Consider the following 112456-nt stretch of genomic DNA (forward strand, 5'->3'; position numbering starts at 1 on the left):
CATATAAATTTTGGCACCACCGAGTTCTTCGGTCAGGCGCGAGGCGTGATACAATGGGCTGGGACGGCCAACGTAATGCTCCCATAGGTCATTCATCTCGGCCCAGAAGGTCTCGTCAGTTTTGGCTTTGTCATATTCGGCCTGAAGTTCGAGAATCAGCGGCATCAGGGTTTCGGAGACAAAGCGCCCGCCGAACTTACCAAAGCGGCCATTCTCGTCAGGGCCATTCATGAAGCTGTTGAAAAGATCGTCTGCCATTGTGCATCTGCCTCTCGTGTATCTGTTGCGCACAGCAGTACCGCCCACGCGCCAAATGGTAAAGAAGCCAAAGTATCGCGGCGGGGGTGCAAGCTTTCGGGTGAGAGTTTGTGTTCAAATCCCCAGCGAGGATTTGGCGGGGGCGACGGTCATGTGTACGGGATCAGAGTTGCAGAAGATGATGACTTGGCCAGCGTTTTCCACTACCAAAAAGCAGCGGCGATGCAGTTCAATATAGAAGCGCTCACGACCTACCATCCGCTCCATATCGCGGACCTTGCGGCGCACCACGCCGCCGTCCAGCGCGGATTTGGCGCGAAACAGGTGGCGGAACCATTGCTCGGGCGAATGGTAGAGCGAGACGTCTGACATAGTCGCAGAGTGCCCAAGGATGGTTAATCAGGCGTTAAGTGCTGCGTCGACAAGGGCGTGGATCAGGGCGGCATCTTTGACGCCTGCGCTGCTCTCTACACCAGAGGAGACGTCTACCTGCCGTGCGCCTGTGCGTTTAATCGCCTCGGCCACGTTGAGCGGCGTCAGCCCCCCTGCCAGCATCCAAGGCGCGCGCCAGACGCGATTTTGCAAAAGCGTCCAGTCAAAGGCCAGACCGTTGCCACCGGGCAGATCAGCCCCTTTCGGCGGCTTTGCATCAACGAGTATTTGGTCAGCGACGCCGCTGTAGGTGTCAAGCTGGACCAGATCAGCGCGTTCGCCTACGCCGATCGCTTTCATTACAGGCAACCCATAACGCGCTTTGACTTCTGCCACCCGCTCAACACTCTCGGAGCCATGGAGTTGAAGCATATCAAGAGGAACAGCGGCGGTGAGGGCGTCGAGCATGGCGTTGTCGGCGTTGACGGTTAGGGCCACTTTGCAGATGCCCATAGGGACATGCCCTGCGAGGGTAGCGGCATCGGCAATATCCAAATGGCGCGGTGATTTGGGGAAGAAAACGAACCCAACGTAGCGCGCACCCGCTTGGGCAGCGGCATCGACGCCTGCAGGGTCCCGCAGGCCGCAGATTTTCACCGAAATATCATTGTGCATGGTCGCTTAACTGGCTTTGTCGAGCAGAGCCAGAACTTCGTCTTTGCCTTCGTGCTTTTCCGCCTTGAGCTTGTCCAATTCACGCTGGAGGCGGCGCATTTCGCGGGCTTGCTTGGCGGCTTCCGCACGCTCACCGTATTCGCGGATCCATTCCCAAACGAACCCCACCAGCAGACCTGCAAGGATGCTGCCGAGGATCACGATGAAGAGGGGCATCTCGATCGAAGGGTTCACGGCAAAGAGGCCGGACACTTCAGTCGGCAAGACCTGAAGGGACACAATCCCGCGGTTTGCCAAAGCAACAGAGACAAGGGCCACCGCAAAGGTGGCAATGCAGAGATAGCGTACGTAGCGCATTAGGATTTCCCGTTTAACCGATCACGGAGCAGTTTGCCCGTTTTAAAAAACGGTACATGTTTCTCTTCGACATGAACAGTCTCACCTGTCCGTGGATTGCGACCAACCCGCGCGTCTCGCTTCTTAACCGAGAAGGCACCGAAGCCGCGCAACTCAACGCGGTCCCCTTTGGACATGGCTGTCGTTATCTCGTCAAATATGGTGTTCACGATCCGCTCGACATCCCGCTGGTACAAATGTGGATTGTCGTCTGCGATCTTCTGGATCAATTCTGACCGGATCATCTAAGTCTCCCCCCGCAATTATTTGCGTCATTATGCCGCCACTATAGGAAAATTCCCCGCCTGCGAAAAGTGACTGAAACGACCAATTAGAGCATTTTACTGCATCAATCAGGCGAATCACCGGGAATCAGCGCAACCCTGAGGAGACTAAAACGAATTTTTGAATGTTTAGCCAGATTAGTAATAATCTAGGCAAATCCCGATTCGCATGAAAAAGGCCCCGCGCAGACTTGCACGGGGCCAATTCTAACAAAGGGGCAAGTGCCCTTTTGGGGTTTAGTCGTCGGAAGGCTTGAGTGCCGCGCCGAGGATGTCGCCCAAGGATGCACCGGAGTCCGAAGAGCCATACTGTTCGACGGCCTCTTTCTCTTCTGCAATCTCACGCGCCTTGATGGAGACGCCCAGACGGTGTGCTTTTGCATCGACGTTGGTGATGCGCACATCAACCTTGTCGCCAACCGAGAAGCGCTCTGGGCGCTGCTCTGCACGATCACGGGACAGATCGGAGCGGCGGATGAAGGCTTTCATGCCCTCGTATTCCACTTCGATGCCGCCATCTTCGATTGAAGTCACAGCCACAGTCACAACGGAGCCGCGCTTCACGCCGCCCACTGCTTCTGCAAACTTGTCGCCACCGATACCTTTGATGGAGAGCGAAATACGCTCCTTCTCGACGTCGACTTCGGAGACAACGGCCTGAACCATATCGCCTTTGCGGTAGTCCTGAATGGCCTCTTCGCCGCGCTGGTCCCATGAGAGATCAGAGAGGTGAACCATGCCGTCGATGTCGCCGGGAAGACCAACAAACAAACCGAATTCGGTGATGTTTTTGACTTCGCCTTCAACTTCGGTTCCTTCAGGGTGCGTTTCTGCAAACACTTCCCACGGGTTGCGCATGGTCTGCTTGAGACCAAGGGAAACGCGACGCTTGGCGCCATCGATTTCCAGAACCATGACTTCGACTTCTTGCGAAGTGGACACGATCTTACCGGGGTGTACGTTCTTTTTGGTCCAAGACATCTCGGACACGTGCACGAGACCTTCAACACCGGGCTCCAGCTCAACAAAGGCGCCATAGTCCGTGATGTTGGTCACGCGGCCCGTGTGTGAGGATTCCAGCGGGTATTTCGCAGCAACCAGATCCCATGGATCTTCTTGCAACTGCTTCATACCGAGAGAGATGCGGTGTGTCTCTTTGTTGATCTTGATCACCTGCACCTTGATCGTTTCGCCGATGGCGAGGATCTCGGATGGGTGATTCACACGGCGCCATGCCATGTCTGTGACGTGCAACAAGCCGTCTACGCCGCCAAGGTCCACAAACGCACCATATTCGGTGATGTTCTTGACCACGCCGTCGACTTCTTGGCCCTCGGTGAGGTTACCAATGACTTCGGCACGCTGTTCGGCACGTGATTCCTCGAGGATCGCACGACGCGATACAACGATGTTACCACGACGACGGTCCATTTTCAGAACCTGGAATGGCTGCTTGAGACCCATCAATGGGCCAGCATCGCGCACGGGGCGCACATCAACCTGAGAGCCGGGCAAGAACGCAACAGCGCCGCCGAGATCCACAGTAAAGCCACCTTTGACACGGCCAAAGATTGCGCCTTCGACGCGCTCTTCTGCTGCGTAGGCTTTTTCCAAACGGTCCCATGCTTCCTCACGGCGCGCCATCTCACGGGAGATAACTGCTTCGCCACGGGAGTTTTCGACTTGGCGAAGGAACACTTCGACTTCGTCGCCAACTTCAACTTTGGGAGCTTCGCCTGGTTCGGCAAATTCTTTAAGCTCGACGCGGCCTTCCATCTTATAGCCTACGTCGATAATGGCTTGGCCCGCTTCGATTGCGATAACCTTACCTTTGACAACAGAACCCTCTTCGGGCGTGTCCATTTCGAAGCTTTCGTTCAAGAGTGCTTCAAACTCGTCCATCATATTCGCCATGTAGCGTATAGTATCCTTTGGTTTTTGTGTCTGGCCGTGCGGTTGTCTCCGCCGGTCTTTCGGTGAAAATTGGACTTCGGGGTGGGCCACGATCCGAGATAAAGAAAGAGGGCCGGAAAAACCCGACCCTGCATGAGATACCTCGTCCGGTGCGTGTATCCGCCCCTTAGACAATCGCGCGTATAGGCCAATGTACTACCTGTTGCAAGTGGCTTGCATCGCGGCTCTGGCTCGCATTTAGCGAAACAATTGCCCTTACCTTTTCCCATTGTTGCCATGTTCAGCCTCAATCACGCCCTAAACCGCAGGTAGAACGATGGTTAACGGCGGCGGCACGATCGTCAGGAACACTTTATTTTGAGGATAAATCGAATGTTGGCAATTGGAATTTTGGCAATTTTATCTGTAGGCCTTGCAGGGATGATGTCCTCAGGCGACAGCCCCGAAATCGATGATCAGGACACGCCACAAGAAATCCCTGAAACTGAACCTGAAATTGACCTGATCGAGGCTTCGGCCCCAGACCTCGGCGATGGGATTGTTCCCGCAGATAGCAGCGATTCTGTGACGCCCGATGCCGACGCTCCTGACCAGCCCGAGGACAGCACTTTGGATACGGAAAGCGTGTATCAGGCACCACCAAGTGATCCGATGCCTGCCCCGCGTATCACTGACCCTGTGACTGTCTTTATGGCGGATGGCAGCGAGGTACCCGATGAAACGGTGCTGAGCGAGGGTCCATCATCTGGTGAAAACTCAGATCGCAACTTTATCGTGACTGCTCCCGAAGGCGAAAACCTGATCGCCGTCGAATACGAACAGGACACGACCTATGCTATCACATACAACGAAGACACCACACGGGTCGCCGCAGCGCTGAACAGCAACATCAGCGGCCCTGAAGGCATTGAAACGCGCGAGGTCATTGAGAAGGTCGACGCCGCAGGTACCCCCTTTACGGAGACGCTGATCACCCGCGAATTCGAGAGTGCACCGAGCATAGTTTTGCACATTGACCAGTCGTATGTCGGCGAGCACGTCGCCGAGATTGACTTGACCAACCCCAATGCCACCCTCGATTTCTACTTTACGCGCATGGAGAGCGGCGTGCATCTGGTCTATGATGAAGTGGACACGTCCGAAGGCGATAGCTTCATCACTACCCGTACGCTCTACATCATAGAGACACCCCTCGGGATGCAGGAGGTATCCGAGGATGCACAAGCGAATATCATTGCAAACGGCTTTGATCCGGAGAATGAGGCCCGTCTGATTGCAGAAGTCGATTTGGGGTATTCCGAACTGACGTCGCAAAGTAACAACAGCTACTCTGGCCCATTTCTCCAGTCGATCAGCAACTTCATCAATGAAGAGCCCAATATCTCAACCAATTTTTTCTGGATGACCAACAATGCGGTAGAAGAGCTTGAAGAAGATGAGACAGGTCCGAATGTTTGGCTCGGCGTGCCGGACGATCAAGTTGGAACCGCACCCAATACCGGACTGGTTCTCGAACCGGGTGTTACGTTTGTTCCGGCAACAGGCGGTGGCGATACGCCAGATACCAGCCAGCCTGATAATACCGCCACTCCAGACCCACAACCTACTGACGGCATGACCCCCGCAGAGCGCGCTCAGTTTGAGCTGGATCGTGCGAATGCGCTGCTGGATCTGGCAAACGCCAATCTCTCGGGCTTGGGCGTCTGAGCATAGATCTGCACATCTGAGTGTGCGGCGGAGTATAACCCGTCGCACACTTTTTTTTTGCGCGGGCTACGGTCTTGACCGATAAATACAAAGGTGTTGGCAGTCGCTCGCGGTTAACACCTTCAAACCTGAAAAGGTCCGGCTGCTTTTTCAAGCGACCGGACCTTCGTTTTTAACCTAGGCTGTGAAACCAAGCTTGGCCACGTGGATCTCGAACATGGGGTGCATCTGGGCGCCCACGACCGTGTCCTTGTGATGGCGATAGATCGAGCGCCAGTAGGGTTGGATAATCACGCCTTCGTCCTGCATAATCTTTTGCAACTTCGCCATGACCTCGCGGCGCTGGTCGGCATCAGCAATGGCCAACGCTTCGCCCAGTAGTGCGTCAAATTCTTCATTTGCAAAAGCACTCTCGTTCCAAGGCTCGCCAGAACGGTATGCGAGTGCCAGCACCTGAACGCCCAAAGGCCGCTGCGCCCAATCTGTGGTAGAAAATGGATATTTCACCCAATCGTTCCAGAAGGTCGAGCCGGGCAAGACAGTGCGCTTTGCCTTTATCCCAGCGTCGCGCAGCATTGCGGCTGCCGCGTCCGAGGTGTCTTTGCGCCATGTGTCGTCGATGGAGATCAACTCATGCTCGAAATCGGCCATGCCAGCCTCTTCCATGAGGGCTTTGGCGCCTGCGGGATCAAAGGTCGGCGCGGGAATTTCAGCGTATTCGGGATGGATCGGTGAGACATGGTGGTTCTCGCCAAGCGTGCCATTGCTGGAAAACCCAAGCTCAAGCAGAACGTTGTTGTCGATGGCCATGGCCAAAGCGCGGCGCACGCGAACATCGGCATAGGGTTTTTTGCCGTCCACTTCCGCCTCTTGGTTCGGGCGCAGCACCACCGTATTGGCTGTGATCGCCTCGGATTTGGCCAAGCCCATATCGTCGAGCAGCAAGATAAACTCGCCAATTGATTCGTACACCATGTCCACTTCGTCGGAATCAACGCCAGCGACGATGGAGGCCTGATCCGTGCCGTAGTCGATGTATTCAATCCGGTCGAGATACGCACCCTCACCCCACCATGTGTGGTCCGTGTTCTTAACCAGGACAGCCTTTACGCCCACTTCGAATTCGGCAGGCATGTAAGGGCCAGTGCCGATCGGATTGTCGAGTGGATCACCGTTAAAGCTTTGATGCACAATGCTTGCCGGATAGTCAGAAAAACCCGCGATGAGCGTGATATCAGGCGCACCGAGCATGAGCTTGACCGTAGAGGCATCAACTACTGTGATCGCCCCTTCGCGTGCTTTGCCCGTGTCCGCATCAACCAAAGACTGCATCCGCGAGGCCATGGAATTGCCCTCAACGTCCTTCTCACACCAGCGTGCGATGTTGAACGCCACATCTTCTGCGGTGAAGGGATCGCCGTTGTTCCACGTTACGCCAGGGCGGACTTTGAGCGTGTATTCAGTGGCGTCCACATTCACGTCCCAGCCCTCAAGCAGCATGGGTGTGATCGTGCCGTCCACCTGATACTCCGCCAAGTATTCAAAGTAGCCGCGGGTAAAATTCGACATTTGCGGCCAGTCGAACGTACGCGGATCTTTCATTCCCTTAACAATGGATTCAATCCGCATTGTACCGCCCGGTGCGATATGTGCCGCCGCCTTTGCGGGTTGGGACAAACCCAACAATCCGTAGGCGGCTGTGGTTGTCACGCCCAACGCAGTGGCGCGGGTCAAAAACTCGCGGCGCGACAGGGTGCCTGCGATAACTTCCTCGGCGTAAGAACGGGCAGCGGAATGGATATTTTTTGTTTGGGTCATGGACATCTCATCAGTTTCATCAAGGAAATTTAGGAGTGGTCCACATCATCCGAACAGGCCGAGACCACTCAGAGTACGCTCATCGCACCCAGTAATTGTATTGAACAAACTAGTTCGAACTTGCGAAATTCAAGGCCGCAGCTGCGCAGAGATCCTGCGTCGGGTTTTGCACCCCGCCAAGGCATTTTGGCAGGGTGCTAGCACTCACGCCTCGGTGGGGCCGCCTGCGTCTTTCCATGCGGTGAAACCGCCGATATTCGTGACGTTGGAATAGCCCATTTCTTTGAGCGTTTTACCCGCCAGTGCAGCCTGCCCACCTGCCCCGCAGATTAAATAGATTTCGGCATCTTTCTGGAAAACGGGATCGTGCATCGCTTCTACAGCAGGGTCAGCACGGAATTCGATAAGACCTCGTGGAATGCGGTGCGCACCCTTGATGGTGCCGCTCTCGGCAATTCCGGCGCTGTCACGCACATCGATAAATACACCATTGCCAGCGTCATGTTTGGCAACGGCATCTTTGGCGTCCATTTTAGGTACATCAGCATTTGCCGCATCGAGGTAGTTTTGTGCAGTTTTCAAGTTCATTCTCCATTTGATTGTTGTTCAGACAGATGGCCTGCAAAAGGAGCAATTCAAGAGTTACTCGCGCCAGTGGTCCGCGATCCACGGGGTGGGCAGCATAAACCGACGCAAATGGCGGAACCGTTTTTTGAAGTGGCGCGGCCCACGGATAGCACGCATCAGATGCTCGCCGCGCGTGCGGTTCCCTTCCTCTGGCACCCACCGCCCCAACAGCGCGTCAGGCGGATTGGGCGTGGCCGGAAAAATCACGACCCGCGCATCCTTGGGCAGGCGCGGTGCGATAAAGTAGTTCATCGGAAAGAGCGGCACACATTGCGTTCGGAAATGGCGCACCCAAGGCTTGGGCCAGAATTTCACACCGCCGGGGGCATTGCGCGTCACAAAGCGCTGCTCGAATGTATATTGGTCTGCAATTCCTTGTGGATCCGCCCGAAATATTTCCAGCAACGGAGCCAGCTTGCCGACTGGAAATCGGAAGAGCGAAGTCTGGCCCAACTTTTCAAACGGGGTGGTGGGATTGCGTGCAAGAATCACGTCCTCTGGATCGCCGTACTCAAAAAACCCGTCCATATTGCCTGTGATCACCAGATCAAGGTCGAGAAACAACACAGGTCCCTCAACACCCTCAAGCGTTTCGTTCCAGAGCCGAGACTTGGGCCAGATGCCTTTTGACTTTGGCATGACGATATCGCTGGGCGGCAAATCACGGCAGATTACTTCTGCACGCACGCCCTCATTGCTGTCGGTAAAACAAGTCATGGTAAAGGGACCTGTGATGTTGCGTGCGCACATCGCGTAGAGCCGATTGATATAGGGTGCGCCGTACTTTGTACCCCAATTGATACAAATGATCTGCTTTTTGATGTCACCCATGTACGGCACCGCCTCTAATAGAAAAATATCACGCTTTGTTCGTGTCGGCCCGCGCGCCTCAGGCTTTCACGCCGCCTGCCATCGCAATTGCGGCAACAGCTGCTGAAACCGCTTCATCAATGGACAGACGAGAGGTGTCGATGATCGTCGCATCCGCCGCAGGTTTCAAAGGGGCCTCAACCCGCTCCATATCACGCGCATCGCGGGCTTTTACATCCGCAAGCACGGTCTCGTAGCTGTCAGCTATTCCACGCTCCGACAGCTCGGAAAAGCGGCGCTGTGCGCGGACTTCAGCACTAGCCGTAACAAAGAGTTTCACATCCGCATTTGGGCAAATCACCGTGCCAATGTCGCGCCCATCAAGCACGGCACCCCCAGAACGCGCGGCAAAGCTGCGCTGGAAATCAAGCAATGCTGCGCGGACTTCTGCGATCACCGCGACTTTGCTCGCCGCTTGTGCCACATCGGGGGTTCTCAGGCTGTCACTCTCAAGGTCTTCAGGGGCCAAGGAACGGGCAGCTTTATGTGGCTCGCTCCCTGCCAGTACTTTTGCACCAACGGCACGGTAGAGCAGGCCCGTATCGAGATGGGCAAAGCCAAAATGCGCGGCGACGGCCTTTGATACCGTGCCCTTGCCCGCTGCGGCAGGACCGTCAATGGCCACAATAAATCCGTTATCCATCACGGCTCACCCATGCACCGAGGGCTGTCATCAAAGGCTCGAAGATCGGGAAAGATGTCGCGATGGGGCCGCCGTCATCCACCCGCACAGGCGCGTTCGCAGCCATACCGAGGATCAGGAAGGACATTGCGATGCGGTGGTCCAACTGGCTGGCGCACAGCCCACCGCCCGCGACATTGCCGTGCCCTGCGCCTGTCACAGTCCACCAATCCTCCCCCTCGTCGACGTCGATGCCATTGGCCCGCAGACCTTTTGCCATAGCGTCAATGCGGTCGCTTTCCTTGACCCGCAACTCGCGCACGCCGCGCATCACGGTCTGCCCACTTGCATAGGCGGCAACCACGCTGAGGACGGGATATTCGTCAATCATGCTGGCGGCACGGGCGGGCGGCACTTCGATCCCTTTCATGTCAGGCGAGAAGCGTGCCCGCAGGTCTGCAACAGGCTCACCGCCCTCAACCCTCTCGTTCTCATAGGTGAGGTCCGCACCCATTTCACGCAGCGTGGTGAACAGGCCAGCACGTGTGGGGTTAAGCCCGATACCCGGCACCAGCACGTCAGAGCCAGGAACAACCAGCGCGGCGCAGACGGGAAACGCGGCGGAAGATGGATCGCGCGGCACTTCGATGTGTTGCGCGTTTAATTCGGGCTGGCCCGTAAGCGTAATTTCGCGCCCCTCAGCTGTTTCCACGACCGACACTTCCGCGCCAAATCCTAGCAGCATCCGCTCTGTATGGTCGCGGGTGGCTTCTTTCTCGATTACCACTGTTTGCCCGGGGGCATTAAGCCCCGCGAGGAGAACAGCAGATTTTACCTGCGCGGAGGGAACAGGCACAGTATAGCGCACGGGAACAGGTTCGCGCGCGCCAACCAATGTCATGGGCAAGCGGCCCCCTGAACGGCCCACAGCCTGACAGCCAAAAAGCGCCAGCGGGTCCGTCACACGCGCCATAGGGCGACCATTGAGGCTGGCATCTCCACTGAATGTTGCGGTGATCGGCTGGGTCGCCATCGCCCCCATAATCAGGCGCACGCCCGTGCCAGAGTTACCACAATCAATCACGCCATCGGGCTCGGTAAAACCGCCGACACCGACACCGTGCACAGACCATTTTCCGCCGCCGTGATCCGTCACTTGTGCGCCAAAGGCACGCATAGCCTTTGCGGTATCAAGGACGTCCTGCCCCTCAAGTAACCCAGTGATCGTTGTCTCGCCTACACACATCGCCCCGAGGATAAGCGAGCGGTGCGAGATCGACTTGTCTCCTGGCACATCTGCGGTACCGCGCAGCGGATCGCAAGCAGTTGACGTCATTGGAATTGGATCACCATGGCCCGACATGTTAGCGCCCTCATTTTACAGTTACAGACCTTCTAAACTGCTCGTTGAAGCAGGTCCATGCCGCGCCGCAATATTCAGGCGCTGTTATACACGTCGGAACGTAAGATAGTGCGGCGTACGACCCTCGCGCAGGGCTTTTTGCTCATAACGGGTCGAGATCCAGTCATCCCAAGGCTCACGCCAGTCGGCAGGACGCTCGGCCAACCATTCAAAACCAAAGCGCGGCACTTCCTCCAGCGTTTGGCGCACGTAGTCCTCAATATCAGTGGCTACCCGAAAGATGGAGCCGGGCTTGAGCACGCGGTGCAGCGGGACAAGATGTTCTTCGGTTACAAAGCGGCGGCGATGATGGCGGGTCTTGGGCCAAGGATCAGGATAAAGGAGGAAGGCACGCGAAATGCTCTGCGGGGCAAGAACGTCAAACATGTCGCGCACATCGCCGGGATGCACTTTGACGTTATCCACCTCTGCTTTACGGATTTTGCCCAGCAGCATGGCCACACCATTAATATAGGGCTCTGCCCCGATGATACCGACATCCGGATTGCTGGCCGCTTGATGTACCATATGCTCGCCGCCACCAAACCCGATCTCGAGCCAGACAGGCCTGCCCCCGAACATCGCGTCTGTGTCCAGCAAATTGCGCTCTGGATTATCATCCCAGCTTACCCGGCCGGGCGAAAGTGATGCGAGGTCTTCCTCAAGATATTCCTTTTGGGATTGCTTGAGGTTGTGGCCCTTGAGGCGACCATAAAAATTGCGGCGGGGTCTGACTGGTGTCTTTGAATCTGGCGTTTTCATGCCAGCGATGTAGCGGGGATGACGCGGCGCTGCAATGGGTTGCCCTTCTTCTCAAAGTGAACAGATATTTAAGACCCTGTCGCGTAAAACTGTGGCAACCCGGACCCGCAGGAGACACCAGATGAGCCAACTGACCAGAATTCACCAAAGCCCCCACCTGAAAGCTGCTGTTGCGCCAGAATTTGCCAGCATCCTGATTGTTGACGACAATGATTTCGACCGCACGCGCCTCAAAAAGCTTTGCCGCGCTTTTGACTTCACAACCCATGTTGTTGAGGCCTGTTCCCTATCGGATTTGCGCGACCGCCTCAAAAAGGATCGGTTTGACCTGATCTTACTGGATTACCACCTCAACGATGGGACGGGCCTTGAAGGGGTTGAGATCATTCGCGCCGATGCAGTGAATTGTACGGCGGCCACAGTGATGATCACAGGCACAGAACAGAACGATATTGCCATACAAGCGCTCAAACTGGGGTTCAGCGACTATCTGGTTAAGGACGAGATTTCGCAGCTAACCCTCACAAGAGCTGCAATCATCGCATTACAAAAATCACAACTGGCCCGCGCCATGGCAGCCCATATGGGACAGTCCGCAATGGTGAACGAGACCGTACAGAGTTTCTCGCGCGGTTGTGCGCAAGATATCAAACCGATTGTCAGCCGGATCATGCGGCAGATGCGCGGCCTGCGTGAAATCGGCCTGATCAAGCCTGAAGATGCAGCGCTGCGGGTCGAACAGGTTGAAGGGTCTATGCGAAGGCTATGGGTGTTTCTGGATGATCTCGATCATCTTGGTGGATCGGTCTCAGCAGACGGACCTACCATTCCTGAAACCCGCGACGGCAATGGACCTCCAGCTTCGGGGATCAATGCAAGGGTCCCGTCTATTCGCCCGAAGAAGCCGACCCTCAATTCATCAAAACCGCCGTCAATCTTTCGGCGCAGGCCAGACTAGCACTGCGCCGAAAGTGGCAGTTTAGACTGCTGATTTGAGCTTTTCTGCCAAATCAGTTTTCTCCCAGCTGAAACCACCGTCAGATTCAGGCGCGCGGCCAAAGTGGCCGTAAGCAGCTGTGCGTTGATAGATCGGTTTGTTCAGCTGCAAATGCTCACGGATACCACGCGGGGTGAGGTCCATCGCTTGGGCAATTGCACGCTCAATCGCTTCGGGATCAACTTCGCCTGTGCCGAAAGTGTCGCAATAAATTGACAAAGGTTTGCTCACCCCGATGGCATAGCTAAGCTGGATCGTACATTTGGACGCCATGCCTGCGGCAACGACATTCTTCGCAAGATAGCGTGCGGCATAAGCTGCGGAGCGGTCTACTTTTGTAGGGTCTTTGCCAGAAAATGCACCACCGCCATGGGGGGCTGCCCCGCCATAGGTGTCAACAATGATCTTGCGTCCAGTAAGACCCGCATCGCCATCAGGGCCACCGATCACAAATGTACCCGTGGGGTTCACCCACCATTCAGTGTCGGCTGAAATCCATCCCTCAGGCAGCACTTCACGGATATATGGCTCAACGATGTTACGGATGTCCGCGCTGGTCTGGCTCTCATCGGCGTGCTGCGTGCTGAGTACAATCGACGAGACGCCAACGGGTTTGCCATCCACGTAGCGCACAGAAAGTTGGGATTTTGCATCCGGGCGCAGCGTAGGCTCTGTCCCGTCTTTGCGCACTTCGGCCAAGCGGCGCAGGATCGCGTGGGCATAATGGACAGGGGCGGGCATCAGATGCTCTGTCTCATCCGTCGCGTAACCGAACATAATGCCCTGATCGCCAGCGCCCTCGTCTTTATCTTTGGAGGAGTTCACACCTTGGGCGATATGCGCAGATTGCTCGTGCAGCAGGTTTGTGATCTCGACAGTCTCGTGGTGAAACTTGTCCTGCTCATATCCGATGTCCTTGATACAAGCCCGCGCGATGTCCTCTATCTTGCCCATGTAGCTGTGCAGCTTGTCACGGTCAGACAGTCCGACTTCTCCGCCGATCACAACGCGATTGGTGGTGGCAAACGTCTCGGCCGCGACCCGCGCTTCTGGCTCTTCGGCGATGAACGCGTCGAGCACAGCATCGCTGATCCGATCGCAGACTTTATCTGGGTGGCCCTCGGAAACGGATTCCGAAGTGAAAACATAGGATTTGCGGGACATGAACGTGCTCCAATAAAAATCTTGCGCCACGTCAGGAAGCCGTTGTGGTGCGTTGGGTCCGAAGTAATCTCCCCCGCCTGAGGGGTCAATCGCTATTCGGTTTGCGTACGGTGCCTGCCGATATGCGCAACACCCCTGCGAGCACGAGCAAAAGCACCACCACAGGCCAATCGCCCGTCCTGCTATAGAGAGTGGGCGCAAGAGGTGCCGGAAGAGGCGCGTCAATATAGCCCGCCTCCCCCATGCCAAGGCTTCGGAGGATGCGCCCGTGAGGATCGATCATGGCGGAGATGCCCGTATTGGCGGCACGCGCCACGGGTAAGCCTTGCTCAATCGCACGCATACGAGCCTGAGCGAGATGCTGTTGCGGACCTGCATATGTGCCAAACCATGCATCGTTGGTGGCATGGATAATAAAATCGGGCCGGGCGGGGCTGGCGTTCACGTCATGGGCAAAAACAGCCTCATAACAGATCAGCGGAAGTGCAAGGCCCAGTGGCCCGAGGTCTAACAGGGCCGCACCCTCCCCCGCACTAAAGCCTGCACCATGCTGGGGGGCCATGCCGTAAATGCCAAATCGCGCCATGAAGTTTCCCAAAGGGACATATTCGCCAAAGGGCACTAGATGGTGCTTGTCATAAAGCTGGGTCACGTCGCCTTCGGGCCCGAGAGTGACCAGACTGTTGTAATGCCGCCCCTCTTCGGTGCGCTGCACGCCGAGGATAACAGGTTTCCCGCGGGCAGCGGCGCTGATTTCGCGCAGGATCGTTTCGGAGTAAGTAAGGTTCCACGGTATTGCAGTCTCAGGCCAGATCACCGCATCGGGCGCACTCATATTTGGGTCCGCAGGAGCCGCTGTAAAGCGGAGTTGACGCTCATAAAAGATGCCGATCTTTTCAGGATCCCATTTTTCGTGCTGGGGCGCATTGGGTTGCACAAGGCGTAGCACCGTCTGCGTCATTACCGGAGGGGACATCTCGGGGCGCGACCAGATAAGAACGATAAGAACCGCCCAAGTGGCAAAGCGCATCGCAATTGTCTGGCTCCCGAGCATGGCAAAGGCATAGGCAACCGCCAGCATCAACAGGTTGAGGCCGTGCGGACCGATCCATGCCAACACCTGCCCGCCGAGAGTATCCACCATCGCCTGCGCAGGTGTGGCCCACGGAAATCCTGTAAAAACATAAGCACGCAAAAGCTCGACCCCTGCCCAGCAGGGGATCAATACCCAAAGTTGCGCGGACAATCGACGGGACAGATAGAACGCTAAGGACCAAAAGAGCGCACCACCTGCGGCCATAAGAATAACGGCAAAAGGTGCCATCCAGCCGTGCTGGGCAGCGTCCACCAAGAAGGGCGAAACGATCCAATGCAGCGTGATCGCAAAATAGGCAAATCCCACAACAAACCCGACGGTCGCAGCCTCAAACGGGTTTCGCACCCGACGCATTGTCTCAAACCCGATAAATATCCCCAGCATCATCATGCCAGAGAGATCGAATGGCGCTTGGCCAAGGGCTGCTACAGTCCCTGCAATAAGCGACAGGAGCGTACCCTTTAGCCGTCTGCTCATAAAGTAGGAGAGCCGCTCATCCGGACACGCAGCCGTTTGATGCGGCGCGGGTCGGCGTCCATCACTTCGAATTCAGGTCCATCGGGATGCACAACAACTTCGCCGCGCGCAGGCACACGGCCCGACAGCATCACCACCAGTCCGCCCAGTGTGTCGATCTCTTCCTCGTCCACGTCATCGTGGTCGGTAAGGGATTGACCCACCTCAGCCTCGAATTCCGACAAAGGTGTCTTGGCAAGAGCAAGATATTGGCCCGGCTTTTCCTCGGACCAATAGACCACATCTTCGTCGATATCATGCTCGTCTTCGATCTGGCCGATGACCTGCTCAATCAAATCCTCGATTGTAACAAGCCCATCCACACCGCCGTATTCATCAATCACCAGCGCCATGTGCCGACGCTCTGCCTGCATCTTGGTGAGAAGCACGCCGATGGTCATCGACGGCGGCACATAGACCAACGGACGAACCATTTCAGCCAGATCAAAATTTTTTGCAGTGCCGCTAAAGCCGAACTGCAATGCCAGATCCTTGAGATGCGCAAGCCCCACAGGGGTGTCGAGCGTGCCGTCATAGACGGGTAGCCGCGTCAAACCGCTTTCCTTGAAGACCGTCACCAACTCGTCCATCGTCGAAGTGACTGGCACGGCGGTAATATCCGCCTTGGGGATCATCACATCGTCCACACGCATGCGGCGCAGATTACCCATGCCAGTCGTCCCTCGCTCGCCGTTGGACGCAGAGGGGGCGTCTTCATCCGGCGCTTCGGACGGGCTGAGCGCCCCAATCACACGGCTGAAAAATCCGGCTTTACCGGGCTCCACCTCGTGGTGGTGGCTTATGTCGTCGGGGAAGGTTTGGTCCTGCGCGCTTTGCGCAGCTGTAGAAGATCCGTCAGTGTCGCCCATTGGGTCCTGTCTCTGGAAGCGGCGGTCTCATGAGGCGCCTGTGATCGTGATATCGGCAGTATATGGGTCATCCAGACCCAAATTGCCAAGAATTTCGACTTCAATCCGCTCCATAAGCGCGGCATCGCCGTCGGTGATGTGATCGTACCCTAGCAAATGTAGGGTACCATGCACAATCAGGTGAGTCAGATGATCTGCAAAAGGTTTGCCTGCCGCCCCTGCTTCGCGTGCGCATGTGTCATAGCTGAGCGCGATATCGCCCAGCTCGAACATCTGGTCAAAGCCGCGTTCGGGTGGTGGCGGGGCTTGCCCTTCGGCGGGGGGCGCCAAAGGTTGCGTGGGCCAACTGAGGACATTTGTCGCTGTCGGTTTATCCCTGAACTCGGCGTTTAGGGTCGTGATGCGCCCGTCGTCGCAGGCAAGCAGTGTGACTTCGCACTCCTCTGCAGCCAACTGCATGTGGAACAAGGTTGCTTTCACTGCGCTAGTCGCAAGCGATGTGAGCATCTCCTCGTCCCATGCTTCTGCTTCAATCAGGATGTCGAGCGTGTTCACGTGTCGCGTTCGAGCGCACGCTCGGCATCAGCTTCATAGGCTTCAATGATGGCGGCGACCAGTGGATGGCGCACAACGTCTTTGGATGTGAAATAGTTGAAGCCGATCTTGGGGATATGCTTGAGCATCCGCTCGGCATCGGCGAGCCCTGACGCTTGGCCGCGCGGCAAGTCAATCTGCGTCCGGTCGCCCGTGATCACCATGCGAGAGCCCTCGCCCAGTCGCGTCAGAAACATTTTCATTTGCATGGTGGTGGCGTTTTGTGCCTCGTCGAGCACGACGAATGCATTACTCAGCGTGCGTCCCCGCATGAATGCCAAGGGTGCAATCTCAATCGTCTTTTCCTCTCGCAGTTTTGCCAATTGCTTGCCTGGCAAGAAGTCGTTGAGCGCATCATAAAGCGGTTGCATGTAAGGATCGATCTTCTCGTCCTGCGTGCCGGGGAGAAAGCCCAAACGCTCCCCTGCCTCAACGGCGGGACGGCTCAGGATGATCTTGTCTACTTTGCCACTCAGGAACATCGACACGCCAACGGCCACGGCGAGATAAGTTTTACCAGTACCCGCAGGCCCGATGCCAAAGGCCAACTCATTCGCGAACAACGATTTAACGTAATCTTTTTGCGCTTTTGTGCGCGGCTCCACACGCTTTTTACGGGTCTGGATTTCAATGCTATGCGTGATCGGCATTTCGATCTGATCGCCTGCACGCACACCTGTATTTGTTTCGGAATTTCCCATACGCAGGATCATATCCACATCAGCAGGCTCAACACCGCGTCCACCCTCAAGACGCGCATAAAGCGATTGTAGCACTTGGGCCGCGGCTTCGGTCGCGTGCGCCTCCCCAATCAACGTGAGGAAATTGCCACGCCGCACGATCTGGACCTCAAGCGCTTTTTCAATCGCCGCAAGGTATTGGTCATAAGGACCGCACAGATCAATGAGCAACCGGTTATCAGAGAATTCAAGCACGGGGCCCGGGGGGCCGGTCTCGGGCGTGATCGTATCAGATGTTGGCAAGGGCGGTGTCCTTTCGCAGTGCAGAAGCTAACAAATAGGCGCTGGTTTGGGCATTACCAGTGCGCCCATACAAAAAGGGCCGCAGTGAAAAACACTCCGGCCCCGTTTCAATGTCATGTGAGGTAGAGCAAGGTCAGATCGGGTCGCCGATAATACCAGTTGCGCCCTTTTTGAAGTCACCCACTGTTTGGGTTGGCGGAGCTACGCCAGAGCAGACAGGCTTGCCGTACTTGTCGAGACGTGCGGACAGATAGCCCTCGACACCGTCATCAATAATCCAATGGTCACAGCCGTTTGGATCAACCCAAATTCCGGCCTCAAGTTGGCTGAGGTGCTTTTTGTCGATGCCACGATCTAAGGTTTTGTCAGGGCCATTTGCGCGGACCTGAAAATCCTCACACCCAGCTACAACAGTTGCGAAGGCGACAAGCGCAGTGATTTTCAATATATTCATGTACTTATCCCCTTAACGGACGCAGATAATTTCGACGCGGCGGTTCTTTGCCATGCCAGAAGACGAGCCGTTGGAGGCAGCCGGTTGACGCTCCCCGTATCCGCGCACATCAGCAATACGCGCGCCAGACGATTTCGCCACCTTCGCGACTGCATTCGCGCGGTTGAGCGACAGGCGCATGTTGTATGCGTCAGAGGCACGGCTGTCGGTGTGACCTGTGATGATATAGCTGGTCGCGCGGGTCTTGCGGAAGAACTCGTGCAGGCGGGCCTGACCATGCTTGGAAATACGTGCCGAGTTGGTGGCAAAGAACTGGTCGCTTTGCATTACGCCACAGACGTTCCCACGGCGACAGACTGGGATACCCTGACGGTTCGTATGGGGCGTCATGTAGCCCTCGACACCATCGTCCATAACCCAGTGCTCACAGCCATCTGGATCAACCCAGATCGTTGGAATATACTGACCTTTATCGCGGCCCTGTTGTGATTTCGTTTGCGCGCTGACAGCGGCGCCTTGCAGTGCCAGAGTAGCAACAAGCGCTGCCCCCGCGGCCATGCGCATTACCTTGAAAAGTGTGTTAGCCACAGCTCTTTTCCTTTTATCATTCCCCCGAGGTGATCTTTTTCGAACTACGGCAGCAGCCCGGATCATCCCCACATGTCCTAACGGTATGCAAATCGGCAGGGTGAGGAAAGTCCAATGTGGCAGATACCGCAACAACGCGCCCAGAATCCGCAGATTTAACGTATTTTGAGGACCCATACGGGCAAAATTATACCAAATTCCAGACGTTATGGGGCGCGATCGATGCGAATCTGCGCGACTCACTGCATGCCTGTGGTGCAGGGTCGGGGTCTGGCAAGCTGCTGAAAGGAATCTCTTCGGTCACCCGAGTCTGCACAAGCGAATGCGCCACTTATTGACGTCTATTGGTCTTTTCCGCAGCCCCTACTCCTATCTTGCCACTCCCGACATGATGGGTTTGCGCAAGGATTATGCCGTACATGTAGCGCTAAGACCTGTTTTACCGATTGCAGTGCGCAAACCAGACCTTTTCGATCCTGCGAAAGCTGCATGGGCAAAATATATCTTACTCCGTTGGCCGCGCCGTGCCGATTTTTTGGGAGCGCCTGCGCATTGGCCTTCCTCCGATCCGATTGTGCAAGACCTCGCAACCATGCAGATCGCGCCGGAGCAGCCCTATATCTACCGCCTGAGTTCTTATGGCGCGGTGGCCGAGCGGCGCAGTTTGGGTGTACGTTTGTAAAAGAAGTCGCACAGCTTCTGTTTGGCGGGACAAAGGATTGGGACTGGCGCAAGCTCCTCGCTGAAGCGGCGGCACGTGTAGGGCTTGATCTGAGTGAGATGAGCACAACTATAAAAGGCGGGGATCATCTGGCAGAGCTGAATGCAAATCAGGCCGCGTTAGAGGTGGCTAACCATTGGCGCGTGCCTTGTTTTGTATTTGAGGGCGAGCCGTTCTTTGGTCAGGACCGCGTGGCGCTGCTGCGCTGGCGATTGGATCAGCGCAGCATTGCAAAGCGTTAGATTTCAACTGCAGTGAGGGAGTTCGTCATCGCACGGGTACAGCGCACGCGAACCACATCGCCAATCTGTGCGGTGGCATTATCGATATGGACTGAATGCAGATATTCGGATTTGCCCAACATCTGTCCCTCCTGCCGGCCTGCCTTTTCGACCAGCACGCTAAGCTCACGCCCAACCATACTTTCCTGGATGGCGTATTGCTGGCGCGAGATCAGCGCTTGGAGGCGTTGCAACCGTGCATCGGCTTGCGCAGGATCAACCTGCGCACGCTCCGCGGCAGGCGTGCCGGGGCGCGTTGAGTACTTGAAGCTATACGCATATCCGTAGTTGACCTCTTCCACCAAATCCATCGTGGCTTGGAAGTCCTCCTCGGTCTCTTCGGGGAAGCCTACAATGAAATCACCGGACATCATAATGTCGGGACGGACCTCGCGAATACGCTCGATCAACCGCAGATAGCTTTCGGCCGTATGCTTACGGTTCATCCGCTTAAGGATGCGGTCAGAGCCTGATTGCACAGGCAAATGCAGATAAGGCATCAACTGCGGCGTATCTGCATGGGCCGCAATAAGGTCATCGTCCATGTCGTTAGGGTGGCTGGTCGTATAGCGGATACGCTCTAATCCGTCCACCTTTCCCAGCGCACGGATGAGTTGCGCCAGTGTCATACCACCATGGTAAGCATTAACATTCTGACCCAGCAACGTGACTTCGCGCACACCGCGCTCGACCAGTTCCTGCGCTTCACGCACAACTTGCTCTGCGGGTCGGGAAACTTCGGCACCGCGGGTATAAGGGACAACACAGAAGGCACAGAACTTGTCACAGCCTTCTTGGACCGTCAGGAAAGCAGCTGGTGCGCGCTTTGCCTTTGTGCCGCGCCCTTTGAGGTGGTTGAATTTGTCCTCTTCGGGGAAATCCGTGTCGAGCGCCGTTTTGCCCTCACGCACCCGCGCCTCCATCTGGGGCAAGCGGTGATAGGATTGCGGGCCGACAACCAGATCCACTGCGGGCTGGCGACGCATTATCTCGGCGCCTTCGGCTTGCGCTACACATCCTGTCACGCCAATCTTGAGATTGGGGTTCAACTCCTTCAGTGGCTTCATACGACCCAGCTCGGAATAGACCTTCTCGGCGGCCTTCTCACGGATATGGCAGGTGTTGAGCAGGATCATATCCGCATCTTCTGCCTTGTCCGTGGCGACATAGTCTTCAAGGCTCTCGGCCATGCGTTCGCTGTCATAGACGTTCATCTGACAGCCATAGGTCTTGATAAAGAGCTTCTTGGGGGTGTCTGTTTTTGTCTCGGACATCGGGCTCGCCTGCGTATGAAAGATCGGGAATGGGGTGCCGCGGGAGGTAACAGCGTGTGCGCCATCTTGCAATGCACGGCGAATTAACCGATTCTATCGCAAAACCCAATGATGGTGATACAGGTAACTATGGATAACTTGCGCTACACTTCGCTCAGTCATTTTGTGACAACGCAAAAAGCAGCCCTTGCCAAGGGGCCGATTGCCATTGTGCTGGTCGAGGATGATGTCGAAGTAGACACAACCCTACGCCATCACCTGCAACTGGGATTTGCCCATGTTCTTGTCCTGATGCCAGCCGTGTTTGATCTGCCGCGCGACTTGCAAGAAACTGTGCATCGCATCGATTTTGACCTCTCCCAGCAGGATGCGACACAGACCGCAATCAATACAATCATTGACGCAGCACCAGGCCAGTGGATTTTCTACTGCTACAACGCCGAATTCCTTTTCTATCCCTTCTGCGAAACGCGTGCCGTAACCGAGATGCTGGCGTTTCATACAGAAGAGCGTCGGGATTCCATGCTCACCTATATCATCGACCTTTATGCCGATGATCTGGACGTGAACTATGACGCCGTTTCGCTTGAGCGCGCGCATCTGGATCGTTCGGGGTATTACGCGCTGGCACGGCCCGACCCTGAAAACCATGGCCACCCGAAAGAACGGCAGCTTGATTTTTATGGCGGTTTGCGTTGGCGCTATGAAGAGCATGTCCCCTCCTCACGTCGCAAGATTGACCGCATTGCGATTTTTCGCGCAACAACCGGCCTTAAATTGCGCGAGGACCACACGTTTACGAATGAAGAATACAATACATATTCATGTGCATGGCATCACAACCTGACCGCAACAATATGCTCGTTCCGCACTGCAAAAGCGCTCAAATCCAACCCGGGCAGCCGATATGAGATCGAAACATTCAAATGGCACAACTCTGCGCCCTTTGAATGGCACTCCCGCCAGCTCCTTGATCTGGGATTGATGGAACCGGGGCAGTGGTTCTGACACCCTAGGTCAGTGACGGCTCTAGTGCCTGCGCTATCAGGGCTTTCGCATTTTTCAGGTGCCGCGCTACCAGTTCTTTTTGCAGCTTGCCTGACGGAATATAGGCTGCTGAGACGGCCTGATAATTCAGTGCGGACATCTCGGGAAACAACGCCTCAAGCTCGGCCCGCGCCTCATGCGGTACAGATTTCAACGCTTGTGGGCCTGTGAACAGGCTCTCGCTTAATGTTCCTTCGGCCCAGATGACCTCATGGCTGTCGAACAGTATGTGGAAATACTCGACCTCACTGGCCTCCTCATCAACATAAATACCGGGCAGCGCGGTCAGCTTGATCGCTGCGATCAACGCATCGCAGGTGCCGAACATCCGCTCGGCCACTTTGGAACGAACCAGTATGCGGTGTTGGCGGCTCACCATCAGATCACGCAGCGGAAGACCGTCGCCCAAGGCACCCGCCGTGATCCGCACGGGACGGTGTTTGGGCTGGCGGCATAAGGCGGCACCTTTCAACCTGGTTGAGCTAATCCATCGAATACGCTTGCTCCCGCCGCTGGCCACAAGGACCTCATCCCCGATGCGCAGTGTCTCAACAGGTTAAGCACCCCGCACCGTTTCAATGAGCGCACCACGCGTAAAGCAAAGTATTTCCTCAACATTCCCGAACAGCGTAAAGATATCTGAAGGCGTGATCGCCGGATTGTTCACACCAGTATAATAGTCGATCGGCATGGTGGAATAGAACACATTGCCCGCACCCACCGGATAGGTGAACGCCACAATATGCGTCGGGTCCGATGTCGTCAAAAGCGGCGTGGCCCCCGGAGGAAGTGAGCTAAGCTCAACGAAGCCGTGATTGGAATAATTGCCGCCATCAAAAGTTGAATCGTCAATCACCCCGTTCGGTCCGTTGGTGAACGCCGTCGGCGCACCTGCGGCCACGTTCACATCTGTTGCACTTGCAAAAATTTCGCAGCGATGTAATGCCACCGCCTCCCGGCAGAATGGTTTGCGCGTTTGTCACATAGCGGTCAAAGATGATGAGGTTCATGCCGCCATTCACAGCCGCAGCAATATCGGGCAGGTTGGCCATATATTCAGCACCAAAGCTGCCATTGCTGGGGTTTACTACATACAATGAATCGAGTGACGCAAGCTGGGCCGTATTGGGCACAGTTACGTTAACGGCAATATCGCCGTTGTTCGTAATCTCGTTGACCTGACTTGCTATGCCCTGCCCGTTTGTCATTGAATAGTAGCCAACCGTGGCCATGATCCCAATCCGGCATAATGAATATACCATTCACCATGACGGGCCATTGCGTTTAATTTTGGAAACAATCTAGCTTAATTTTGGAAACAACCGCCGCAATTAGGCCTGATTGGTGAGCATTGAGAGACAATGTATGTGATTGTTTCCGAGAATTTAGGTAATCTGAGGCGCTACAAAGGCGGCCTCGCCTAATCCGAGATGGGCCTATTAATTTTGACCCTGCTTTGCGGCATCTGGCTTGTGACGGGTGCCGATTGGGCCGGGCCAGCGGATGCCGCTGTATCTCTAATGCCCATCTGTTTCAAAATTTTAGCTTCTTCGCTACCCTCGGCATACCCCAGTGCGTCAATAGCATCTGTTTGGGGAGCTGCCTCGCCTTGCGTGCGCGGGTCTGTTGCACCAATCACCCAGAACGCGGCATTCTCTACCAGACTGCGCAACTGCGGATCGGTGCGCAGGGCAACCACCAAACAAGCCATAAGGCCAAAGCCTATAATACGCCCCGCAATGCGGGCCTTGCGCGCACGTGAGCGACGATTGATGAGCCGCTCTTCGCGGTATGTCTCTGCAAATGTCATGAACATGGATTAACCGCAAAACACGGCCATATTTTGACAGACAGCGTAAAAACCACGTGCAGCGGCGGCACACAGCCACTAGACCAAGGATTATGAGTGAATCCCAACCTTTCGAGATATTTCTTGTCACCGTTCCAGGATTGGAAACAGTCCTGTGCGAAGAAGCGCTGGAGCGTGGTTTCACCGGCGCTGTTGCCGTGCCGGGCGGTGTGACATTTCAGGGCAACTGGCACGATGTTTGGCGGGCCAACCTCACCTTGCGTGGCGCGACACGTGTGCTGGCGAGGATTGGCGGCTTTCTCGCCTTCCATCTGGCGCAACTCGACAAACGCTCGCGTAAATTTCCATTTGGTGATCTGCTGCGCCATGATGTGCCCTTAAGGGTTCAGGTCGCAACTAAAGCGTCGAAAATCTACCATGCGGGCGCCGCGACACAACGGATTGAAACAGCGTTGAAAGACACTCATGGCCTGACGCTTGATCCCGAGGCGACGCTGGTCCTCAAGGTACGCATCGACGACAACAACGTCCTGTTCAGCCTCGATACTTCAGGCGAAAGCCTGCACAAGCGCGGCCATAAAGAAGCTGTCGGCAAAGCACCTATGCGCGAAACGCTGGCCTATCTGATGCTGCGCAAAGCGGGCTACACAGGGTCCGAACCTGTTGTTGACCCCATGTGTGGCTCTGGCACGTTTGTCATTGAAGCCGCAGAGGTTGCAGCAGGATTTCTGGCCGGACGCTCGCGCAGCTTTGCTTTTCAAGACCTCGCCAATTATGACGGCGCAACCTTTGAAGCGATGAAGGAAGTCGAAACAAGAACGCCTGATTTCCGCTACTATGGCTCCGACCGCGATGCGGGTGCGATCCGCATGGCAAAAGCAAACGCCGATCGTGCAGGCGTTGGCGTCATGACCCAATTCGTCAACCACGCCGCAGGGGAGCTTATGCCCCCTGAAGGACCAAAAGGCCTTGTGATCGTGAACCCGCCTTATGGCGCACGCATCGGCAATAAAAATCTGCTCTACCCGCTGTATGGTACGCTGGGGCAAACCCTGCTGACACGGTTTAAAGGCTGGCGCGTGGCCCTTGTCACTTCCGAGCCTGCATTGGCAAAAGCGACCAAACTCCCGTGGAAACCCCAAGGTCCCGCAATTGCCCATGGCGGTATGAAAGTGTGGCTTTGGCAGACGCCGCCGCTTAGATAACAAAGGACACTCATAATGACCAATATTAATGTAGCAAACCTAACGCTCGGCAACGACCTGCCCTTCACGCTAATTGGCGGCATGAATGTGCTGGAAAGCCGCGATTTGGCCATGCAAGTGGCCGAGCATTATGTCGAAGTCACATCCAAACTGGGCATCCCTTACGTCTTCAAGGCGTCCTTTGACAAAGCAAACCGCTCTTCCATTCAAAGCTACCGTGGACCGGGCATGGAGGAAGGGCTAAAGATCTTTCAGGAGATCAAGGCGACATTCGGCGTGCCCGTCATCACCGACATCCACACGGAGGCGCAATGCGCGCCCGTGGCCGAGGTCTGTGACATACTGCAAGTGCCTGCCTTTCTGGCGCGTCAGACCGATCTGATTGCTGCCGTGGCCGCAACTGGAGCCGTGATCAATGTAAAAAAGCCCCAGTTTATCAGCCCACCGCAGATGCAGAACATCGTAGAGAAGCTGCGCGAATGTGGCAACGACCAGATCATGCTGTGTGAGCGCGGCGCGTGCTTTGGCTATGACAATCTGGTGGTCGATATGCTGGGCATTCGCACCATGCGCGATGTGTCAGGCGACGCGCCGATCATTTTTGACGTGACACATGCCCTGCAAATGCGCGATCCGGGGGGCGCCGCCTCAGGTGGACGCCGTGCCCAAGTGGCAGAGCTGGGCCGTGCAGGTTTGGGCGTAGGTCTTGCTGGACTGTTCCTTGAGGCCCACCCCGATCCCGACAAGGCGCTTTGTGACGGGCCAAGCGCACTGCCGCTCGATAAGCTGGAGCCGTTTCTGGCGCAAATGAAGGCGGTTGATGATGTGGTGAAATCATTGCCGCCGCTCGATATTGCTTGAGTGGACTATCAGGCCACAATTGGCAGGCTTAACGAACCATTCAAAAACGGTCGTTTTTGGGGCGGTCGGTGCAAATGCAGCGCATGGCGGCTCTGAGCCCACTTTGCCGAGTTTCTGTGTCGCAGCAAATGCCCGGTTAAGGGAACCTACAAACGGACTTAACAATGGCCACGCTAAGGTCGCAGAGAGATTTCGGCCATACCCAAGATCGTTCTTGTAGAAAGTGTTGAGGACCCCGCGATCTTGTATGCTTCAGGACGCTGACCTGAGCGCGTTCGAGATATTCTCCATCATCGCGTCACAGGCAAAAAGATCACTTTTGGTTAAACCTTCGTCCGGCTTGTGCCCGTCAGACGCCATCTCCCCGGGTCCGATCACGACGGTTTTGAGGCCAAGCTCTGCAAAAAATCCCGCCTCGGTTCCGAAGGGCACCTTGGTTATGCCAAGATTGCCAGCCATCGTGTGAGCCCACGCAACAGATGTATCTGATGGATCGCTGTTCAGACCGGGATAGGCATTGATTACCTCAACTGTGACGGGTGGTGCAGATTGATGAGCAGCGCTCACATTTTTGGCGACGTCCTCGATGTCGCGCTGGATATTCTGTGCTGGTGTTTCGACAAGGTGGCGAAACTCCATGTGCAACACGGCAGTCTCAGGAACGATATTTAAAGCACGTCCACCGTGGATTTCACCGATATGCACTGTCGAATACGGAATGCTGTATGCGTCATCATGAGGGCCAGAAGCCAGTCGGGCTTGAAGTTTGCGGGTTTGATGCACGAAATCGGCGGCGACGTGAATGGCATTCACGAACTGGGGCGCGAGAGCGCTGTGGCCTGCTTGGCCGTGGCAAGTCACCTTGAGGGCTGTCTTGCCTTTGTGCCCTGTTGCAACCTTCATCGATGTTGGTTCTCCAACGATCACGATGCGTGGCTTACCAATCAACTGGCGCAGTTCAGGCATCATTTGCCGTATCCCGACGCAGCCAATTTCCTCGTCATAAGAAATCGACAGGCTGAGCGGAGCTGAAAGGGGCGTTTTCCCTACTCTCTCTGCCAGCGCTAAAGCAGAGGCAAGAAAACCCTTCATATCAGTGGTTCCGCGACCAAAGATACGGTCCCCCTCGTCGGTTAGCAAAAACGGTGGTCGCGTCCAAACCTGCCCGTCAACTGGCACCACATCTGTGTGGGCGGACAAACAAACGCCGCCTTCGACATCGGGTCCAATCGTTGCGAACAAGCCGGCCTTGTTTCGGTCAGGCGACCAGATGCGCGTCACTTTAAAGCCTGCATCTTGCAACAGGCCCTGCACCCAATCGATGAGGTCAAGATTGCTTTCGTGGCTGACTGTTGGAAAGGCTATCAGCTTTTCCAACAGTTGCAGAGTCCGTGTTGAAGTGGTCATTTAAATGCCTGACTGGTTACTGCGTTAATCCACTGCAAGCTGCGTGATTTCGCGCCGGAATGGAAGCTCATCACCGATGTCCTCACCATCCAGCTCGCGTGCATAGCGGTGGCCTGCATAGGTTGCCCAAGCAATCGGCCCCGGTGCATTTGCATCACCGATCAGCTTTACAGATTTAATGCCTGCATCCGCCCATTCAGCCTCCCGCAGCTTTAGATCGTTATACACTGTGTTGTTCTCGATCCGTGATGACACGAGCAAAACGGCATCACACGCAAGAGGTCGCGTTATCTCGGTGAACATACAATTGGTCACAACATGATCCTTCGCGATCTCTGTAACGCCACGGTTGAGTTCGATGGTCACACCCATTTTGGCCAAGCGACGATGAATTTCATGCTGTTCAAGCGTATTGAGCGTCCATTCACTGACATACGCTGCCGGTGTGATCAGCGTGACGCTACAGCCCTTTTGGATCAGAAGTTCTGCCATGACTCCGCCCATGTAGTAATGGTCGTCGTCATAAATCACGACATGGCCCGTTGGGTTTGCATTCCCCATCAAGTCATCTGGCGTGAAAATCGGCATCGCGTTATCAGTTGGGAACGGAACCACATGTTGGCGCGAAACACCGTCGCGTCGCCACTTTGCACCCGTCGCGATACAAATGTTCTCAAACCCGAATTCAAGGATACTGTCCGCGTCGAGTTCGCTGTCAAAGTAGCTTTCGACATTTCCCTTTTGGCTCAACTGGTATTCACGGTAATCTGCCACGCGCCCCCATGCGCTCAGACCGGGAAGATGGCGTTCGCGGGCCACGCGTCCGCCCAGAACCGTTCCCGCTTCGGCCAATGCCACGTCATAGCCGCGCTCGGCTGCGGCACGTGCCGCCTCAAGCCCAGCAGGACCCGCGCCAATCACAAGAACATTAGAGCTGTTGCCTTTGAGGTTCATCCGTTCGGGATGCCAGCCCTTGCGCCATTCTTCCATAAAGGTGGGGTTCTGCGTGCAGCGGCTGATCGACATTGTCATGTCGCCTGTGACACAAATATTGCAGCCAATGCATTCACGGATGTCTTCGATCCGACCTTCTTCGATCTTTTTAGGCAAGAACGGATCGGCAATCGACGGGCGTGCGCAGCCGATGAAATCCAGCGTGCCAGATTTTATCATCTTGACCATGACATCGGGGCTAGTAAAGCGCCCAACGCCAACGATTGGTTTGTCGGTTAGCTCGTGGATACCTTTGACCAAATCATGTTGCGCCGCCTCCTCTTTGAAACGAGACGGGCCAGAGCAATCTTCCCACGTCCCTTGCGCCAAATCCCATAGGTCAGGCAAGTTGCGGTTCATTTCCACAAACTCACGAACCTCGGCATTCGAGAAGCCAAGTTCTCCGATAGATTCATCCAATGAAACACGTAATGTGATGCCCATGGTATCACCCACAGCATCGCGCATGTCCGCAATGACTTCATTCACAAACCGCGCACGGTTTTCCAAACTGCCGCCATATTCGTCCGTGCGGTGGTTCGTTGCACGGCTCAGAAAATGTTGGAAAATCCCGAACCCATGCGCCCCGTAGAGACAGATCAGATCAAAACCAGCTTCTTGGGATCGCTTCGCCGCATTCACAAACCAACGCCGTAAGTCTTTGATATCGGTTTTGTCCAAGGCGCGGGCCTGAACCGGATCATTGGTAAACGTGCGAATAGGCTGTGCGGAGACAGCCATCGGCACCTCTTTGGTATAAAGGTTCGGACCATTCACACCTGAATAGGCCAGCTGAATGCCCGCCAACGCACCGTGCTCTTTCATCTTGTCAGACATTTTGTGCAGCATGGGGATGTCTTTATCTTCCCAAAGGCGTAGCTCAATAAAAGGCGTGATTTCAGAGGTGTGATGCATCTCGCACTGCTCGGTAAAAATAACGCCCCAGCCGCCCTCTGCCTTCGACCCGCGCATGGCTGCGGCCGCAGATGGATCACGGTATCCGCCGCCATTGCAGTGTGGAACCTGATAAAACCTGTTCTTGGCCGTGACCGGCCCGATCTGCATGGGTTCAAAAAGAATGTCGTAGCGAGGGTCACGCACGGGGAATACTCCTGCAAGGGAAAGGGTGTTGAACCAGTGGTGACAGAATAATGGGTTAGGCTAAAGTCGCGGTTGCGAAACCCCAGCTTAGGCTAGAGTTAAGCCACGTCGGTGATCGGCAGCCCCGGAAAACCCCAGTTAGAAACTGTCTGCGTCGTATGATCGATAAACGCGTTTACCGATAGAATGCTGCGGGCACCTTCGGGCACGATAAAGCCCAATCGCATCGGGCGATGGGTGCCTTCGAGAGGAATAAACCGCAATACGCGCCCATCCGGAGACAGATCCGAATGCGGACGAATATTGGCAACGGAAAAGCCGAATCCATTCGCGACCAGTGACCTCATGACAGCCATATCGCGCGTCCGCTCAACAATGTTGGGGACAACGCCAGCGCGTTCAAAAATGCTCATAAAATAGGTGCGGCTTATTGGGAGGTCGAGCAGCACCATCGGATAGTCCGCTAGAATTTCGGCCGAAACCGTCTTGCGGTCCGCAAGGGGGTGATCAGCGGCAACCACCGCATAAAGCGGCAAGGACCGCAGAGGAATGAACTCCAAATCTGGCGGCACCTCAAGATCGTAAGAGAGAGCCACGTCAATATCTGCGCGTCGCAGTTTTTCGATGAGAGTCCGTTGGTCACACTCAATCTGCGACATGCGAACATCTGGATGCGTTTGCTGAAACCCGCGGCGGATTGCAGGCAAGAGAACCTGTGCGAATGTCAAAAGGCACCCGACGCTCAGCGGACCCTGCACTACGCCAGATATCGCACCGGCAAGACGATTTAAGCTATCGGCCTCTGCCAAGACCTTTCGGGCTTGCTCCATAAATTGCCGACCAGGTTGTGTCAGGCTTAATCCATGGGCGTGTTTTCGAACGAACAACGGCAGACCAAACTCGTCTTCCAGCTGGGAAATCGCGGCTGAAATTGAGGGCGACGAAACGTTGACTTGCGCACTTGCTTGCGCAATCGAGCCGTGCTCACCAACAGAGACGAAGTATTCCAGTTGCCGAAGGGTAAATCGCAAAGCCATACATCTGTTATGCAACGCCACACAAAAGTATCAAGCGCTGTTTTCAGGTCGCATACTTAATCCATGTGGTTTTGAGTGCTGTGTATTTATCGAAGCTATGCAACGACAAGTCGCGTCCAAATCCAGATTGCTTCATGCCCCCGAACGGCGTTATCGCACTTAACGCGTCAACAGTGTTTACGGATACAGTTCCCGCCATCAACCTGTCAGAAACGCGCAGTGCACGGCTTAAATTATCTGTCCAGACAGACGCGGCCAGCCCGTAAATGCTGTCATTGGCCATGCGCACGGCATCGGCTTCGGTATCGAACGGGATAACGGATAGCACAGGGCCAAAAATCTCGTCGCGAGCAAGAGCATCGTCGTGGCTCACATCATCGAAGATTGTCGGTTGCACAAAACAGCCTTTACCGTCGACCTGAACCTGCTCACCACCCACCACAAGGTTCGCGGTCTTCTTGCCAGCCTCGACAAACCGCATGACGCCTTCGGTCTGCTTGCGGTCGACAATCGCCCCCATTTTCGAGGCCGGATCAAGCGGGTCACCCGGCTGTAAATCTTTTGCCCGTGCGATCAGTTTTTCAACAAACTCATCCTTGATAGACCGTTCGACATAAAGCCGCGAATTGGCGGAGCAAACCTCGCCCTGATTAAAGAAGATTCCGAAGGCTGCCATATCCGCCGCCGCATCAAGATTTTCACAATCCGCAAATATAAGGTTCGGACTTTTGCCGCCTGTTTCAGGCCAGATTTGTTTCAGGTTCGACTGCCCTGAATATTCCATGAATTTCTTGCCGATCGTGGTCGATCCGGTGAAGGCAAGGCAGTCCACATCCATGTGAAGCCCTAAAGCCTGACCCGCAGTGTGGCCAAAACCAGGCACAACGTTGAGGACGCCGTCAGGCAGGCCCGCTTCGACAGCCAGTTCAGCAAGCCGCAAAGCAGAAAGCGGAGACTGTTCAGCCGGCTTCAGGACAACCGAATTACCCGCAGCCAAAGCAGCGGCCGCTTTCCAAGTCGCCATATCGAGCGGGAAGTTCCAAGGTGTCACTGCGCCAACAACTCCCAACGGAATACGGGCAACGATAGCCAAATTTCCAGGGGCAGTTGGCGCAACCTCGTCATATATTTTATCGATAGCTTCGGCATACCACTGAAAGAAATGCGCTGACCCAGGCGCATCAATTGTCGCGGCGTCGGTGACCAGTTTACCCATATCGAGGCTATCAAGCAGCGCGAACTCTTCTAGGTTTTCACGGATCAGATCGGCCAGTTTTAAGAGCACCGCTTTGCGGTGTGCAGGGTCTGTGCGCGACCAAATACCGGCCTCAAATGCGGCGCGGGCCGACGATACCGCGCGATTCACATCCTCTACATCACATGCGGCAACGTCAGCCAAAACGGCGTCCGTCGCTGGATTGATCGACTGGAACGTGTCACCCGAGGCGGCATCAACAAATTTTCCGTTGATGAAGGCTTGGTGGCGCAATGTGAGGCCAGAGGCCCGCTTGGTCCAGTCGGCTTTGGTATAATCCAGCATTTCGATATTCCTTGATTATTCGTCGCCCGGCACGCCGTAAGATGGTGCCTCTCGTGGGTCGATTGCGCGCTGCACATAGGCGTCCAGCTGCGGCTTGTAGATGTCCCACAGGTTGGAAATTGCGGAAATCGGGCAGTCCTCAGTCCAATCGCAACGTAGATCTGCAACGGGCCATGCGACCTTGTCGACCAAAAGCATACCCGCAGAATGCAGCGGACCCGCCTCGCCACCTGCAGCCAAACCTGCCCGCATTGCAGCAATTAAGCGGTCGCCAAGGTGGCCGGAGCTCGCAAGAAAGCCGTCAACAACAGCTTGCGGCACGCCGTCATTCGCCAATATGTTGCCGCCTGATGCAACGTCTTTGCCTTGCGCCTGTGTCCAAATCCCGAGTGAATTCGGGCCAGAGTGGATCGCGGTGGCTCCATGTTTATCGACCGCCAAAACCTGACGGTATTCGATGAACTTTCCTTGTTCGCGAACACGCTCAATCGCGTCAGCCGCGCCCATTCCGCTTTGCATCAAATCGAGCGCAAGCGGGCCAAGCGTGGGGTCAGTCACGTTTTGAGACGCAACAGCACCGACACCTGCACGCGCATAAGCGCAACGCGCCGCAACGGCAGGGGACGACGACGATATCGCAAGACCAAACATGCCCGTATCAGCGCACCGGGCGACCAATGAATATGTCATTCTGGGATCACCGCCGTGCCGTCAATCTCGACCAACCATTCCGGTCGTGCCAGCGCTTGCACCACCAAGCCCGTTGAAACAGGATGCACGTCTTTGATGTATTCGCCCATCGTGCGGTAAACCGCTTCACGGTGACGCACGTCCGTGATGTAGACTACAACTTTGACGAGGTGCTCCATTGTGCCACCCGCTTCCTCGATCAGTTGGCGAATGTTTTGCATCACCTTATGCGTCTGCTCGACTGGATCATGGCTGACGATGTTTTCGAAATCGTCGAGGTTTTGCGGACATTGCCCGCGCAGCCAAACGGTTTTACCACCCTGCGTGACAACAGCTTGGCAAAGATCGTTATCTAGGCGTTGTTCGGGATAAGTGTCTGAGGTGTTGAACTTGCGGATGCGTATATGCGCCATGGGATGTCCTTCTAAGTAACTGAGGAATTTATTCAGCAGCAGCCTTCACAATGGCCGCCTCGCCTTGATAGTCAGCATATGCACGCTGGATAGCAATCTGATCGGCCACGAATTTGGCATCATGCCAAACGCCCCATAAGAACGTCGAGCCACGGCGCGATTGCCACGGCAATCCAAGAAAATAAATGCCAGGCACTTTTGAGACACCGCGCTGGTGGATCGGTGCGCCTTTCTCGTCAAATGCATCGGCCTTGAGCCAGCTAAAGTCCTGCTTGAAACCCGTCGCCCAAATGATCGTCGAGATACCCGCGTCGGCAAAGTCCAAGTTGTGGATAGGATCGGTCATGCAAGCAGGGTCTGGCCAAACTTGACGCGCCTCAGGTTCCAGCGGTAAATCTAGACCCATCGCCGTGGCATACGCGTCGGCTGCATCAAGCATTTCCATGTAGTTCGCATCACCAGCCGCGACGTTTTCACACAAGTCATCGGCAAAGCTCAGGCGGCCATCCGAAAACTTTTCTGTGCGTCCAAGCAGGATAACGCCGTCGTTGGCAAGACGCCGGAAATCCATTGTGCGGCCGCCGTAAGCGCCACTCACCGAAATCGTGACATGTTCAGTGCCCGGCTTTTGTGCGACCAAATCCCACAACCCCAGAACGCCAAGCCACCAAACAAAATCGCGACCGCGATACCTGCGTGGTGGACGGTCGTGCGGGCCAACGGACAATAATACCCTGCGCCCAGCACGGTTCAATTCATCGGCAATCTGGGCGCCCGACGATCCGGCGCCGACAACCATAATGGCACCCTCGGCAAGTTGATCGGGATTACGATATTGGGCGGAATGCATTTGCACGACGTTCGCATCCTGCAGCACAATTGGCGGGATGACAGGGTGCTGAAATGCGCCAGTCGCGGCGACGATCCGTGTGGCTTCCATCATGCCATCCGATGTTTCAACACGAAAGCCCGCCCGATTTTCGAGAGGCTCTGCCGACAACACCTCGACCCCTGTACGTACGGGGGCATTTACCATTTCCGCGTATTCTGCAATGTAGTCTGCTACCCGATCTTTACTGACAAACTCGTCTGGCGCGTTGCCCTTAAACTCCAGATTGGGAAAGCGGTCGTGCCAAACGGGGCCATTGGTGACCAAAGCATCCCAGCGCGATGTCCGCCACGCTTCGGCGATCCGGTTTTTTTCCAGCACCAGATATGGCACCCCCTGCTTGCCTAAATGTTCGCATAGAGCGATGCCAGCTTGGCCCGCCCCCACGACAAGTGTGTCTATCTTTTCAACTGACATACGGGGGCCCTCCAAAGCGGCGCAAAGGACAGTGATTACTGCCTGCATGCGAACAAGGTCGCGGTTTTGGCTGCGCGTGAAAAGAACAGTCTTCATTAGCCTTGATTAGGGAGGGGCTAAGATTTTACCGCGGACCAAAGGTTTTTCCTAAGTCGCCCTTCGCCAAATACGAGTTTTTGAAAATCGACAGCCGCCCTAGGGTTACCACAGATAAAAGAAGTCAGTGATCATCAATTCATTCTCTCTGAAGGTAGAGACGTGAGTTGCTAGCGCTGGGTCTTCGCAGTTCAGGGGAGCCGCCGATGCTTGATCACGTTGAAATCGCCGTCGATGTTCGTAGCGCAGTAAAGCGTTACGGCGAATTCACAGCATTGAAGAAAATCTCGCTGAGCATTCAGGACAATGAATTTTTCACGCTTCTTGGGCCCTCGGGCTGCGGCAAAACCACGTTGTTGCGGATGATTGCAGGCTTTGAGGATGTGACCAAAGGCGAGATCATGTTGTTCGGGAACAAAATCGAAACGTTGCCGCCACATAAGCGCCCCGTGAATACTGTCTTCCAGAACTACGCGCTGTTTCCGCACATGTCAGTGCTGGATAATGTCGGATTTGGCCTTGAAATGCTGGGAAAATCGGTGCCTGAGGCCCGCAAACGTGCAGCTGAAATGCTTGAGCTGGTGCAGTTATCCCAATTCGCGCAACGAAAGCCTGCGCAATTATCTGGCGGACAACAGCAACGTGTTGCTTTGGCGCGTGCGCTGGCCCCTTCTCCCAAGGTCTTGCTCTTAGACGAGCCGCTATCGGCCCTTGATATGAAACTGCGCAAAGCAATGCAGATCGAACTCAAACATATTCAGCGAGAAACGGGCATTACATTCATCTTCGTCACCCATGATCAGGAAGAAGCCCTGACCATGTCTGACAGGATCGCCGTCATGTCAGCGGGCGAGTTGCAGCAACTTGGCGCGCCACGAGAGATCTATGAACATCCGCGCAATATGTTCGTCGCCGACTTTATTGGCGATACAAATCTGCTCGAGGTATCAGTTGATAAAATTGTTGAAGGGCGCGCATATTGCCAACTTGGCGGAAACCATACGCTCACCTGCAATGCAGTGGACGATGTTGGGGTGGGTGCCAAGGTGCATCTTTCCGTCCGACCAGAGCGGCTAATTTTATCCGAACAGGCAACTGAGGCCGAAAGCCTTAAAGGCACGGTCGTTGAGAATATCTTCATCGGGACCGACATTACAACGATTGTGAACCTAGACGACGGGCCTCAATTCACGGTCAGGACCTCAAACTCTGATCGCGGCACGAAGCGATTAATCGCGCCCGGAAGCCCTGCGTTCGTCAACATGGAGACAGGTGCTGCGCGCCTGTTGGTTGACTAATGGCGGGCGTCGCAGCATCTGGCGGCTCAGTCGCAGCAGACACCTATGCAAAGGCACGTCATTGGCTGCTTGCACCGTCATGGCTCGTGCTCGGCTTTTTTGTGTTTGCCCCTGTCTGTGTCATGTTGATCTATTCTTTCTTGACCAAAGAATTTCGCGGCGGCGTGATCTGGGAGTTTTCGTTCGCGGCCTATGACCAGTTCTTTTTCGACCGCGGTCTTTTCGGAGACGCGGAACCAACCCTGCAATGGACGTATATTAGCGTTTTCTGGCGCTCCATCTGGCAGGCTGGGTTAGCCACGATCTTGTCGCTTTTGATCGGCTTTCCAACCGCTTACTTTATTGCGACGCGGCCTGAAGGCTCCCGCGCGTTTTGGGTGTTCCTCGTGACAATCCCCTATTGGGTAAACTTGCTGATCCGCACAGTTTCGATGAAATTTCTGCTGCGCGATGAAGGCCCGTTGAATGAACTCCTCATCAACATTGGGCTAATCAACGATCCCTTGCACATCATTTACACTAACCTCGCCGTTCAACTTGGACTGTTTTACAGCTACCTTCCCTTCATGGTTCTGCCGATCTACGCCTCTATTGAGCGTTATAACTTCACGATGTCCGAAGCGGCCGCGGATCTATACGCCACCAAATGGACGGCCTTACGGCGGATCATATTGCCTGCCGTAAAGCCCGGTGTCATCGCGGGCTGTATCCTTGTGTTTGTCCCTAGCCTCGGCGCGTTTCTTGCTCCTGATCTTTTGGGCGGAGCGAAGAATTTCATGATCGGATCACTGATCGAAGAGCAATTCAAAGGGAACGCGGGCAACTGGCCATTTGGCGCGGCCGCCTCAATGGTATTGTTGACGATGGTAGTGGTAATCCTGCTGATTTTTGCGCGCCAACAACGCCGTGCGGAGGCCCAATCATGAGCGCGAATACTGACGTCAAAACGTATACCGGCTTTCGGTTCATGACGATTTTGTGCTTGGTGATCCTCTATGCGCCACTGGCAGTGGTAACAGTTTACTCCTTCAACGCGTCAAGCTCGATCACGGTTTGGGAAGGCATGTCACTGCGCTGGTATGTCGACGTGTTCGTTGGCCCCGAGAGCGCAAAGTTTAAACAGGCCGCGTTCAATTCTTTCTCGATTGCAATCATCGCAGCATCTTTGGCGACTGCGATCGCCACCGCCGCCGCGACGGCTATTGTGCGCGGTGGACGATACAAATTACGTGTGCCGTCTCTGGGCTTGATAACGTTACCCATAATGGTGCCGGAAATCGTGCTCGCAGTATCCACCCTAATTTTCTTTAACTCTATCGGGTTCACACGCGGGTATTTAACCATCCTTGTGGCGCATACTGCGTTTTGCATCCCATTTGCCTATCTTCCAATTCAGGCGCGGATGCAGGGCATCGAAGATACATATGAGCACGCGGCAATGGATCTCTACGCGACCAAAGCCAAAGCGTTCCGACGTATCCTTTTACCTTTGATGATGCCCGGTATCATCTCTGGATTTCTGCTGGCGTTCATCGTCAGCCTTGACGATTTCATCATCACAAATTTCGTAAAAGGGGCGGGTATCGAAACCCTCCCCACTGCGATTTTTGGCTCGGTGAAACAAGGGCTAAAGCCCAATATCATGGCGATTTCTACGATGCTTCTTGGCCTCTCAGTCGTGATGGTAACGATTTCTCACTTTGTATCGAAGTGGGACAATACGAAATGACAATAGGGAGCTAAAAATATGAAACTGCTTACAACATCGGCCATGGCCTTGGCGCTTTTGGCAAATGCGGCTGCTGCTGACGGCGAGCTCGTGGTTTATCACTGGTTCGAGTATATGCCTGCCGAACTGCTGGAAAAGTTTGAGACTGAAACCGGTATTGACGTCACGATAGATACTTACGATTCCAATGAGGCAATGCTGGCGTCACTTAAGGCGGGCGGCATGGGCACCTATGACGTCGCCGTTCCAGGCGATTATATGGTCGCGATCATGGCTGGCGAAGGCTTACTCGATACCATCGCAGATGGTGAGTTGACGAACAAAGGCAATATCGCGCCTGAGTGGGCTGATCCCTCTTTTGATCCGGGCCGCACACATTCAATTCCATACCAGTGGGGATCTACAGCTTTTGCGGTTGATACCGCCGCATATACTGGCGACATCAACACAACCGACTTGCTGTTCAACCCACCTGCGGAATTGTCTGGCAAGATTAACATGCTCGACAGCCAAGGCGAAGTGATGGCACTCGCGTCTTTGCACATGGATATTCCACAGTGTTCATCGGACCGGGGCCAGCTCCAAGCCCTCAACGATATGCTTCAAGAGGCCCAGACACATTGGGCGTCTTTCAACTCTGACACGTCTCGCGAAGTGTTGGTGTCCGGGGATGTCACCGTTGGCATGACCTATGACGGTTTTGCCGCCAAGGCCCGCGCAGAACGCGACACCATCAAATACGCCTTCCCGACGCAAGGTTACGTCGTGTGGATGGACAACGTTGTTCTTTTAAAAGACGCGCCAAACCGCGCCAACGCTCTCATCTTCATGGACTTCTTGCTTGAGCCAGAAAATATCGCAGCGGTATCTAACTACGCCCGTTATGGCTTAGGCGTTTCTGGTGCGACTGAATTCCTTGACCCAGACCTGGCGACAGCTCCAGAGGCGAACCCGCCAGCAACTGCTGGTAAGGGTGCGTTTATCGAGGTTTGCGATCAAGAAACTCAAGCCGTCTATGACCAAATCTGGACGAACTTGAAAAACTAAGCCAACTTAGGCTTCAGTGTCGGCGGCCCCTTTCTCGGGGCCGCCTCTCTCCTTTTGACGGAGGATAAATGGAATGACCTTTTCCAAACGATACAAGTTGCGGAATTCGAAAACAGGGTTGTTTGTCGAACCTTTTAGTAGCGAATTATGAACGTCGTTGAGGCCACGATCGCAGACCTTCGTCGCGCCCTTGAGAACCGCGAGATCACCAGCGCCAGTCTCGTGAGTGCATACCTAGATCGTATTGAGAAATATGACCGCGACGGCCCCCGCCTGAATGCCGTGCCCGTGTTAAATCCTCAAGCAATGACCGAGGCCGAAGCGTCTGACGCGCGCAGGAAACGCGGCGAAACCCGTGGGCCGCTTGATGGCATCCCCTACACCGCCAAGAACAGTTATAAAGTAAAAGGGCTGACGGTCGCTGCCGGTTCGCCTGCTTTTGCGGATCTGATAGCAAACGATGACGCATTTGCGATTGCGCAATTGCGCAAGGCTGGCGCGATCATGTTGGGGCTTACCAATATGCCCCCAATGGCCAATGGCGGCATGCAACGCGGTCTCTATGGACGTGCGGAATCGCCGTATAACGCCGATTATCTGACAGCCGCCTTCGCCTCGGGGTCGTCGAACGGGTCTGGCACCGCGACGGCCGCCAGCTTTGCCGCCTTTGGCTTGGGCGAGGAAACGTGGTCAAGTGGTCGGGCGCCCGCATCCAACAACGCGCTATGCGCCTATACCCCCAGCCGTGGTGTGATTTCTGTGCGCGGCAACTGGCCGCTGGTCCCAACCATGGACGTCGTCGTGCCGCAGACGCGCTGCATGGCGGATATGTTCGAGGTCTTGGATATTGTGGTCAAAGATGACCCTGACCCACGTGGCGATTTTTGGCGCTGCCAGCCGTGGGTAACCCTGCCGCGCGCGTCGCAAGTCCGCCCCGCGTCATACCGCGCCTTGGCTGACACCTCTCTGAGCGGCAAGCGGTTCGGCGTGCCCGCAATGTATATCAACAAAGACGCAGATGCAGACACCACCAAGACCCATGGCATTGGAGGATCGACTGGCCAAAAAATTGACACACGCGCCTCCATCATTACGCTGTGGAATGCGGCTCGGCAGGCTCTTGAAAAGGCTGGGGCCGAAGTAGTCATTGTCGATTTTCCAGTGGTTTCCAACTATGAGGGTGACCGCGAAAGTGCGCCAACCATCGGCACGCGCGGGATGCTGCCCAAAGACTACCTCCGTCACGAAATCACCGATCTTTCGGTCTGGGCTTGGGATGATTTCCTGAAAACCAATGGCGATCCGAACTTGTCCTGTTTGGCCGATGTTGACGGGACCAAAATCTTTCCGTCGCCAGATGGGAGCTTACCCGATCGTTATACGGATTTTGAGGATCATATCGCAGACTACCCTGCACATGCCCGTGCCAACCCACGCGATAGCTTTTTAGACATCCTGACACTGGCAGGCGGCTTGCGCGGGCTTGAAGAAACACGGCGCGTCGACCTCGAGAATTGGATGGATGATCTCGGCCTTGATGCGGTCATTTTCCCCGCTGTTGCTGACGTTGGGCCTGCTGACGCAGATATAAACCCCATCTCTGCCGACCTTGCGTGGCGCAACGGAGCATGGGTCGCGAATGGCAATCTTGCGATCCGCCATCTGGGCATTCCAACCGTCACCGTCCCAATGGGGGTGATGCACGACATCCAAATGCCAGTCGGGCTAACCTTTGCTGGGCGCGCCTATACTGACAGCGCCCTTTTAGCGCTGGCCTGCGCATTTGAAGCAACAGGCCACTACCGAACCCAACCCCCGAGGACATCATGCGCATAGCAATCTACCAAATGAACTCCGTTGACCGCAGCATTGCGGAAAATACAGCATTGTTCGACCAGATCTGCGCCAATGCGAAGGCGGGCGGAACGGATCTGATTATCTTCCCGGAAATGGCCCTCAGTGGATATAACATTGGCGCCGACCGGATCCGGGAACTGGCACAGTCACGAAATGGCGCGATGGTCCAAGGCTTGCAAGAGATGGCAGCACGTCACGACATCGGCGTGCTCTGCGGTTTTCCTGAAGCGGACGGCGAGCAGGTGTTCAACTCCGCCGCCTTCATCGACGCCTCAGGCGCCGTGCTTTCGATTTGCCGCAAAGCTCATCTGTTTGGCGACGTGGATCGCGCGGCGTTTAGTGCCGCTGACACACTGTCCCCACTGGTACAGTTTGGCGATTGGTCCTTTGGGCTTGCCATTTGCTATGATGTCGAGTTTCCCGAACTGGTCCGTGCCTATGCACTGGCAGGTGCGGACGCCGTTCTGGTCCCTACTGCGAATATGCTGCCCTACATCGGGGTCGCGACACGGGTGGTGCCTGCCCGCGCCGAGGAAAACGAAATCTATGTCGCCTATGCCAACCGCGTTGGTGTCGAGGGTGTGTTTGAATACTGCGGGCTTTCCTGCATCACGGGGCCAGACGGCATCGATTTGGCGCGCGCTGGAGGCAACGAGGAGTTGATCTTCGCGGATCTTTCCAAGGATCATCTTTCCCAGGTGCGCAAATCACTATCCCATCTCAATGATCGGCGCGAGGATTTGTATCCTTGAGTGCGCGTTGCCGACGATGAAAAATACGAAGCGCCTGCCGCCGAGCCAACGAAGCACCAGAACTCTGGGCGCATAACGACAGAAGACTGATTGGAAGCGGCCCTTGAGAGGTCACTTATGAACGGCAGCTTCGTCCGGCACAGCGACCATTCAGAGAATTTCCAAAGACTCTCGTTTTTGGCGTAGCCTCAAAACAATTCATTTTCCGCCACCAGAAACCCCGTTCAAAACCTAATCAGTTGTTGAGCGTTTTGGCGCTCTTTCGCTGCCCGATCCTTTACAAATTCTCCGCCTGCGGCATCCCCAGCACGTGATAGCCGCCATCAACGTTAATGATCTCGCCCGTGGTACAAGCGCCTGCGGCAGAGGCAAGATAGACCGCCGTGCCGCCCACGGCCTCAAGTGTCGCATTCTCGCGCATCGGCGCGTTGGCGCCTGCGTGCTTATAGGTCTTGCGTGCACCACCGATGGCAGCCCCAGCCAGTGTCTTCATCGGACCCGGCGAGATGGCGTTTACGCGGATGCCGTCAGGCCCGAGGTCATTGGCGAGGTAGCGGGTTGCTGATTCCAGCGCCGCTTTAGCTACGCCCATAACGTTGTAGTTTGGCACGACTTTATTGGAACCTTGGTAGGTCAGCGTCAGCAGCGTGCCGCCATTCTCGGTCATCAGCGGATGGGCACGGCGCGCCACCTCGATAAAGCTGTAGGCGGAGATATCCATCGTGTGTTTGAAATTCGCGCGGGAGGTGTTCAGAAAGCGCCCTGTCAGCTCGGATTTATCCGAGAAAGCAATGGCATGCACAACAAAATCAATCGTGGGCCAGCGTGCGCCCAACTGCTCGAACGCCGTATCCAGCGATGCATCATCTGTCACATCGACATCGACCATGAAATCCGATCCGACACTCTCGGCCAGCGGCTTGAGGCGGCTACCAAAGGCCTCACCCTGATAGGTAAAGGCCAGTTCTGCCCCCGCCTCTGCCATCGCTTTTGCGATGCCCCACGCAATGGAGCGCTCATTCGCGACGCCCATAATCAACCCGCGCTTACCGCTTAGCATGCCAGTCATATCTTTGATCCTTAACCGTTATATTTCGAGAGGATCATTGATCCGTTGGTGCCGCCAAACCCGAAGGAATTGGTCATCACAGAATCCAGCCCTGCGTTATCGACGCGTGTGGTCGCAATCTCGGAAGGATCGAGACGCTCGTCGAGGGTCTGCACATTTATGGAGGGCGTGATGAAATCATCCTCCAGCATCAGCAGGCAGAAGATAGCCTCCAACGCGCCAGCCGCCCCTTGCGCATGGCCCGTCATGGATTTGGTGGAGCTTACAGGCGGTGTGGAGCCTTGACCGAACACGCGGCGGACCGCTTCGATCTCGCCCACATCTCCGACGGGTGTGGATGTGCCGTGGGCATTGATATAGCTGACTTTGCGGCCTTCAGGCAGTGTGCTGAGCGCCAGACGCATAGCGCGTTCGCCGCCCTCACCGCTTGGGGCAACCATATCGTGACCGTCCGACGTGGCCGCGTAGCCTGTGACTTCGGCATAGATTTTCGCACCGCGTGCAAGCGCGTGTTCAAGGTCCTCAAGCACCACCATGCCGCCGCCGCCAGAGATAACAAAACCGTCGCGGTCCTGATCAAACGCACGGCTCGCCAGTTCGGGCGTTTCGTTATATTTGCTGCTCATCGCGCCCATTGCGTCGAAAAGGCATGACAGGGTCCAGTCGAGTTCTTCGCCACCGCCCGCAAACATAACGTCCTGCTTGCCCATCATAATCTGCTCTGCCGCATTGCCGATACAATGCAGCGATGTCGAGCAGGCCGAGGTAATGGAATAGTTGATGCCCTTGATCTTATAGGCTGTCGAGAGGTTCGCACTCACGGTGGAACTCATGCATTTAGGCACAGCAAACGGCCCGATCCGCTTGGTCGCACCTGAACTCTTCACAACTTCATGCGCCGTGAGCATGGCGGAAGTAGACGGCCCGCCAGAGCCTGCCACCAGACCTGTGCGCGGATTGGAAATCACATCCTCGTCCAGACCTGCATCCTCGATCGCTTGGCCCATTGCGAGATAGGCGTAAGCAGCGCCCGGCCCCATAAAGCGGTAGGTGCGTTTGTCGATCAGCTCGGCTGGCTTCAGCTTGAGTGTGCCTGCAACGCGGCTGCGAAATCCGTGCTCGGCCATCTCCTCAGAGGCGACAATACCGCTTGTTCCCGCTTTGAGCGATGCTTTTACCTCGGTTGCATTGTTCCCGATGGAGGAGACGATCCCCAAACCTGTAACGACGACGCGGCGCATATCCAGCACTCCCTGTTCCTGCCTGTCCCTTCTTAGGCCAGCGTAGCGTCAGGGTGCAAGCATCTAGCGTTTAGCTCTCGCTCAGCGCGACTTTCATATCTGTCACCTGATAGATCACTTCGCCGTCTGCCTCGACCGTGCCGCTCGCGACACCCATCGTCAGGCGACGGGTCTGGATCGCTTTGGTGAAATCAATCTTGTAAGTCAGCATTTTGCGGTCAGGGCGCACCATGCCTGTCAGTTTTACTTCGCCCACACCCAGTGCATAGCCACGTCCCTGCCAACCGCGCCAGCCAAGGTTGAACCCTGTAAGCTGCCACAACCCGTCAAGGCCAAGGCACCCCGGCATGATCGGGTTACCTGGAAAATGGCACTCAAAAAACCACAAATCAGGCGTGATATCGAACTCGGCCACAATGTGACCTTTGCCATGGGCACCGCCATCCGCAGAGACTTCGGTGATGCGGTCCATCATCAGCATAGGTGGCGCTGGAAGCTGTGCATTGCCCTCACCGAACAATTCTCCACGCGCACATTTGAGCAAGTCTTCTTTGTCAAAGCTGGTTGGATAGTCTGCCATGTGTCTCTCCTGCGGTGCAAATTTTCACGCCCGACCTAACACTGTGCCGCGCGAAGCTGCAAGGGTTGGTCCGTGCTTATGACGTTCGCATTAATCGTGTTTTCAATGTACGCATCCCCCCTTAAACTACCCACGTGCAATCTGCCGCAGCATTTTCAATTGAAAATGCCTATCATTCCCCCCATATTAGCGAGAACTCGAAAAGAGGCGGATCATGTCTGACACACAGCTCGAAACCGGAACCAAATGGCTTGCGACAGCGGGACTGCGCCCGACGCGCCAGCGTTTGACGCTTGCCACGTTGCTGGTGGGTGATGGTCAGCACCGTCATGTCACAGCAGAAAGCCTGTTTGACGCGGCGAAAGACGGAGTTGAAAGTGTGTCTTTGGCGACTGTTTACAACACCTTACGCGCGTTCTGCGATGCTGGTTTATTGCAAGAAGTAACTGTTGATGGCTCGCGCAGCTATTTCGACACCAACACGCACGATCACCCGCATTTCTTCTGGGAGGACGAGGCGCGGCTTACAGACGCTCCTGCCGACCAACTTGTCATTGCACAGCTCCCTGACGCTCCTGAAGGGGCCGAAATCGCCTCTGTTGACGTTGTGATCCGACTGCGCAAAAAAGCCTAATGCCACACCCGTTGCTGAGCCAATTCGACATCGACACTTATCAGCGTGACGGTGTTATCGTCGTGCGCGGCTTGTTCAAAGATCATATTGAAGCTCTGCGTGCTGGCATCGAGCGTAATTTGGGCAGCCCTGGTCCCTACGCTTCCAACAACGACAAGGCAGGCGAAAGAGGTCTGTTCTTTGACGATTACTGCAACTGGCAACGCATCCCCGAATTTCGCGACGTGATTAAAGCTTCCCCCGCCGCCGAAGTCGCGGCAGATCTCATGCAATCTGATACAGTTCAACTGTTCCACGATCATGTGCTGGTAAAAGAGCCGGGCACGACAATGGCGACGCCGTGGCATCAGGACGGCCCGTATTATTTTGTTGAGGGCGAGCAGAATGTGAGCTTCTGGTCGCCGCTTGACCCCGTCACGGATGCCACCCTGCGCTGCGTGGCAGGCTCACACTTGTGGGAGAAACCTGTCCTGCCGACGAAATGGGCCAAGAACGAGCCTTTCTTTGATCCCGCGCCTTATATGCCCGTGCCTGATCCAGACGCGGAAGGCATGGATATTCGCGAATGGGAGATGGAGCCGGGCGATGCAGTGGCGTTCAACTATGGCATTCTGCATGGCGCACGCGGGAACACTGCCGCTGCTCGGCGACGTGCGTTCTCATTGCGGCTGTTGGGCGATGATGCGCGGTATACCCAGCGGCCCGGGGCGACATCGCCGCCGTTTCCCGGACACGATATGGAACAAGGGCAGCGCCTGCGCGACGACTGGTTCCCGACCCTCTACACCCGCCCATAAAAAAGACGCCGCTTGCGACATGGCAAACGGCGTCTGATTTTTCAGTGAACGAAGCCAGCATTTAGGCTGCGTCGATTTTCACCAATTCGATGTCGAATTGCAGGTCTTTGCCCGCCAGCGGGTGGTTCGCGTCAAGTGTCACAGTCGCTTCATCCACTTCGACGACTGTCACAGGCATCGCTTGACCGTCAGGTGTCTGCATCTGCAATTGAATACCGACTTCAAGCGGGATTTCCGCAGGGATACCTTCGCGCGGCACCGCTTGGCGCATTTCTGGGTTCGCTTGACCGTAGGCGTCATCCGCGCCGATCTTCACGATCTTCTTATCGCCGACTTTCATGCCGGGGATCGCCACGTCAAGGCCGGGGATGATCTGGCCGGAGCCTACTTCGAATGCCAGCGGATCGCGGCCCTCGGAGCTGTCAAATGTGGTGCCGTCCAGCAATGTACCAGTGTAGTGTAGATGTACGGTGTCGCCTGCCTTAACTTCGGCCATAAGTCGTCTCCAATATGATCAGGGGATTGTGCGGGAGGCCGCGTATCTGCGCAGGTGCTCCGATTTGATGGCCGCACCTTTTCAAGACGCGACACAAATCGCAACCCCCATTTCACCCTTTTCCACTCCGCCGCCTCATGCAACTGTGCGACATAACAACCCTCACCACGTGGAGCCTGCAATGCCCATCACCACCTGTATTTTCGACGCCTACGGCACGCTGTTCGACGTGGCCGCCGCTGCACGACAAGCCGCTTCAGAACCCGACTATGCTGCAATCAAACACGACTGGCCGCAATTGGCCGAGCATTGGCGCAACAAACAGCTCAATTATAGCTGGCTGCGCGCCGTGACAGGGGCGCATTGCGATTTCTGGCAGGTGACGCAAGAAGGGTTGGACTGGGCCTTGGAGAAAACGGGCCACCACGGCGATGGCGCATTGCGCGAACGGTTGTTGCAGCTGTATTGGGAATTGGGTGCGTATGCCGAAGTCCCTGCCATGCTTCAAACATTGAAAGCAGCAGGTCTGAACACCGGCATCCTCTCCAACGGGTCCCCCGCAATGCTGCGCGGCGCGGTGGACAGTGCCAACATCGACCGCGTGCTTGATGCGCTCCTGTCTGTAGAAAGTGTGGGCATCTTCAAACCCGACGCGCGGGTTTATGATCTTGTCGGGGCCGAGTTCGGTTGCGCAAAGGAGCAAGTCCTCTTTGTCTCCTCCAACGGTTGGGATGCAGCAGCCGCAACAGGCTACGGCTTTACCACTGCTTGGGTAAACCGTGGGGGCGAGCCGATGGATCGCCTGCCATGGAAACCCGCGCATACCCTAAACGATCTCACAGGCATACCAGCATTGGCAGGCATCTAATGGCATTTTTTACCACCTCCGACGGGCTGAAAATTTACTACACGGATGAGGGAAAAGGCCTGCCCATTCTCTGCCTTGCTGGCCTCACCCGCACCACGACGGATTTCGACTATGTCACCCCGCACATAAGCGATTGCCGCCTGATCAAGATGGATTACCGCGGACGCGGGCAGTCGGATTTCGACCCTGACTGGAAGAACTACTCCCTGCCTGTCGAGTGCCGCGATGTGACCGAATTGCTTGATCATCTGGGGTTGGAGAAGGCTGCGATCCTTGGGACCTCACGCGGCGGACTGAACGCGATGGGACTGGCCATGGGGGCCAAACATCGCCTGCTGGGTGTGGCCCTCAATGACGTAGGGCCAGTGATTGAACCGCGAGGAATCGTGTTCATCAAAGAATACATCGGGCGCGATCCGGCAGCCAAAACCCATGAAGAGGCAGCCGCGGCAATGGCCCGTGCCTTCCCAGAATTCAAAAACATGCCTGAGGGCCGCTGGCTGGAAGAGGCGCGCAAGCATTATACTCAGGATGCCGATGGCTTGCACATTACGTATGACAAACATCTGCGCGATGCTGTACTGGCAGCGGGTGAGCAGATGATGCCAGATCTATGGCCCTACTTTGAGGCAATGAAGGGCCTGCCCCTCGCGTTGATCTGGGGCCGCAATTCCAATCTGCTGAGTGCCGATACTGTGATGGAGATGCAAATCAAGCGCACGGACATGCACCTCGCTACGGTGCCCGATCGCGGTCACATCCCGTTTCTGGACGAACCGACTGCCATCGCCACGCTGCGCCGCTGGATCGGAGACATGCAATGAATATCGAAATGATCCGCGCCGCCGCGGAGCGCATCAAAGGCCACGCGCTACGCACACCTTTACTCAATTCGGCCTTTCTCGATGAGATCGCAGGCCGCCGTGTCTGGGTAAAACCAGAATGCCTTCAGCACACAGGTAGCTTCAAATTTCGCGGGGCTTATAGCGCTCTCTCGGCGCTCAATGCTGATACCCGTGCAAAAGGCGTAATCGCGTTTTCCTCTGGCAACCATGCACAAGGCGTCGCGCTTGCTGCGAAAATGCACGGCGCTTCAGCAGTAATTGTGATGCCGTCCGATGCGCCACAGCTAAAGATCATCAATACGCAGGCGTACGGTGCAGAAGTTGTTCTGTACAATCGCGAAACTGAATCCCGCGACGAGATTGGTGCCCGCTTGAGTGCAGAACGTGGCTTGACCCTGGTTAAACCCTTTGACGAACCGGAGGTGATCGCCGGCCAAGGGACGACTGGATTGGAAATAGCCGAAGATGCAAATGCACGGGGCATCATAAACGCCGATGTGATTGTCTGTTGCGGCGGGGGCGGTCTGACTTCTGGTATCGCGTTGGCACTCGAGACCGACGCCCCCTCCCTGCGCGTGCGCCCCGCCGAACCTGCGGGATTCGACGACGTGGCCCGTTCACTGGTCTCCGGCCAGATTGAGAGCAACCCCGCCAAGTCAGGCAGTATTTGTGATGCAATCATTACCCAACAACCTGGTGATCTGACCTTCCCCATTCTGAAACGGCTCTGCGGCCCTGCCCTTGTGATCAGCGACGATGAGGCGCTGGATGCAATGGCGCAGGCTTTTTTGCGCCTCAAACTGGTTGTTGAGCCGGGCGGAGCTGCGGCGCTTGCCGCTGCGCTGTACCGCTGCGACGAGATCCAAGGAGACGATGTCTTCGTCACCCTATCTGGCGGTAACGTCGACCCCGCCATGTTTGTCCGCGCGTTGGAGCGGTTATGAGAAACTTTACCATCGCCAGTTTCAACGTCAAAAACCTCATTAGCGCGGACAGCGAATACTACCAGTTCCAGTCCTATACGCCGGAAGAATACGCATGGAAGCGCGACTGGCTCGCCGATCAAATGGTTACGCTGGACGCTGACATCATTGGTTTTCAGGAGGTTTTCGACGAAGAAACCTTGAGCGACGTGATCACCTTGGCCGACACATACGGCGAAGCGCAGAACGGCTTTTCTCTTCCCGACGACACCAAACGCTATCGCAAACGCGCCATTTTCGACAAGCTGTCTTATGGCAACTACCGCGAGGCGGAGATGGCCTTTGCCCCTAATATGAACGACGGCGAAGCAGGCCATCGACGCCCCGGTGTGGCGATCCTATCGCGCTTCGGCTTTGCAGACGAGCCCGAGATCATTCAGGATTTGGGCCAACCGCTGGACATCCCCTTCTCTGACGGCGGCGAGGACGGCGGATTTTTCCGCATCTCGCGTCTAAGCCGCCCGATCCTCAAAGTGCGCATTCCCGTGGGCGGTCAAGTCATCACAGTTTTCAACTGCCACCTCAAATCGAAACTAGGTGAGTTTATCCGGCCCGATGACGATGGCCATGCCCCCGAAGTCGACCTCACCCAATACGATCCCGTGGGCCGCGCCCTTGGGGCTGCGCGGGCAGCCATGCGGCGGATGGCCGAGGCTTGGGTGCTGCGCGGCGCGATTGTGCAGGAGTTGCATGCTGGTAATCCCGTCATGGTTCTGGGTGATTTCAATGATGCAGAGAATGCTGTGAGCAGCGAGATCATCAGCGGCGAGCATCCGTTCAAAAACTATCAGTGGATGTTACGCCATGATGCAGAGCATCGCGGCGACCGCTATTCCGAAGAAGATGCCAAACAGATCACCGAAGATATCGAAGCCGTGCGATTGCACGCTGCCGAAAAGCTTTTTGTACGTAAATCACTGCGCGACATGGTCTACACCGCCGCCTTTGGCGGCGTCTTTGAGAGCATCGACCAGATTTATATGTCACGTCATTTCCTGCCGGAATTTGCAGATAATATTGGCGAGATGGAATACTTTAGCGTTCTCAACGACCATTTGACTGACGGCAGCCATGCAGAGGCACCGTACAACAAACTCGCCTCTGATCACGGTCAGATCATGGCGCATATGATCCTGAAGGGGGAGACATAATGCAGATTTTCGATGCTGGTGACGTGCGGATACACTTCCGCGTGGATGGCCCCGATGACGGGCCAACAGTCGTCTTTGCCAACTCTCTGGGCACCGACATGCGCCTATGGGATCCGATCCTGCCGCTGCTGCCCGCGGGCCTGCGCATCATCCGCTGGGACAAACGGGGGCATGGCCTCTCCACCGTGCCAAGCGGCCCCTACACGATGGGCTCGCTCATTAGTGATTGTGAAAAACTGCTCGATCATTTGGACGTCAAGGAATCCGTATTTGTAGGCCTCAGCATCGGAGGCATGATCGCCCAAGGGTTGGCCGTCAAACGTCTAGACCTGATCCGTGCCATGGTCCTAAGCAATACAGCCGCCAAAATCGGCAATTCCGCCCTCTGGGACGAGCGTATCGCAGCAGTGCACGCGAATGGTGTCGAAAGCCTCGCCGATGCTGTGATGGAGAGGTGGTTTTCGGAAGGTTTCCGCAAAATGCCAGAGCTGGAACTGTGGCGCAACATGCTGGTGCAGCAGGCAGACGACGGTTATGCGGGCTGCTCTGCTGCGATTTCGGGCACGGACTTCTACACGCCTACCAGCGGCTTGCGCCTGCCGACGCTGGGCATTGCAGGATCCGAGGATGGCTCCACCCCGCCTGATCTGGTGCGTGAAACCGTTGATCTTATCCCTGGCTCACAATTCCATCTTATCCGCCGCGCAGGGCATTTGCCTTGTGTCGAACAGCCCGAAGAATTTGCACAAGTCTTGGGTGACTTTCTGAAAAGCGTAGGCCATATCTGACCCATCCGTCAGACTGACCAAAGAAGTGAGACACCCCGATGGCCGCATCCGTTTTTGACAGCCCCCTTTATGCACATCTGTTCCCGACGGGTGAGGCGGGACGGCTTTTCTCGGACACCGCCGCCATTCGTGCGATGCTGTTGGTTGAGGGCGCACTTGCCCATGCCCAAGGGGCGCAGGGCGTCATTCCTGAGCTCAGCGCAAAAGCGATCCAACGCGCCACAATGGAAATTCAGATCGACCCCGGTGCGATTGCAAGTGCCACAGGTGAAAATGGCGTGAGTGTTCCCGGCCTAATCGCTGCTTTTCGCGCCGAGATGAATGCCCCCGAACATGCGCAATTTGTGCATTGGGGGGCGACCTCACAGGATATCATCGACACCGGATTGATGCTGCGCCTGCGCCAGCTGTTGCTGCTGGCCGAGGCGGATTTGCGTACAATCATTGCCTCCTTGGCGACACAAGCCAAAGCGCACAGCACCACCCCCATGGCCGCACGGACCTACGGGCAACAGGCCACCCCCACCAGCTGGGGTGCCGTCATCGCGGATTGGGGCCACGCATTGTGCGACTTGACGGATGCGCTCCCTGCTTTGCGCAAAACCTCTTTGCTCGTCTCGCTGTCTGGTGCAGCTGGGACATCCTCAGCTTTGGGCGTTGATGCCGCCCAAACCCGCGCCGCTTTGGCGAAAGGGTTGGGGCTGAACGATCCAATGCGCAGCTGGCATGTGGACCGTGGCCCTATCCTGCGCATCGCTGACTGGCTGGTACAAGTAACTTCCGTACTATCCCGTATGGGTGGCACGTTAATCGCCTTAACCGGTAGCGAGATAGGTGAGGTCACGCTGGGCGCTGCAGGTGCTTCTTCCACGATGCCACAAAAGCAGAACCCTGTTGGCCCTTCCGCGCTCCAAGCGCTTGGGCACCAGATGACGGGCCTGCGCACAGCCCTCGCGCCTGCGACACAACACTTGCACCAGCGCGATGGGGCGGCGTGGTTTACTGAGTGGATGGTGCTGCCACAAATCGCCCTCGGCACGGCCTGTGCTTTACAGCATGCGAAAACCCTGAGCAGCAGTATGGTTCCCAACGCTGGAAAAATGGCCGCAACATTGGAAGGCGGATTGGGTTTGATACATGCGGAGGCCCTGAGCTTTGCTTTGACCGCACAAGTTCAACGCCCCAAAGCGCAAGCATTAGCCAAGGCGCTGTGTCATCAGGCACAAGACGAAGGGGCAGAGCTAGAGGACATTGCCCGCGCGGCCTACCCTGACCTACCTGATGAACTGTTCGATCCCGTGAAATCTCTGGGCCTCGCCCCTCAAGAAGCGATGGCTTTCGTTGCGCGGGCAAAGGCGCTTTAGCATCTCGCGCCTTCCCATCATATTCATCATGCTGACCGTCATGATCGATGCCATGGGCATTGGTCTGATCATCCCTGTGATGCCCGATCTTATTCAGGAAGTGGGCGGTGGTACGCTGGCCGAGGCGGCGATATGGGGCGGGATCCTGTCGACAACATTTGCGGTGATGCAATTCCTTTTTGGTCCCGTCATGGGCGGCTTATCAGATCGCTTTGGTCGCCGGCCTGTGCTCCTGATAGCCCTTGTGATCATGGCGCTAGACTATGTGCTGATGGCGTTAGCAAGCGCCCTTTGGGTTCTACTGCTTGGCCGTGTGATCGGCGGGATTACAGCAGCAACGCAGTCTACCGCCACGGCTTATATGGCCGATATCTCAGCACCGCATGAGCGTGCTGCACGCTTTGGCCTTGTGGGGGCCGCCTTTGGCGCAGGGTTTGTGATTGGTCCTGTTGTGGGCGGGCTGCTGGCCGAGTATGGAACCCGCGCCCCGTTCTGGATGGCTGCTGGCCTGGCATCAGCGAATGCGGTGTTCGGCTGGGTTGTACTCAAGGAAACTGTGACAGATGCCAATCGTCGGAGCTTCGATTGGCGGCGTGCAAATCCTTTGGGCGCATTGCGTGCGTTGGGCCGCCTCCCCGGTGTGACGCCGCTCCTGCTTGTTTATTTCATCTATTACGTTGGTTTTGCAGTCTATCCTGCGGTCTGGTCCTACTTTGGCAAGGAACGCTTTGACTGGCCGCCTTCCACCATTGGCTTGTCGCTTGCCCTCTTCGGCATCGCTATGGCGTTGATCCAGGGGGGGCTGATCCGCCCGGTTCTCAAAGCCTTAGGCGAGCGCGGCACAGTCATTGCAGGCCATCTGTTCAGCATCGCCAGCCTCATCTGTATTGCCGTGATCACCTCAAGCACGTGGGTTTTGATCCTAACTCCTATTGCGGCATTCGGCGGGATCATCCCCCCTGCGTTGCAAGGGATCATGTCCGCACGCGTGGCCGATGATGCTCAGGGCGAATTGCAAGGGGCGCTCACCTCGGCTTCGGCTTTGGCGATGATCCTGTCGCCTTTGGTCATGACCTATACATTCGCGCAATTCACCGATGCAGACGCGCCGATCTATCTGCCCGGTGCACCGTTTTTGCTGGCCGCAACACTGAGCACAATGGGCCTCGCCGCCCTTCTAATCGGGACACGTCGGGGCAGCTGACGCAACGTTGTGAAGCCTCCGCGCAATAGGGGTTGTTCATACGTCTGATCTGCGCAAACCTCTTATCTGACACGAAAAGGGATGAACCATGAAAAAGATAAAAGCCGCTGTTTGCCATGAATTTGGCGCCCCGCTCGCCATTGAAGAAATCACCCTACGCGCACCAGAGCAGGGCGAAGTGGAGGTCACATTGGACGCGGTAGCGATCTGCCATTCCGACATCTCGTTCGCCGAAGGGGCATGGGGCGGATCGCTGCCTGCGGTCTATGGCCATGAGGCAGCGGGAACAGTCGCTGCAGTGGGCGCAGGCGTAAACGGACTTGCCGTCGGCGACAGTGTTATTGTAACGCTCATCCGCTCTTGCGGCACCTGCCCGTCGTGCGCAGGCGGTGTGCCAACCTTGTGCAGTACCCCCTACGACGGCGATCACGGTCCAATCAGAACTGCGGATGGCGGCAAGCTGCATCAGGCTATGGCTTGCGGTGCATTCGCCGAAGCTGTGGTTGTGGACCAGCGGCAAGTCGTAAAAATCGGTGAGGATATTCCCAAAGAATGTGCCGCACTTATTGCCTGTGGTGTGATTACCGGCGTGGGAGCCGTGGTCAATGCGGCAGGCCTGCGTGCGGGTCAGGATGTGGTTGTCATTGGCGCTGGCGGTGTTGGCCTCAACGCAATTCAGGGCGCACGCATTGCAGGGGCCCGGCGCATTGTGGCCGTGGATATGAGTGAGGAAAAGCTTGCGATTGCCCGCGAGTTTGGCGCGACCGACGGTGTTCTAGCCTCAAGCGCCAAGCCATGGTCGGAAGCCAAACGCGCCATGGGCCGCGGTGCCGATGCTGTAATCGTGACGGTGGGCGCGATTCCTGCCTATGATACCTCTCCCAGATACCTCGCTTATGGCGGCAAAGTGGTTATGGTCGGCATGCCTCATTCAGGGGAAATGTCGACCTATGAGCCTGTAATGATGGCGGCCGTCGGGCAAGGCATGGTCGGCTCGAAAATGGGCGATGTAGTGATCCAGCGTGATATTCCGTGGATGGTGGATCTTTATACTCAAGGGCGGCTGAAGCTGGACGAACTGATCTCAGGCCGCTGGGAATTGGGCCAGATCAATGAGGCGATTGCAGATACCAAGACAGGCTCGGCGCGGCGGAATGTGATTTTGTTTGACCGTTGAACAGGTCCGCTGTTCCGTCAATGTAGGTTGATGGAACGGGATGCAGTTTAGCGGCAAAATAAAGAAGCTTTTGGACGGTGCAAACTTTTGGGAGGTGTGACGCGATGCAGTTGAAGGATCTGGACGTTATTATTACCGCGCCACCTGCGCCCGGCTGGGGTGGGCGGTACTGGATACTGGTGAAGGTCACGACTGCCTGCGGAATTATCGGATGGGGAGAGTGTTATGCCTCCTCCGTCGGGCCAACCGCCATGCGCGCCGTTATCGAGGACGTATTTGCGCGGCATATGGCGGGCGAGAACCCGGAGAATATCGAGATGATGTTCCGCCGTGCCTATTCTGCAGGGTTCACGCAGCGGCCTGATCTGACAGTCATGGGAGCTTTTTCAGGGCTAGAAATTGCGTGCTGGGATATTCTGGGCAAGGCCCGAGAGCGGCCTGTTTATGCGCTTCTGGGCGGTGTGATGAATGCACGTGTGCGGGCCTATACTTATCTTTACCCTTTGCCGCATCATGACCTCGGTGCGTTCTGGTCTTCACCTGAATTGGCCGCAGAGAGTGCACTGGATGCAGTGAACCGTGGCTACACGGCAGTGAAGTTTGACCCTGCAGGCCCCTATACACGGCGCGGCGGGCATATGCCTGCAATGAGTGATATTTCTCAGTCGGTGGCGTTTTGTAAAGCGATCCGCGAGGCAGTGGGGGACCGTGCAGACCTGTTATTCGGGACGCATGGGCAATTCACCACTGCGGGGGCGATCAGGTTGGGGCAAGCTTTAGAGCCGTATAGCCCGCTATGGTATGAAGAGCCTATCCCGCCTGACAATGTGGCCGAGATGGCCAAGGTTGCGGGGGCTGTGCGCATTCCGATTGCGACGGGCGAGCGCCTGACCACAAAGGCGGAATTCGCACCAATCCTGCGCAGTGGTGCTGCGACGATATTACAGCCTGCGTTGGGGCGTGCAGGTGGCATCTGGGAGATGAAAAAGGTTGCTGCCATGGCAGAGGTCTATAATGCGCAAATGGCGCCGCATCTGTATGCAGGTCCTGTGGAATGGGCGGCCAACATCCATCTAGCGGTGAGTATTCCAAATCTGCTGATGGCTGAGACGATCGAGACGCCATTCCATGACCAATTGATCAAGGGCAGCATCCGCGTCGAAGGCGGCTTTATTGCGGCACCGACAGCACCCGGATTGGGGATCGACGTGGATGAGGCACTGGCGCGGGCGCACCCTTACACTGGCGATGGCCTGCATCTGGAAATGCGCGAGGAGCCTTGTGACTACGTCAATGGCAACAACTTTGAGGGCGGCGCACCTGCTCCACGCGAATAGGATTCTGCACTACAAAAAAGCCCGCGCTATACGGCGCGGGCTTTTCCAAACTCACAATCTTAAGCAAGAAATCAATAAAAAGCCTGCAAACCTGTGATTGCACGTCCAAGGATCAGGGCATGTACATCATGCGTGCCTTCATAGGTATTGACGGTCTCGAGGTTCATCATATGGCGCATAACTTGGAAATCACCTGAAATACCGTTGCCACCGTGCATGTCGCGGGAATGGCGCGCGATTTCCAGCGCCTTGCCGCAGTTGTTGCGCTTGACGATAGAAATCATCTCGGGGGCTGCATTGGCGTTGTCCATCAGGCGCCCCACTTGCAAGGATGCCTGCAAGCCGAGGCTGATCTCGGTCATCATATCTGCCAGCTTTTTCTGGAACAGCTGGGTTTGGGCCAGCGGCTTGTTAAACTGGTGGCGGTCCAGACCGTATTGACGCGCAGCGTGCATACAGAACTCGGCCGAGCCCATAACACCCCAAGAGATGCCATAACGTGCGCGGTTCAGACAGCCAAACGGACCTTTAAGACCTTGAACATTTGGTAGCAGTGCATCGTCGCCCACTTCCACGTTATCCATTACAATCTCACCGGTGATCGAGGCACGCAGGGACAGCTTGTTACCGATTTTGGGCGCACTCAGACCCTTCATACCTTTTTCAAGGATGAAGCCGCGGATTTTGCCACCATGCTCTTCGGACTTGGCCCAGACAACAAACACATCCGCGATGGGTGCGTTGGAGATCCACATCTTCGAACCTGTCAGCTTATAGCCATTCGCCGTTTTCACAGCGCGGGTTTTCATGCCCGCAGGGTCGGAGCCCGCGTCAGGCTCGGTGAGGCCAAAACAGCCGATGAACTCCCCGCTGGAGAGCTTTGGCAGGTACTTCATGCGCTGTGCTTCGGAACCGTAGGCGTAGATCGGGTACATGACCAAGGAGGACTGTACCGACATCATGGAGCGGTAGCCGCTATCGATCCGCTCAACCTCACGTGCGACCAAACCATAGGAGACGTAAGAACCACCGAGGCCGCCGTATTCTTCTGGCACTGTGACGCCCAGCAGACCCATATCGCCCATCTCGCGGAAGATGCTTGCGTCAGTCTCTTCATTGGCGAAGGCATTGATGACCCGAGGTTGAAGCTTCTCCGTAGCATAGGCGCGGGAGCTTTCCATAATCATCCGCTCATCCTCGGAGAGCTGCTCATTCAAGCGCAGGGGATCGGACCAATCGAATTGACCCAGATCGGGGGCGTCTTTTGCTTTGAGAATAGGGGCTTCGGCGTTCATGGCGTTACCTTTCGAGATGAGAAGTGCGTTTATTGAGGCCCTTATTGCACATTCAGAGGGAAAGTTCTAACGATGCATACTCCTCAACCTATGAGTTTTAATCATACATGATCGCACCACGTCGCTATTTACCCTCTGTCTCTGCCTTACTCGCTTTTGAGGCTTGTGCGCGGCTGGGGAGTGCCACTCAGGCTGCCACAGAGCTGTCATTGACGCAGTCCGCAATCAGCCGTCAGATTAAGGCGCTTGAAGGCCAGTTGGGAGTACAATTGATGGCGCGACAGGGGCGCAGGCTAACACTGACGCAGGCCGGAACGGAATATGTCCGCGAAGTCCGTGAAGTTTTGGGAAGGTTGGCGCAGGCCTCGGTCAATGCCGCGACGGATGCGCAATCAGGGGCGCTGACACTGGCGATCCTGCCTGCATTCGGGATGCATTGGCTGGCGCCGCGCCTGTCAGATTTTGCCGCAGAGCACCGCGAGGTGACGGTGAACCTTTCGACGCGCTTGCAACCCTTCGCACTGGGGCCAAGCGCGTTTGATGCGGCCATCCATTTTGGCCACGAGGATTGGCCGGGTGTCCAGTACATGCCTTTGATGCCCGAAACTGTCGTGCCTGTCTGTGCGCCCGATTTGGTGGGGGCGCCGTTTGAAGCGCCTGCCAGCCTGCTATCACATCCCCTGCTTCATCTCGAGACACGGCCCCGTGCATGGGCGCGGTGGTTTGAGGCCGTAGGCCACCCTTGTGATCCACCCCATGGCATGATGTTTGACCAATTCGCCACGATGGCGCAAGCAGCGCTGCATGGGCTGGGCATCGCGCTCCTGCCGACCTTTGTGGCCCAGCCCTATCTGCGCGACGGGCAACTGGTGCTTGCCTCTGACAAGACAACCGAAAGCATCGGAAGTTACTATCTTGTATGGCCTGATGATCGCCCAGCGCCCCCTCCCCTTCTTGCGTTTTGCAAATGGCTCAAAGAGCAGACGCAGGACAGCGCAGACACGGATTAGTTGGTTAACGAAACTTCGCTTTCGCCCAATTTCAGCCACATTCCCGCGCTATAGAAATCCGATGTGACGGTGGGGGCCGACACCAAGGAGCATAGCAATGCTTAGCAAATTTTTCCTGCGCGCTGCTGTTACAGCCGCCGCGCTGACCTGCACCACAGGCTCTGCCTCGGCCGAAGAATACCGCATTTTGATGATGGATTATGCATTTTTTCCAGAAATCAACTATGTCCAACCAGGTGACACAGTCATTTTCGAAAATGCCTCTGGCGAGATGCGCGATGTCGCGGCCGAAGATGGCAGCTGGATCATCGCCGGTATGGCCGACGGGAGCGAAACAGCGATGAGTATCGTTGCAGGCATGCCAAACCGTTTCCAAAGCCTTGTTCCGGGTGGAGAAGGCGATGAAGTTGACGAAAACGGCAATGTTGCTGTGGTAGGCATTTTGAATTTCAGCGGCCAACCCGCCGGCGTTCAGGACTAGTCTATACAAGCTGGCCCTGACGGGTATGCATTACCTAAGTGGGCTCCCAAGGTTCGATGAGCTCGGGGCCGGAAGCGCGGTTTGAATTTACTGCGCGGTCCACACGGTGCATCTGCAACTTATCTTCAGTCGCCGCCCGCATAAGCGGTGCGGCGCCTTTGCCCTTCTCCCCCAACCACAGCGCCCAATCATCGGCCTCAACGACCACGGGCATACGGTGATGAATCTCTTGCATGGTGGCATTTGCCCCGACAGTGAGAGCAGCGACTGTTCGCATGTCCTCCCCTCTTTGTGGGTCTGTCCAGTTTTGCCATAATGCAGCCAAGGCTAAAGGTGCACCATCGCTGCGCGTGATGTACCATGGATCACGTGCGCCTTGTGCATCCTTGGTCCATTCATAAAAACCGCTGGCCACGATTAGCACCCGACGCGCATGGACAGCACTCCGGAATGCAGGCTTTTCCAGCACCGTCTCGGCGCGTGCGTTGATCAACAGCGGTCCATCGTTTGGCTTCTTGTACCATTGAGGGATCAAACCCCAACGCATCGCTTCCATCCGCCTTGCGCGGTCCTCCCCGCCCGTGATCACCCCAATCTGGTCAGTTGGACAGATGTTGTAATTTGGCCCTTTCGGCAAGGCGTTGGCAGGCTCTGCCCCAAACATCTGCGCCATCGCCTCAGGCGGCAGCGTCAGCGCCATACGTCCACACATCCGCCCTCTCCCATTGTTCTCGCGACCAGCTTAACGTGCGAACGCGACAGATCAAATGCGCATCATACGGGTCGCCAGCTCATCGCTCCTTTTGCCATAAGATTGAGAAAGGAGCGCTATCATGATCAGTATCCCCTATCATCCATTGCCCACTGAGACGGTGGCCACCCTGCGTGACGGCGGCGCGTTTGAAAGTGAAGGTGTACCGCCGATTCTCGCGACAAGTGCAGGCTACCTAGTCAAAGGCTACACTGCGGACGAACGTATCTGCTATGGCACAGGCAAGATCATCGCACCTGAGGCGATAACCACTTACGCCGCCGCTCTTTTGGAGCGGCCTGAAATCGCATTTTTCGATGTCCGCTCGGCCAGTAACAACTGTTTTTTGACCCGCATCACGCATGCATAAAAAAAGGCGCGTCCCGTTGCAGGGCCGCGCCTTCTGATTCTGTGAAAGGTTGACTTATTTCATCGAAATGCGTCCGTCAGTATAGGGTTTGTAGGGCGCGTTAGCAGCCAGAAACTCTGCAGTGACGTCGGCCAGATCGGGGCCAAAATCATAGGCGTTCGCCGCAGTTTTGAACATGGCGTAACCATCCCCGCCATTGCGCACATAGTTGTTGGACACGACGCCATAGAGTTTCTCCATATCCACAGCTTCGCCACCGATCATAACATCTGACACGCGTGAACCCGCAGGAGCGCTTGCATCAAAGGCAAAGCTCATCCCCGCCACTTGTGGGAAGCGGCCTGCGCCCTCTTCAACTTGGCTCACACCATTTTCGAGCGCTTCAACCAGCACCGCACCTGTGACCTGAAAAGTCGACAGCGTATTCTGGAACGGCAGAACCGTGAGGACATCGCCCATGGTGACCTGACCCGCATCAATGGAGGCGCGGATACCGCCACTGTTCTGGATCGCAACGCTAACGCCTTGATCGGCGACACGCGCCAGCATCGCATCGGCAATCAGATTGCCCATCGTGCATTCCTGCGCACGGCAGACAGCACGGTCACCCCCAATCGGTTCAGGAGTATCGGCCACAACTTTGTTACGGATTTCTTCAAGCGGTGCTGCCATTTCGGCAATCCGCGCGACGGTTTCCGCATCTTCGGCAACAGAAGCATCAATCAGGATTGGCTCACCTGTTGCTTGTGTGATGTTGCCCTCATCATCGAATGTGACGTTCAATTCACCGAGATACTTGCCGTAAGCATAGGCCTGAACGATCGCCGTGTTGCCCACCATCGTCGGGTATGGCCCCTCCGCACGCTCGTTTGTATTGCTGAGCAGCGTGTTGGAATGGCCGCCCACAATCACATCTACACCCGTCGTCTCGGCTGCAACTTTCTGGTCAATGGCATAGCTTGAGTGGCTGAGCACAATGATCTTGTTCACGCCCATCGCCGTCAGCTTGTCAACTTCACCCTGAACCGCGACCACAGGATCGGAGAATTTCACGTTATCGCCCGGACTGGCCAATTCATCAGTATCCTGAGGCGTCAGACCAATAAGGCCAATCTTCTCGCCGCCACGCTCGATTACGCTGGATTTGGCAAGTGTGTCAGCCAAAAGCGGCTCGGCGCTCACATCAGCGTTCGACATCAGAATCGGAAAGTTGACCGCCGACATAAAGGAGGCCAGCACTTCAGGGCCATCATCAAACTCGTGGTTGCCCACGGTCATGCCGTCATAGCCCAGCTTGTTCATCATTTCGGCGGCCATTTGGCCCTTGTAGTAGGTATAAAACAAGGTGCCTTGAAACTGATCGCCACCGTCCACAAGGATGGCGTTGTTGGTCCGGGCATTGGCGTCCTTAATTGCTGTAACCATGCGGGCGGTACCGCCAAAACACTCACCCGCTGTGTTATCTTCAGCACCACAAGGACCGTCATATTTGCTAATCGGTTCGAACCGCGCGTGGAAATCATTGGTGTGCAAGATCGTCACTGTGTAGTCGGCGCTGGCCATGCCTGCCGTCAGGCTCAAGGCGGCGGCGCTCAAAAGGAATCGTTTCATGGTAAGTCCCCCATAGGAATGAATGGCCGTATCGTGGCGCTCTGGTGGGACCCTGTCAAAGAAGATATGCCCTTGGCGTTACGTCACCCTCAGGTCCGCCCATTGCATAGGCGGTGCTTCGCCTCTTGACCGCTGGGTCGCGTGGCGGCATCACGGAACCTATGCTTATATTCAAATTACTCCGCACCGACGAATGGCAAACTCTGCGCAAAGAGGGCGAAACTACAGGTGCCCCGATTGACGTGGCCGACGGCTATATCCACATCTCCACTGCCCAGCAGGTAGCCGAGACTGCATCCAAACATTTCGCAGGCGAGGACGGGTTGTTCCTCGTAGCGCTTGAGACGGACGCGCTTGGTGAAGCGCTGGAATGGGAGGTTTCGCGCGGCGATGCGCTCTTCCCTCATCTCTACCGCAAACTGACAATGGCCGATGTGATCTGGGCGCAACCGCTCCCCCTTGAGAACGGCGTGCACCAGTTTCCCGCAGGACTGACGGAGGCCGCACAATGACCCAATACCGCGATACCGAGCGAGCGCAGTTCGAGATTTTCAAATCCCTGCCCCGCGACACGCCGATCAATATGCTCAATCTGGTGCAGTTCCACCCGCAAGCCAACTATCCGGCAGATCATCCATTGGCCGCGAAGACGCTTACAGGGGCCGAGGCCTACGCAAACTACGGCGCCGCCAGCGGCCCCGTCTTGTCTCGCGTTGGGGGGAGCATAATCTGGCGCGGCGAGTTCGAAGTATCGCTCATCGGCCCGAGCGATGATGCATGGGACGCCATGTTCATCGCACAATACCCGAATGCTGGTGCCTTTCTCGCGATGGTCACTGACCCCGAATACCAAAAAGCAGTTGTCCACCGCCAAGCCGCAGTTATGAACTCGCGCCTGATCCGCACGGCCCCACTCCCCGCATCGGATATCTTTGCATGAACACCATGATTGAGGCGATGGGCCTGAGTGTACTGCGCAAATTCGATCCCGAAGCGGCGCATGGTCTGGCCATCCGCGCCTTACGCGCAGGGCTGACTCCCAAACCTGGCCCCGTGAGCACTTCGCGCCTTGCCGTTGATCTTGCAGGCATGCACTTCCCCAACCCTGTGGGGCTTGCGGCTGGTTTTGACAAAAACGCGACTGCGATTGAACCACTGAGTGCTGCGGGCTTTGGATTTATCGAAGTGGGCGCCGCTACACCCCTGCCCCAACCCGGCAATGACAAACCGCGCCTGTTCCGCCTGACAGAGGACCGCGCCGCGATCAACCGCTTCGGTTTTAACAATGACGGGATGGACGCGATCTGTAGACGCATCGCTGAGGCCAAACGCACGATTCCCGTGGGCCTCAACCTTGGCGCAAACAAAACGAGCACAGACCGCGCCGCCGATTTTGCCCGCGTGATGGAAGCCGCTAAAAATCACGTCGATTTCGCAACTGTAAATGTGTCCTCCCCCAACACAGAAAAGCTGCGCGATCTTCAAGGCAAAGCGGCTTTGGCAGGCCTGCTCGAAGGTGTCATGGCCGTGCGCGGTGATACGCCCGTGATGCTCAAGATTGCACCCGACTTGACCGAGGCTGAGATCGCCGACGTAGCACAAGTGGCTCAGGACGCAGGCGTCGCCGCCATTATCGCAACCAATACAACCCTTTCGCGCGAAGGTCTGAAATCGATCCATAAGGGCGAAATGGGCGGCCTGTCCGGCGCCCCCCTATTCGAAAAATCCACCCGCGTTCTGGCGCGGCTGTCCACCCTGACAGATGTGCCCATCATCGGTGTCGGCGGTATTGGCGACGCAGACCAAGCCTATGCAAAAATCTGCGCCGGGGCATCCGCCATCCAGCTCTACACGGCCTTGGTTTTTGGAGGCCTCTCGATGGTAGGCGACATCGCACGCGGCATTGACGTGTGTTTGGCGCGCGACGGCTTTGCCTCTGTCGCCGAAGCCGTCGGCAGCAACCGCACCGCATGGCTCTAGGTGCCCGTCGGAGTTCTTCGAAACTCTGGGCACAATTTTTCAAAGAAAAATTGGCTACCCCGCGGCGGCACGTTCAAGCGCGGGGTATCGCAAGCCAAGGGTAGCAGCGCGCGCCACAAAAGAGATCAGCATCGACCACCAAAGCCCGTGGTTTCCAATGATCGGAACGAGCACCATCACGCAAACCACGTAAACGCAAAACGAGACCGCCATCATATTGCGCATGTCGCGGCTGCGTGTGGCACCGACAAATATCCCGTCGAGGATGAAAGCTGTGCAGCCGATCACAGGTAGAAACACCAGATATGGCAAATAGATCCGCGTGATCTCCCTAATCTCTGGCGATGTGGTCATCAAATCCACAATTATTCCCCCGAACAGCGCGAAGATAATGCCCATACCTACCGCCGATGCCATAGCCCAACCCCAAACCAACGTTGCGGCACGGCGCAACAACACAGGTTTACGCGCCCCCGCCGCTTTGCCCACCAGCGCCTCTGCGGAAAAGGCAAATCCGTCCAGCGCATAGCTCGCGATCATCAAGAATTGGATCAACACCTGATTAGCGGCCAGCGTGACATCCCCCTGCGCGGCCCCCATCAACATGAAGCTCACAAATATCGCCTGAAGCAGCAGGGAGCGGATCAGAATATCGCTGTTCACGCCCATCATCCGCCGCCAGCGCACACCATCAAACACCGAAGCCCAAGCGCGCCAAGCCGCGTCCGCAAACACCGCCCGACAAAACCACAGCCCCAAGGCAAAGCCGCTCCACTCTGCAATCGCAGTGGCAAGGGCAACCCCCTGCACGCCCCAGCCCAGCCCCAGCACAAACCAGACATCCAGCGCGATGTTCAGCCCGTTCATCCACAGTTGTAAAACCAGCACAGCCGGCGTACGTTCCTGCGCAATGAGCCACCCCGTGATGCCATAAAGCGCAATCGCCGCTGGCGCAGACCAGATGCGCACAGCCATATACTGTCGCGCCAGCCCCTCGACTTCTGCACTGGCAGGCGAGACTTGGAACGCCGCCCAGAACAACGCGGCTTGCAAGCCGATGATCACCACCCCCGCGCACAGACCGATCATCAGCGCACGGGTCAGCAATGCCGCAACTTCACCGTGGTCCCCCTGCCCTTCGGCCTGTGCCGTGAGGCCCACGGTTCCCATGCGCAGAAACCCGAACACCCAATAAAACGCCGACAGGATCACAGCACCGATGCCAACCGCCCCAATAGGCGCAGCCAGCCCCATCTGTCCCACCACCCCCGTATCCACAGCCCCGAGAATCGGCACAGTCGCATTGGACAGCATGATCGGCACCGCAAGGTGCAGCACGCGCCAGTGGGTCAGTTTGTCGGTGTCAGGAGTGCTCACATTATCAGTCGCGGGGCGCGGGCATCACGAAATGACCCATCGCCTGCGCGTACAAGCGGTCCTTGTTGTCCTGCCACGCCTCAACCTGCACCGAAGCATAGCGCCGCCCCGCCCGTGTAATCCGCGCACGTGCATAGGCATCGCGCGGAAGGCCAGTGCGCAGGTAATCGACTGTGAAATCAACGGTCTTGGGCAAGCGCGGCAAATCCGCAGGCGCACGCCCCTCAAGGTCAAGCTTACCCGCCTCCAGATCATCCCACAAATACGACCAGTTCAGCGTCATCACAGCTGTCACTTCGAGAAAGGCAGCTGTGGCACCGCCATGTAGTGCAGGCAGCAGCGGGTTACCGATCAGCACATCGCGAAACGGCAAAATCCCTGTCAGCTCGTCTCCGCGCCGCTCGAACTCGATCCCGAGGAAGCGGATGTAAGGCACAGCTCCCGCCAGCGCCTTGAGTGCTGCATCGCGGCGTTGCTTGATCACCTGGACAGGCTCGGGACGTTTACGGACACTCATTTGCGGGCCTCCATGGTGAAAGCACCTGTTGCCGTGGCGACGGGGCGCTCAGTATCCTCATCCAGCGCAACAGCGCGAACAAAGGCAACCGAGCGCGTTACGTGATAACACGTGGCGACTGCTGTAATCGTCTGGCCCGGTGTCGCCGCACGCATGTAATCAATCCGCAAATCAATCGTCGCCGTTCCACCCGCATTTTCAGGGTGACACATCACCGCCGCGCCACAACAGGTATCCATAAGCGCCGAAACCGCACCCCCATGAATCACACCCGTCACCGGATCACCAATCAACTCGTCCTTGTAGGGCATGTTAATCGTGGCAACGCCGTCGCCGATCTCCTGCATCTCCATACCAAGCATGACAGAATGGGGCAGCGCTTCGATAAACTGGCGTGCGAACTTTGTCTTGTCGACCATAGGACCCTTCTTTCGCGCAGTGAAACTATGACCGCACTTTTCGGCCCTTTACAGCGCAAGGCCCGACAAAGGGCAATAGCAACCGTTGCACATCGCGCGCAGGGCTTTTAGCGTAGAGCTCCGGAGGAAGACATTAACATGAGCGATGAAACCCGCCTGACCTTCAAGGAAATGTGCGCCAAGTTTGACGTAACCCCGCGCACGTTGCGGTATTACGAATATATCGAGCTGCTCTCACCCGACCGCGAAGGGCGTACCCGCTTTTACGGGGCACGTGAACGCGCAAGGATGGAACTGATTCTTCGGGGCCGCAGCTTTGGTTTTGCCCTTGAGGATATTCGTCAGTGGCTTTTGATCTACGAGAATGAAGGCACCATCGCCCAGATGCAGGCTTGGGTCGAGATGGCGAATGGCCAGCTTGAAGAACTCGCCGAGAAGCGCCGCCAACTCGAAGAAGCCTATACAGAGCTGACGCGCTTGCGCGACGAAACAGTCACCACATTGGGCGAAAACGCTTAGACCCTTTCGCGCAAAGCCAAGCCTGCTTTCTCGATCTGACTGGCAAGCGTCAGAATCTCCTCAACAGTATTTGCCGGTGCCTGCTGCGCGATTTCGAACGCAACCGTTTCCACAATTTTTGCGGCCATCAATAGATAGGAGGAAAATCCGTCACTGCCTTGCTTAGAATTATCGCTAACCACTTGAATATGGGAGGTCATTTTCTCACTCCTGAAACGCATTACGGCCAATCCTGCAAGCACGTGCCGCATGATTATACAGACGGATGCGCATAGGGGAGAAATCAAAGGGCTGCCAGACCTTTGGCGCGGAAATTCACGCCAAAGTAGCAATTTCGTCGTGTCAGAAAATGGTGCCCTCTTCACGCAAAGTTGACGCAAAGTCATCCAGGGTAAACCTAGAAAGTGACGTGAAGTATCACTACGTAAGCTTCACTAAAGGCGTTATGCCTACTCTGACACCGCCTGTTTGACCCAGTCCAGGCCAAATGCGAGATGAATATGAGCACCGATACCTTAACAATCCGAGAGATGTGTGACGCCTTCGACGTCACCCCCCGCACGTTGCGCTTCTATGAGGCCAAGGAACTGCTGTTCCCCGAGCGGATCGGACAGAAGCGCTTGTTCACCAAACGTGATCGCGCCCGCCTCAAGCTGATCCTGCGCGGCAAGCGTTTCGGCTTTTCGCTCGAAGAAATTCGCCAACTGCTGGACCTCTATTACAAAGGGGATGGCCAAATGAGCCAACTTCAGCAAACTTTTGATCTGGCCAGCACGCGGCTCACAGACCTCGAGAAGCAGCGCAGCGAACTGGATGAGGCAATCACTGACTTGCACGAACAACTCAAGTTTGTCGAAAAAATAATCTCGGCGCAATCCGCAGTGCGCCAAGCTAGCTAAAGACACCAACACCACATTTGTTTCAGGGAGAAACCAAATGCCGACATATACAGCGCCTACAAAAGATATGCAGTTCGTCCTCCACGACGTACTCAAAATAACTGAGGCAAAAACTCCCGGCTATGCCGATCTTGAGCCTGACTTCACGGGTGCTATCCTTGAGGAAGCCAGCAAGCTGTCCAGCGAAGTCCTCGCCCCCCTCAACGCATCAGGCGACAAAGAAGGTTGCCGCCTTGAGAACGGTGTCGTCTATACGCCTAAAGGGTTCAAAGAAGCCTTTGAAAAGGTGAAAGAAGGCGGCTGGCCCGGTCTCGATATGCCGGAGCAATACGGCGGCCAGAACATGCCCGCCGTGATCGGCTCCGCTGTAGGAGAGATGTTTTCGTCCGCCAACATGGCATTCACCATGTATCAAGGCCTGACCCACGGTGCTGCCTCTGCCATCCTCGCGCACGGCACCGACGCACAAAAAGACAAATGGCTCCCTAAAATGGTAAGTTGTGAGTGGACCGGCACCATGAACCTCACGGAGCCTCACTGCGGCACCGATCTTGGCCTGATGCGCACCAAGGCTGTTCCGCAGGATGACGGTTCTTATAAAATCACCGGCCAGAAAATCTTTATCTCGTCGGGTGAGCACGACATGGCCGACAACATCATCCATCTGGTACTCGCCAAGATCGAAGGCGGCCCCGAGGGCATTAAAGGCGTATCCCTCTTCATCGTGCCCAAGGTCAACGTCAATGAAGACGGCTCCCTCGGCACCCGCAATGGGGCCGCAGTTGGCTCTATCGAGGACAAGATGGGCATCCACGGCAATTCCACTTGCGTGATGAACTATGACGAGGCCACAGGTTATTTGTTGGGCGAAGAGCATAAAGGCATGCGCGCGATGTTCACCATGATGAATGAGGCCCGTCTGGGTGTCGGTATGCAGGGTTTGGCGCAAGCACAAGTTGCCTATGAGAACGCGCTGGCCTATGCCCACGACCGTTTGCAAGGTCGTGCCGTGACAGGCGTTGAAGCGCCGGACAAGCCCGCCGATCCGCTAATCGTACACCCCGATATCCGCCGCTCCCTGATGGACCAAAAGAGCTTTGCCGAAGGTGCGCGTGCGTTCATCCTCTGGGGGGCCACGATGATCGACGCTGCCCACCGCTCCGAGGATAAAGACGCGGACGGCCTCGTGTCCTTGCTTACCCCTGTGATCAAAGGGTTCCTGACCGATGTTGGGTACGACATGACTGTAAAAGCCCAGCAAATCTATGGTGGCCACGGCTATATCGAGGAATGGGGCATGTCACAGTTTACCCGCGATGCCCGTATTGCGATGATCTATGAAGGCGCAAATGGCGTCCAAGCGCTCGATCTGGTCGGTCGTAAACTGGCCCAAGACGGCGGCAAACATGTGATGGTCTTCTTTGATCTGGTGAAATCCTTCTGCAAAGACAACGCAGGTCAGGATGAGGCGTTTGACAAAGACTTCATCGAGCCGCTCAAGGCCGCGTCAAAGGATCTGCAAGCAGCAGGCATGTACTTCATGCAAAACGGCATGAAGAACCCCAACCACGCACTTGCAGGGTCAAATGATTTTATGCACATGTTTGGTCATGTTTGCTTGGGTCTGATGTGGGGTATGATGGGCAAAGCAGCACGCGACGCGCTGGCCGCTGGCACCACCGACGCCACGTTCTATGAGACAAAGCTGGCAACAGGGCGCTACTATATGGCACGCCAACTGCCGGCCACGGCCCTGCACCTGACACGCATCCAATCGGGTGCCGACACGGTCATGGCGCTGGACGCGGCAAACTTCTAAACTGGTGTGGCGGGGGCACAAGCTCCCGCCATCCCCACACGGAGAGATATGTGCCAAAACGCTTTCGCCTGACCCGCCGCTTCCCCGTCGCCATGACGGAAGACGGCTACCGCAATCTCAAAAAATTTAGCGCCGAAGCGGGGCTGGACGAGGGCGAGGCATTGTCCTTCCTGTTCGAGAACTTCTCATCCGTGATGAACGAAGAAAACCTGACCGCACGTTTGCGCCTGTTCAACGCTGATTTGGACGCACGAAAGAAATAGTCACGCCAGAGGGAGAAATCTGGCACGATATAAGACCGTGATAAGGGAGATATTAGATGGTCCGCAGACTCATTCTTGCCGCAGCACTTTTTTTGGCGGCGTGCGCAGCACCCTATAACCTACCCGCAGAAGACCGTGCAGATATCGCAACCCGCATCGCAAGTTTTGAACGTGCCTTCGTCCAAGGGCGCACAACCGAGATCATCAATGTCATCCCCCCGCGCATGATCACAGCCATCGCCATCAAGGGCGGTGTGCCAGAAAAGACCTTGCGCCGCGAGATGGCAAGGTCAACGCTTAAAGCCACCAAAGAAGTCAAAATCATATCCTTCGGAATGGCCCTTGATCAGGCAAAATTTATGACAACATCCACGGGCCGTCCCTATGGCCTCATCCCGACGCAAACTGTTGTGCAAATTCCGAGCAGTGCTCAGAAATTAAAGTCCACCAGCGCAACACTCACTCTTGAAGACGGGGGTAAATGGTACCTCATCCGCATCGATGACAGCCGCCAGATCGATCTTTTGCGTGAAATCTACCCCGACTTCGCTGGCGTCACCCTCCCCAAAGGCACTACACAAGTAATTGGATAAATCATGAAAGATTTTGCCCCCGCGGCCTCCACATGGATGACCGACGAGCACAAAATGCTCGCCGAAATGACGGCCAACTTCATTAATACCGAATGGGCGCCCCGCTTCGGGAAATGGCGCAAGCAGTCCGAAATGGACCGCGATGCATGGTATGAAGCGGGTGAGTTGGGCCTGCTCTGCCCCTCCATCCCCGAGGAATACGGCGGCTTGGGCGGTGATTTCGGCCATGAGGCGACAATCCTGATCGAAGCCGCGCGCGCCAATCTGGCAAGCTGGGGCCACAGCATCCATTCCGGCATCGTGGCGCATTATATTTTGAAGTACGGCTCTGAAGAGCAGAAGAAAGACTGGCTGCCCAAGATGATGAAAGGCGAGCTTGTGGGCGCATTGGCGATGACCGAACCCTCAACGGGGTCCGACCTGCAAGCCATCAAAACCAAAGCGATCAAGGACGGAAATGCCTATCGTCTCTCGGGTCAAAAGACCTTCATCACAAACGGCCAGCACGCGAACTTAATCATTGTCGCCGCTAAAACCGACCCTTCGCTTGGCTCCAAAGGGATGAGCCTTGTAGTCGTTGAGACTGACGGCGCCGCAGGTTTCCAACGTGGCCGAAATCTCGAAAAAATCGGTAAACACGCCTCCGACACCTCCGAACTCTTTTTCGATAATGTCGAAATTCCGCCCGAAAACATCCTCGGCGGGGAAGGAGGCAAAGGCTTTTACCAGATGATGCAGCAACTCCCGCAAGAGCGGCTGATCATCGGATGCGAGGCCGTCGGCGCAATGGAGGGCGCTGTCGCGCGCACAATCCAGTACTGCCAAGAGCGCGAAGCCTTCGGCGGCCCCCTCACGCAGTTCCAGAATACTCGTTTCAAACTGGCTGAGTGTAAAACCAAGACAACAGTTGCCCGCGCTTTTCTGGATCAATGCATCGCTGAGCATTTACGCGGCGAATTAACAGTCGATCGCGCAGCCATGGCCAAATATTGGCTCACGGATACCCAAGGCGAAGTCCTCGACGAGTGCCTTCAACTGCACGGCGGCTATGGCTTCATGCAAGAATACGCCATCGGCGAAATGTGGGCCGATGCTCGCGTTCAACGCATCTATGGTGGCACAAACGAGATTATGAAGGAGCTGATTTCGCGCAATTTGTGAAGGACATCGCACGCGGAAGTGCGGAATTCAGCTCAAACGCAAAATAATGAAGCGCACCCCTATCACCCCAACGCAAAGCCCTCCACTCCATTTGGCCTCTTAAACTCATGCGGGTCCACCCGCACTCGACATCAACAACAGGAACCGGACCTATGACAATCAAACTCTATTGCTTCGGCGAAAGCGGCAACGCGTACAAGGCAGCACTTGCGCTCGAGCTCTCCGGTCTTGCTTGGGAGCCTGTAAAGGTCGACTTCTTTGGCGGCGAAACGCGCTCCGCTGACTACCGCAGTCAGATCAACAATCTGGGCGAAGCCCCTGTGATGATCGACGGCGATATCAAGCTAACGCAATCGGGCGTTATTCAGGACTATATCTCGGAAAAGTCGGGCAAATTTGGCGGCAAAGACGCGGCCGAGCGGCGCGAGATCCTGCGCTGGGTGCTATGGGACAATCATAAACTCAGCTCGATGGCTGGCATGACGCGTTTCTTGATGAACTTTTTACCCGCCGACAAGCAGCCCAAGGAAGTTATCGCCTTCAATCAGGGTCGCCTTACCGCCGCTTATGACTTGCTCAACAGCCACCTTGAGGGCCGCGACTGGATCGTGGGCGACGGTATGACCAACGCGGACCTGAGCTGCTGTGGTTATCTCTACTACCCCGAGCCTTTCGGCTTTGACCGCAGCGCATACCCAAACATCGACGCGTGGCTCACCCGCATCTCGAACACACCAGGTTGGAAAGCACCATATGACCTCATGCCCGGCTCTCCTGCGGATCGCGCATAATCCATGCTGCGCCAGCCTGCCCTTTCGGCCATCGTTGCCTATCAGCGGTATCTCTCTCCGCGAAAAGGCTATGGCTGTGCGTACAGGTTGACGCATGGCGGCACGGGATGCTCCGGTTTTGCCAAACACACGATTGCGAATTTTGGCCTGCTCAAAGCAGTGCCGCTCATCTTGAGGCGCTTTGCCGACTGCAAGCAGGCGGCCACGGCGCTTGCAGACCGCAGCGAAGACGACGCACCAAAACGGGAAGAGAAAACTCGTTGGTATCATTATTGCGATCCGTGCACCGGATGCTCTTGCCCCCGCGGCAAAAGTGGCAGCGCGGACACATCACCGGATTGCTCACCGGATTGCAGCCCTGACTGCTGCAGCCTGTGACCAAAGACATAACAAAAGGACATCTACTATGACCGAAGCCTATATCTACGACGCCCTGCGCACCCCGCGCGGTAAAGGCCGTGCCGACGGCGCCCTGCACGAACTGACATCGCTGCGTTTGTCGGCCCTCACCCTCAACGCTCTCAAAGAGCGCAACAATCTCGAAGGCCATGCCGTGGAGGATGTGATCTGGGGCAACGTGACCCAAGTGATGGAACAGGGTTCTTGCCTTGCACGCTCTGCCGTACTCGCCTCTGATCTGGACGAGCGTATTCCGGGTCTTGCGATCAACCGTTTCTGTGCCTCCGGCATGGAGGCCGTAAACCTTGCCGCAAACCAAGTCAAAGGCGGTGCTGGCATGGCCTATATCGCTGGCGGCGTCGAAATGATGAGCCGCGTGCCCATGGGCAGTGATGGCGCGGCAATCGCTGCGGACCCGAGCATCGCAATGGACCAGTATTTTGTGCCACAGGGTATCTCTGCCGATATCATCGCCACCGAGTACGGCTTCACCCGTGATGAAGCGGATCAGCTCGCGATAGCATCCCAGCAGCGCGCAAAAGTAGCGTGGGACGAGGGCCGTTTTGCCAAGTCCATCATCACCATCCGCGATCAGAACGGCTTGGAAATACTCAGCCATGATGAATACATGCGCCCCCAAACTGACATGCAGTCCCTCGGTGCCCTGAACCCCGCGTTCCAAGCTATGGGCGAAGTGATGCCCGGCTTTGATAAAGTGGCTTTGCTTAAGTATCCGCATCTCGAAAAGATTAACCACATCCACCATGCAGGCAACTCCTCTGGCATCGTGGATGGTGCGGCGGCGATCCTGATCGGGAACAAGGAATTCGGTGAGAAATACGGCCTCAAGCCGCGTGCACGCATCCGTGCCACCGCGAAAATCGGCACAGACCCGACGATCATGCTGACAGGTCCCGTACCTGTGACCGAGAAAATCCTTGCCGATAACGGCATGAACATCAAAGACATCGACATGTTCGAAGTGAACGAGGCATTTGCCTCAGTTGTCATGCGCTTCATGCAGGCCTTTGACGTGGATCATGACAAGGTCAACGTAAACGGCGGCTCGATTGCAATGGGCCACCCGTTGGGTGCCACAGGTGCGATGATCATCGGCACACTGCTGGACGAGTTGGAGCGTGCAGACAAAGAGGTAGGCCTCGCTACGCTCTGCATCGCGTCCGGCATGGGTGCCGCCACGATCATCGAGCGGGTGTAACGCGATGAGTTGGGGGGAAACAGAAGATGCACGTGCGATCTGTGAGCAGCTGCTCAAGATCACTGGCGATGCTCTGCTTGCAGGTGACTTTGACACATTCGCGGCCTGTTTCCACCTCCCCCACTTCATGTCCACTACGGATGCGAAGGCGTCGATCGAAACAACAACCGCGCTTAAGCAGTTGTTTGAAAAGACCATCGACAGCCATCGGCGCAAAAGGGTTACTGATGTAATCCGCAAATGTGACGTCTGCAATTTCCGCAGTCCGACCCACATCGGATCAACGCATACGACCCATCTGATGTCCGGATCACAGCGGATCGCCGAGCCTTTTCCATCCTTCTCGACAATAGAGCTTATCGACGGGGTATGGAAAATCACCTCCAGCCACTACGCCCTCGACAAAACACTGGCCATCGGGGCGGCGCTCCATGCGCATAACGCCACAACGGCAGACAAATAGACAAAAGTCAGGAACGCAATATGACCGATTTTACAATGAAAACTGATGCCGAAGGCATCGCGACCATCACATGGGATGTGGCTGATAAATCCATGAATGTCATGTCCGTGGAAGGGCTGGAACAGCTCGACGCGCTCACGGATCAGGCCCTTGCCGATGACGCCGTCAAAGGCATCATTATCACCTCCGGCAAGGCAGGTTCCTTCGCAGGCGGCATGGACCTCAACCTCCTGGCTAAAATGAAAGCCGATGCAGGCGACGATCCGGCCAAAGGTCTGTTTGAGGGCACCATGCGCATGCACCACCTCCTGCGCAAAATCGAGCGTGCCGGCATGGCCCCCAAAACCAACAAAGGCGGCAAGCCCATCGCCTCCGTCCTGCCCGGAACTGCTGCGGGTATCGGTCTTGAGCTGCCCCTCGCCACGCACCGCATCTTTGTCGCCAACAATCCAAAAGCCCGCATTGGCCTGCCCGAAATTCAGGTCGGCATCTTCCCTGGTGCGGGTGGCACCACCCGCCTTGTCCGTATGCTGGGTGCGATGGCTGCTTCCCCGCTGTTGCTGGAGGGCAAAATGCTGGCCCCCGACGCTGCTAAAAAAGCCGGTATCATCCATGAGGTCAGCGATGATCCAATGGCCGACGCCCGTGCATGGGTGCTGTCTGCAACCGATGCCGACATCTTGAAACCATGGGACGCAAAGGGGTATAAAATGCCTGGCGGTGCCCCCTATCATCCCGCAGGATTTATGACCTTCGTCGGTGCCTCCGCTATGGTTAACGGCAAGACAAAAGGTGCATTCCCTGCTGCAAAAGCTCTACTTTCAGCAGTTTACGAAGGGGCCCTCGTTCCCTTCGACACGGCTCTCAAGATCGAGGCACGCTGGTTCACTTCCATCCTGATGAACCCGACATCCGCCGCGATGATCCGTTCGCTCTTCCTCAACAAGGAAGCGCTGGAAAAAGGCGCCGTGCGCCCCGAAGGCATCCCCGACCAGCGGGTTAAAAAGCTCGGTGTCTTGGGCGCCGGCATGATGGGCGCGGGCATCGCACTTGTCTCTGCTCAGGCAGGTATCGAAGTTGTCCTGATCGACCGCGACCAAGCGGCTGCCGACAAAGGCAAAGCCTATTCCGAGAGCTATATGGACAAAGGTATCGCGCGCAAAAAGGCGACCGTGGAGAAGAAAGAAGCGTTGCTATCGCTCATTACAGCTACCCCTGATCTCGACGCGCTTAAAGGCTGCGATCTGATCATCGAGGCCGTGTTCGAGGATCCAGCAGTGAAGGCCGAGATGACCAAAAAGGTCGAGGCCGTCATTCCCGAGGATTGCATCTACGCTTCCAACACTTCCACCCTGCCAATCACCGATCTGGCCAAAGCATCCTCGCGCCAAGAGCAGTTCATCGGCATCCATTTTTTCTCCCCCGTGGAGCGGATGTTGTTGGTCGAGATCATCAAGGGCGCAAATACAGGCGACCGCGCAGTGGCAAAAGCGCTCGATTATGTGCGCCAGATCCGCAAGACACCGATCGTGGTAAACGATGCACGCTTCTTCTACGCCAACCGCTGCATCATCCCCTACGGCGGCGAAGCAAACCGCATGATCACCGAAGGTGTGGCCCCGTGGTACATCGACCAAGCGGCACAAATGCTGGGCTTCCCCGTGGGGCCAGTGCAACTCGGCGATGAGACTTCCGTTGACCTTGCCACCAAAATCATGCGCGCGACCAAAGCCGCGATGGGCAACGCGTATCCTGCATCCGAGGCCGATGATCTCATCGTATGGCTCGAAGAGAAGGGCCGCTTGGGCCGCAAAACCAAGGCGGGCTATTTCGACTATGACGAGAAGGGCAAGCGCCTTGGCTACTGGAAAGGCATGCAGGACAAATACCCGCTCGCTGAAGAGCAGCCCACCCTGCAAGATGTCCAGGACCGCCTGATGTTTGTGCAAGTCCTTGAGGCCGTGCGTGCACTTGAAGAAGGCGTGCTCATGGACATTCGCGAAGGCGACGTCGGCGCGATCCTCGGCTGGGGCTTTGCCCCGTGGTCTGGTGGCCCGCTCTCATGGCTCGATATGATCGGCACACCCTACGCAGTAGAGCGTTGCGAAGAGTTGGCTGCAAAATACGGTGAGCGATTCGAGCCACCGGCCTTGCTGCGCGAGATGGCGGAAAAGAACCAAAGCTTCTATGGCCGCTTTGGTCCGAAGGCCGAAAACGCCGCTTAAGATATACTGCGGAAAGGGGCGCTGCAGCGCCCCTTTCCGCTCTACTCGACCGCCGTACCAAAGACAGCGATGAGCAACCCTAAAGCAGCCAAAGCTCCGAATAATAACGCTTTCAATGGCGCATCTTCCATCGCACGCCGTGACGCAATGAAAGCCTGTATCGCATAGTATATCGCAAAGGCCCGCGAGGCGTAGCCGATGATCTCGAACACGCTGAACGCCCATGTGAGCACCAGACCACAGGCCACCAATATGCCATACCCGGCACGCGCCGATAGCCGCCCCTTCGTCAGTTCAGTGAGCAATCCGCCCGATCCATTTGTGTCTGCGACCGCCGCGCTAAATTGGGCACTCAGCGCCGCTATTACGAGTAGAACTGGTAAAACCGGAGCCACGCCTCCCATCATGTCAATGATCGCCGTTTCATGCAGCACCGCAGGGTCAGGAGCAAAAGAGAAACATAGAAGACTGATATAAATCATATAGATGAGGGTTGATATCCCCTGAGCCATCCGCATGGAACGCACCCGCGTATCTGCATTGTATTCCGATCCCAAATAGCGGGACGTTTCAAACCCCTGTACCGTCACCAGCAAACCAAAAGCCAGCAAAACCCCCTCCAGTAAGCCAACCTGCGGCGGCCGAACGGCCAAAGCATCCGCAGCTTCCTGCGACCCAAAATACCACACAAGCCCAAACAACAGCCCCGCAATGATCGACAACTTTATACCAACCGAAAGCTGCTCCAACCGCTCCAAAGCCCCAAAACCACGGGTCCAACCCACGGTCAGGATCACAAGAAATACGGCTGTGGTAATCGTGGGGGCAAGGGTATGCCCACCCTGCGGAACCATTGTTGCGGCAAATGCTCCCAACAAATTCAGGTAATACGCCACCGAAATCACATAGGCTAAGGCCAGCGCCCATGACGCTGCCGCCTCCAAAGGTTGGTGCCTGCCCAAACTATGTGTGCGGTCCAGATAGGCGATGTTATATCGGATCGCACCGCCAAACAGATAAGCAACAAAACAAAGCCCCGCCATCACCAATGGTGCAACCCCTCCAAAAGAGGCATTCAAAATCGGACCCAACACCAAAAAACCACTGCCGATGATGGACGCCAACGGCGTGATTGCAGCACGCCACAAAGTTGCCCGCGCCACTGGTGGATAGAGCAAAACGCCAGCAGTCATTGCACAGATCGCCAAAATTAAAAAACTTAACATATCAAATTTCTAACCACGTTAGTCCAATCGTGAACGCTGCCTTTTCTTACGCCCCTCACCAACAGGAAAGAAGACACAAAAAAGGGCCGCCAAAGCGACCCTTTTTCAACCATGGGGACTGGCCGGATAATCTATTCAGGAAAACTCAGAGTGTGGCGAAAAATGCCGCACTGTCGGCAGGCACCATCATTTGATCCTCAAGATACATCATATCAGCCAACTCTTCTGCCGCTTCACCGCTGAGTACTTGGTACGTCTGTGGGCCAGCCTCAAGGAACTTGTCCAGCGTTGACATGTCACGCGGGCAATGGATCAATGCGCCACCCTCGGCATAAATCACTTCATCTTGTGCAAAATAGACGGCAATCAACTCGACACGGTGTATCGGCTGGCGCTGGCGAATACCGCGCAGACCTATAAGGCTGATCGCTGTGATAACCGCAAAAGGATCACCATGCATATCTTGTGCTGCATCGCTCTCGACCATTACACCCTGATCTGGGAGCAGGGTGAGCTCTTCGCGATTGCCCAGCGCATCGACAGGGATCACCACAGGCCAAAGCGTTTCGGCGCTATCTGGCGCATCAAGCCACATATGTGCGCGGCGAATCTCGGTGATCGCCTGCATACCGTGGTCAAACGTCAGCACTTTGTCACCCACGGTCAGCGCGTCGATCGCACGCCATCCCAGATTACTGGCAACCCGTGTGCCTGCCATCAAACCGTGGCTTAATGTGGCGAGGCCACCGTCATAAGCGCCGGTCATTTCAACTGCGCGGCGTGTCGGTTGCTGCGGCTTAAATCCTATTCCAAACATTTCATCGTCCCCTTGATCTGTGCCCTCATTTTGAGGTGCATCGTTTTCCTGAAACCACTTGGCGTGATTCGTGGGGCAACCAAGGGCCATGATTTAGGCAGACTTGGGGCATTGTCCCGAATACCGGTAATAATTCACCCTAAACTCCTAAGATTTGGTTGAGTTTCGGCACAATACGGGACGCAATTTCGGAATTTTGGAAGCAAAACTAAGGCCGAGTTCCCAGTAGAGCGATGATTCTAAGCATCGCCCTCAAAGCGATACCCAAACCGCGCGATATCAGCAGCACAGTAGTCAGCCACCTGCGCACGCGCATCGTCACGATATGCATCGCGGTAATGACCAGCACGCATACTTCGGTTCACATGCGGAATATCGAGCGCAAATCCCAAATGCGCCTCCAACGGTGCGAGATCCTGTGCCAGATGCTCTAACCGGATAAAAAGACATTCCCGCTCCACCCCCTGCGCGTCCGTGACATAAGAGGCCGCAGTTGCGCGGGAAAAGCTCTGCGCGATAAGCGGCTCCGCAACGAAGGCCTCAAACGTCCGCTCCTTCGCCAACTCAACAATAGGGTGATCAAAGCTTTGCGCACGCAGCCAGTAGTAATAGCTCACCATGCGGTCCCACGGGTTGCGCACCATGGTAAAGATAAACAAGTCGTCCAATTCCTCCAACGTTACCAGCCCATCAAGTTCGGCCAAAGTGGAGTGCTTCCAAAGCCTCCCTGCCGCCTGAACGTCCACCAGCTTCTTGCGCCGCTGCCGTGCTTTGGGCGTATCGCCCAGCATAATATCGTCCTTCATCGCCCGCGCTTCTAGCGCCAGCGCCATGGAAGTGCCCCCCGTCTTGGGCGCATGGATGAAGAGATATTTGCGCCCCCTCGACAGGATCATGCCTCGTCCTCGGGCACCTTCACTGCCCGCACGGGCATTGCCTCGTCTGAACGCAGCGTGATCACAACGCCGGCCCCTGCAATCATCACCATCCCTACCAAAGCCAGCGGCCCCACCGTCTGGCCCCACAAGACCCACGCCCAAAAGCTGGCGAAAACCAAAAGAGAATATTCGAATACAGCGACATATCCCGCCTCGCCCAGTAGATAACCGCGAAAGATCAGCCCGATTCCAAGAATCGAACCAACAGCCTGCACTGCGATCCAGAACCACATAGCACCCGTCAGCGGCACCCAGCCGCGCAGCACAAACCCTTCAAACCCCTCAGGCCCGCCCGCAGGCAGGATGAGCAATCCAATACTGCCAAACAGCGTCAACATCCCGAAGAAACCCGCCGACAGTGCAATCGTGCTTTCCTGCGCACACCACAGCCGCGTCACCACGGCACCGACAGCGTAAAGCATTCCGGCCACAATCGGCGCAAAGGCGATGGGGTCAAGCGCACTTGGATCAGGCTGGATCACCAGTAGAGCCCCAACAAAACCCAGCACCACAGCACCAATACGCACCAAACCTACCTTCTCGCCTTGGAAAAAGACCGCGATGAGCAACACAAACATCGGCGCCGTAAATAGCCCCGCCACCACCACACCAATCGGCAGCACTGACAAACAGCCAAAATAGATCAGCATCGCACTGGCGGGGAATAGCGAGCGCCCGAGCACCGCCCGCCAACTGATGGGCTGGATCACACCGATACCGACCGCAGCCACCAGCATGAGTAGGATTACCGCCAGCCCACCACGCAGCATATGGAACTGCCACAGCGATCCTGTTTCAGAAATATAGGGCACAAAGTTATCGGTGATCCCCAGCACAAACATGCCGCAAAGAATGGACGCCGCCGCCAATCCGGGGCGCAGGCCTGTATCGCTCATTTGTGTCTCTCCCTGCATCACCGATCTTTCGGCATTGCATCTTTGTCTGTCCTGCATATCGTGTTCCGACACATTGGCAATAATGTTATAAAGGGAGTGGCCTATGGGATGGATGAAGGACGAGAGCGGGCTTGAGAAATGCGACGCCAACTATGTGGCACTGACACCACTCTCGCATCTGCGCCGCGCCGCTGACGTATTTGCTGACCGCACGGCGGTTGTGTATGGCGATCACCGCGTCACCTACGCTGAGTATCACGCCCGCTGCACCCGTCTGGCGTCCGCCCTCTCCGCTATGGGCGTATCATCGGGCGATGTGGTCGCAACGTTGCTCCCGAATATCCCCGCGCAGGCAGAGGCCCATTTCGGCGTGCCCGCCTGCGGTGCGGTCCTCAACACAATCAATACCCGTCTCGATGTGGATACGGTCGCCTACATATTCGATCACGGCGGCGCATCCGTAGTCCTCGCCGATACCCAATTCATCGAGCTTGCCGAAACCGCCGCCGCCCAGATGGACGGCACGCCCCCCCGCATCATCGAAGTCCCCGACGCCCCAGCAGGCTTCCCTGCCACAGGCCGTCATCCCGTCTATGAAGATGTGATCGCTGGCGGCGACGTGGATTTTGAATGGGATATGCCCGAGGACGAATGGGAGAGCCTCGCACTTAACTATACCTCAGGCACAACAGGACGGCCCAAGGGCGTCGTCTACCACCACCGGGGCGCGTATCTCATGACAATGGGCACAGTCGTCTCATGGCGCATGGTGCTGCATCCCGTGTTTATGCAGATCGTGCCGCTGTTCCATTGCAACGGCTGGAACCACACGTGGATGATGCCCCTGATCGGCGGCACCCTCGTCTGCGCCCGTGATATCACCGCATCCGCCATCTTCGACGCCATCGCAGACGAAGGCGTCACACACTTTGGCGGTGCCCCCATCGTGCTCAACATGATGGTCAATGCCGGCGAAGACGAGCGCCGAGATTTCTCCCATATGGTCGAAGTTGTCACCGCAGGTGCCCCCCCCGCCCCCGCAACTTTGGGCAAATTCGAGGCTATGGGCTTTAACGTCACCCACGTCTACGGCCTGACCGAGACGTACGGCCATGTCACCGAATGCATATGGCGCGAGGAAGACTGGGCCAATCTCGACAAACCTGCCCTCGCCGCAGTGAAGGCCCGCCAAGGGGTCGCATTTCCGATGATGGAACACATCACTGTCATGGACGAGAACATGGTCCAAGTTCCCCGCGATGCGGCAACACAAGGCGAGATCATGATCCGTGGCAACTCGGTGATGAAAGGCTATCTGAAAAATCCCGAGGCGACCCAAGAGGCCTTCAAGGGTGGCTACTTCCACTCAGGCGACCTCGCGATCCAGCACGGCGACGGCTACATCCAGATTGCAGACCGCGCCAAGGACATCATCATTTCGGGCGGTGAAAATATCTCCTCCGTCGAAGTCGAAAGCACCCTCATGGGCCATGATGCCGTGATGCTGGCCGCAGTTGTCGCCAAACCAGATGAGAAATGGGGCGAAGTTCCCTGCGCTTTCATTGAGCTTAAGCCCGGCGCAGAAGTGGACGAGGCAACGCTCATCGCCTTTACCCGCGAAACTCTCGCCGGCTTCAAAACGCCAAAGAAAGTTGTCTTTCAAGAACTCCCCAAAACCTCCACAGGCAAAATTCAAAAGTTCGAGCTGCGCAAACTTGCAGCGACTCTCTGACCCAAGCACCCAGAATTTCCATGAAAATTTGCCGCCCGCCGTCAACTAAAGGTCTTTCTCAAATCGCCAGATATTAACGGGGCAAATTCCATCGGATGTCTCGGCTTCGAACACTTCACTCCCCATGTTTTCCCAACCTGCTTTGACATAAAATGCCGCCGCGCGGTCATTGCCCACACTACAACCCAGCCATGCACGCGGACCAGACAGCCGCGCTTCGGCCTCGAACATCAATAGATTTGCCAGCCCGCTGCCATGATGGGCCATTCCAAGATAAAACTGATAAAGCTCATTCTCTTTAATCATAAAAAAGCCCACGATCTCCACTCCGACCAGACCCACATAAGCCTCTCCAAGATGGGTCTGCGTCCGTGCGACAAACTCCTCTGGCACCCGCGAACGCACCAGCGCGGCATCAACGACTTCCGCATGCCCCAGATGCCAGCCCGAATGCCACAATCGCGCAATCGCCTGCACGTCATTCTTATCTGCCTGCCTGATCTCCATATCACCCCTCCAGCCATTGCCCTGCCTCATTCAAATGCTAATGTAGCTTCATAACAAGCCCGAGCAGCACATCCATATGACGGCACTGACCAAATACGACCGCCTTGAGGCCACTGGCCTTTGGCGCCCTGACCGTGACGGTCAGCGGCGCGAAGTGATCGTGTCGATCGGCAATGCAACGCTCATGATTGCCGACATGAACGATCAGGCGATAACCCATTGGTCCCTCGCTGCCGTCGCCCGTGCCAACGCAGGCGAGACGCCCGCGATCTACTACCCCGATGGCGACGCCGCCGAGACACTGGAGCTACCCGAACACGAAGGCGAAATGATCAACGCCATTGAGAGCCTGCGCACCGCCATCGCCAAAACACGCCCCCGACCGGGCCGCCTGCGCTGGCTTGGCATCGGCACGTTCATCGCTGCATCGGCTGCCATTATGCTTTTCTGGTTTCCGGGTGCCATGCGCGATCACACTCTGCGCGTGGTTCCGCAGGTCAAGCGCGAGACACTCGGTGTCGCCCTTATTGACCGCATGCAGCGCGTAACAGGTCCGATGTGCAATGATGCCGCTGGCCTGCGTGCTCTGCGCAACCTGGGCACGCGACTTGAAACACTTAAACTCGCGGTTGTGCCTGCCCTTGGCCGCTCTGCCCTCCATCTGCCGGGGGGCGTTATTGTCCTCGACCGTTCAGTGTTTGAAGATTGGGAAGCACCCGATGTGGCAGCAGGCTATATTCTATCAGAACTCGCCGCCCAGATTGAGCGCGACCCCCTCGCTGATCTGCTCACTGTGGTCGGCCCTTGGGAAAACATCCGCCTGCTTACCACAGGCGAAATATCGGGTGAGGCTCTTGATCGATACGCCGAACACCTCATGACGGCGCCATCCTTCAACCCTGATACACCCAATCTTCTGGCCTTGTTTGAGGCATCCGATGTTCCTGCAACGCCCTATGCGCGCGCCCGCGACATCACAGGCGAAAGCACGCTTGAGTTAATCGAAGGGGATCCGATGCAAAACCGCGATGCCGAGCCGCTCCTGCCCGACAGCGCATGGCTGCGCCTGCAAAACCTCTGCGGCGGATGAGTGTCGCTGACATAGCCGCCACTCTCCTGCTCTCGCCACTGCTTCTGGCCCAAGCCATGCGGGTGCGCAAAATCGCCCTGCAATTGCCCGAGGCTGCAGGTCCGCGCACAGGTATTATAGGGAGCGGACCTGTCCTGCGAGTCCTCATAATCGGCGACAGTTCCGCGGCGGGCGTGGGTGCACCAACGCAAGAGGTCGCATTGGCTGGCCAATTGGCGAGCACACTCGGCGCGGATCATACCGTCCACTGGCGCCTTATCGCCAAGACCGGAGCCACCACCGCCTCAACACTGCAAGACCTGCACGGCAAAGACTTGCCGCAAACTGATATCGTCGTAGTTGTCCTCGGCGTGAACGATGTAACCCGTGGCGGACCTCAAGCAGCTTGGCTTCGCCACCACGAAACCCTGCGCAGCCTTTTGCGCGAAAGAACCGACGCGCAGCATCTCTATATAGGCCAGATACCACCCTTGGGCGGCTTTCCTCTGCTGCCAAACCCTCTGCGTTGGCTGCTAGGTCGGCGGGCATTGCGGTTTGACGCAGCTCTTAGATCCGCCCTCGCAACCGAGAGTGACACAACCCATGCCCCGCTCCCCGATATACTGGATGTCGCCGACATGGCCGAAGACGGCTTTCACCCCGGGCCTGTAATTTACGCAGCTTGGGCAAAGGAAATGGCCCGCCTGATTATCTCAGACGGGCCATTCTAGTAATCATGGTTCCCAAGGCTTAGCGGGCGAAAGCGCTATACCCTGCTCTGCGTAAACGCTTGACTGCGCGGCTCACATCATTCTGACCGCCAAATGGCCCTGCAATGACCAGACGCGTTGTCTGCCCGTCGCGGGTGTAGCGACCAATGCGCACTGGCATGCCCATGCGCTGGACCTTCTTGGCCATCCGCTGTGCTGCTGCAGGATCGTTAAACGCACCAACTTGTACAAAACCACGCCCTGCAACTTCTGCCTTCGGCTGCGCACGCTTCGCAGTTGCCTTCGGCGCTGATTTGGGTGCCGAACGGGTGGAGTAAACAGGCTGGCGCGACACTGTCGCAACACGGGCCTGACGCGGTTCTGGCGAAAACACGTTACGCACATTGCGCACCAAACGCTTGAGCGTTTGACCATTGCGCTGGACGATTGTCACCTCACCCAGCTCACGCTGCTGTGTGGCATAATCGGTATAAGGATAAACCAACGGCACCGAAGCCGTGACATCACCTCCGTCCGCCTGATTGATCAGGCGGCGCGGCACAGTAGAGGTCCAAATCAGGTTCATCGCCTTGTGACCGCCGAGCGATTGTTCCGCACGCTTCGGGTTCAAACGTCCATCTGTCCAAACCTTTTTATACCCGCGCGGAGTGCTCACGTTTGTTGTGTTCACACGGTTCACTGCCACATGGCGCGGCACTATGCGCGTATGCTTTTTCACGCGGATCGGCTGGTCAGTGGTCGCAACACGCTTGTTTCCAGCCACATAAACCTGACGTGGCGCTGGCGCTGTCGAAATACGTGAGCCAACAATAGCTCCTGTCTGCGGCCCACAGCGCACGGCATGCTTGCCGCTGCGCAAATACTGGCTGCTGATCGCAGACGCCCCAGCACAAGCCGCTGTTCCTTGCGGAGTTTTCGCAACCGACACAACACGGCGCTGCGGCTGGGGCGCGGGCTGTATAACTTTCTCAACGATCGGTGCAGGACGCTTGGCCACCTGACGCACGACTTTAGGTGCTGGTTTGCGCTGCACCTTGGTCTTCACGACCCGCGGCCTTGGCTTGGGCGCTGGCGCTGCGGCTTTTGCAACGGGTGGCGTAGCTGTGATCTGTGGCGCTGCAGCGGCAGTCTGAACGGGTGCTGCCTCGGTCACCTGACCAGCAAAAGTCGGTTTGAACCCGCATACACCTGCACGTTTGCGCGTAATGCGCGGCACCCATGACACCAGCCCATCAATGCCCGCACGGATGAAGACACAGCCTTGGCTGTCTACATACTGCTTGCCCTTATAGGACGCTGGCGGAAATTCAGCAGGCTCACTGCCTGCGCGTGTCTGAGCAAAAGCGCCACCAGCCGTGAAAGCTCCTGATAAAATGGCCATAGCCACAAGTTTAGTAAGTTTCATGCATTCCCCCACAGGATATAGACTTCAGAATGTCAAAGCTGTGAGGATGAGTAAAGCAGCCGCGTGAACAATCGCCTTAATTTCGCCGCATTATCATAAATTTGGATACCAAGATTCGGCAAGATATCCGATTCGACCAGCGATTCCTGAATGATCAGAAATGTCCATCCATGATAGTCGCCAAATAGAACCGATTTTTAGAATCGCTACTTTGTTCCGAACATGCGGTCGCCCGCATCGCCAAGACCCGGTACGATGTATCCCATCTCGTTAAGCTTCTCATCAACCGACGCCGTCACAATTGGCACATCGGGATGCGCCTCTTTCATCCGATCAATGCCCTCGGGTGCGGCCAGAAGGCACAAGAAGATAATGTTTGTAGCTCCTGCTCCCTTCAGCAGATCAATCGCTGCAACAGAAGAATTGCCGGTGGCCAGCATCGGATCGACGGCGATTACCAGACGATCATCCAACCCCTCAGGCACTTTGAAATAATACTGTACGGGTTTCAGCGTTTCCTCGTCACGGTAAAGCCCTACAAATCCGACACGCGCCGAGGGGATCAATTCTAACACACCATCCAACAGACCATTGCCAGCCCGCAGGATAGATATCAACGCCAGCTTTTTGCCGTCCAGCGTGGGCGCATCCATCATCTGCATCGGCGTCTCGATCTGCTTGGTCGTCATCGTCAGATTGCGCGTCACCTCATAGGCAAGCAACTGGCTGATCTCGCGCAGCAACTGCCGAAATTGGGACGTGGACGTATCCTTATCGCGCATGATGCTCAGCTTGTGCTGGACCAGCGGGTGGTCCACGACGGTGAGATGGTGATCGCTCATATCCGGCTCCTTGATTGCTTAGGGAACCTCTACCCCGAGATGGCGGGCAACAAAAGCCGCCACATCCTTAAATCCGATATGCCCGAGCGATCCGGTCCCCATTCCGGCCACTAAAACAGGCACCCGCTCGCGCGTGTGGTCCGTGCCGACCCATGTTGGGTCATTACCGTGGTCTGCCGTCAGCACCATGATATCGCCCTTGCGCATTTGGTCGATCACCAGACCAATCTCCCGGTCGAACCACTCCAGCGCGCGGGCATAGCCCGAAACATCGCGGCGGTGCCCATACAGGCTGTCAAATTCGACAAAATTCGCAAACGTTAAACTACCCTCAGGTGCATCGCGCACCAAGTCCGCCAGATGCTCCATAAGCTCTGCGTCCGTGCCTTTGCGCACTTCGTCAAACCCCTGCATCGTGAAAATATCGCCGATCTTGCCCACCGCGAATGTGGCACGCCCCGAATCCTGCACCCAATTGCTCAGCACAGGTTCAGGCGGCATCATCGCAAAGTCGCGGCGGCGTGGCGTGCGGGTGAATCCAGTCACCTCATCGCCCACAAAAGGCCGCGCGATCACGCGGCCTACCCGCTGTGCATGGAGCATAGGTGCGATATCTTCGCAAAGCTTGATCAACCGCTTCAGGCCGAATGTCTCCTCATGCGCGGCAATCTGGAACACACTGTCGGCAGAGGTATAACAAATAGGCTGGCCCGTCCGCATATGTTCGGCGCCCAACGCCTCGATAATTGCCGTGCCGGGCGCATGACAATTTCCCAAAATACCGTCCGTGCCTGCCGCCTTAGCCACCGCATCGATCAAATCCGCATCAAACGAGTTCTCGACACGCTCAAAATACTTCCACTCCCATGGCACAACCAGCCCCGCCAACTCCCAATGGCCCGACGGCGTATCCTTGCCACGTGACACTTCTGTCGCTGCCCCCCAAGTTCCCTGCAAAGGCACCTCAAACGCCGCAATCTCCATCCCGCTTGCGGCTTTGAGCGCGACCCCAAGGCCCAACCGCGAAAGATGCGGCAACGCAATCGCACCGCTGCGCCCTTCCTCGGCCCGCGCCCCTTCACAGGCCTGCGCAATATGGCCCAGCGTATTCGCCCCCGTGTCGGGTACATCGCCGTTAAAGAAACTATGTGCATCAGGGGCACCGCCAATCCCGACGGAATCCATCACTACCAGAAATGCGCGTGCCATCAGCTTACATGCTCCACAATCAAATCAGGGATAGGTATAGGTGCTCCCCCCATTATAATTGCACCGCGGACCGCCGCCAAGGCACGGTCCGCCTGCATTGGCCGCGCTGCGTGAATAACGCCCAAGGGATGCCCCTTCTCGACCCAATCACCCAAACGGACCAAACGCGACAGACCCACCGCAGGATCCACAGGATCACTTTCGATCACCCGCCCACCGCCAAGGCCGACCACCACAAATCCCAGCGCCTCACCGTCAATCGCCTGCACATAGCCGCTGCTCTGCGCCGTCACTTCGCGCATTACCGTCGCTTCGGGCAAGAACCGCCGCCAATCCTCGACAAAGCGCACAGGCCCGCCCAGCGCTGCAATCATCGCACCAAATTTCTCGGCCGCGCGTCCATCCGCAATCGCCGCTTCTATCATCGCCGCACCAGCATCCGCATCCTTCGCCAGCCCCGCCCCGCTCAGCAACACACCGCCCAGCGCCGCACAAAGCTCAACAATCGGCCCGCGCTTGTCGCCGCGCAGCACCTGCATCACTTCCGCGACTTCCAGCGCATTGCCAAGGCTCGGCACCAAAGGCTGGCTCATGTCACTTATGACAGCGCGCGTCGGACACCCCGCCGCATTGGCCGTCCCGACCAACGCCTGCGCCAAATCACACGCAGCACCGATATCTTTCATAAACGCGCCAGAGCCTACTTTGACGTCCAACACCAACCCCTCCAACCCCGCTGCTAGTTTCTTGCTCAGAATCGACGCCGTAATCAAATCCAGACTGTCCACTGTCGACGTCACATCGCGCACTGCATACAAACGCTTATCCGCAGGCGCGATATCACCTGTCGCCCCCACAATGGCACAGCCCACCTGTCCCACAACGCTACGCAACCGCGCCTCGTCCAGCATCACCCCCACACCGGGGATCGCCTCCAACTTATCCAGCGTGCCGCCTGTATGGCCCAAACCGCGCCCCGAAATCATCGGAACATACGCCCCGCACGCCGCCAGAGCTGGGGCCAGCACAAGGCTCACACAATCGCCAACACCGCCCGTTGAATGCTTATCCAAAACAGGCTTATCCAAATCCCACGTGAGCACATTGCCCGAGGCGCACATCGCCTGCGTCAATGCCACACGCCCCGCTTGATCGAGACCATTGCGGCACACCCCCATGGCAAAGGCACCCGCCTGTGCCGCACTCAGCGTCTGATCGGCCAGCGCTCCGGCAACCCACGTCAACTCATCCGCACTCAATGGCTCGTCATGGCGCAACTTGGCCAGAATACTACGCGCTTCCATTCAGCCCCCCAAGAATGTTGGGTCAAACGCACCCGGCAAAAGTGCAGCAATGCTCAGGTGTTTTTCGACCCCCGCAACTGTGGCCATCGTCACCACCACATCCCCCGCGCCAAATTCCGCCAACTTCTGGCGGCATCCCCCGCAAGGCGTCACAGGCAAAGGCGACCCCGCCACGACGTAGGCTTCGGTAAATACCGTCTCTCCCGCCGCCACCATCGCCGCAATTGCACCCGCCTCAGCGCAAGTGCCCTCGGGATAAGCAACATTCTCGACGTTACAGCCGCGATAAATCGCGCCAGACGCCCCCCGCACCGCGGCCCCTACTTTGAAATCGGAATAGGGCGCGTGGGCATTCTCGCGCACCGCCAATGCTGCATCTCTCAAATCTGTCACGGGAATCTCCTGCCATACTGGCCTTCCACCCTAGCCGCGCCTGCTCCAAGATGCGAAGGGTTTTCCTCTCCTTAATTCCCCTAATATATGCCATGATGAAATCGCGCTAAACAAATGTCTACTGGCGCTCCACAGATAATAGTTTAACGTTAAACTAATTTGAAAATGAGGCTCGCACCATGACCGAAAATCCGTCAACACGCCAAGCTGCCCTTGATTATCACGCCTTTCCCAAGCCCGGAAAACTTGAGATTCGTGCAACCAAGCCGCTGGCCAACGGCCGCGATCTGGCACGCGCCTATAGCCCCGGCGTGGCCGAAGCCTGCATCGAAATTCAAAAAGATCCTTCCACTGCGGCTCTCTATACTTCTCGCGCCAATCTGGTTGCCGTGGTGACAAACGGCACGGCGGTCCTCGGCCTTGGCAACATCGGCGCCCTTGCGTCCAAGCCCGTGATGGAAGGCAAAGCAGTCCTTTTCAAGAAGTTTGCCAACATCGATTGCTTTGACATCGAAGTGAACGAATCTGATCCTGAAAAACTTGCTGATATCGTCTGCGCGTTGGAGCCTTCTTTTGGCGCGATCAACCTTGAAGACATCAAAGCCCCCGATTGTTTTACGGTTGAACGTATCTGTAACGAGCGCATGAATATCCCCGTTTTCCACGACGACCAGCATGGCACCGCTATCGTCGTCGGGGCCGCCGCCACTAACGCGCTCTATGTGGCGAAAAAGAAATTCGAGGATATCAAAATCGTGAGCACGGGCGGCGGCGCGGCAGGTATTGCGTGCCTCAATATGCTGCTCAAACTCGGCGTGAAACGCGAGAATGTCTGGCTCTGCGACATCCACGGCCTCGTATATGAGGGCCGCGAAATCGACATGAACCCGATAAAATCCGAATATGCCCAGAAATCCGACCTGCGCACGCTCGATGATGTGATCGATGACGCCGATATGTTCCTTGGCCTGTCTGGCCCCAATGTGCTGACCCCTGAAATGGTCGCTAAAATGGTCGAGACTCCCATCATCTTTGCATTGGCCAATCCCAACCCCGAGATCATGCCAGACGCGGCCCGTGCTGTGCGACCCAAAGCGATCATCGCCACGGGCCGCTCCGACTTCCCAAATCAAGTCAACAACGTACTCTGCTTTCCCTTCATCTTCCGTGGTGCACTCGACGTGGGCGCGACCACCATCAACGACGAGATGAAAATCGCCTGCATCGAGGGCATCGCGGCCCTCGCCCGTGAGACAACCTCCGCCGAAGCTGCCGCCGCCTATCAGGGTGAGCAGATGACTTTTGGTGCCGACTACCTCATCCCCAAACCCTTTGATCCGCGCCTTGTTGGCATCGTATCGTCCGCTGTAGCAAAGGCCGCGATGGAGACAGGTGTCGCAACCCGCCCCATCGCCGATCTTGAATCCTACAAAAACAATCTCGACAGCTCGGTTTTCAAATCAGCCCTCCTCATGCGGCCTGTTTTCCACGCTGCTCGCGCCACGTCCCGCCGCATCGTCTTTGCCGAGGGCGAGGACGAGCGCGTGCTGCGCGCCTCCCAAGCGATGCTGGAAGAAACCTCCGAAAAACCCATCCTGATCGGACGCCCAGAGGTGATCGAGCGCCGCATGGAAAAAGCCGGTCTGACCTTTAAGATCGGCACAGACGTCGATGTAGTGAATCCCGAAAACGATCCGCGCTACCGCGACTACTGGGAGACATATCACGGCCTCTTGGCGCGGCGCGGCGTCTCGCCCGATATCGCAAAAGCGATCATGCGCACCAATACCACCGCAATCGGTGCCGTCATGGTGCAGCGCAATGAGGCCGACAGCCTGATCTGCGGTACCTTCGGCGAAACGCGCTGGCATCTGAACTACATCGAACAAGTCTTGGGACGTGATGGCAAACGTGCCCACGGCTCGCTCTCGTTGATGATATTGGAGGACGGACCCCTCTTCATCGCCGATACCCAAGTGCACCAGCACCCCAACCCCGAACAGCTGGCCGAAATCGCAATCGGTGCTGCACGTCACGTGCGCCGCTTCGGCATCACGCCCAACATCGCCATGTGCTCACAATCGCAATTCGGCAATCAGGGCGAAGGCTCGGGCAGTCGCCTGCGCAAAGCGATTAAGATTCTCGATGAGGGCAACCATGATTTTTGCTATGAGGGCGAGATGAACATCGATACCGCGCTGGACCCCGAGCTGCGCGCGCGCCTGTTCCCCGCCAACCGCATGGAAGGGCCGGCCAATGTGCTGATCTTTGCCCACGCGGATGCCGCCTCGGGCGTGCGCAACATCCTGAAGATGAAAGGCGGCGGCCTCGAAGTTGGCCCGATCCTCATGGGCATGGGCAACCGCGCCCACGTCGTCTCCCCCTCGATCACCGCACGCGGCCTGTTGAATATGGCCGCCATCGCAGGGACACCCGTGGCCCAATACGGCTAAGCCCATAAGAAAGGGCGGGGAAATTCCTCCCCGCCCAAGGCAACAGTGTTGTGTTCGGCTTTTACTTTTTGCGCTCCACCAGCCCGGCGGGCGTCATCGCTTTAGCGGCTGCCTTTTCGGCTGTGGTAGCCGCTTTCACACGGCGTTTTGCTTGTTTCTCTTTGTTGGCGCGTTTGTCGCCCATTGTCTTTGACCTATCAGGTGATATCGGCGCAGGCACAATGTCTCCGCCTGAAATCAGTATGTTATACCACAAGAGGCGCTGCTGATCCGTTTTCGACAGCACTATCCAAATCCGACATATATTTTCTAATCAGACGCACCCGTCCCCACGGCCAATCCCTACGGACGACCACAAGAGATGTAAATTTATTTACCGAAGCCCTGCCCAAATCCCAAATTGCCCTTGCCGCCCCCGCGTGCCTGCGCCTTAACTCTCCCAAACAACACGGGAGGGTTACGCGATGGGATACGCAGACGTCTTTAAGGCCGCACAGGACAATCCGGAACAGTTCTGGCTGGAGCAGGCAAGAGCAATCGACTGGGTTGAAGCTCCAAAACAGGCGCTTTTTGATAAAGGGGAAGACCTGTACGAATGGTACAGCGATGCAAAGGTAAACGGCTGTTATAACGCCGTGGATCGCCACGTCGAAAATGGCCGCGCAGATCAACCCGCAATCATCCACGACAGCCCGATCACAGGCACCAAGCAGACCATAACTTTCGCCGAATTGCAGACCCGCGTGGCTGCCCTCGCTGGTGCGCTGGTGGCCCAAGGGGTCACCAAGGGCGACCGCGTCATCATCTATATGCCCATGGTGCCCGAAGCAGTCGAGGCCATGCTTGCCTGCGCGCGCATCGGTGCGGTGCATTCTGTTGTCTTCGGTGGCTTCGCCGCACATGAGCTTGCCGTGCGCATCGACGACTGCACACCAAAGGCAATAATTGCGGCCTCCTGCGGGATGGAGCCGAACCGCGTGGTCCACTATAAACCTCTGCTCGATGACGCCATTGAGCAGTCCACCCATAAACCCGATGCCTGCATCATTCTGCAACGCGATCAGGAAATTTGCAGCCTCGTTGAAGGCCGCGATATCGAATGGGAAGCCGCCAAAGCGCTCGGCACGCCCGCCGATTGCGTTCCTGTCAAGGGCAACCACCCCGCCTATATTCTGTATACCTCTGGCACTACGGGTGCGCCCAAAGGCGTGATCCGCCATACCGCTGGCCATCTGGTGGCTCTCAACTGGACGATGAAAAACATCTATAATGTCGACCCCGGTGATGTCTTCTGGGCCGCGTCGGATGTGGGCTGGGTCGTGGGCCACAGCTATATCGCTTATGGCCCCCTGATCCACGGTAACACTACGATTGTCTTCGAGGGTAAGCCGACGGGCACACCAGATGCTGGTACTTTCTGGCGCGTGATCTCCGAACATAACGTGCGTAGCTTCTTCACCGCCCCAACAGCCATCCGTGCCGTCAAACGCGAAGACCCCAAAGGCTTGGAAGTCAAAAAATACGATATCTCATGCCTCCGCGCCCTCTATCTTGCAGGTGAACGCGCCGATCCAGATACCATCATCTGGGCGCAGGATGTACTGGGCAAACCCGTCTATGACCACTGGTGGCAAACCGAAACCGGCTACACCATCGCGGGCAACCCCGCAGGTTTGGAGGCGCTCCCCGTTAAAATCGGCTCCCCTACTGTGCCCATGCCGGGCTATAACGTGCAAATCCTCGATGAGGCAGGCCACCCGATGCCCGCAGGAGAGCTTGGCGCCATCGCCATCAAACTTCCCCTGCCCCCCGGCACACTGCCAACGCTCTGGAATGCCGAAGACCGCTTCCGCAAAAGCTATCTGTCGCACTTCCCTGGCTACTATGAAACGGGCGATGCAGGCATGATTGACGAGGACGGCTACCTCTACATCATGGCGCGCACGGATGACGTGATCAACGTGGCAGGCCACCGCCTCAGCACAGGTGCCATGGAAGAAGTCCTCGCAGGCCACCCTGATGTGGCCGAATGTGCCGTCATCGGTGTGAGCGATGCGCTTAAAGGGCAATCGCCAATGGGTTTTGTCTGCCTGACTAATGGCGTGAACCGTCCTCATACCGAGATCACGGCAGAATGCGTCAAACGCGTGCGCGACCAGATCGGCCCCGTGGCAGCCTTTAAAATGGCACTTGTGGTCGATCGTCTGCCCAAAACCCGCTCAGGTAAAATTCTTCGCGCGACAATGGTCAAAATCGCCGATGGCGAGGCCTTCAAAATGCCAGCCACGATCGACGATCCCGCCATTCTCGACGAGATCAAAGCAGCGATGCAAACCATCGGCTACGCCAAGGACTAACGCCAAAGTCTCACCAGAGACTTTGAGCCCAAAATTCCACCGGAATTTTGCAACCTCGCACAAAAAACGGCCCCCAAGTTGGAGGCCGTTTTCTCTTAAAATCGGACGTTATCAGAGGCTGGACATGAAGTCATCGACTTCCTTCTTCGCTTCTTCTTTGGTTTTGCCGTACTTCGCTTGGATCTTACCTTCAAGCTCCTCACGGTTGCCTTCGGCTTTGTCCAGATCGTCTTCGGTCAGCTCGCCCCACTTCTGCTGCGCTTGACCTTTGAATTGCTTCCAGTTGCCTTGAATTGTATCCCAGTTCATCGCGGATCTCCTATGTGTTCAATTTGATTAGATGCGTTGCATCCTCTTACCTGAACAACACGCCTAACCTGCAATCGTTCCACAATACCCAAAGTTTTCTTCGTCTGCTAAGTGAACTGCTCCGAGATCAGCCGCTCTTCTAGGCCATGTCCAGGATCAAAGAGGATCGTATGTGATATGCTCGGCTCGGAGCGTATCTCTACCACCGCGACATCGCGGTAGCTGGTGCCATCCGCATCCGCCATCACAGGCCGCTTTTCAGGCTCCTGTACATCAAACCGAACCACAGCCGTTGAGGGCAACAACGCGCCCCGCCAGCGCCGTGGCCTAAACGCCGCCATCGCAGTGAGCGCCAAAACATCCGCCCCAATCGGCAGGATCGGACCATGTGCCGAATAGTTATACGCAGTTGATCCGGCAGGTGTCGCAACCAGCGCCCCATCACAGACCAGCTCCTGCATCCGCAAGCGATCATCTACTGTAATCTGCAACTTCGCCGCTTGCGGTCCCTGCCGCAACAACGCCACCTCATTGAGGGCCAGCGCCTTTGATTCCCGCCCATCCACATGGATCGCCTTCATCGACAATGGGTGGATCACCGCCGCCTCGGCTGCCTCCAACCGCGCAGGCAAATCGCTCTCGACGTAGGTATTCATTAGAAATCCGATGGTGCCACGGTTCATCCCGTAGACAGGCGCGGGCAATTCTTGGGTTTCATGCAGCGTCTGCAGCATGAACCCGTCCCCGCCCAGCGCCACAATCACATCTGCCTGCTCGGGCTCCACATTGCCATACCGCCCGATCAACGCCGCACGCGCGGTTTGCGCCACAGCAGCTCGGCTGGCCAAAAAGGCGATTTTCTGAGGCATCATGTTTCCGATCTGCGCCGTGTTCCACTCAAAGAAACACAATATTCCGTCACGCACCAGCACTCCTGCGCAAAACCGCCCCTGCGGCAAAAATCAGGGTGCAGACCCTGCGCGGCGCATCTATGTCATGCACAGTCGTTTTCACATCTTCACCACCGCGTGCGTTTCCGATACGAAACATACAATAAAGACCCACGCTCAAGGAGCCACCATGTCAGATTTCTTTACCCGCAGCCTCGCAGACACCGATCCCGCCATCGCGGAGGCCACCAACAAAGAGCTGCACCGCCAGCGCACCGAGATCGAACTGATCGCATCGGAGAACATCGTCTCCGCTGCTGTGATGGAAGCGCAGGGCGGCGTGATGACCAATAAATACGCCGAAGGTTACCCGGGTCGCCGCTACTATGGCGGCTGCCAATATGTAGACATCGCCGAGCAACTCGCCATCGACCGCGCCTGCCAGCTCTTTTCCTGCGGCTTTGCCAACGTCCAGCCAAACTCCGGCTCCCAAGCGAACCAAGGCGTGTTCCAAGCGCTGCTTCAGCCCGGTGATACCATCCTCGGCATGAGCCTCGACGCAGGTGGCCACCTCACCCACGGTGCCAAGCCGAACCAGTCCGGCAAATGGTTCAACGCAATCCAGTATGGTGTGCGCAAAGAGGACAACCTCATCGACTATGACGAAGTCCAGCGCCTCGCCACCGAGCATCAGCCCAAAATGATCATCGCAGGCGGTTCCGCCATCCCCCGCGCCCTCGACTTTGCCCGCATGCGCGAAATCGCCGATAGTTGTGGCGCATATCTTCTGGCTGACGTCGCCCACTTTGCCGGCCTCATTGCAGCGGGCGAATATCCCAACCCCTTCCCGCATGTGCATGTGGCCACCACCACCACGCACAAAACCCTGCGTGGCCCGCGCGGCGGCATGATCCTCACCAATGACGAGGCGCTGGCCAAGAAATTCAACTCCGCCATCTTCCCCGGCATTCAGGGCGGTCCCCTAATGCACGTCATCGCCGCAAAAGCCGTGGCCTTTGGCGAAGCCCTCGACCCGTCGTTCAAATCCTACATCCAACAGGTCATTAAGAACGCCCAAGCGCTTTCTGATCAATTGATCAAAGGCGGCCTCGACACAATCACCCACGGCACCGACACTCACGTCCTGCTGGTTGACCTGCGCCCTAAAGGCGTCAAAGGAAACGCCACCGAGAAGGCCCTTGAGCGCGCAAACATCACCTGCAACAAAAACGGCGTGCCGTTTGATCCCGAAAAACCGATGGTCACCTCCGGCATCCGCCTCGGCTCCCCCGCGGGCACTACCCGCGGCTTTGGTGAGGACGAGTTCCGCCAGATCGCCGACTGGATCATCGAAGTTGTCGACGGCCTCGCCGCCAACGGCGAAGAAGGCAACGCCGCCGTCGAAGCAAAAGTGAAAGCCGCGGTAGAAGCCATGTGCGCCCGCTTCCCGATCTACCCTAACCTTTAATCGCAGGCATCTGAACGAGCGAAGGCCCCGACAGTAACGTTCGGGGCCTTTCTATATATATGGCCAAGGTCTGTTATGCGGGAGAAGCGGCCTTATGCATGTGCGGCTATTGCTCACTCAGCATTTCCTCGCAGTCGGAGCAAATTTCATGCTGCGATACAACCCAAGTCGCGGAAGCAGCCATTCATTGATACCGATGTAAGAGGATTTCAGACCGACCCTTCGCCGCATCGTGCACGAACTTTAAGAGGGCGGGACGAAGCAGCCGTTAGCTTCAAACTATCGCAGGTCTGCTTATCGGGGCCACGATGGTGCGAGGCATAAAATGCACCGAACAGGCCACAAAGGGGTTGATTTGAAAATCACTAGCCCAGAAATATGACTGTTGCGGGATAATAATCCCGAGTATCTATCTGAAAATAAACGCGGAGCTTTATCGATGGTTTATCAACTTATTCACGACCAATCGTCGTCAGGCGTCAGGGATAACCTCGTTGAGACTGACGGGGATTACAACAAGGTGACGATTGCCGACATGACGCCGGACGGTGGTAAAAAAATCAGTAATACGCAGTTCAAGGTAGGGCGAGCGATCAAGCCTGACCACCTGCCCACGCGGCTAAAGCGGGACCACAAACGCAGCGATCCGTTGGAAGATTATATGCCTGCCGCGAAAGGCGCGTCTTATGTCAGCACTGCTTTCAAGGCCTTGGTTGAGCAATTCGAACCCGGTGTTCACCAGTTCTTTGAAATGGCAGTCAAGTCAGGCAAAAGAGACGCTGGAATAGTCTATTATTTCGTCGTGACGAACCGGATTGACGCTTTGGATCATGCCGCCTGTGTCCCGCCAATCGGGCCAAATGACAGATTGTATACACCCAATTACGACCCAGACGACAAGATAGTGTTCAGCAAATCACAGATTGGCTCTGCACATATCTGGTCGGAAAAGCGTGAACTTGGGATATTCATGACGGACGCGTTTCACGATGCTCTTTTTGCGAACGGTCTGACCGGCGCAAAAGACTCAGTACACTTTGAGGAGACGCCTTAGCTACTTTAGCGCAGCGCACTGCAACTAAAGAGATCACCTAAAAGCAGCCACTCGCGCTCCATGCAGCATTGGTCAGTCTGGGCTCAAAGCTGCCATTCGCTGCACTTGCACCCCTCCCTTCACATGCGCTTTTTTCTAGGACATTGTACCTATGGAACAAACCAAAGGACGCCCAAATGATCATTTACCCCGCAGGCTCCCGTCCCTCAGGCTCTGGCCCCGCCGAATACTTCACCGGTACCGTCCGCATTGACCCGCTGATTACAGCCCCCGAACCCGCCCGCCTGCGCGGCCTCACTGTTACGTTTGAGGCAGGTGCGCGCACCGCATGGCACACACATCCGCTGGGGCAAACCCTGATCGTCACAGCAGGCGTGGGCCTCGTGCAACGCGAGGGCGGCCCGATCGAGACGATCCGCCCCGGCGACACCATCTTTTTCGAGCCGAACGAGAAACACTGGCACGGTGCCAGCCCAACCGTCGCCATGACCCACATCGCCCTGCAGGAGGAACTAGACGGCTCAGCCGTCACATGGATGGAACACGTCACCGATGCGCAATATGGCGCTCAGATGTAGCCGCGCCACCAAAGCCAGACGACAAACAGCAAAGCCACCACAATCAGGTTCGCAGCTACCGCCGCGGTGACACTCAAAATCCGTGTCTTTCGCATCTCGTCGACGTCAATCGCCGCCAGATGCGCCCGCACAAACTCATAATCCCGCTCGACCGCCTCGGCATCCACCTGCCGCGCAGTCTTGGGGTTATGGGCGAGCATTTCCGCCCGCATCAATGCCGCCCCGCGCTTGCGCACAGACTTGGGCAGCCGCCGCCCCGCACGCCGCAACGACTGGCGCAGGTCGCGCCCCCGCACGTCCAGCTTTTGCTGCATCAACCCGCGCAGCTTGCGTGATTTGGCGGCCATATCCTTGTCAGTGATCATACGCTATGTCTAAGCCGCTGGTCACCGCCCTGCAATGGAGATACCTGTAAGACCATGCTGAGTTTTACCGAATTCGGGGAAGCCTCCCCTGACCGCCCACCCCTGATCATCGCCCATGGCCTCTACGGCTCTGGCCGCAATTGGGGTGTCATCGCCAAACGCCTGTCAGACACCCGCCGCGTGATCACCCCCGACATGCGCAACCACGGCCACAGCCCGCGTGCAGACACACAATCTTACGAGGACATGGCAACAGACCTCGCCGAGTTGATCACGCACATCAGCGGCCCTGTCGATCTGTGCGGTCACTCCATGGGCGGTAAAGCGGCTATGGTCCTTGCGCTCAAACATCCCAACCTGCTCCGCCGTCTCATCGTCGCGGACATCGCGCCCGTGCCCTACAGCCATACCCAATCCCACCAGATCGCCGCGATGCGTGCCGTGGATCTGAGCACGGTCACCCGCCGCTCGGAGGCCGCAGAACAGCTTGGTGCCCAAGGCGTGGACCCCGCCCTCCAGAGCTTTTTCACCCAATCCCTGGACGTTACTGCAAAAAAATGGCGGCTCAACCTCGACGTACTTGAGGCCGAAATGAACCACATTATCGGCTTCCCCGAGATCGCAGGCAGCTTTCTAAATCCGACCCTCTTCCTGAGTGGCGGCAACAGCGACTATGTCCTGCCCGAACACCGCGCGCTCATCAAATCCCTCTTTCCCGCCGCCCGCTTCGCCAAGATCCCGAACGCAGGCCACTGGCTCCACGCAGAGCGGCCCCGTGAATTCGAGGCAGCGCTAAGGACGTATCTCGACGCCTGAACGGTGTGGGCGTGGCAAACCGGAATACTGAGCATCAAGAGAAGTCTTCGTTTGATACCTGGACAAGCCACCCTTTGCCAAACCTGTACCGCTGACCGCTTTCAAGTTGTGTTGAGGATACCTGATTGCACATTCTCCCACCCCCAGATTTGACCAAGTTGGAATGCTCCGTTGATGCAAATCAATGCACGCTGATTCCACAGCGTATATGGTCTAATTGAAGAGACACGGGTCTCTCACTTGGAGGGTACTATGGCGACCGAAACTAACGAATCCGAAAAAGGTACTGTCGTCATTGAAGTACCCGAGGCCGTAGGCGTGTTTGACACATTCGAAAGCTTTCAAAAAGCATTCTATGACCTGCGGATGGTTGGTTTCAGCCGCTATGACCTGAGCGTTTTGGGCAGTGACGTCGCTTTAAAAGAAAAATTTGGCAAGGCCTACCTCAGCGCCGAGGAAATGGAAGACGACCCCCGTGTGCCCCGCGCTGCCTTTGTTTCAGAAGAGGGCATTGGCGAAATGGAAGGCGTGATTGTTGGCGGAGCGTTTTTCATCCCATCCTACATAGCTATGGCAGCAATGGCTGCGGCGGGCGCGACTGCGGCGGCCACTGCGGCTGCGGTTGCCATTGTGGGACTACCTGCTGCGGCGATTGGCGTGCTAATGGCCCGAAGGGTCCAAAAGCATCATAATGACTACTACGCGGACCAGATCGCCCGAGGGGGCATTCTGCTTTGGGTACGTGTAGCAGACAAAGAGCGTGAAAAACTCGCAGTCAACATTCTCAAGAGTCATTCGGGAAAAGACGTCCATGTCCATGACTGGAGCACATGAAGTTTTGACGACTACATGCCGTGTACAGGATGACTGCGTTGAAAACGGGATGCTCCTGTCAATGGATGGAAGGACCCGACAAGCGCACCGGTCGAGCTAATCCGATTTGTCACGTTCATTGATCTTGGAGTGCGTGGAAGGCCGCCATTCGCTGCTGTGCTATCCTTTGGAGGAAGCGGCACAAACCGGACATGTAACAACATCACAGTCCAACATAACGCCGCCAGCCATCATCATGTCGCCCGAAATTGGTATGTCGTTCGGGCGAAGCAGTACCCGTAATTGACCAAGGATTTACCTGAGATCCTCGACTCTAAATCTCGTCCAAACTTTGCCCCCGTTACGGAGTCCTCCACCGGCTACTTTTCCACCTTGCACCCCGCCACACAGGGCCTATAACCACGAAAATTTGCTTGTACATAGGGGGCCGAAGCCATGCCAAAGAGAACCGACATCAAGTCGATCATGATCATTGGTGCAGGACCTATTGTCATCGGACAAGCCTGCGAATTCGACTACTCCGGCGCACAGGCCTGTAAGGCGCTCAAAGAAGAGGGCTACCGCGTCATCCTCGTGAACTCCAATCCCGCCACGATCATGACCGATCCGGGTCTCGCCGATGCGACGTATATCGAGCCGATCACCCCCGAGATTGTCGCAAAAATAATTGAAAAAGAACGCCCCGACGCCCTGTTGCCTACAATGGGCGGCCAGACAGGTCTCAACACCTCCCTCGCACTCGAAGAAATGGGCGTGCTCGCCAAATACAACGTCGAGATGATCGGCGCCAAACGCGAAGCCATCGAGATGGCCGAAGACCGCCAACTCTTCCGCGAAGCGATGGACCGCCTAGGCATCGAAAACCCCAAGGCCACCATCTGCACCGCCCCCAAAGACGCGAATGGCAAGAAAGACCTCGCCGCAGGCGTCGCAATCGCTCTAGAATCGCTTGAGGAAATCGGCCTGCCCGCGATCATCCGTCCCGCCTTCACCATGGGCGGCACTGGCGGCGGCATCGCCTATAACCGCGAAGATTACGAATTCTACTGCCGCTCCGGCATGGACGCCTCGCCGATGGGCCAAATCCTCATCGACGAATCGCTGCTGGGTTGGAAAGAGTTCGAGATGGAAGTTGTGCGCGACACAGCCGACAACGCCATCATCGTCTGCGCCATCGAAAACGTGGACCCTATGGGCGTCCACACCGGCGACAGCATCACCGTGGCCCCCGCCCTGACGCTGACCGACAAAGAATACCAGATCATGCGCAACCACTCCATCGCCGTGCTGCGCGAAATTGGTGTGGAGACGGGTGGCTCCAACGTGCAGTGGGCCATGAACCCCGCCGACGGCCGTATGGTCGTAATCGAGATGAACCCCCGCGTGTCGCGGTCCTCCGCCCTTGCTTCCAAAGCAACAGGTTTCCCAATCGCCAAGATTGCTGCCAAACTTGCGGTAGGTTTCACCCTCGACGAATTAGACAATGACATCACAGGCGTCACACCTGCGAGCTTCGAGCCCACAATCGACTATGTCGTCACCAAAATCCCGAAGTTCGCTTTCGAGAAATTTCCCGGCTCCGAGCCTTACCTTACCACCGCCATGAAATCCGTGGGCGAAGCGATGTCCATCGGCCGCACCATTCACGAATCCATGCAAAAGGCGCTGGCCTCCATGGAAAGCGGCCTCACAGGATTTGACGAGATCGACATCCCGGGCGCCCCTGACATGGCAGCCGTCACTAAAGCTATTAGCAAAACGACGCCTGACCGCATGCGCACCATCGCCCAAGCGATGCGCCACGGCATGTCCGACGCAGATATCCACGCCACCACCATGTTCGACCCGTGGTTTCTCGCCCGCATCCGCGAGATCATCGAGGCAGAGGCAGGCGTACGTGAAAATGGCCTACCAACAGACGACGCGGGTATGCGCCATCTCAAAATGATGGGCTTTACCGACGCACGCCTCGCAACCCTCACTGACCAGCCGGAACAAGCAGTGCGCAAAGCACGCCTCGCCCTCGGCGTAAAAGCAGTCTTCAAACGCATCGACACCTGTGCCGCCGAATTCGAGGCGCAAACCCCTTACATGTACTCTACCTATGAGACCCCGATGATGGGCGAAGCCGAGTGCGAAGCACGCCCCTCTGACCGCAAAAAAGTCGTCATCCTCGGTGGCGGGCCCAACCGCATCGGGCAGGGAATTGAGTTTGACTATTGCTGCTGCCACGCCTGCTACGCGCTTACCGACGCGGGCTATGAGACGATTATGGTCAACTGCAACCCCGAGACTGTCTCCACCGACTATGACACTTCCGACCGCTTGTATTTCGAGCCTCTGACATTCGAGCACGTCATGGAAATCCTGCGCGTTGAGCAGGAGAACGGCACGCTGCACGGTGTCATCGTCCAGTTCGGTGGGCAGACACCCCTAAAAATAGCCCAAGCCCTCCATGACGAAGGCATCCCGATCCTCGGCACGACGCCTGACATGATCGACCTTGCCGAAGACCGCGAGCGTTTCGCCGATCTGGTCCAATCCCTCGGCCTCAAGCAACCGCACAACGGCATCGCCCATTCCGACGCAGAAGCAATGGAAATCGCAAAAGAAATCGGCTTCCCCCTCGTGATCCGCCCCTCTTACGTACTGGGGGGCCGCGCCATGGAAATCGTCCGCGACCAAGCAAACCTTGAGCGCTACATTTCCGAAGCTGTCGTCGTCTCGGGCGATAGCCCTGTGCTGCTAGACAGCTACCTGTCAGGCGCGGTTGAACTTGATGTTGACGCCCTCTCAGACGGCACCGACGTCCACGTCGCAGGCATTATGCAGCACATCGAAGAGGCAGGCGTGCACTCAGGCGACAGCGCCTGCTCGCTCCCGCCCTACTCCTTGAGCAAAGAAATCATCGCCGAAGTCGAAGTCCAAACCAAAGCGCTGGCAAAAGCCCTCAATGTCGTGGGCCTGATGAACATCCAGTTCGCCGTAAAACCCAACGCAGACGGTGTCGAGGAAATCTTCCTCATCGAAGTGAACCCCCGCGCCTCGCGCACAGTCCCCTTCGTCGCAAAAGCCACGGATTCCGCCATCGCCAGCATCGCCGCCCGCATCATGGCAGGTGAGCCACTCAGCAACTTCCCCCTGCGCGCGCCCTATGACGCCAACGCCGAATACGACGACGTGCTGCCGCTCGGCGATCCAATGACCCTCGCCGACCCCAACATGCCATGGTTCTCGGTAAAAGAAGCCGTGCTCCCCTTCGCCCGCTTCCCTGGCGTCGACACCATCTTGGGCCCCGAAATGCGCTCCACAGGCGAAGTCATGGGCTGGGACCGCGACTTCCCCCGCGCCTTCCTCAAGGCACAGATGGGCGCAGGCACCATGCTGCCCCGCACAGGCACAGCATTTCTATCCATCAAAGACGCCGACAAAACCGCAGACGTCCTCACCGCCGCCCGCATCCTGATCGAACAGAGCTTCACCATCACAGCGACTCGTGGCACCGCCGCATGGCTATCTGAACACGATATTCCCTGCCAAATCGTGAACAAAGTCTACGAAGGCCGCCCCGACATCACCGACATGATGAAAGACGAACAAATCCACCTCGTCATGAACACAACCGAAGGCGCCCAAGCCGTCGAGGACAGCAAGAGCATCCGCTCCATCGCCCTCTACGACCGCATCCCCTACTATACCACTGCCGCAGGCGCCTATGCGGCGGCCTTGGCGATCAAAGCGCAGGCGGAGGACGAGATTGGCGTGAAGTCGCTGCAGGGGTGAGCATATGCTGCCCCTGAGATGGGACCACCAAGATCAGAGGATGGAATCCAACGAGAGCTTTGATGTTAGTGCTCCTCATCTCGCTGCTGGCAATCGGCCTCGCCAATATTGCGGTAATAGTTCTGGGCAGTGGCGATTTCTCGGCGATTGATAAATGCCTAGATAGGGGTGGTAGCTGGGACTACGACACCCAAAACTGCTATTTTGGTAACTGATCATTCCTAAGGCGAAAGATGTGCTTCGGTCACGTAGAAAACCCTCATCCAGCACCGGTTACCACACTATATTTACCCCATAGGCACTTCCCTAAAATACCGTTAAAACTCACCCCAGCCCACATGCTGCACATCCGGTGTACAGGGGGTGTACAGGAGGTGTACGCATGGCACCCCTTGCACAAAAACACTTCATCCACAGGCATTCACCTGCCTAATTCACTGTTTTTAAAGAGGAATAAGAGATGTACACACCCGCAATCACAGGCACTGGCGTTTTCACCCCTTCCGAGGTCATCACCAACGCCGAACTGGTCGAGGCCTTCAACGCCTACGTGGACATCTATAACGCTGAAACCGCGGCCCAGATCGCATCAGGCGAGCTGCCCGCAAAAGAATACTCTTCCGAAGAATTTATTTTCAAAGCCTCCGGCATTAATCAACGATATGTCCTTGATAAATCAGGCATCCTTGATCCAAATGTCATGCATCCGCTGCTGCGCCAGCGCAGCGATGACGAGCCTTCCCAGATGGCCGAAATGGCGCTCGACGCCGCACAGAAAGCCCTCAAAGCTGCGGGTAAAACTGCTAAGGACGTCGACGCCGTCATCTGCGCAGCCTCAAACTTGGAGCGCGCCTATCCCGCCGTCGCCATTGAGATTCAAGACTTGTTGCAAATCAATGGCTTCGCCTTCGATATGAACGTTGCTTGCTCCTCCGCCACCTTCGGAATCCAAGCCGCCGCAGACATGATCCGCGCAGGTTCCATCCGAAGCGCACTGGTCGTTAACCCGGAAATATGTTCTGCGCATTTAGAATGGCGTGACCGCGACTGCCACTTCATCTTTGGCGACGTCGCAACTGCCACATTGATCGAGCGGGCAGAGGACGCAACAGGCCCTTACTTTGAAATCAAATCAACCCGTTGCGCCACTGATTTTTCCAACAACATCCGAAACAATAACGGCTTCCTGCGCCGCTCCCGTCCCGACGGTGTCGCCGACCGTCGCGACATGCAGTTCATGCAAAACGGGCGCAAAGTGTTTAAAGAAGTCTTGCCCCTCGTGGCGGACCACATCGCAGGTCACATGGCCGAAGAAGGCACACAAGCCTCTGATTTAAAACGCCTTTGGCTACACCAAGCAAACAAATCCATGAATGATTTCATCGGCAAAAAGGTCCTCGGCCGCACGCCAGAAGATGGCGAGCAACCTAACATCTTACAAGATTACGCAAACACATCATCTGCAGGCTCAATCATCGCATTTTCGAAATATTCCGATGACATGAAAGATGGCGATACAGGTCTCATTTGCTCATTCGGCGCAGGCTATTCCGTAGGCTCGGTCATCGTTCAGAAACACGGTTAATCGTCTTTCAAAGACACCCGTTTGTGTACTTGCTCGGCACTCTCCACGCGCTCAGAGTAGCGGTCCACAAGGTAGTCGGACCGCCCCCGCACCAGCCATGTGAACTTCACCAACTCTTCCATGACGTCCACGATCCGCGCATAAAACGGCCCAGCAGGCAAACGCCCCTTACCATCAAACTCTAGCCAAGCTTTTGGAATGCTTGACTGGTTTGGGATCGTCACCATCCTCATCCAGCGCCCCAAAATCCGCATCTGGTTTACAGCGTTAAACGACTGTGAGCCACCCGACACCTGCATGATCGCAAGCGTCTTACCCTGCGTTGGACGTATCCCGCCTTGCAGCGACAAAGGCAGCCAATCAATCTGGGACTTCATGATACCCGTCATTGCACCATGCCGTTCAGGGCTGGACCATACCATACCCTCTGCCCAAATCGCCAACTCTCTGAGCTCGGCAACTTTCGGGTGATTAGGCTCCGCATCATCAGGTTGTGGCAATCCGCGTGGATCAAAAAGCTTTGTCTCACACCCTAAATGCCGCAGTATCCTTGCTGCCTCTTCGGCTGCGAAGCGGGAATAGCTCTGTGCGCGAAGCGAGCCATAAAGCAGTAGTATGCGGGGTTTGTGGCCTGGATCAGAAGGTGATTTCAGCGCCTCCACATCGATTTGCGGCAGCGCATCCTGCACAAGCGCAGGGAGGTCTTCAGACACTTTCATCTTCAAGATGCAGCTTCATATCCACTAGAACCTGCTGCAACATCGACGTCTCTTTGAGAAGGCGTTTTGCTTCGTTCACGGTGATCTTGCCGTCAGCGATTGATTGCTGGTATTCGGCCATCAACATCGCAAAACGCTGGCTCAACGCTATCACGTCCGAGTTAACGGTCCCCTGGCTCACGTCGTTTGGGCGGCGTTCATCAAATTCGACACGTGCACCAGACAGTTCTGCCAAAGCTTGGGTCACGTGCGGATATCCCGCGGCAATCTCCAGTGCTGCAACAGCATCAACAGGCATGAACCGATCAGCATGCTCGTCATGATCGGAATAATACCGACCCAAAGTAGCCTTAGACTTACCCGTGACTTCGCATGCAGCTTCAACGCCTACAGCTTTCACCAAGGCTTCGGTATGTTTCTTCAAATAGTTGCCTGCTGCATCCATCGTCATGACCCCTAAACGCTAACGTGTACAGATAAGCATATAGTCCATATCTTCAGAGACCTAGTGCAATTTACCCTGAAATTTGTCAATGACATGCAGTTCGGCTTGCACGGAACCAATCAAGCCGGATAAATAGCCTGATGGCTAAACTGTATTTCAATTATTCGACAATGAACGCTGGTAAGTCCACCGTTCTGCTACAAGCTGCCCACAATTACCGTGAACGTGGCATGGTGCCTTACTTGATGACAGCACAACTCGACAATCGTGCGGGTGAAGGCAGGATCGCGTCACGCATTGGCATTGGCGAGGATGCGGATACGTTTCACGGGGACGAAGACCTCAATGCAAAAATCAGCGCGCGCCTCAAGAGCGGTCCCTGCGCGTGTATTTTTATAGACGAAGCCCATTTCCTAAGTGATTCACAGGTATGGCAGTTGGCCCGCGCCGTTGATGATCTCGGCGTTCCGATCATGTGCTACGGATTGCGTGTCGATTTTCAGGGCCAGCTCTTTCCCGGATCAACTGCCCTACTCGCGCTATCGGACGAGATGCGGGAAATCAGGACTATCTGCCACTGCGGCAAGAAGGCAACCATGGTCATCCGTCGCGATGCAGATGGCAACGTGTTGCGCGAAGGAGCTCAAGTCCAGATCGGCGGCAACGAGAGCTATGTCTCCCTATGCCGCCGCCACTGGCGCGAAGCTGTTGGCGACACCTAAACTGGATTGAGGGGAGGATCGCCGCGCAGGATGGCTTGTATATTTTCAACCACCATGCGCCCCATATCCACACGAACCTCCCTTGTAGACGTACCCATATGCGGCAATAGCACCACATTATCCAGATCGCGCAGAATTTGCGGCACATCGGGCTCAAACTCATATACGTCGAGGCCCGCACCGCCGATTACACCGCCCCTAAGCGCATCAATGAGCGCCGCTTGCTCCACCACATCGCCGCGCGCAATATTGATGAGGCGTCCGTGCGGGAGCATCGCGCTCAGAACATCCGCATCAATCAAATGACGTGTTTCAGGACTTCCCGGTACAGCGGTGACAAGGACGTCAACATGAGACGCCAGATCCCTCAGATCGCTATGAAAAACCGCGTCAAACTCCAGCACCTTCTCGCTTCGCCCAAAGTAGCGCACAGCCATGCCAAAGCCGAAATGACACCGCCGTGCAATCGCTTGCCCAATACGCCCCATACCAACGATACCGACCGTCTTACCCGTTAAATGAAGCCCCAACATCTGCGTTGGATGCCAACCTTTCCACGCGCCAGCACGGACCAGCCGCTCCCCTTCACCCGCACGCCGCGCACTCATAAGCATGAGCGTCATCGCAATGTCAGCAGTTGCATCGGTGACCGCTCCAGGCGTGTTGGTCACGGTGATCCCAGCGGCCTTGGCAGCAGCGACATCAATGTGATTATACCCCACGCCAAAATTTGCCAAAACCTTGCAGCGTGCATCACGCACACTGGCAAAAATTTCTGCCGAGAATTGATCGCCCAAGGTACACATCACACCATCATAATCGCGCAACGCCGCGCGCATCTCATCCCTACTCATGGGCAGCGATTCATCACGGCGCGTTACACTCAATTCCTCAAGTGATGCATAAACCTCATCCGGCAACCCCCTGCCAATAAATACTTTTTTCAATACATTCTCCCGCCTAAAGGCGTCACTTGATCCGGCCCAATCAACACAATTGCACCTTTTTCGTCCGGCACGCCCAGAACCAGAACCTCCGACATAAACGGCCCGATTTGACGCGGTGGAAAGTTCACCACAGCCATCACCTGACGCCCGACCAGCCCCTCTGGCGTATAGTGGTCGGTGACCTGCGCTGATGTCTTGCGCACGCCAATCTCTTCACCAAAATCGATCCACATTTTGATCGCAGGCTTACGTGCTTCGGGGAACGGCTCTGCCTTAATTACCCTCCCTGTTCGCACATCCATTTTTATGAAATCATCGAAGGATATCTCAGCCACGGGCCAATTCCCGCGAACGATCGGCAGCTGCAGCAACAGCGCGACGCAACAGCGCGGGAAAGCCGTCCTTATCATCCATCAGCACTTCAAGGGCGGCCTGCGTGGTGCCATTCGGGCTCGTCACATTTACCCGCAGTTGCGAAGCGCTTTCATCAGATTGCAACGCCAGCGCACCTGCCCCCGCAACAGTTGCCTGCGCCAGTTGCATCGCCATCGCCTCGGGCAGCCCTTGGGCCACACCCGCCGCCGCCATCGCTTCGATCATATGGAACACATAGGCGGGGCCAGAGCCGCTCACCCCCGTTACCGCATCAATCTGCGCCTCCTCGGTCAGGCGCACGACTTGCCCCACCGCAGAGAGCAACATTTCGGCCTCATCCAGCCCATCGGGCCCCGCATGCGGGTTGCCAACGATCGCCGTGATCCCCTGAGAAATTGCAGCAGGCGTGTTCGGCATCGCCCGTACCACAGGTGTTTTTTCCCCCAGTGTCTGCTCGAAGAACGCAATCGGCGTCCCCGCTGCAACACTCACAAACAATGTCTTGCCATTGCCCATCTGCTTAAGCGTGGGCAACGCATCCGCCATCATCTGCGGCTTGACCGCGACCAGAACGATTGCAGGCTCGGACGGCAAGTCCGCGTTAATATGCACACCCGTAGTCTTCAGCCAGTCAGAGGGATAGGGGTCTTGCACCCAGACGGACGCCGCTGGCAATCCGCGCCCCAGCCACCCTTCCAGCATGGCCGACCCCATCTTGCCACAGCCCAAAAGCACCAGACCGTGCCTAGCGATACGTGAATTTTGCATAATATCCCCCAAATAACTCGGGGATAAGAGTTACGCGCGCCCGTAGGCCTCTGCAATGGCCACTTGCAATGCTTGCGCAGGCGTCTTGTCGCCCCAAACCACCAGTTGCATCGCGGGATAATAGCGCTCCGCACTCATCACCGCCGCACCAATCATCGTGTCGATTTGGTCAGGGGATGCCACATGCCCCCCCGACAAAACCAGACCGTATCGGTACACCATCATTTGTTGTTCCGCCCAGTAGGTGAACGCTCCCGCCCAGCAACGATCGTTTATGTCATTGAGCAGACCAAAGAGCGCAGGAATTTTATCCTCGGGCGGTTCCATCTCGAATGTACAGATGAGGCGCAATGTCTCGTCATAGGCCGACCAAGCCAGCGTCACCTGATAGGTCCGCCACTGACCCTCGACCTCCATCGCGATCTGCTCGTCGGAAATCCGGTCAAACACCCAATCGTGGTGCTCCGCCAGCGACTCCACGATATCAATCGGGTGCACATCATCTTCTAGATACTGCTCGCTCAGGGCCATTTAGCCACCTCATTTTTTATCACCAACACAATAGGGCCTGTATCCGGCCCCTAAGATTTGCGTGATCCACTATAGAACGCGTGTTTGCCTGTGCGTCCTACGATATATGGTGGCGATGACGTAAGGGTCTGGCAAGTGTTTTTCTGGGGATAACCCCAAAATATAGCGGGTTTTGATCTCCGTGCCCCCAAATGTCGGCAGCATCCAACCACCACTTACAAAAATCGCCCCTACCAGTTGGTGGGGCGATCAAGCAAAACGCTGCCGATAAAACAAAATGTCGCGTGGCAGCGCGTCCGTTAGGTCATGACTTGTCGAGCGCATCCAGACGCGCTTTGAGCGCTTCATTTTCTTCACGCGCCTTTTGTGCCATGGCACGCACGGCGTCAAACTCCTCGCGGGTCACAAAATCGCGATCCGCAAGCCAGCGGTCCATCATACCCTTCATGGCATTCTCTGCTTCGTCCTTGGCCCCTTGCGCCACGCCCATGGCGTTGGTCATGATCTGGCCGAGGTCGTCAAAAATCTTGTTGCGCGTCTGCATCTGTTCTCTCCACTCTGTTAACCCATATATGGGGGTCTGTGCGTCTCCATGCAAGGTTGACATCACGCGCCAGCCGCGCTCAATCACCGCATGTATGCAATGATCCCCTTTCCCGACATCTCGCCCGAGATCTTTTCGATCTCGCTCTTTGGCATGACATTCGCACTGCGCTGGTATGCTTTGGCCTATATCGTCGGCATCCTTGCAGGCTGGCGGCTGGTTTTGCGTGCGGCCAATACGCCGCGTCTGTGGCGCGATGGAAAACCCGTTATGACGGCTGACCAGATCGAGGATTTGCTCACATGGGTCATTCTCGGTGTAATCCTCGGCGGGCGTCTGGGCTATGTCGTCTTTTACCAACCTGCCTATTACCTTTCCAATCCGGCACAGATCTTACAGGTCTGGCAGGGCGGCATGTCATTCCACGGTGGCGCCCTTGGTGTGATTGTCGCCGCCTTCATCTATACTACGCGCCATAAAATTCAGCGCATAAGCGCTGGTGATCTCGTCGCGCTAGGCATCTTTCCGGGTCTTCTGCTTGGCCGCCTCGCCAATTTTATCAACGCCGAGCTTTGGGGCCGTCCCACTGACCTGCCATGGGGCGTCGCCTTCCCCACCGAGGCGGCACAATACTGTCCTGATGTTATTGGCATCTGTGCGCGTCACCCCTCCCAACTTTACGAAGCAGCGCTAGAAGGGGCACTCCTCGGCGCAATCCTCGTTTGGCTGGCTTGGAGGCACGGTGCATTCAAAACACCGGGGCTCATAATGGGCACCTTCCTCGCAGGCTATGGCATCGCGCGGTTCATGGTTGAATTCGTGCGCCAACCCGATACGCAGTTCATCACCGACGACAACCCGCTGGGCCTCGCATGGCACATCGGCGGCTTCGGCCTCACCATGGGGCAAATCCTGTGTCTGCCGATGATCGCCGTAGGCCTCTACTTTGTCATAAGCGCCCGCAAAGCCATATGAGCCTGCGCGAAATCATAACCGCCCAGATCGCTGCCCAGGGGCCAATGCGGCTCGACGACTATATATCTATGTGCCTGCTGCACCCCGAACACGGCTACTATACAACCCGCACCCCCTTTGGCACGCAGGGCGATTTTATCACTGCCCCCGAGATCAGCCAGATGTTTGGCGAGCTCATCGGATTGTCACTGGCTCAAGCGTGGCTGGACCAGGGCGCACCAGCTCCTTTCACCCTCGCAGAGCTTGGCCCCGGTCGCGGCACACTCATGGCCGACGCACTGCGCGCAGCCTCCCGCGTGGCAGGCTTTGTTGACGCAGCAGAGATCACTTTGCTCGAGGCCTCTCCCGCTCTGCGCCAAACCCAAGCAGAGACACTGCACTCTTGCACGCCTACATGGATCGACAGCATTGAAGATCTGCCCACGCAATCCACCTACCTCATCGCCAACGAGTTCTTCGACGCGCTACCTATTCGCCAATTTGTGCGCGATGGTATCCGCTGGCGCGAACGGCAGATAGGCTTTCAGGACGGCATCCTCACTTTCGGCCTCGGCCCCGCACAGCCACAGCCTGCCCTCACCCATCGTTTGGACGATACAAAAGACGGTGATCTGATCGAGGATTGCGCCGCTGCGGCTCCGATCCTTTCAACTGTATCTAGCCGCATCGCAACGCACGGTGGTGCGGCCCTTATCTTTGACTATGGTGATTGGCGCAGCGTCGGCGACACGCTCCAAGCG

At 56.4% G+C, this 112456-nt stretch carries 121 protein-coding genes and 1 riboswitch (2 of these 122 running past the window's edge); of the genes, 57 read left to right on the forward strand and 64 right to left on the reverse strand.

Features of this window, described 5'->3' with window-relative positions; genetic code table 11:
• The 6 genes from trpB to rpsA all read right to left on the reverse strand — a co-directional run.
• Positions 1 to 258, reverse strand: the beginning of a protein-coding gene (gene trpB, locus Q0775_RS03515) for a tryptophan synthase subunit beta (protein ID WP_298857951.1). It extends 975 nt beyond the left edge of the window; the window shows 258 of its 1233 coding nt (coding positions 1–258); its start codon is at positions 256 to 258; its stop codon lies beyond the left edge, outside the window.
• Positions 259 to 372: 114 nt separating this feature from the next.
• On the reverse strand, positions 373 to 630 hold the full coding sequence (locus tag Q0775_RS03520; RefSeq protein WP_298857952.1) for an N-(5'-phosphoribosyl)anthranilate isomerase: 258 nt from the start codon (positions 628 to 630) through the stop codon (positions 373 to 375).
• Between the two features lie 27 nt (positions 631 to 657).
• Complete coding sequence (locus Q0775_RS03525) at positions 658 to 1305, reverse strand: phosphoribosylanthranilate isomerase (protein ID WP_298857953.1); 648 nt, start codon at positions 1303 to 1305, stop codon at positions 658 to 660.
• Between the two features lie 6 nt (positions 1306 to 1311).
• Complete coding sequence (locus tag Q0775_RS03530; RefSeq protein ID WP_298857954.1) at positions 1312 to 1662, reverse strand: LapA family protein; 351 nt, start codon at positions 1660 to 1662, stop codon at positions 1312 to 1314.
• Positions 1662 to 1946: an integration host factor subunit beta gene (ihfB, locus tag Q0775_RS03535; RefSeq protein WP_298857955.1), complete on the reverse strand. Its 285-nt coding sequence runs from the start codon at positions 1944 to 1946 to the stop codon at positions 1662 to 1664. The genes Q0775_RS03530 and ihfB overlap by 1 nt, the downstream gene beginning before the upstream one ends.
• Before the next feature lie 276 nt (positions 1947 to 2222).
• Entirely contained in the window at positions 2223 to 3899 is a 1677-nt protein-coding gene (gene rpsA, locus Q0775_RS03540; protein ID WP_298857956.1) for a 30S ribosomal protein S1, read from the reverse strand.
• Between the two features lie 372 nt (positions 3900 to 4271).
• Between rpsA and Q0775_RS03545 the strand changes: the two genes are divergently transcribed.
• On the forward strand, positions 4272 to 5606 hold the full coding sequence (locus Q0775_RS03545; protein WP_298857957.1) for a hypothetical protein: 1335 nt from the start codon (positions 4272 to 4274) through the stop codon (positions 5604 to 5606).
• A gap of 177 nt (positions 5607 to 5783) precedes the next feature.
• On the opposite strand, the gene Q0775_RS03550 is transcribed toward Q0775_RS03545, so the two are convergent.
• The 6 genes from Q0775_RS03550 to trmB form a co-directional block, all read right to left on the reverse strand.
• The gene (locus tag Q0775_RS03550; RefSeq protein WP_298857958.1) at positions 5784 to 7424 is read right to left on the reverse strand and encodes an ABC transporter substrate-binding protein; all 1641 of its coding nucleotides are present in this window, start codon (positions 7422 to 7424) and stop codon (positions 5784 to 5786) included.
• 204 nt (positions 7425 to 7628) lie between these two features.
• The gene (locus Q0775_RS03555) at positions 7629 to 8006 is read right to left on the reverse strand and encodes a rhodanese-like domain-containing protein (RefSeq protein ID WP_298857959.1); all 378 of its coding nucleotides are present in this window, start codon (positions 8004 to 8006) and stop codon (positions 7629 to 7631) included.
• Between the two features lie 60 nt (positions 8007 to 8066).
• Positions 8067 to 8873 (reverse strand): glycosyl transferase, encoded by an 807-nt coding sequence (locus Q0775_RS03560; RefSeq protein WP_298859930.1) that lies wholly within the window; start codon positions 8871 to 8873, stop codon positions 8067 to 8069.
• A 67-nt stretch (positions 8874 to 8940) separates the two neighbouring features.
• The gene (cmk, locus tag Q0775_RS03565) at positions 8941 to 9564 is read right to left on the reverse strand and encodes a (d)CMP kinase (protein ID WP_298857960.1); all 624 of its coding nucleotides are present in this window, start codon (positions 9562 to 9564) and stop codon (positions 8941 to 8943) included.
• Positions 9557 to 10906, reverse strand: coding sequence for a 3-phosphoshikimate 1-carboxyvinyltransferase (aroA, locus tag Q0775_RS03570; protein WP_298857961.1), 1350 nt, complete (start codon positions 10904 to 10906; stop codon positions 9557 to 9559). Before aroA ends, cmk begins: the two co-directional genes overlap by 8 nt.
• Before the next feature lie 84 nt (positions 10907 to 10990).
• Positions 10991 to 11707: a tRNA (guanosine(46)-N7)-methyltransferase TrmB gene (trmB, locus tag Q0775_RS03575; RefSeq protein ID WP_298857962.1), complete on the reverse strand. Its 717-nt coding sequence runs from the start codon at positions 11705 to 11707 to the stop codon at positions 10991 to 10993.
• Positions 11708 to 11828: 121 nt separating this feature from the next.
• On the opposite strand from trmB, the gene Q0775_RS03580 reads away from it, so the two are divergent.
• A complete protein-coding gene (locus Q0775_RS03580) occupies positions 11829 to 12665 on the forward strand; it encodes a response regulator (protein ID WP_298857963.1) in 837 nt (278 codons plus the stop codon).
• A 21-nt stretch (positions 12666 to 12686) separates the two neighbouring features.
• On the opposite strand, the gene metK is transcribed toward Q0775_RS03580, so the two are convergent.
• From metK to Q0775_RS03615, 7 genes are all read right to left on the reverse strand, one after another.
• On the reverse strand, positions 12687 to 13868 hold the full coding sequence (metK, locus tag Q0775_RS03585) for a methionine adenosyltransferase (protein ID WP_298857964.1): 1182 nt from the start codon (positions 13866 to 13868) through the stop codon (positions 12687 to 12689).
• A 5-nt stretch (positions 13869 to 13873) separates the two neighbouring features.
• A riboswitch (SAM-SAH riboswitch) is annotated at positions 13874 to 13922 on the reverse strand.
• Positions 13923 to 13953: 31 nt separating this feature from the next.
• Complete coding sequence (gene lnt / locus Q0775_RS03590; RefSeq protein ID WP_298857965.1) at positions 13954 to 15441, reverse strand: apolipoprotein N-acyltransferase; 1488 nt, start codon at positions 15439 to 15441, stop codon at positions 13954 to 13956.
• The gene (locus Q0775_RS03595) at positions 15438 to 16349 is read right to left on the reverse strand and encodes a hemolysin family protein (RefSeq protein WP_298857966.1); all 912 of its coding nucleotides are present in this window, start codon (positions 16347 to 16349) and stop codon (positions 15438 to 15440) included. Before Q0775_RS03595 ends, lnt begins: the two co-directional genes overlap by 4 nt.
• A gap of 27 nt (positions 16350 to 16376) precedes the next feature.
• Positions 16377 to 16856: an rRNA maturation RNase YbeY gene (gene ybeY / locus Q0775_RS03600; protein ID WP_298859933.1), complete on the reverse strand. Its 480-nt coding sequence runs from the start codon at positions 16854 to 16856 to the stop codon at positions 16377 to 16379.
• Between the two features lie 44 nt (positions 16857 to 16900).
• A complete protein-coding gene (locus Q0775_RS03605; RefSeq protein WP_298857967.1) occupies positions 16901 to 17926 on the reverse strand; it encodes a PhoH family protein in 1026 nt (341 codons plus the stop codon).
• Positions 17927 to 18059: 133 nt separating this feature from the next.
• A complete protein-coding gene (locus tag Q0775_RS03610; RefSeq protein WP_298857968.1) occupies positions 18060 to 18380 on the reverse strand; it encodes a hypothetical protein in 321 nt (106 codons plus the stop codon).
• A 12-nt stretch (positions 18381 to 18392) separates the two neighbouring features.
• Entirely contained in the window at positions 18393 to 18968 is a 576-nt protein-coding gene (locus Q0775_RS03615) for an OmpA family protein (protein WP_298857969.1), read from the reverse strand.
• A 322-nt stretch (positions 18969 to 19290) separates the two neighbouring features.
• Between Q0775_RS03615 and Q0775_RS03620 the strand changes: the two genes are divergently transcribed.
• Both Q0775_RS03620 and Q0775_RS03625 read left to right on the forward strand, forming a co-directional pair.
• The gene (locus Q0775_RS03620) at positions 19291 to 19650 is read left to right on the forward strand and encodes a hypothetical protein (protein WP_298857970.1); all 360 of its coding nucleotides are present in this window, start codon (positions 19291 to 19293) and stop codon (positions 19648 to 19650) included.
• A gap of 98 nt (positions 19651 to 19748) precedes the next feature.
• Complete coding sequence (locus tag Q0775_RS03625) at positions 19749 to 19931, forward strand: hypothetical protein (protein WP_298857971.1); 183 nt, start codon at positions 19749 to 19751, stop codon at positions 19929 to 19931.
• Here Q0775_RS03625 and miaB read toward each other — a convergent pair.
• Entirely contained in the window at positions 19928 to 21244 is a 1317-nt protein-coding gene (miaB, locus tag Q0775_RS03630) for a tRNA (N6-isopentenyl adenosine(37)-C2)-methylthiotransferase MiaB (RefSeq protein WP_298857972.1), read from the reverse strand. The two genes, Q0775_RS03625 and miaB, sit on opposite strands and share 4 nt — an antisense overlap.
• A gap of 129 nt (positions 21245 to 21373) precedes the next feature.
• On the opposite strand from miaB, the gene Q0775_RS03635 reads away from it, so the two are divergent.
• Entirely contained in the window at positions 21374 to 22252 is an 879-nt protein-coding gene (locus Q0775_RS03635) for a glycosyltransferase family 2 protein (protein WP_298857973.1), read from the forward strand.
• Between the two features lie 4 nt (positions 22253 to 22256).
• Here the strand turns inward: Q0775_RS03635 and Q0775_RS03640 are convergent, their stop codons facing one another.
• The 4 genes from Q0775_RS03640 to Q0775_RS03655 all read right to left on the reverse strand — a co-directional run bounded on the left by Q0775_RS03640 (position 22257) and on the right by Q0775_RS03655 (position 24107).
• Positions 22257 to 22835 (reverse strand): Hint domain-containing protein, encoded by a 579-nt coding sequence (locus tag Q0775_RS03640; RefSeq protein WP_298859935.1) that lies wholly within the window; start codon positions 22833 to 22835, stop codon positions 22257 to 22259.
• 12 nt (positions 22836 to 22847) lie between these two features.
• A complete protein-coding gene (locus tag Q0775_RS03645; protein ID WP_298857974.1) occupies positions 22848 to 23147 on the reverse strand; it encodes a hypothetical protein in 300 nt (99 codons plus the stop codon).
• On the reverse strand, positions 23140 to 23523 hold the full coding sequence (locus tag Q0775_RS03650) for a hypothetical protein (RefSeq protein ID WP_298857976.1): 384 nt from the start codon (positions 23521 to 23523) through the stop codon (positions 23140 to 23142). Before Q0775_RS03650 ends, Q0775_RS03645 begins: the two co-directional genes overlap by 8 nt.
• Positions 23524 to 23711: 188 nt before the next feature.
• Positions 23712 to 24107 carry a hypothetical protein gene (locus Q0775_RS03655; RefSeq protein ID WP_298857977.1) on the reverse strand — a complete coding sequence of 132 codons (396 nt, stop codon included), beginning with the start codon at positions 24105 to 24107 and terminating at the stop codon, positions 23712 to 23714.
• 86 nt (positions 24108 to 24193) lie between these two features.
• On the opposite strand from Q0775_RS03655, the gene Q0775_RS03660 reads away from it, so the two are divergent.
• Together Q0775_RS03660 and kdsA are read left to right on the forward strand one after the other, a co-directional pair.
• Positions 24194 to 25306, forward strand: coding sequence for a class I SAM-dependent RNA methyltransferase (locus Q0775_RS03660; RefSeq protein WP_298857978.1), 1113 nt, complete (start codon positions 24194 to 24196; stop codon positions 25304 to 25306).
• Between the two features lie 15 nt (positions 25307 to 25321).
• The gene (gene kdsA, locus Q0775_RS03665; protein WP_298857979.1) at positions 25322 to 26167 is read left to right on the forward strand and encodes a 3-deoxy-8-phosphooctulonate synthase; all 846 of its coding nucleotides are present in this window, start codon (positions 25322 to 25324) and stop codon (positions 26165 to 26167) included.
• Between the two features lie 252 nt (positions 26168 to 26419).
• Here the strand turns inward: kdsA and argE are convergent, their stop codons facing one another.
• From argE to Q0775_RS03700, 7 genes are all read right to left on the reverse strand, one after another.
• Positions 26420 to 27574 (reverse strand): acetylornithine deacetylase, encoded by a 1155-nt coding sequence (argE, locus tag Q0775_RS03670; protein WP_298857980.1) that lies wholly within the window; start codon positions 27572 to 27574, stop codon positions 26420 to 26422.
• 24 nt (positions 27575 to 27598) lie between these two features.
• Positions 27599 to 29668 carry an FAD-dependent oxidoreductase gene (locus Q0775_RS03675; protein ID WP_298857981.1) on the reverse strand — a complete coding sequence of 690 codons (2070 nt, stop codon included), beginning with the start codon at positions 29666 to 29668 and terminating at the stop codon, positions 27599 to 27601.
• Between the two features lie 98 nt (positions 29669 to 29766).
• On the reverse strand, positions 29767 to 30705 hold the full coding sequence (locus Q0775_RS03680) for a LysR family transcriptional regulator (RefSeq protein ID WP_298857982.1): 939 nt from the start codon (positions 30703 to 30705) through the stop codon (positions 29767 to 29769).
• A 43-nt stretch (positions 30706 to 30748) separates the two neighbouring features.
• Positions 30749 to 32245 (reverse strand): aldehyde dehydrogenase, encoded by a 1497-nt coding sequence (locus Q0775_RS03685; protein ID WP_298857983.1) that lies wholly within the window; start codon positions 32243 to 32245, stop codon positions 30749 to 30751.
• A gap of 15 nt (positions 32246 to 32260) precedes the next feature.
• Positions 32261 to 32935, reverse strand: a complete 675-nt coding sequence (locus Q0775_RS03690) for a DUF1028 domain-containing protein (RefSeq protein ID WP_298857984.1) — start codon at positions 32933 to 32935, stop codon at positions 32261 to 32263.
• Positions 32932 to 33348 (reverse strand): RidA family protein, encoded by a 417-nt coding sequence (locus Q0775_RS03695; protein ID WP_298857985.1) that lies wholly within the window; start codon positions 33346 to 33348, stop codon positions 32932 to 32934. Before Q0775_RS03695 ends, Q0775_RS03690 begins: the two co-directional genes overlap by 4 nt.
• 28 nt (positions 33349 to 33376) lie before the next feature.
• On the reverse strand, positions 33377 to 34654 hold the full coding sequence (locus Q0775_RS03700; RefSeq protein ID WP_298859937.1) for an NAD(P)/FAD-dependent oxidoreductase: 1278 nt from the start codon (positions 34652 to 34654) through the stop codon (positions 33377 to 33379).
• 302 nt (positions 34655 to 34956) lie between these two features.
• On the opposite strand from Q0775_RS03700, the gene Q0775_RS03705 reads away from it, so the two are divergent.
• The 6 genes from Q0775_RS03705 (at position 34957) to Q0775_RS03730 (ending at position 41433) form a co-directional block, all read left to right on the forward strand.
• The gene (locus Q0775_RS03705; protein WP_298857986.1) at positions 34957 to 36048 is read left to right on the forward strand and encodes an ABC transporter ATP-binding protein; all 1092 of its coding nucleotides are present in this window, start codon (positions 34957 to 34959) and stop codon (positions 36046 to 36048) included.
• Positions 36048 to 36974 carry an ABC transporter permease gene (locus Q0775_RS03710; RefSeq protein ID WP_298857987.1) on the forward strand — a complete coding sequence of 309 codons (927 nt, stop codon included), beginning with the start codon at positions 36048 to 36050 and terminating at the stop codon, positions 36972 to 36974. Before Q0775_RS03705 ends, Q0775_RS03710 begins: the two co-directional genes overlap by 1 nt.
• Complete coding sequence (locus tag Q0775_RS03715; RefSeq protein ID WP_298857988.1) at positions 36971 to 37777, forward strand: ABC transporter permease; 807 nt, start codon at positions 36971 to 36973, stop codon at positions 37775 to 37777. The genes Q0775_RS03710 and Q0775_RS03715 overlap by 4 nt, the downstream gene beginning before the upstream one ends.
• An 18-nt stretch (positions 37778 to 37795) precedes the next feature.
• Positions 37796 to 38824 (forward strand): extracellular solute-binding protein, encoded by a 1029-nt coding sequence (locus tag Q0775_RS03720; protein WP_298857989.1) that lies wholly within the window; start codon positions 37796 to 37798, stop codon positions 38822 to 38824.
• Positions 38825 to 38971: 147 nt separating this feature from the next.
• Entirely contained in the window at positions 38972 to 40660 is a 1689-nt protein-coding gene (locus Q0775_RS03725; RefSeq protein WP_298857990.1) for an amidase, read from the forward strand.
• Positions 40651 to 41433, forward strand: a complete 783-nt coding sequence (locus Q0775_RS03730) for a carbon-nitrogen hydrolase family protein (protein ID WP_298857991.1) — start codon at positions 40651 to 40653, stop codon at positions 41431 to 41433. The genes Q0775_RS03725 and Q0775_RS03730 overlap by 10 nt, the downstream gene beginning before the upstream one ends.
• 277 nt (positions 41434 to 41710) lie before the next feature.
• Here the strand turns inward: Q0775_RS03730 and Q0775_RS03735 are convergent, their stop codons facing one another.
• The 3 genes from Q0775_RS03735 to fabA form a co-directional block, all read right to left on the reverse strand.
• Positions 41711 to 42502, reverse strand: coding sequence for an enoyl-ACP reductase (locus Q0775_RS03735; RefSeq protein ID WP_298857992.1), 792 nt, complete (start codon positions 42500 to 42502; stop codon positions 41711 to 41713).
• Positions 42503 to 42513: 11 nt separating this feature from the next.
• Complete coding sequence (gene fabB, locus Q0775_RS03740) at positions 42514 to 43743, reverse strand: beta-ketoacyl-ACP synthase I (protein ID WP_298857993.1); 1230 nt, start codon at positions 43741 to 43743, stop codon at positions 42514 to 42516.
• A gap of 70 nt (positions 43744 to 43813) precedes the next feature.
• Positions 43814 to 44323 (reverse strand): bifunctional 3-hydroxydecanoyl-ACP dehydratase/trans-2-decenoyl-ACP isomerase, encoded by a 510-nt coding sequence (gene fabA, locus Q0775_RS03745; protein WP_298857994.1) that lies wholly within the window; start codon positions 44321 to 44323, stop codon positions 43814 to 43816.
• Positions 44324 to 44537: 214 nt separating this feature from the next.
• Here fabA and irrA point away from each other — a divergent pair, with 214 nt between their 5' ends.
• Positions 44538 to 44957: an iron response transcriptional regulator IrrA gene (gene irrA, locus Q0775_RS03750; protein WP_298857995.1), complete on the forward strand. Its 420-nt coding sequence runs from the start codon at positions 44538 to 44540 to the stop codon at positions 44955 to 44957.
• Positions 44957 to 45754 (forward strand): phytanoyl-CoA dioxygenase family protein, encoded by a 798-nt coding sequence (locus tag Q0775_RS03755; RefSeq protein WP_298857996.1) that lies wholly within the window; start codon positions 44957 to 44959, stop codon positions 45752 to 45754. The genes irrA and Q0775_RS03755 overlap by 1 nt, the downstream gene beginning before the upstream one ends.
• Before the next feature lie 61 nt (positions 45755 to 45815).
• Here Q0775_RS03755 and Q0775_RS03760 read toward each other — a convergent pair whose 3' ends face one another.
• Complete coding sequence (locus tag Q0775_RS03760; protein WP_298857997.1) at positions 45816 to 46250, reverse strand: peptidylprolyl isomerase; 435 nt, start codon at positions 46248 to 46250, stop codon at positions 45816 to 45818.
• 181 nt (positions 46251 to 46431) lie between these two features.
• On the opposite strand from Q0775_RS03760, the gene Q0775_RS03765 reads away from it, so the two are divergent.
• The 9 genes from Q0775_RS03765 to Q0775_RS03805 all read left to right on the forward strand — a co-directional run bounded on the left by Q0775_RS03765 (position 46432) and on the right by Q0775_RS03805 (position 55967).
• Entirely contained in the window at positions 46432 to 47118 is a 687-nt protein-coding gene (locus tag Q0775_RS03765) for a haloacid dehalogenase type II (RefSeq protein ID WP_298857998.1), read from the forward strand.
• Entirely contained in the window at positions 47118 to 47942 is an 825-nt protein-coding gene (locus Q0775_RS03770; protein ID WP_298858000.1) for an alpha/beta hydrolase, read from the forward strand. Before Q0775_RS03765 ends, Q0775_RS03770 begins: the two co-directional genes overlap by 1 nt.
• Positions 47939 to 48907: a threonine/serine dehydratase gene (locus Q0775_RS03775; protein WP_298858001.1), complete on the forward strand. Its 969-nt coding sequence runs from the start codon at positions 47939 to 47941 to the stop codon at positions 48905 to 48907. The genes Q0775_RS03770 and Q0775_RS03775 overlap by 4 nt, the downstream gene beginning before the upstream one ends.
• Positions 48904 to 50097, forward strand: coding sequence for an endonuclease/exonuclease/phosphatase family protein (locus Q0775_RS03780; protein ID WP_298858002.1), 1194 nt, complete (start codon positions 48904 to 48906; stop codon positions 50095 to 50097). The genes Q0775_RS03775 and Q0775_RS03780 overlap by 4 nt, the downstream gene beginning before the upstream one ends.
• The gene (gene pcaD, locus Q0775_RS03785) at positions 50097 to 50885 is read left to right on the forward strand and encodes a 3-oxoadipate enol-lactonase (protein WP_298858003.1); all 789 of its coding nucleotides are present in this window, start codon (positions 50097 to 50099) and stop codon (positions 50883 to 50885) included. Before Q0775_RS03780 ends, pcaD begins: the two co-directional genes overlap by 1 nt.
• Before the next feature lie 38 nt (positions 50886 to 50923).
• Positions 50924 to 52249 (forward strand): lyase family protein, encoded by a 1326-nt coding sequence (locus tag Q0775_RS03790; RefSeq protein ID WP_298858004.1) that lies wholly within the window; start codon positions 50924 to 50926, stop codon positions 52247 to 52249.
• A gap of 40 nt (positions 52250 to 52289) precedes the next feature.
• On the forward strand, positions 52290 to 53453 hold the full coding sequence (locus Q0775_RS03795; RefSeq protein ID WP_366863056.1) for a TCR/Tet family MFS transporter: 1164 nt from the start codon (positions 52290 to 52292) through the stop codon (positions 53451 to 53453).
• An 88-nt stretch (positions 53454 to 53541) separates the two neighbouring features.
• On the forward strand, positions 53542 to 54630 hold the full coding sequence (locus tag Q0775_RS03800) for a zinc-binding dehydrogenase (protein ID WP_298858006.1): 1089 nt from the start codon (positions 53542 to 53544) through the stop codon (positions 54628 to 54630).
• 104 nt (positions 54631 to 54734) lie between these two features.
• Complete coding sequence (locus Q0775_RS03805) at positions 54735 to 55967, forward strand: mandelate racemase/muconate lactonizing enzyme family protein (protein ID WP_298858007.1); 1233 nt, start codon at positions 54735 to 54737, stop codon at positions 55965 to 55967.
• A 71-nt stretch (positions 55968 to 56038) separates the two neighbouring features.
• On the opposite strand, the gene Q0775_RS03810 is transcribed toward Q0775_RS03805, so the two are convergent.
• Positions 56039 to 57262, reverse strand: a complete 1224-nt coding sequence (locus tag Q0775_RS03810; RefSeq protein ID WP_298858008.1) for an acyl-CoA dehydrogenase — start codon at positions 57260 to 57262, stop codon at positions 56039 to 56041.
• A gap of 107 nt (positions 57263 to 57369) precedes the next feature.
• Here Q0775_RS03810 and Q0775_RS03815 point away from each other — a divergent pair, with 107 nt between their 5' ends.
• On the forward strand, positions 57370 to 58272 hold the full coding sequence (locus Q0775_RS03815; protein ID WP_298858009.1) for a LysR substrate-binding domain-containing protein: 903 nt from the start codon (positions 57370 to 57372) through the stop codon (positions 58270 to 58272).
• A 97-nt stretch (positions 58273 to 58369) separates the two neighbouring features.
• Positions 58370 to 58753 (forward strand): hypothetical protein, encoded by a 384-nt coding sequence (locus Q0775_RS03820; protein WP_298858010.1) that lies wholly within the window; start codon positions 58370 to 58372, stop codon positions 58751 to 58753.
• 34 nt (positions 58754 to 58787) lie between these two features.
• Here the strand turns inward: Q0775_RS03820 and Q0775_RS03825 are convergent, their stop codons facing one another.
• Positions 58788 to 59465 carry an SOS response-associated peptidase gene (locus Q0775_RS03825; protein ID WP_298858011.1) on the reverse strand — a complete coding sequence of 226 codons (678 nt, stop codon included), beginning with the start codon at positions 59463 to 59465 and terminating at the stop codon, positions 58788 to 58790.
• A gap of 121 nt (positions 59466 to 59586) precedes the next feature.
• Here Q0775_RS03825 and Q0775_RS03830 point away from each other — a divergent pair, with 121 nt between their 5' ends.
• Positions 59587 to 59874 carry a DUF1203 domain-containing protein gene (locus Q0775_RS03830; protein ID WP_298858012.1) on the forward strand — a complete coding sequence of 96 codons (288 nt, stop codon included), beginning with the start codon at positions 59587 to 59589 and terminating at the stop codon, positions 59872 to 59874.
• Positions 59875 to 59928: 54 nt separating this feature from the next.
• Here the strand turns inward: Q0775_RS03830 and Q0775_RS03835 are convergent, their stop codons facing one another.
• On the reverse strand, positions 59929 to 61485 hold the full coding sequence (locus Q0775_RS03835; protein WP_298858013.1) for a bifunctional metallophosphatase/5'-nucleotidase: 1557 nt from the start codon (positions 61483 to 61485) through the stop codon (positions 59929 to 59931).
• Between the two features lie 161 nt (positions 61486 to 61646).
• Between Q0775_RS03835 and Q0775_RS03840 the strand changes: the two genes are divergently transcribed.
• The 3 genes from Q0775_RS03840 to Q0775_RS03850 are packed head-to-tail and all read left to right on the forward strand — an operon-like array spanning position 61647 to position 63465.
• The gene (locus Q0775_RS03840) at positions 61647 to 61997 is read left to right on the forward strand and encodes a DUF952 domain-containing protein (RefSeq protein WP_298858014.1); all 351 of its coding nucleotides are present in this window, start codon (positions 61647 to 61649) and stop codon (positions 61995 to 61997) included.
• A complete protein-coding gene (locus Q0775_RS03845) occupies positions 61994 to 62425 on the forward strand; it encodes a DUF1330 domain-containing protein (protein WP_298858015.1) in 432 nt (143 codons plus the stop codon). The genes Q0775_RS03840 and Q0775_RS03845 overlap by 4 nt, the downstream gene beginning before the upstream one ends.
• Positions 62422 to 63465, forward strand: a complete 1044-nt coding sequence (locus Q0775_RS03850) for a quinone-dependent dihydroorotate dehydrogenase (protein WP_298858016.1) — start codon at positions 62422 to 62424, stop codon at positions 63463 to 63465. The genes Q0775_RS03845 and Q0775_RS03850 overlap by 4 nt, the downstream gene beginning before the upstream one ends.
• Before the next feature lie 54 nt (positions 63466 to 63519).
• Here the strand turns inward: Q0775_RS03850 and Q0775_RS03855 are convergent, their stop codons facing one another.
• The 3 genes from Q0775_RS03855 to Q0775_RS03865 form a co-directional block, all read right to left on the reverse strand.
• Positions 63520 to 64779 (reverse strand): MATE family efflux transporter, encoded by a 1260-nt coding sequence (locus tag Q0775_RS03855; protein ID WP_298859939.1) that lies wholly within the window; start codon positions 64777 to 64779, stop codon positions 63520 to 63522.
• A 67-nt stretch (positions 64780 to 64846) separates the two neighbouring features.
• The gene (locus Q0775_RS03860; protein ID WP_298858017.1) at positions 64847 to 65359 is read right to left on the reverse strand and encodes a PaaI family thioesterase; all 513 of its coding nucleotides are present in this window, start codon (positions 65357 to 65359) and stop codon (positions 64847 to 64849) included.
• A complete protein-coding gene (locus tag Q0775_RS03865; protein ID WP_298858018.1) occupies positions 65356 to 65778 on the reverse strand; it encodes a PaaI family thioesterase in 423 nt (140 codons plus the stop codon). The genes Q0775_RS03860 and Q0775_RS03865 overlap by 4 nt, the downstream gene beginning before the upstream one ends.
• A 138-nt stretch (positions 65779 to 65916) precedes the next feature.
• On the opposite strand from Q0775_RS03865, the gene Q0775_RS03870 reads away from it, so the two are divergent.
• Positions 65917 to 66297: a MerR family DNA-binding transcriptional regulator gene (locus tag Q0775_RS03870; protein ID WP_298858019.1), complete on the forward strand. Its 381-nt coding sequence runs from the start codon at positions 65917 to 65919 to the stop codon at positions 66295 to 66297.
• Here Q0775_RS03870 and Q0775_RS03875 read toward each other — a convergent pair.
• Positions 66294 to 66497: a hypothetical protein gene (locus Q0775_RS03875; RefSeq protein ID WP_298858020.1), complete on the reverse strand. Its 204-nt coding sequence runs from the start codon at positions 66495 to 66497 to the stop codon at positions 66294 to 66296. The genes Q0775_RS03870 and Q0775_RS03875 overlap by 4 nt on opposite strands.
• A 300-nt stretch (positions 66498 to 66797) precedes the next feature.
• Here Q0775_RS03875 and Q0775_RS03880 point away from each other — a divergent pair, with 300 nt between their 5' ends.
• The 10 genes from Q0775_RS03880 to Q0775_RS03920 all read left to right on the forward strand — a co-directional run bounded on the left by Q0775_RS03880 (position 66798) and on the right by Q0775_RS03920 (position 76129).
• The gene (locus Q0775_RS03880) at positions 66798 to 67196 is read left to right on the forward strand and encodes a MerR family DNA-binding transcriptional regulator (RefSeq protein WP_298858021.1); all 399 of its coding nucleotides are present in this window, start codon (positions 66798 to 66800) and stop codon (positions 67194 to 67196) included.
• A 37-nt stretch (positions 67197 to 67233) separates the two neighbouring features.
• Positions 67234 to 69015, forward strand: coding sequence for an acyl-CoA dehydrogenase C-terminal domain-containing protein (locus Q0775_RS03885; protein WP_298858022.1), 1782 nt, complete (start codon positions 67234 to 67236; stop codon positions 69013 to 69015).
• A gap of 50 nt (positions 69016 to 69065) precedes the next feature.
• Positions 69066 to 69278: a hypothetical protein gene (locus tag Q0775_RS03890; protein WP_298858023.1), complete on the forward strand. Its 213-nt coding sequence runs from the start codon at positions 69066 to 69068 to the stop codon at positions 69276 to 69278.
• A 56-nt stretch (positions 69279 to 69334) separates the two neighbouring features.
• Positions 69335 to 69871, forward strand: coding sequence for a hypothetical protein (locus Q0775_RS03895; protein ID WP_298858024.1), 537 nt, complete (start codon positions 69335 to 69337; stop codon positions 69869 to 69871).
• 3 nt (positions 69872 to 69874) lie between these two features.
• Positions 69875 to 71032: an acyl-CoA dehydrogenase family protein gene (locus Q0775_RS03900; protein WP_298858025.1), complete on the forward strand. Its 1158-nt coding sequence runs from the start codon at positions 69875 to 69877 to the stop codon at positions 71030 to 71032.
• A gap of 152 nt (positions 71033 to 71184) precedes the next feature.
• Positions 71185 to 71823: a glutathione S-transferase family protein gene (locus tag Q0775_RS03905; protein ID WP_298858026.1), complete on the forward strand. Its 639-nt coding sequence runs from the start codon at positions 71185 to 71187 to the stop codon at positions 71821 to 71823.
• A 3-nt stretch (positions 71824 to 71826) separates the two neighbouring features.
• Positions 71827 to 72201 (forward strand): membrane protein insertion efficiency factor YidD, encoded by a 375-nt coding sequence (gene yidD / locus Q0775_RS19955; RefSeq protein WP_366863064.1) that lies wholly within the window; start codon positions 71827 to 71829, stop codon positions 72199 to 72201.
• A 28-nt stretch (positions 72202 to 72229) separates the two neighbouring features.
• On the forward strand, positions 72230 to 73441 hold the full coding sequence (locus Q0775_RS03910) for an acetyl-CoA C-acetyltransferase (RefSeq protein WP_298858027.1): 1212 nt from the start codon (positions 72230 to 72232) through the stop codon (positions 73439 to 73441).
• Between the two features lie 4 nt (positions 73442 to 73445).
• Entirely contained in the window at positions 73446 to 73904 is a 459-nt protein-coding gene (locus Q0775_RS03915) for a hypothetical protein (RefSeq protein WP_298858028.1), read from the forward strand.
• A gap of 20 nt (positions 73905 to 73924) precedes the next feature.
• A complete protein-coding gene (locus Q0775_RS03920; protein WP_298858029.1) occupies positions 73925 to 76129 on the forward strand; it encodes a 3-hydroxyacyl-CoA dehydrogenase NAD-binding domain-containing protein in 2205 nt (734 codons plus the stop codon).
• Between the two features lie 41 nt (positions 76130 to 76170).
• Here the strand turns inward: Q0775_RS03920 and Q0775_RS03925 are convergent, their stop codons facing one another.
• From Q0775_RS03925 to Q0775_RS03940, 4 genes are all read right to left on the reverse strand, one after another.
• Positions 76171 to 77355 (reverse strand): hypothetical protein, encoded by a 1185-nt coding sequence (locus Q0775_RS03925; RefSeq protein WP_298858030.1) that lies wholly within the window; start codon positions 77353 to 77355, stop codon positions 76171 to 76173.
• Between the two features lie 145 nt (positions 77356 to 77500).
• The gene (locus tag Q0775_RS03930) at positions 77501 to 78172 is read right to left on the reverse strand and encodes a Hint domain-containing protein (RefSeq protein WP_298858031.1); all 672 of its coding nucleotides are present in this window, start codon (positions 78170 to 78172) and stop codon (positions 77501 to 77503) included.
• Positions 78173 to 78411: 239 nt separating this feature from the next.
• Positions 78412 to 79068 carry a sulfotransferase family 2 domain-containing protein gene (locus Q0775_RS03935; RefSeq protein ID WP_298858032.1) on the reverse strand — a complete coding sequence of 219 codons (657 nt, stop codon included), beginning with the start codon at positions 79066 to 79068 and terminating at the stop codon, positions 78412 to 78414.
• Positions 79065 to 80006, reverse strand: a complete 942-nt coding sequence (locus Q0775_RS03940; RefSeq protein WP_298858033.1) for a DMT family transporter — start codon at positions 80004 to 80006, stop codon at positions 79065 to 79067. The genes Q0775_RS03935 and Q0775_RS03940 overlap by 4 nt, the downstream gene beginning before the upstream one ends.
• 103 nt (positions 80007 to 80109) lie before the next feature.
• On the opposite strand from Q0775_RS03940, the gene Q0775_RS03945 reads away from it, so the two are divergent.
• A complete protein-coding gene (locus tag Q0775_RS03945; RefSeq protein WP_298858034.1) occupies positions 80110 to 81738 on the forward strand; it encodes an AMP-binding protein in 1629 nt (542 codons plus the stop codon).
• A gap of 45 nt (positions 81739 to 81783) precedes the next feature.
• Here the strand turns inward: Q0775_RS03945 and Q0775_RS03950 are convergent, their stop codons facing one another.
• Positions 81784 to 82245 (reverse strand): GNAT family N-acetyltransferase, encoded by a 462-nt coding sequence (locus Q0775_RS03950; protein ID WP_298858035.1) that lies wholly within the window; start codon positions 82243 to 82245, stop codon positions 81784 to 81786.
• A gap of 76 nt (positions 82246 to 82321) precedes the next feature.
• Here Q0775_RS03950 and Q0775_RS03955 point away from each other — a divergent pair, with 76 nt between their 5' ends.
• On the forward strand, positions 82322 to 83335 hold the full coding sequence (locus Q0775_RS03955) for a hypothetical protein (RefSeq protein ID WP_298858036.1): 1014 nt from the start codon (positions 82322 to 82324) through the stop codon (positions 83333 to 83335).
• Positions 83302 to 84045 carry an SGNH/GDSL hydrolase family protein gene (locus Q0775_RS03960; RefSeq protein ID WP_298858037.1) on the forward strand — a complete coding sequence of 248 codons (744 nt, stop codon included), beginning with the start codon at positions 83302 to 83304 and terminating at the stop codon, positions 84043 to 84045. The genes Q0775_RS03955 and Q0775_RS03960 overlap by 34 nt, the downstream gene beginning before the upstream one ends.
• A 19-nt stretch (positions 84046 to 84064) precedes the next feature.
• On the opposite strand, the gene Q0775_RS03965 is transcribed toward Q0775_RS03960, so the two are convergent.
• From Q0775_RS03965 to Q0775_RS03985, 5 genes are all read right to left on the reverse strand, one after another.
• On the reverse strand, positions 84065 to 85450 hold the full coding sequence (locus tag Q0775_RS03965; RefSeq protein ID WP_298858038.1) for an SPOR domain-containing protein: 1386 nt from the start codon (positions 85448 to 85450) through the stop codon (positions 84065 to 84067).
• A gap of 206 nt (positions 85451 to 85656) precedes the next feature.
• Entirely contained in the window at positions 85657 to 86292 is a 636-nt protein-coding gene (gene upp / locus Q0775_RS03970) for a uracil phosphoribosyltransferase (protein ID WP_298858039.1), read from the reverse strand.
• Between the two features lie 18 nt (positions 86293 to 86310).
• Positions 86311 to 87501 carry a phosphopentomutase gene (locus tag Q0775_RS03975; protein WP_298858040.1) on the reverse strand — a complete coding sequence of 397 codons (1191 nt, stop codon included), beginning with the start codon at positions 87499 to 87501 and terminating at the stop codon, positions 86311 to 86313.
• Positions 87501 to 88805 (reverse strand): thymidine phosphorylase, encoded by a 1305-nt coding sequence (locus tag Q0775_RS03980; protein WP_298858041.1) that lies wholly within the window; start codon positions 88803 to 88805, stop codon positions 87501 to 87503. Before Q0775_RS03980 ends, Q0775_RS03975 begins: the two co-directional genes overlap by 1 nt.
• On the reverse strand, positions 88806 to 89198 hold the full coding sequence (locus Q0775_RS03985; protein WP_298858042.1) for a cytidine deaminase: 393 nt from the start codon (positions 89196 to 89198) through the stop codon (positions 88806 to 88808).
• A gap of 179 nt (positions 89199 to 89377) precedes the next feature.
• On the opposite strand from Q0775_RS03985, the gene Q0775_RS03990 reads away from it, so the two are divergent.
• Entirely contained in the window at positions 89378 to 91651 is a 2274-nt protein-coding gene (locus Q0775_RS03990) for an NADP-dependent malic enzyme (protein ID WP_298858043.1), read from the forward strand.
• Positions 91652 to 91712: 61 nt separating this feature from the next.
• Here the strand turns inward: Q0775_RS03990 and Q0775_RS03995 are convergent, their stop codons facing one another.
• Entirely contained in the window at positions 91713 to 91835 is a 123-nt protein-coding gene (locus tag Q0775_RS03995) for a hypothetical protein (RefSeq protein ID WP_298858044.1), read from the reverse strand.
• A gap of 280 nt (positions 91836 to 92115) precedes the next feature.
• Here Q0775_RS03995 and Q0775_RS04000 point away from each other — a divergent pair, with 280 nt between their 5' ends.
• Entirely contained in the window at positions 92116 to 94008 is a 1893-nt protein-coding gene (locus Q0775_RS04000; protein ID WP_298858045.1) for a propionyl-CoA synthetase, read from the forward strand.
• 111 nt (positions 94009 to 94119) lie between these two features.
• Here the strand turns inward: Q0775_RS04000 and Q0775_RS04005 are convergent, their stop codons facing one another.
• From Q0775_RS04005 to Q0775_RS04015, 3 genes are all read right to left on the reverse strand, one after another.
• On the reverse strand, positions 94120 to 94317 hold the full coding sequence (locus tag Q0775_RS04005) for a CsbD family protein (protein WP_298858046.1): 198 nt from the start codon (positions 94315 to 94317) through the stop codon (positions 94120 to 94122).
• A gap of 107 nt (positions 94318 to 94424) precedes the next feature.
• A complete protein-coding gene (locus tag Q0775_RS04010) occupies positions 94425 to 95186 on the reverse strand; it encodes an NAD kinase (RefSeq protein ID WP_298859941.1) in 762 nt (253 codons plus the stop codon).
• A 49-nt stretch (positions 95187 to 95235) separates the two neighbouring features.
• A complete protein-coding gene (locus Q0775_RS04015) occupies positions 95236 to 95367 on the reverse strand; it encodes a hypothetical protein (protein WP_298858047.1) in 132 nt (43 codons plus the stop codon).
• A gap of 30 nt (positions 95368 to 95397) precedes the next feature.
• Here Q0775_RS04015 and glyA point away from each other — a divergent pair, with 30 nt between their 5' ends.
• The 3 genes from glyA (at position 95398) to Q0775_RS04030 (ending at position 98307) form a co-directional block, all read left to right on the forward strand.
• On the forward strand, positions 95398 to 96675 hold the full coding sequence (gene glyA, locus Q0775_RS04020; RefSeq protein ID WP_298858048.1) for a serine hydroxymethyltransferase: 1278 nt from the start codon (positions 95398 to 95400) through the stop codon (positions 96673 to 96675).
• Positions 96676 to 97060: 385 nt separating this feature from the next.
• Positions 97061 to 97729 (forward strand): DUF1629 domain-containing protein, encoded by a 669-nt coding sequence (locus Q0775_RS04025; RefSeq protein ID WP_298858049.1) that lies wholly within the window; start codon positions 97061 to 97063, stop codon positions 97727 to 97729.
• Positions 97730 to 97905: 176 nt separating this feature from the next.
• The gene (locus Q0775_RS04030) at positions 97906 to 98307 is read left to right on the forward strand and encodes a cupin domain-containing protein (protein WP_298858050.1); all 402 of its coding nucleotides are present in this window, start codon (positions 97906 to 97908) and stop codon (positions 98305 to 98307) included.
• On the opposite strand, the gene Q0775_RS04035 is transcribed toward Q0775_RS04030, so the two are convergent.
• A complete protein-coding gene (locus Q0775_RS04035) occupies positions 98298 to 98672 on the reverse strand; it encodes a hypothetical protein (RefSeq protein WP_298858051.1) in 375 nt (124 codons plus the stop codon). The genes Q0775_RS04030 and Q0775_RS04035 overlap by 10 nt on opposite strands.
• A gap of 54 nt (positions 98673 to 98726) precedes the next feature.
• Here Q0775_RS04035 and Q0775_RS04040 point away from each other — a divergent pair, with 54 nt between their 5' ends.
• The 5 genes from Q0775_RS04040 to Q0775_RS04060 all read left to right on the forward strand — a co-directional run bounded on the left by Q0775_RS04040 (position 98727) and on the right by Q0775_RS04060 (position 105690).
• A complete protein-coding gene (locus Q0775_RS04040) occupies positions 98727 to 99488 on the forward strand; it encodes an alpha/beta fold hydrolase (RefSeq protein ID WP_298858052.1) in 762 nt (253 codons plus the stop codon).
• A 252-nt stretch (positions 99489 to 99740) separates the two neighbouring features.
• The gene (locus Q0775_RS04045) at positions 99741 to 100322 is read left to right on the forward strand and encodes a hypothetical protein (protein WP_298858053.1); all 582 of its coding nucleotides are present in this window, start codon (positions 99741 to 99743) and stop codon (positions 100320 to 100322) included.
• Between the two features lie 435 nt (positions 100323 to 100757).
• On the forward strand, positions 100758 to 104105 hold the full coding sequence (gene carB / locus Q0775_RS04050; protein WP_298858054.1) for a carbamoyl-phosphate synthase large subunit: 3348 nt from the start codon (positions 100758 to 100760) through the stop codon (positions 104103 to 104105).
• 62 nt (positions 104106 to 104167) lie between these two features.
• Complete coding sequence (locus Q0775_RS04055) at positions 104168 to 104320, forward strand: hypothetical protein (RefSeq protein WP_298858055.1); 153 nt, start codon at positions 104168 to 104170, stop codon at positions 104318 to 104320.
• 245 nt (positions 104321 to 104565) lie between these two features.
• Positions 104566 to 105690: a beta-ketoacyl-ACP synthase III gene (locus Q0775_RS04060; RefSeq protein ID WP_298858056.1), complete on the forward strand. Its 1125-nt coding sequence runs from the start codon at positions 104566 to 104568 to the stop codon at positions 105688 to 105690.
• On the opposite strand, the gene arsH is transcribed toward Q0775_RS04060, so the two are convergent.
• Both arsH and Q0775_RS04070 read right to left on the reverse strand, forming a co-directional pair.
• Positions 105687 to 106409, reverse strand: a complete 723-nt coding sequence (gene arsH / locus Q0775_RS04065; RefSeq protein WP_298858057.1) for an arsenical resistance protein ArsH — start codon at positions 106407 to 106409, stop codon at positions 105687 to 105689. The two genes, Q0775_RS04060 and arsH, sit on opposite strands and share 4 nt — an antisense overlap.
• Positions 106396 to 106854, reverse strand: coding sequence for a hypothetical protein (locus Q0775_RS04070; protein WP_298859943.1), 459 nt, complete (start codon positions 106852 to 106854; stop codon positions 106396 to 106398). Before Q0775_RS04070 ends, arsH begins: the two co-directional genes overlap by 14 nt.
• Before the next feature lie 140 nt (positions 106855 to 106994).
• Here Q0775_RS04070 and Q0775_RS04075 point away from each other — a divergent pair, with 140 nt between their 5' ends.
• On the forward strand, positions 106995 to 107576 hold the full coding sequence (locus Q0775_RS04075) for a thymidine kinase (RefSeq protein ID WP_298858058.1): 582 nt from the start codon (positions 106995 to 106997) through the stop codon (positions 107574 to 107576).
• Here the strand turns inward: Q0775_RS04075 and Q0775_RS04080 are convergent.
• From Q0775_RS04080 to Q0775_RS04100, 5 genes are all read right to left on the reverse strand, one after another.
• A complete protein-coding gene (locus Q0775_RS04080) occupies positions 107573 to 108523 on the reverse strand; it encodes a D-glycerate dehydrogenase (protein ID WP_298858060.1) in 951 nt (316 codons plus the stop codon). The genes Q0775_RS04075 and Q0775_RS04080 overlap by 4 nt on opposite strands.
• Positions 108520 to 108858 (reverse strand): tRNA-binding protein, encoded by a 339-nt coding sequence (locus Q0775_RS04085; RefSeq protein WP_298858061.1) that lies wholly within the window; start codon positions 108856 to 108858, stop codon positions 108520 to 108522. Before Q0775_RS04085 ends, Q0775_RS04080 begins: the two co-directional genes overlap by 4 nt.
• Entirely contained in the window at positions 108851 to 109666 is an 816-nt protein-coding gene (gene proC / locus Q0775_RS04090) for a pyrroline-5-carboxylate reductase (protein ID WP_298858062.1), read from the reverse strand. Before proC ends, Q0775_RS04085 begins: the two co-directional genes overlap by 8 nt.
• 30 nt (positions 109667 to 109696) lie before the next feature.
• Entirely contained in the window at positions 109697 to 110197 is a 501-nt protein-coding gene (locus Q0775_RS04095; RefSeq protein WP_298858063.1) for a YbjN domain-containing protein, read from the reverse strand.
• A 304-nt stretch (positions 110198 to 110501) separates the two neighbouring features.
• Positions 110502 to 110741: an accessory factor UbiK family protein gene (locus Q0775_RS04100; protein WP_298858064.1), complete on the reverse strand. Its 240-nt coding sequence runs from the start codon at positions 110739 to 110741 to the stop codon at positions 110502 to 110504.
• A gap of 90 nt (positions 110742 to 110831) precedes the next feature.
• Here Q0775_RS04100 and lgt point away from each other — a divergent pair, with 90 nt between their 5' ends.
• Together lgt and Q0775_RS04110 are read left to right on the forward strand one after the other, a co-directional pair.
• Positions 110832 to 111716, forward strand: a complete 885-nt coding sequence (gene lgt, locus Q0775_RS04105; protein ID WP_298858065.1) for a prolipoprotein diacylglyceryl transferase — start codon at positions 110832 to 110834, stop codon at positions 111714 to 111716.
• Positions 111713 to 112456: the 5' portion of an SAM-dependent methyltransferase gene (locus Q0775_RS04110; RefSeq protein WP_298858066.1), read on the forward strand. 318 nt of this gene lie beyond the right edge of the window; 744 of the gene's 1062 nt are visible here — the first part of the coding sequence; the start codon lies at positions 111713 to 111715; its stop codon lies off the right edge, out of view. Before lgt ends, Q0775_RS04110 begins: the two co-directional genes overlap by 4 nt.

Source organism: uncultured Sulfitobacter sp., assembly GCF_947499945.1.
GTDB lineage: Bacteria > Pseudomonadota > Alphaproteobacteria > Rhodobacterales > Rhodobacteraceae > Sulfitobacter.

Bases quoted from the DNA above. Each gene is read 5' to 3' on its own strand.
- Q0775_RS03520 (WP_298857952.1), bottom strand. From the start codon at position 630: ATGTCAGACGTCTCGCTCTACCATTCGCCCGAGCAATGGTTCCGCCAC.
- Q0775_RS03525 (WP_298857953.1), bottom strand. From the start codon at position 1,305: ATGCACAATGATATTTCGGTGAAAATCTGCGGCCTGCGGGACCCTGCA.
- Q0775_RS03530 (WP_298857954.1), bottom strand. From the start codon at position 1,662: ATGCGCTACGTACGCTATCTCTGCATTGCCACCTTTGCGGTGGCCCTT.
- ihfB (WP_298857955.1), bottom strand. From the start codon at position 1,946: ATGATCCGGTCAGAATTGATCCAGAAGATCGCAGACGACAATCCACAT.
- rpsA (WP_298857956.1), bottom strand. From the start codon at position 3,899: ATGGCGAATATGATGGACGAGTTTGAAGCACTCTTGAACGAAAGCTTC.
- Q0775_RS03545 (WP_298857957.1), top strand. From the start codon at position 4,272: ATGTTGGCAATTGGAATTTTGGCAATTTTATCTGTAGGCCTTGCAGGG.
- Q0775_RS03550 (WP_298857958.1), bottom strand. From the start codon at position 7,424: ATGACCCAAACAAAAAATATCCATTCCGCTGCCCGTTCTTACGCCGAG.
- cmk (WP_298857960.1), bottom strand. From the start codon at position 9,564: ATGGATAACGGATTTATTGTGGCCATTGACGGTCCTGCCGCAGCGGGC.
- aroA (WP_298857961.1), bottom strand. From the start codon at position 10,906: ATGTCGGGCCATGGTGATCCAATTCCAATGACGTCAACTGCTTGCGAT.
- trmB (WP_298857962.1), bottom strand. From the start codon at position 11,707: ATGAAAACGCCAGATTCAAAGACACCAGTCAGACCCCGCCGCAATTTT.
- Q0775_RS03580 (WP_298857963.1), top strand. From the start codon at position 11,829: ATGAGCCAACTGACCAGAATTCACCAAAGCCCCCACCTGAAAGCTGCT.
- metK (WP_298857964.1), bottom strand. From the start codon at position 13,868: ATGTCCCGCAAATCCTATGTTTTCACTTCGGAATCCGTTTCCGAGGGC.
- lnt (WP_298857965.1), bottom strand. From the start codon at position 15,441: ATGAGCAGACGGCTAAAGGGTACGCTCCTGTCGCTTATTGCAGGGACT.
- Q0775_RS03595 (WP_298857966.1), bottom strand. From the start codon at position 16,349: ATGGGCGACACTGACGGATCTTCTACAGCTGCGCAAAGCGCGCAGGAC.
- ybeY (WP_298859933.1), bottom strand. From the start codon at position 16,856: ATGCTCACATCGCTTGCGACTAGCGCAGTGAAAGCAACCTTGTTCCAC.
- Q0775_RS03610 (WP_298857968.1), bottom strand. From the start codon at position 18,380: ATGAATATATTGAAAATCACTGCGCTTGTCGCCTTCGCAACTGTTGTA.
- Q0775_RS03620 (WP_298857970.1), top strand. From the start codon at position 19,291: ATGCGCCACTTATTGACGTCTATTGGTCTTTTCCGCAGCCCCTACTCC.
- Q0775_RS03625 (WP_298857971.1), top strand. From the start codon at position 19,749: ATGAGCACAACTATAAAAGGCGGGGATCATCTGGCAGAGCTGAATGCA.
- miaB (WP_298857972.1), bottom strand. From the start codon at position 21,244: ATGTCCGAGACAAAAACAGACACCCCCAAGAAGCTCTTTATCAAGACC.
- Q0775_RS03635 (WP_298857973.1), top strand. From the start codon at position 21,374: ATGGATAACTTGCGCTACACTTCGCTCAGTCATTTTGTGACAACGCAA.
- Q0775_RS03650 (WP_298857976.1), bottom strand. From the start codon at position 23,523: ATGGCCACGGTTGGCTACTATTCAATGACAAACGGGCAGGGCATAGCA.
- Q0775_RS03655 (WP_298857977.1), bottom strand. From the start codon at position 24,107: ATGTTCATGACATTTGCAGAGACATACCGCGAAGAGCGGCTCATCAAT.
- Q0775_RS03660 (WP_298857978.1), top strand. From the start codon at position 24,194: ATGAGTGAATCCCAACCTTTCGAGATATTTCTTGTCACCGTTCCAGGA.
- kdsA (WP_298857979.1), top strand. From the start codon at position 25,322: ATGACCAATATTAATGTAGCAAACCTAACGCTCGGCAACGACCTGCCC.
- argE (WP_298857980.1), bottom strand. From the start codon at position 27,574: ATGACCACTTCAACACGGACTCTGCAACTGTTGGAAAAGCTGATAGCC.
- Q0775_RS03680 (WP_298857982.1), bottom strand. From the start codon at position 30,705: ATGGCTTTGCGATTTACCCTTCGGCAACTGGAATACTTCGTCTCTGTT.
- Q0775_RS03685 (WP_298857983.1), bottom strand. From the start codon at position 32,245: ATGCTGGATTATACCAAAGCCGACTGGACCAAGCGGGCCTCTGGCCTC.
- Q0775_RS03690 (WP_298857984.1), bottom strand. From the start codon at position 32,935: ATGACATATTCATTGGTCGCCCGGTGCGCTGATACGGGCATGTTTGGT.
- Q0775_RS03695 (WP_298857985.1), bottom strand. From the start codon at position 33,348: ATGGCGCATATACGCATCCGCAAGTTCAACACCTCAGACACTTATCCC.
- Q0775_RS03700 (WP_298859937.1), bottom strand. From the start codon at position 34,654: ATGTCAGTTGAAAAGATAGACACACTTGTCGTGGGGGCGGGCCAAGCT.
- Q0775_RS03705 (WP_298857986.1), top strand. From the start codon at position 34,957: ATGCTTGATCACGTTGAAATCGCCGTCGATGTTCGTAGCGCAGTAAAG.
- Q0775_RS03710 (WP_298857987.1), top strand. From the start codon at position 36,048: ATGGCGGGCGTCGCAGCATCTGGCGGCTCAGTCGCAGCAGACACCTAT.
- Q0775_RS03715 (WP_298857988.1), top strand. From the start codon at position 36,971: ATGAGCGCGAATACTGACGTCAAAACGTATACCGGCTTTCGGTTCATG.
- Q0775_RS03720 (WP_298857989.1), top strand. From the start codon at position 37,796: ATGAAACTGCTTACAACATCGGCCATGGCCTTGGCGCTTTTGGCAAAT.
- Q0775_RS03725 (WP_298857990.1), top strand. From the start codon at position 38,972: ATGAACGTCGTTGAGGCCACGATCGCAGACCTTCGTCGCGCCCTTGAG.
- Q0775_RS03730 (WP_298857991.1), top strand. From the start codon at position 40,651: ATGCGCATAGCAATCTACCAAATGAACTCCGTTGACCGCAGCATTGCG.
- Q0775_RS03735 (WP_298857992.1), bottom strand. From the start codon at position 42,502: ATGACTGGCATGCTAAGCGGTAAGCGCGGGTTGATTATGGGCGTCGCG.
- fabB (WP_298857993.1), bottom strand. From the start codon at position 43,743: ATGCGCCGCGTCGTCGTTACAGGTTTGGGGATCGTCTCCTCCATCGGG.
- fabA (WP_298857994.1), bottom strand. From the start codon at position 44,323: ATGGCAGACTATCCAACCAGCTTTGACAAAGAAGACTTGCTCAAATGT.
- irrA (WP_298857995.1), top strand. From the start codon at position 44,538: ATGTCTGACACACAGCTCGAAACCGGAACCAAATGGCTTGCGACAGCG.
- Q0775_RS03755 (WP_298857996.1), top strand. From the start codon at position 44,957: ATGCCACACCCGTTGCTGAGCCAATTCGACATCGACACTTATCAGCGT.
- Q0775_RS03760 (WP_298857997.1), bottom strand. From the start codon at position 46,250: ATGGCCGAAGTTAAGGCAGGCGACACCGTACATCTACACTACACTGGT.
- Q0775_RS03765 (WP_298857998.1), top strand. From the start codon at position 46,432: ATGCCCATCACCACCTGTATTTTCGACGCCTACGGCACGCTGTTCGAC.
- Q0775_RS03770 (WP_298858000.1), top strand. From the start codon at position 47,118: ATGGCATTTTTTACCACCTCCGACGGGCTGAAAATTTACTACACGGAT.
- Q0775_RS03775 (WP_298858001.1), top strand. From the start codon at position 47,939: ATGAATATCGAAATGATCCGCGCCGCCGCGGAGCGCATCAAAGGCCAC.
- Q0775_RS03780 (WP_298858002.1), top strand. From the start codon at position 48,904: ATGAGAAACTTTACCATCGCCAGTTTCAACGTCAAAAACCTCATTAGC.
- pcaD (WP_298858003.1), top strand. From the start codon at position 50,097: ATGCAGATTTTCGATGCTGGTGACGTGCGGATACACTTCCGCGTGGAT.
- Q0775_RS03790 (WP_298858004.1), top strand. From the start codon at position 50,924: ATGGCCGCATCCGTTTTTGACAGCCCCCTTTATGCACATCTGTTCCCG.
- Q0775_RS03795 (WP_366863056.1), top strand. From the start codon at position 52,290: ATGATCGATGCCATGGGCATTGGTCTGATCATCCCTGTGATGCCCGAT.
- Q0775_RS03800 (WP_298858006.1), top strand. From the start codon at position 53,542: ATGAAAAAGATAAAAGCCGCTGTTTGCCATGAATTTGGCGCCCCGCTC.
- Q0775_RS03805 (WP_298858007.1), top strand. From the start codon at position 54,735: ATGCAGTTGAAGGATCTGGACGTTATTATTACCGCGCCACCTGCGCCC.
- Q0775_RS03810 (WP_298858008.1), bottom strand. From the start codon at position 57,262: ATGAACGCCGAAGCCCCTATTCTCAAAGCAAAAGACGCCCCCGATCTG.
- Q0775_RS03815 (WP_298858009.1), top strand. From the start codon at position 57,370: ATGATCGCACCACGTCGCTATTTACCCTCTGTCTCTGCCTTACTCGCT.
- Q0775_RS03820 (WP_298858010.1), top strand. From the start codon at position 58,370: ATGCTTAGCAAATTTTTCCTGCGCGCTGCTGTTACAGCCGCCGCGCTG.
- Q0775_RS03825 (WP_298858011.1), bottom strand. From the start codon at position 59,465: ATGTGTGGACGTATGGCGCTGACGCTGCCGCCTGAGGCGATGGCGCAG.
- Q0775_RS03830 (WP_298858012.1), top strand. From the start codon at position 59,587: ATGATCAGTATCCCCTATCATCCATTGCCCACTGAGACGGTGGCCACC.
- Q0775_RS03835 (WP_298858013.1), bottom strand. From the start codon at position 61,485: ATGAAACGATTCCTTTTGAGCGCCGCCGCCTTGAGCCTGACGGCAGGC.
- Q0775_RS03840 (WP_298858014.1), top strand. From the start codon at position 61,647: ATGCTTATATTCAAATTACTCCGCACCGACGAATGGCAAACTCTGCGC.
- Q0775_RS03845 (WP_298858015.1), top strand. From the start codon at position 61,994: ATGACCCAATACCGCGATACCGAGCGAGCGCAGTTCGAGATTTTCAAA.
- Q0775_RS03850 (WP_298858016.1), top strand. From the start codon at position 62,422: ATGAACACCATGATTGAGGCGATGGGCCTGAGTGTACTGCGCAAATTC.
- Q0775_RS03855 (WP_298859939.1), bottom strand. From the start codon at position 64,779: ATGCTGTCCAATGCGACTGTGCCGATTCTCGGGGCTGTGGATACGGGG.
- Q0775_RS03860 (WP_298858017.1), bottom strand. From the start codon at position 65,359: ATGAGTGTCCGTAAACGTCCCGAGCCTGTCCAGGTGATCAAGCAACGC.
- Q0775_RS03865 (WP_298858018.1), bottom strand. From the start codon at position 65,778: ATGGTCGACAAGACAAAGTTCGCACGCCAGTTTATCGAAGCGCTGCCC.
- Q0775_RS03870 (WP_298858019.1), top strand. From the start codon at position 65,917: ATGAGCGATGAAACCCGCCTGACCTTCAAGGAAATGTGCGCCAAGTTT.
- Q0775_RS03875 (WP_298858020.1), bottom strand. From the start codon at position 66,497: ATGACCTCCCATATTCAAGTGGTTAGCGATAATTCTAAGCAAGGCAGT.
- Q0775_RS03880 (WP_298858021.1), top strand. From the start codon at position 66,798: ATGAGCACCGATACCTTAACAATCCGAGAGATGTGTGACGCCTTCGAC.
- Q0775_RS03885 (WP_298858022.1), top strand. From the start codon at position 67,234: ATGCCGACATATACAGCGCCTACAAAAGATATGCAGTTCGTCCTCCAC.
- Q0775_RS03895 (WP_298858024.1), top strand. From the start codon at position 69,335: ATGGTCCGCAGACTCATTCTTGCCGCAGCACTTTTTTTGGCGGCGTGC.
- Q0775_RS03900 (WP_298858025.1), top strand. From the start codon at position 69,875: ATGAAAGATTTTGCCCCCGCGGCCTCCACATGGATGACCGACGAGCAC.
- Q0775_RS03905 (WP_298858026.1), top strand. From the start codon at position 71,185: ATGACAATCAAACTCTATTGCTTCGGCGAAAGCGGCAACGCGTACAAG.
- yidD (WP_366863064.1), top strand. From the start codon at position 71,827: ATGCTGCGCCAGCCTGCCCTTTCGGCCATCGTTGCCTATCAGCGGTAT.
- Q0775_RS03910 (WP_298858027.1), top strand. From the start codon at position 72,230: ATGACCGAAGCCTATATCTACGACGCCCTGCGCACCCCGCGCGGTAAA.
- Q0775_RS03915 (WP_298858028.1), top strand. From the start codon at position 73,446: ATGAGTTGGGGGGAAACAGAAGATGCACGTGCGATCTGTGAGCAGCTG.
- Q0775_RS03920 (WP_298858029.1), top strand. From the start codon at position 73,925: ATGACCGATTTTACAATGAAAACTGATGCCGAAGGCATCGCGACCATC.
- Q0775_RS03925 (WP_298858030.1), bottom strand. From the start codon at position 77,355: ATGTTAAGTTTTTTAATTTTGGCGATCTGTGCAATGACTGCTGGCGTT.
- Q0775_RS03930 (WP_298858031.1), bottom strand. From the start codon at position 78,172: ATGTTTGGAATAGGATTTAAGCCGCAGCAACCGACACGCCGCGCAGTT.
- Q0775_RS03935 (WP_298858032.1), bottom strand. From the start codon at position 79,068: ATGATCCTGTCGAGGGGGCGCAAATATCTCTTCATCCATGCGCCCAAG.
- Q0775_RS03940 (WP_298858033.1), bottom strand. From the start codon at position 80,006: ATGAGCGATACAGGCCTGCGCCCCGGATTGGCGGCGGCGTCCATTCTT.
- Q0775_RS03945 (WP_298858034.1), top strand. From the start codon at position 80,110: ATGGGATGGATGAAGGACGAGAGCGGGCTTGAGAAATGCGACGCCAAC.
- Q0775_RS03950 (WP_298858035.1), bottom strand. From the start codon at position 82,245: ATGGAGATCAGGCAGGCAGATAAGAATGACGTGCAGGCGATTGCGCGA.
- Q0775_RS03955 (WP_298858036.1), top strand. From the start codon at position 82,322: ATGACGGCACTGACCAAATACGACCGCCTTGAGGCCACTGGCCTTTGG.
- Q0775_RS03960 (WP_298858037.1), top strand. From the start codon at position 83,302: ATGGCTGCGCCTGCAAAACCTCTGCGGCGGATGAGTGTCGCTGACATA.
- Q0775_RS03965 (WP_298858038.1), bottom strand. From the start codon at position 85,450: ATGAAACTTACTAAACTTGTGGCTATGGCCATTTTATCAGGAGCTTTC.
- upp (WP_298858039.1), bottom strand. From the start codon at position 86,292: ATGAGCGATCACCATCTCACCGTCGTGGACCACCCGCTGGTCCAGCAC.
- Q0775_RS03975 (WP_298858040.1), bottom strand. From the start codon at position 87,501: ATGGCACGCGCATTTCTGGTAGTGATGGATTCCGTCGGGATTGGCGGT.
- Q0775_RS03980 (WP_298858041.1), bottom strand. From the start codon at position 88,805: ATGGAAGCGCGTAGTATTCTGGCCAAGTTGCGCCATGACGAGCCATTG.
- Q0775_RS03990 (WP_298858043.1), top strand. From the start codon at position 89,378: ATGACCGAAAATCCGTCAACACGCCAAGCTGCCCTTGATTATCACGCC.
- Q0775_RS03995 (WP_298858044.1), bottom strand. From the start codon at position 91,835: ATGGGCGACAAACGCGCCAACAAAGAGAAACAAGCAAAACGCCGTGTG.
- Q0775_RS04000 (WP_298858045.1), top strand. From the start codon at position 92,116: ATGGGATACGCAGACGTCTTTAAGGCCGCACAGGACAATCCGGAACAG.
- Q0775_RS04005 (WP_298858046.1), bottom strand. From the start codon at position 94,317: ATGAACTGGGATACAATTCAAGGCAACTGGAAGCAATTCAAAGGTCAA.
- Q0775_RS04010 (WP_298859941.1), bottom strand. From the start codon at position 95,186: ATGCCTCAGAAAATCGCCTTTTTGGCCAGCCGAGCTGCTGTGGCGCAA.
- Q0775_RS04015 (WP_298858047.1), bottom strand. From the start codon at position 95,367: ATGTTTCGTATCGGAAACGCACGCGGTGGTGAAGATGTGAAAACGACT.
- glyA (WP_298858048.1), top strand. From the start codon at position 95,398: ATGTCAGATTTCTTTACCCGCAGCCTCGCAGACACCGATCCCGCCATC.
- Q0775_RS04030 (WP_298858050.1), top strand. From the start codon at position 97,906: ATGATCATTTACCCCGCAGGCTCCCGTCCCTCAGGCTCTGGCCCCGCC.
- Q0775_RS04035 (WP_298858051.1), bottom strand. From the start codon at position 98,672: ATGATCACTGACAAGGATATGGCCGCCAAATCACGCAAGCTGCGCGGG.
- Q0775_RS04040 (WP_298858052.1), top strand. From the start codon at position 98,727: ATGCTGAGTTTTACCGAATTCGGGGAAGCCTCCCCTGACCGCCCACCC.
- Q0775_RS04045 (WP_298858053.1), top strand. From the start codon at position 99,741: ATGGCGACCGAAACTAACGAATCCGAAAAAGGTACTGTCGTCATTGAA.
- carB (WP_298858054.1), top strand. From the start codon at position 100,758: ATGCCAAAGAGAACCGACATCAAGTCGATCATGATCATTGGTGCAGGA.
- Q0775_RS04055 (WP_298858055.1), top strand. From the start codon at position 104,168: ATGTTAGTGCTCCTCATCTCGCTGCTGGCAATCGGCCTCGCCAATATT.
- Q0775_RS04060 (WP_298858056.1), top strand. From the start codon at position 104,566: ATGTACACACCCGCAATCACAGGCACTGGCGTTTTCACCCCTTCCGAG.
- arsH (WP_298858057.1), bottom strand. From the start codon at position 106,409: ATGAAAGTGTCTGAAGACCTCCCTGCGCTTGTGCAGGATGCGCTGCCG.
- Q0775_RS04070 (WP_298859943.1), bottom strand. From the start codon at position 106,854: ATGGATGCAGCAGGCAACTATTTGAAGAAACATACCGAAGCCTTGGTG.
- Q0775_RS04075 (WP_298858058.1), top strand. From the start codon at position 106,995: ATGGCTAAACTGTATTTCAATTATTCGACAATGAACGCTGGTAAGTCC.
- proC (WP_298858062.1), bottom strand. From the start codon at position 109,666: ATGCAAAATTCACGTATCGCTAGGCACGGTCTGGTGCTTTTGGGCTGT.
- Q0775_RS04095 (WP_298858063.1), bottom strand. From the start codon at position 110,197: ATGGCCCTGAGCGAGCAGTATCTAGAAGATGATGTGCACCCGATTGAT.
- Q0775_RS04100 (WP_298858064.1), bottom strand. From the start codon at position 110,741: ATGCAGACGCGCAACAAGATTTTTGACGACCTCGGCCAGATCATGACC.
- lgt (WP_298858065.1), top strand. From the start codon at position 110,832: ATGTATGCAATGATCCCCTTTCCCGACATCTCGCCCGAGATCTTTTCG.